Annotated in this window: 100 protein-coding genes and 2 pseudogenes (2 of these 102 only partly in view); 53 read left to right on the forward strand and 49 right to left on the reverse strand. The window is 71.4% G+C overall.

Annotated features, from left to right (window positions below):
* Window positions 1-678: the 3' portion of an enoyl-CoA hydratase/isomerase family protein gene (locus ACIA5C_RS03200; RefSeq protein WP_396050685.1), read on the forward strand. 90 nt of this gene lie to the left of the window's left edge; only the last 678 of its 768 coding nucleotides appear in the window; its start codon lies off the left edge, out of view; its stop codon occupies window positions 676-678.
* Window positions 679-681: 3 nt separating this feature from the next.
* Here ACIA5C_RS03200 and ACIA5C_RS03205 read toward each other — a convergent pair whose 3' ends face one another.
* Window positions 682-2,580: a hypothetical protein gene (locus ACIA5C_RS03205; RefSeq protein ID WP_396050688.1), complete on the reverse strand. Its 1,899-nt coding sequence runs from the start codon at window positions 2,578-2,580 to the stop codon at window positions 682-684.
* A gap of 99 nt (window positions 2,581-2,679) precedes the next feature.
* Here ACIA5C_RS03205 and ACIA5C_RS03210 point away from each other — a divergent pair, with 99 nt between their 5' ends.
* Together ACIA5C_RS03210 and ACIA5C_RS03215 are read left to right on the forward strand one after the other, a co-directional pair.
* Window positions 2,680-3,783 (forward strand): MFS transporter, encoded by a 1,104-nt coding sequence (locus ACIA5C_RS03210; protein WP_396050689.1) that lies wholly within the window; start codon window positions 2,680-2,682, stop codon window positions 3,781-3,783.
* 94 nt (window positions 3,784-3,877) lie between these two features.
* Window positions 3,878-6,457, forward strand: a complete 2,580-nt coding sequence (locus ACIA5C_RS03215) for an NEW3 domain-containing protein (RefSeq protein WP_396050691.1) — start codon at window positions 3,878-3,880, stop codon at window positions 6,455-6,457.
* Here ACIA5C_RS03215 and ACIA5C_RS03220 read toward each other — a convergent pair.
* From ACIA5C_RS03220 to ACIA5C_RS03240, 5 genes are all read right to left on the reverse strand, one after another.
* Window positions 6,411-7,142, reverse strand: a complete 732-nt coding sequence (locus ACIA5C_RS03220) for a copper homeostasis protein CutC (RefSeq protein WP_396050693.1) — start codon at window positions 7,140-7,142, stop codon at window positions 6,411-6,413. The two genes, ACIA5C_RS03215 and ACIA5C_RS03220, sit on opposite strands and share 47 nt — an antisense overlap.
* Window positions 7,139-9,103 carry a dipeptide ABC transporter ATP-binding protein gene (locus tag ACIA5C_RS03225; protein ID WP_396050694.1) on the reverse strand — a complete coding sequence of 655 codons (1,965 nt, stop codon included), beginning with the start codon at window positions 9,101-9,103 and terminating at the stop codon, window positions 7,139-7,141. The genes ACIA5C_RS03220 and ACIA5C_RS03225 overlap by 4 nt, the downstream gene beginning before the upstream one ends.
* Window positions 9,104-9,128: 25 nt before the next feature.
* Window positions 9,129-10,049: an ABC transporter permease gene (locus tag ACIA5C_RS03230; RefSeq protein WP_396050695.1), complete on the reverse strand. Its 921-nt coding sequence runs from the start codon at window positions 10,047-10,049 to the stop codon at window positions 9,129-9,131.
* Window positions 10,046-11,005, reverse strand: coding sequence for an ABC transporter permease (locus tag ACIA5C_RS03235; protein ID WP_396050696.1), 960 nt, complete (start codon window positions 11,003-11,005; stop codon window positions 10,046-10,048). Before ACIA5C_RS03235 ends, ACIA5C_RS03230 begins: the two co-directional genes overlap by 4 nt.
* A gap of 69 nt (window positions 11,006-11,074) precedes the next feature.
* Window positions 11,075-12,787, reverse strand: a complete 1,713-nt coding sequence (locus ACIA5C_RS03240; RefSeq protein WP_396052003.1) for a peptide ABC transporter substrate-binding protein — start codon at window positions 12,785-12,787, stop codon at window positions 11,075-11,077.
* 296 nt (window positions 12,788-13,083) lie between these two features.
* On the opposite strand from ACIA5C_RS03240, the gene ACIA5C_RS03245 reads away from it, so the two are divergent.
* The 3 genes from ACIA5C_RS03245 to ACIA5C_RS03255 are packed head-to-tail and all read left to right on the forward strand — an operon-like array spanning window position 13,084 to window position 16,610.
* Entirely contained in the window at window positions 13,084-14,238 is a 1,155-nt protein-coding gene (locus ACIA5C_RS03245) for an ROK family protein (RefSeq protein WP_396050698.1), read from the forward strand.
* A gap of 9 nt (window positions 14,239-14,247) precedes the next feature.
* Window positions 14,248-15,687 carry a M81 family metallopeptidase gene (locus ACIA5C_RS03250; protein WP_396052005.1) on the forward strand — a complete coding sequence of 480 codons (1,440 nt, stop codon included), beginning with the start codon at window positions 14,248-14,250 and terminating at the stop codon, window positions 15,685-15,687.
* A complete protein-coding gene (locus tag ACIA5C_RS03255; RefSeq protein WP_396050699.1) occupies window positions 15,684-16,610 on the forward strand; it encodes an ROK family protein in 927 nt (308 codons plus the stop codon). Before ACIA5C_RS03250 ends, ACIA5C_RS03255 begins: the two co-directional genes overlap by 4 nt.
* A gap of 13 nt (window positions 16,611-16,623) precedes the next feature.
* Here the strand turns inward: ACIA5C_RS03255 and ACIA5C_RS03260 are convergent, their stop codons facing one another.
* The 3 genes from ACIA5C_RS03260 to ACIA5C_RS03270 form a co-directional block, all read right to left on the reverse strand.
* Window positions 16,624-16,923, reverse strand: a complete 300-nt coding sequence (locus ACIA5C_RS03260; protein ID WP_396050701.1) for a hypothetical protein — start codon at window positions 16,921-16,923, stop codon at window positions 16,624-16,626.
* 73 nt (window positions 16,924-16,996) lie between these two features.
* Complete coding sequence (locus tag ACIA5C_RS03265) at window positions 16,997-18,625, reverse strand: phospholipase C (RefSeq protein ID WP_396050702.1); 1,629 nt, start codon at window positions 18,623-18,625, stop codon at window positions 16,997-16,999.
* Window positions 18,626-18,651: 26 nt separating this feature from the next.
* Complete coding sequence (locus ACIA5C_RS03270; RefSeq protein WP_396050704.1) at window positions 18,652-20,595, reverse strand: acyl-CoA dehydrogenase; 1,944 nt, start codon at window positions 20,593-20,595, stop codon at window positions 18,652-18,654.
* A gap of 295 nt (window positions 20,596-20,890) precedes the next feature.
* Between ACIA5C_RS03270 and ACIA5C_RS03275 the strand changes: the two genes are divergently transcribed.
* Window positions 20,891-22,360: a hypothetical protein gene (locus ACIA5C_RS03275; protein WP_396050705.1), complete on the forward strand. Its 1,470-nt coding sequence runs from the start codon at window positions 20,891-20,893 to the stop codon at window positions 22,358-22,360.
* A gap of 21 nt (window positions 22,361-22,381) precedes the next feature.
* Window positions 22,382-22,738, forward strand: a complete 357-nt coding sequence (locus ACIA5C_RS03280; RefSeq protein ID WP_396050706.1) for a PadR family transcriptional regulator — start codon at window positions 22,382-22,384, stop codon at window positions 22,736-22,738.
* Between the two features lie 9 nt (window positions 22,739-22,747).
* On the opposite strand, the gene ACIA5C_RS03285 is transcribed toward ACIA5C_RS03280, so the two are convergent.
* Window positions 22,748-23,167 carry an ester cyclase gene (locus ACIA5C_RS03285; protein WP_396050709.1) on the reverse strand — a complete coding sequence of 140 codons (420 nt, stop codon included), beginning with the start codon at window positions 23,165-23,167 and terminating at the stop codon, window positions 22,748-22,750.
* A gap of 107 nt (window positions 23,168-23,274) precedes the next feature.
* On the opposite strand from ACIA5C_RS03285, the gene ACIA5C_RS03290 reads away from it, so the two are divergent.
* A complete protein-coding gene (locus tag ACIA5C_RS03290) occupies window positions 23,275-23,841 on the forward strand; it encodes a TetR/AcrR family transcriptional regulator (protein WP_396050711.1) in 567 nt (188 codons plus the stop codon).
* On the opposite strand, the gene ACIA5C_RS03295 is transcribed toward ACIA5C_RS03290, so the two are convergent.
* Entirely contained in the window at window positions 23,838-25,601 is a 1,764-nt protein-coding gene (locus ACIA5C_RS03295) for a hypothetical protein (RefSeq protein WP_396050712.1), read from the reverse strand. The two genes, ACIA5C_RS03290 and ACIA5C_RS03295, sit on opposite strands and share 4 nt — an antisense overlap.
* 81 nt (window positions 25,602-25,682) lie before the next feature.
* Window positions 25,683-26,468 carry a class I SAM-dependent methyltransferase gene (locus ACIA5C_RS03300; protein ID WP_396050713.1) on the reverse strand — a complete coding sequence of 262 codons (786 nt, stop codon included), beginning with the start codon at window positions 26,466-26,468 and terminating at the stop codon, window positions 25,683-25,685.
* 48 nt (window positions 26,469-26,516) lie between these two features.
* Between ACIA5C_RS03300 and ACIA5C_RS03305 the strand changes: the two genes are divergently transcribed.
* Window positions 26,517-27,095, forward strand: coding sequence for a helix-turn-helix domain-containing protein (locus tag ACIA5C_RS03305; RefSeq protein ID WP_396050715.1), 579 nt, complete (start codon window positions 26,517-26,519; stop codon window positions 27,093-27,095).
* On the opposite strand, the gene ACIA5C_RS03310 is transcribed toward ACIA5C_RS03305, so the two are convergent.
* The gene (locus ACIA5C_RS03310; RefSeq protein WP_396050717.1) at window positions 27,092-27,796 is read right to left on the reverse strand and encodes a response regulator; all 705 of its coding nucleotides are present in this window, start codon (window positions 27,794-27,796) and stop codon (window positions 27,092-27,094) included. The genes ACIA5C_RS03305 and ACIA5C_RS03310 overlap by 4 nt on opposite strands.
* 109 nt (window positions 27,797-27,905) lie before the next feature.
* Between ACIA5C_RS03310 and ACIA5C_RS03315 the strand changes: the two genes are divergently transcribed.
* From ACIA5C_RS03315 to ACIA5C_RS03325, 3 genes are read left to right on the forward strand one after another with little or no spacing between them, the layout of a single operon-like run.
* Complete coding sequence (locus tag ACIA5C_RS03315) at window positions 27,906-28,430, forward strand: hypothetical protein (protein ID WP_396050720.1); 525 nt, start codon at window positions 27,906-27,908, stop codon at window positions 28,428-28,430.
* A gap of 12 nt (window positions 28,431-28,442) precedes the next feature.
* Window positions 28,443-29,594: a sensor histidine kinase gene (locus ACIA5C_RS03320; RefSeq protein ID WP_396050722.1), complete on the forward strand. Its 1,152-nt coding sequence runs from the start codon at window positions 28,443-28,445 to the stop codon at window positions 29,592-29,594.
* Complete coding sequence (locus tag ACIA5C_RS03325) at window positions 29,591-30,712, forward strand: sensor histidine kinase (RefSeq protein ID WP_396050725.1); 1,122 nt, start codon at window positions 29,591-29,593, stop codon at window positions 30,710-30,712. Before ACIA5C_RS03320 ends, ACIA5C_RS03325 begins: the two co-directional genes overlap by 4 nt.
* On the opposite strand, the gene ACIA5C_RS03330 is transcribed toward ACIA5C_RS03325, so the two are convergent.
* Window positions 30,680-35,938, reverse strand: a complete 5,259-nt coding sequence (locus tag ACIA5C_RS03330; protein WP_396050727.1) for a diguanylate cyclase — start codon at window positions 35,936-35,938, stop codon at window positions 30,680-30,682. The two genes, ACIA5C_RS03325 and ACIA5C_RS03330, sit on opposite strands and share 33 nt — an antisense overlap.
* Before the next feature lie 47 nt (window positions 35,939-35,985).
* Here ACIA5C_RS03330 and ACIA5C_RS03335 point away from each other — a divergent pair, with 47 nt between their 5' ends.
* Window positions 35,986-36,360: a hypothetical protein gene (locus ACIA5C_RS03335; protein ID WP_396050729.1), complete on the forward strand. Its 375-nt coding sequence runs from the start codon at window positions 35,986-35,988 to the stop codon at window positions 36,358-36,360.
* A 106-nt stretch (window positions 36,361-36,466) separates the two neighbouring features.
* A complete protein-coding gene (locus ACIA5C_RS03340; RefSeq protein WP_396050731.1) occupies window positions 36,467-38,647 on the forward strand; it encodes a penicillin-binding transpeptidase domain-containing protein in 2,181 nt (726 codons plus the stop codon).
* Here the strand turns inward: ACIA5C_RS03340 and ACIA5C_RS03345 are convergent.
* Window positions 38,631-39,566, reverse strand: coding sequence for a hypothetical protein (locus tag ACIA5C_RS03345; protein WP_396050733.1), 936 nt, complete (start codon window positions 39,564-39,566; stop codon window positions 38,631-38,633). The genes ACIA5C_RS03340 and ACIA5C_RS03345 overlap by 17 nt on opposite strands.
* Window positions 39,567-39,755: 189 nt before the next feature.
* Here ACIA5C_RS03345 and ACIA5C_RS03350 point away from each other — a divergent pair, with 189 nt between their 5' ends.
* A complete protein-coding gene (locus tag ACIA5C_RS03350) occupies window positions 39,756-41,240 on the forward strand; it encodes a diguanylate cyclase domain-containing protein (RefSeq protein ID WP_396050735.1) in 1,485 nt (494 codons plus the stop codon).
* Window positions 41,241-41,318: 78 nt separating this feature from the next.
* Window positions 41,319-41,789, forward strand: coding sequence for a DUF1707 domain-containing protein (locus tag ACIA5C_RS03355; protein WP_396050737.1), 471 nt, complete (start codon window positions 41,319-41,321; stop codon window positions 41,787-41,789).
* 399 nt (window positions 41,790-42,188) lie between these two features.
* On the opposite strand, the gene ACIA5C_RS03360 is transcribed toward ACIA5C_RS03355, so the two are convergent.
* Complete coding sequence (locus ACIA5C_RS03360; protein ID WP_396052007.1) at window positions 42,189-43,607, reverse strand: YbhN family protein; 1,419 nt, start codon at window positions 43,605-43,607, stop codon at window positions 42,189-42,191.
* 83 nt (window positions 43,608-43,690) lie between these two features.
* Window positions 43,691-44,896 (reverse strand): MFS transporter, encoded by a 1,206-nt coding sequence (locus ACIA5C_RS03365; protein ID WP_396050739.1) that lies wholly within the window; start codon window positions 44,894-44,896, stop codon window positions 43,691-43,693.
* Window positions 44,897-44,968: 72 nt separating this feature from the next.
* Here ACIA5C_RS03365 and ACIA5C_RS03370 point away from each other — a divergent pair, with 72 nt between their 5' ends.
* From ACIA5C_RS03370 to ACIA5C_RS03380, 3 genes are all read left to right on the forward strand, one after another.
* A complete protein-coding gene (locus ACIA5C_RS03370) occupies window positions 44,969-45,850 on the forward strand; it encodes a LysR family transcriptional regulator (RefSeq protein ID WP_396050742.1) in 882 nt (293 codons plus the stop codon).
* A gap of 10 nt (window positions 45,851-45,860) precedes the next feature.
* Window positions 45,861-47,387, forward strand: a complete 1,527-nt coding sequence (locus tag ACIA5C_RS03375; protein ID WP_396050743.1) for a phosphatidylserine/phosphatidylglycerophosphate/cardiolipin synthase family protein — start codon at window positions 45,861-45,863, stop codon at window positions 47,385-47,387.
* A gap of 87 nt (window positions 47,388-47,474) precedes the next feature.
* Window positions 47,475-48,302, forward strand: coding sequence for an alpha/beta fold hydrolase (locus tag ACIA5C_RS03380; protein ID WP_396050745.1), 828 nt, complete (start codon window positions 47,475-47,477; stop codon window positions 48,300-48,302).
* On the opposite strand, the gene ACIA5C_RS03385 is transcribed toward ACIA5C_RS03380, so the two are convergent.
* Window positions 48,277-49,218 (reverse strand): SDR family oxidoreductase, encoded by a 942-nt coding sequence (locus ACIA5C_RS03385; protein WP_396050746.1) that lies wholly within the window; start codon window positions 49,216-49,218, stop codon window positions 48,277-48,279. The two genes, ACIA5C_RS03380 and ACIA5C_RS03385, sit on opposite strands and share 26 nt — an antisense overlap.
* A 113-nt stretch (window positions 49,219-49,331) precedes the next feature.
* Here ACIA5C_RS03385 and ACIA5C_RS03390 point away from each other — a divergent pair, with 113 nt between their 5' ends.
* The 6 genes from ACIA5C_RS03390 (at window position 49,332) to ACIA5C_RS03415 (ending at window position 53,549) form a co-directional block, all read left to right on the forward strand.
* Window positions 49,332-50,180, forward strand: coding sequence for a helix-turn-helix transcriptional regulator (locus ACIA5C_RS03390; RefSeq protein ID WP_396050748.1), 849 nt, complete (start codon window positions 49,332-49,334; stop codon window positions 50,178-50,180).
* Window positions 50,181-50,265: 85 nt separating this feature from the next.
* Entirely contained in the window at window positions 50,266-50,745 is a 480-nt protein-coding gene (locus ACIA5C_RS03395) for a RidA family protein (protein ID WP_396050750.1), read from the forward strand.
* Window positions 50,746-50,748: 3 nt separating this feature from the next.
* A complete protein-coding gene (locus ACIA5C_RS03400; RefSeq protein ID WP_396050752.1) occupies window positions 50,749-51,159 on the forward strand; it encodes a hypothetical protein in 411 nt (136 codons plus the stop codon).
* Window positions 51,160-51,242: 83 nt separating this feature from the next.
* Complete coding sequence (locus tag ACIA5C_RS03405; protein ID WP_396050755.1) at window positions 51,243-51,704, forward strand: phage tail protein; 462 nt, start codon at window positions 51,243-51,245, stop codon at window positions 51,702-51,704.
* Window positions 51,705-51,756: 52 nt separating this feature from the next.
* Window positions 51,757-52,668, forward strand: a complete 912-nt coding sequence (locus ACIA5C_RS03410) for a YndJ family protein (protein WP_396050757.1) — start codon at window positions 51,757-51,759, stop codon at window positions 52,666-52,668.
* Entirely contained in the window at window positions 52,665-53,549 is an 885-nt protein-coding gene (locus tag ACIA5C_RS03415) for an aldo/keto reductase (protein WP_396050759.1), read from the forward strand. Before ACIA5C_RS03410 ends, ACIA5C_RS03415 begins: the two co-directional genes overlap by 4 nt.
* A 782-nt stretch (window positions 53,550-54,331) precedes the next feature.
* Here ACIA5C_RS03415 and ACIA5C_RS03420 read toward each other — a convergent pair.
* From ACIA5C_RS03420 to ACIA5C_RS03430, 3 genes are all read right to left on the reverse strand, one after another.
* Window positions 54,332-54,844: a SigE family RNA polymerase sigma factor gene (locus ACIA5C_RS03420; protein WP_396050761.1), complete on the reverse strand. Its 513-nt coding sequence runs from the start codon at window positions 54,842-54,844 to the stop codon at window positions 54,332-54,334.
* Window positions 54,841-55,584: a hypothetical protein gene (locus ACIA5C_RS03425; RefSeq protein ID WP_396050764.1), complete on the reverse strand. Its 744-nt coding sequence runs from the start codon at window positions 55,582-55,584 to the stop codon at window positions 54,841-54,843. The genes ACIA5C_RS03420 and ACIA5C_RS03425 overlap by 4 nt, the downstream gene beginning before the upstream one ends.
* Window positions 55,585-56,054: 470 nt before the next feature.
* Window positions 56,055-57,704, reverse strand: coding sequence for an AMP-binding protein (locus tag ACIA5C_RS03430; RefSeq protein WP_396050765.1), 1,650 nt, complete (start codon window positions 57,702-57,704; stop codon window positions 56,055-56,057).
* 256 nt (window positions 57,705-57,960) lie between these two features.
* Here ACIA5C_RS03430 and ACIA5C_RS03435 point away from each other — a divergent pair, with 256 nt between their 5' ends.
* From ACIA5C_RS03435 to ACIA5C_RS03460, 6 genes are all read left to right on the forward strand, one after another.
* Window positions 57,961-59,211 carry an Ig-like domain-containing protein gene (locus ACIA5C_RS03435; protein ID WP_396050767.1) on the forward strand — a complete coding sequence of 417 codons (1,251 nt, stop codon included), beginning with the start codon at window positions 57,961-57,963 and terminating at the stop codon, window positions 59,209-59,211.
* A gap of 50 nt (window positions 59,212-59,261) precedes the next feature.
* Window positions 59,262-61,448: a glycoside hydrolase family 3 N-terminal domain-containing protein gene (locus ACIA5C_RS03440; protein ID WP_396050769.1), complete on the forward strand. Its 2,187-nt coding sequence runs from the start codon at window positions 59,262-59,264 to the stop codon at window positions 61,446-61,448.
* Between the two features lie 19 nt (window positions 61,449-61,467).
* Window positions 61,468-61,773 (forward strand): PadR family transcriptional regulator, encoded by a 306-nt coding sequence (locus tag ACIA5C_RS03445; RefSeq protein ID WP_396050770.1) that lies wholly within the window; start codon window positions 61,468-61,470, stop codon window positions 61,771-61,773.
* Window positions 61,770-61,901, forward strand: a complete 132-nt coding sequence (locus ACIA5C_RS03450; RefSeq protein WP_396050772.1) for a hypothetical protein — start codon at window positions 61,770-61,772, stop codon at window positions 61,899-61,901. The genes ACIA5C_RS03445 and ACIA5C_RS03450 overlap by 4 nt, the downstream gene beginning before the upstream one ends.
* The gene (locus tag ACIA5C_RS03455) at window positions 61,898-62,371 is read left to right on the forward strand and encodes a hypothetical protein (protein ID WP_396050775.1); all 474 of its coding nucleotides are present in this window, start codon (window positions 61,898-61,900) and stop codon (window positions 62,369-62,371) included. The genes ACIA5C_RS03450 and ACIA5C_RS03455 overlap by 4 nt, the downstream gene beginning before the upstream one ends.
* Window positions 62,372-62,622: 251 nt before the next feature.
* Entirely contained in the window at window positions 62,623-62,847 is a 225-nt protein-coding gene (locus ACIA5C_RS03460) for a hypothetical protein (protein WP_396050778.1), read from the forward strand.
* A 108-nt stretch (window positions 62,848-62,955) separates the two neighbouring features.
* Here ACIA5C_RS03460 and ACIA5C_RS03465 read toward each other — a convergent pair.
* The 5 genes and pseudogenes from ACIA5C_RS03465 to ACIA5C_RS03485 form a co-directional block, all read right to left on the reverse strand.
* A pseudogene (locus ACIA5C_RS03465) lies at window positions 62,956-63,264 on the reverse strand (helix-turn-helix domain-containing protein); the annotation flags it as partial.
* A 102-nt stretch (window positions 63,265-63,366) separates the two neighbouring features.
* Complete coding sequence (locus tag ACIA5C_RS03470; protein WP_396050782.1) at window positions 63,367-63,687, reverse strand: nuclear transport factor 2 family protein; 321 nt, start codon at window positions 63,685-63,687, stop codon at window positions 63,367-63,369.
* A gap of 7 nt (window positions 63,688-63,694) precedes the next feature.
* On the reverse strand, window positions 63,695-64,663 hold the full coding sequence (locus ACIA5C_RS03475) for an alkaline phosphatase family protein (RefSeq protein WP_396050785.1): 969 nt from the start codon (window positions 64,661-64,663) through the stop codon (window positions 63,695-63,697).
* Between the two features lie 9 nt (window positions 64,664-64,672).
* Window positions 64,673-65,390: pseudogene (locus ACIA5C_RS03480) on the reverse strand (DedA family protein).
* 98 nt (window positions 65,391-65,488) lie between these two features.
* A complete protein-coding gene (locus tag ACIA5C_RS03485; protein WP_396050788.1) occupies window positions 65,489-66,868 on the reverse strand; it encodes a sensor histidine kinase in 1,380 nt (459 codons plus the stop codon).
* A gap of 82 nt (window positions 66,869-66,950) precedes the next feature.
* Here ACIA5C_RS03485 and ACIA5C_RS03490 point away from each other — a divergent pair, with 82 nt between their 5' ends.
* From ACIA5C_RS03490 to ACIA5C_RS03510, 5 genes are read left to right on the forward strand one after another with little or no spacing between them, the layout of a single operon-like run.
* Entirely contained in the window at window positions 66,951-67,634 is a 684-nt protein-coding gene (locus ACIA5C_RS03490) for a response regulator transcription factor (protein ID WP_396050790.1), read from the forward strand.
* A 45-nt stretch (window positions 67,635-67,679) separates the two neighbouring features.
* A complete protein-coding gene (locus ACIA5C_RS03495; RefSeq protein ID WP_396050791.1) occupies window positions 67,680-68,759 on the forward strand; it encodes a glycosyltransferase in 1,080 nt (359 codons plus the stop codon).
* A gap of 52 nt (window positions 68,760-68,811) precedes the next feature.
* The gene (locus tag ACIA5C_RS03500) at window positions 68,812-69,510 is read left to right on the forward strand and encodes a polysaccharide deacetylase family protein (protein WP_396050792.1); all 699 of its coding nucleotides are present in this window, start codon (window positions 68,812-68,814) and stop codon (window positions 69,508-69,510) included.
* A 42-nt stretch (window positions 69,511-69,552) separates the two neighbouring features.
* Window positions 69,553-70,122 carry a phosphatase PAP2 family protein gene (locus ACIA5C_RS03505; RefSeq protein WP_396050794.1) on the forward strand — a complete coding sequence of 190 codons (570 nt, stop codon included), beginning with the start codon at window positions 69,553-69,555 and terminating at the stop codon, window positions 70,120-70,122.
* Window positions 70,109-70,879 (forward strand): hypothetical protein, encoded by a 771-nt coding sequence (locus ACIA5C_RS03510; RefSeq protein WP_396050796.1) that lies wholly within the window; start codon window positions 70,109-70,111, stop codon window positions 70,877-70,879. Before ACIA5C_RS03505 ends, ACIA5C_RS03510 begins: the two co-directional genes overlap by 14 nt.
* On the opposite strand, the gene ACIA5C_RS03515 is transcribed toward ACIA5C_RS03510, so the two are convergent.
* Genes ACIA5C_RS03515 through ACIA5C_RS03530 form a run of 4 tightly spaced genes read right to left on the reverse strand, consistent with a single transcriptional unit; the run spans window position 70,848 to window position 75,001 of the window.
* Complete coding sequence (locus tag ACIA5C_RS03515) at window positions 70,848-73,061, reverse strand: FtsX-like permease family protein (protein WP_396050798.1); 2,214 nt, start codon at window positions 73,059-73,061, stop codon at window positions 70,848-70,850. The genes ACIA5C_RS03510 and ACIA5C_RS03515 overlap by 32 nt on opposite strands.
* A complete protein-coding gene (locus tag ACIA5C_RS03520; RefSeq protein ID WP_396050800.1) occupies window positions 73,058-73,738 on the reverse strand; it encodes an ABC transporter ATP-binding protein in 681 nt (226 codons plus the stop codon). Before ACIA5C_RS03520 ends, ACIA5C_RS03515 begins: the two co-directional genes overlap by 4 nt.
* A complete protein-coding gene (locus ACIA5C_RS03525; RefSeq protein ID WP_396050802.1) occupies window positions 73,735-74,259 on the reverse strand; it encodes a PadR family transcriptional regulator in 525 nt (174 codons plus the stop codon). The genes ACIA5C_RS03520 and ACIA5C_RS03525 overlap by 4 nt, the downstream gene beginning before the upstream one ends.
* A gap of 46 nt (window positions 74,260-74,305) precedes the next feature.
* Entirely contained in the window at window positions 74,306-75,001 is a 696-nt protein-coding gene (locus ACIA5C_RS03530; RefSeq protein WP_396050804.1) for a hypothetical protein, read from the reverse strand.
* A gap of 82 nt (window positions 75,002-75,083) precedes the next feature.
* Between ACIA5C_RS03530 and ACIA5C_RS03535 the strand changes: the two genes are divergently transcribed.
* From ACIA5C_RS03535 to ACIA5C_RS03545, 3 genes are read left to right on the forward strand one after another with little or no spacing between them, the layout of a single operon-like run.
* Window positions 75,084-75,611, forward strand: coding sequence for a helix-turn-helix transcriptional regulator (locus ACIA5C_RS03535; RefSeq protein WP_396050805.1), 528 nt, complete (start codon window positions 75,084-75,086; stop codon window positions 75,609-75,611).
* Window positions 75,608-76,279 (forward strand): ABC transporter ATP-binding protein, encoded by a 672-nt coding sequence (locus ACIA5C_RS03540; RefSeq protein WP_396050806.1) that lies wholly within the window; start codon window positions 75,608-75,610, stop codon window positions 76,277-76,279. Before ACIA5C_RS03535 ends, ACIA5C_RS03540 begins: the two co-directional genes overlap by 4 nt.
* A complete protein-coding gene (locus ACIA5C_RS03545) occupies window positions 76,279-78,480 on the forward strand; it encodes an FtsX-like permease family protein (RefSeq protein WP_396050808.1) in 2,202 nt (733 codons plus the stop codon). Before ACIA5C_RS03540 ends, ACIA5C_RS03545 begins: the two co-directional genes overlap by 1 nt.
* Here the strand turns inward: ACIA5C_RS03545 and ACIA5C_RS03550 are convergent, their stop codons facing one another.
* Window positions 78,481-79,203, reverse strand: coding sequence for a polysaccharide deacetylase family protein (locus ACIA5C_RS03550; RefSeq protein WP_396050810.1), 723 nt, complete (start codon window positions 79,201-79,203; stop codon window positions 78,481-78,483). It abuts the gene before it with no gap.
* A gap of 179 nt (window positions 79,204-79,382) precedes the next feature.
* On the opposite strand from ACIA5C_RS03550, the gene ACIA5C_RS03555 reads away from it, so the two are divergent.
* The 3 genes from ACIA5C_RS03555 (at window position 79,383) to ACIA5C_RS03565 (ending at window position 83,053) form a co-directional block, all read left to right on the forward strand.
* Window positions 79,383-79,580 (forward strand): hypothetical protein, encoded by a 198-nt coding sequence (locus ACIA5C_RS03555; RefSeq protein ID WP_396050812.1) that lies wholly within the window; start codon window positions 79,383-79,385, stop codon window positions 79,578-79,580.
* A gap of 133 nt (window positions 79,581-79,713) precedes the next feature.
* The gene (locus ACIA5C_RS03560) at window positions 79,714-80,139 is read left to right on the forward strand and encodes an ECF-type sigma factor (protein WP_396050813.1); all 426 of its coding nucleotides are present in this window, start codon (window positions 79,714-79,716) and stop codon (window positions 80,137-80,139) included.
* Window positions 80,132-83,053 (forward strand): protein kinase, encoded by a 2,922-nt coding sequence (locus tag ACIA5C_RS03565; protein ID WP_396050815.1) that lies wholly within the window; start codon window positions 80,132-80,134, stop codon window positions 83,051-83,053. The genes ACIA5C_RS03560 and ACIA5C_RS03565 overlap by 8 nt, the downstream gene beginning before the upstream one ends.
* Before the next feature lie 6 nt (window positions 83,054-83,059).
* Here the strand turns inward: ACIA5C_RS03565 and ACIA5C_RS03570 are convergent, their stop codons facing one another.
* Both ACIA5C_RS03570 and ACIA5C_RS03575 read right to left on the reverse strand, forming a co-directional pair.
* The gene (locus tag ACIA5C_RS03570) at window positions 83,060-83,968 is read right to left on the reverse strand and encodes a LysR substrate-binding domain-containing protein (protein ID WP_396050817.1); all 909 of its coding nucleotides are present in this window, start codon (window positions 83,966-83,968) and stop codon (window positions 83,060-83,062) included.
* The gene (locus ACIA5C_RS03575) at window positions 83,968-84,951 is read right to left on the reverse strand and encodes a YeiH family protein (protein ID WP_396050819.1); all 984 of its coding nucleotides are present in this window, start codon (window positions 84,949-84,951) and stop codon (window positions 83,968-83,970) included. The genes ACIA5C_RS03570 and ACIA5C_RS03575 overlap by 1 nt, the downstream gene beginning before the upstream one ends.
* A gap of 111 nt (window positions 84,952-85,062) precedes the next feature.
* Between ACIA5C_RS03575 and ACIA5C_RS03580 the strand changes: the two genes are divergently transcribed.
* The 3 genes from ACIA5C_RS03580 to ACIA5C_RS03590 all read left to right on the forward strand — a co-directional run bounded on the left by ACIA5C_RS03580 (window position 85,063) and on the right by ACIA5C_RS03590 (window position 90,044).
* Window positions 85,063-86,247, forward strand: a complete 1,185-nt coding sequence (locus ACIA5C_RS03580; protein WP_396050821.1) for an MFS transporter — start codon at window positions 85,063-85,065, stop codon at window positions 86,245-86,247.
* Window positions 86,248-86,350: 103 nt separating this feature from the next.
* Complete coding sequence (locus ACIA5C_RS03585; RefSeq protein WP_396050823.1) at window positions 86,351-88,297, forward strand: putative bifunctional diguanylate cyclase/phosphodiesterase; 1,947 nt, start codon at window positions 86,351-86,353, stop codon at window positions 88,295-88,297.
* A 457-nt stretch (window positions 88,298-88,754) separates the two neighbouring features.
* Entirely contained in the window at window positions 88,755-90,044 is a 1,290-nt protein-coding gene (locus ACIA5C_RS03590) for an alpha-hydroxy-acid oxidizing protein (RefSeq protein WP_396050824.1), read from the forward strand.
* Here ACIA5C_RS03590 and ACIA5C_RS03595 read toward each other — a convergent pair.
* Entirely contained in the window at window positions 90,024-91,073 is a 1,050-nt protein-coding gene (locus ACIA5C_RS03595) for a permease (protein WP_396050826.1), read from the reverse strand. The two genes, ACIA5C_RS03590 and ACIA5C_RS03595, sit on opposite strands and share 21 nt — an antisense overlap.
* Before the next feature lie 87 nt (window positions 91,074-91,160).
* Between ACIA5C_RS03595 and ACIA5C_RS03600 the strand changes: the two genes are divergently transcribed.
* Window positions 91,161-92,381: an MFS transporter gene (locus ACIA5C_RS03600; RefSeq protein ID WP_396050828.1), complete on the forward strand. Its 1,221-nt coding sequence runs from the start codon at window positions 91,161-91,163 to the stop codon at window positions 92,379-92,381.
* A 3-nt stretch (window positions 92,382-92,384) separates the two neighbouring features.
* Complete coding sequence (locus ACIA5C_RS03605) at window positions 92,385-93,641, forward strand: MFS transporter (protein ID WP_396050829.1); 1,257 nt, start codon at window positions 92,385-92,387, stop codon at window positions 93,639-93,641.
* On the opposite strand, the gene ACIA5C_RS03610 is transcribed toward ACIA5C_RS03605, so the two are convergent.
* From ACIA5C_RS03610 to ACIA5C_RS03650, 9 genes are all read right to left on the reverse strand, one after another.
* On the reverse strand, window positions 93,604-94,530 hold the full coding sequence (locus tag ACIA5C_RS03610) for a carbohydrate ABC transporter permease (protein ID WP_396050830.1): 927 nt from the start codon (window positions 94,528-94,530) through the stop codon (window positions 93,604-93,606). The two genes, ACIA5C_RS03605 and ACIA5C_RS03610, sit on opposite strands and share 38 nt — an antisense overlap.
* Window positions 94,530-95,447, reverse strand: coding sequence for a carbohydrate ABC transporter permease (locus tag ACIA5C_RS03615; RefSeq protein ID WP_396050832.1), 918 nt, complete (start codon window positions 95,445-95,447; stop codon window positions 94,530-94,532). The genes ACIA5C_RS03610 and ACIA5C_RS03615 overlap by 1 nt, the downstream gene beginning before the upstream one ends.
* Window position 95,448: 1 nt before the next feature.
* Window positions 95,449-96,828 (reverse strand): ABC transporter substrate-binding protein, encoded by a 1,380-nt coding sequence (locus ACIA5C_RS03620; protein ID WP_396050834.1) that lies wholly within the window; start codon window positions 96,826-96,828, stop codon window positions 95,449-95,451.
* Between the two features lie 83 nt (window positions 96,829-96,911).
* The gene (locus ACIA5C_RS03625) at window positions 96,912-97,235 is read right to left on the reverse strand and encodes an STAS domain-containing protein (protein WP_396050836.1); all 324 of its coding nucleotides are present in this window, start codon (window positions 97,233-97,235) and stop codon (window positions 96,912-96,914) included.
* Window positions 97,236-97,265: 30 nt separating this feature from the next.
* Window positions 97,266-99,044 (reverse strand): ABC transporter ATP-binding protein, encoded by a 1,779-nt coding sequence (locus tag ACIA5C_RS03630; RefSeq protein WP_396050838.1) that lies wholly within the window; start codon window positions 99,042-99,044, stop codon window positions 97,266-97,268.
* The gene (locus ACIA5C_RS03635; RefSeq protein WP_396050840.1) at window positions 99,041-100,843 is read right to left on the reverse strand and encodes an ABC transporter ATP-binding protein; all 1,803 of its coding nucleotides are present in this window, start codon (window positions 100,841-100,843) and stop codon (window positions 99,041-99,043) included. Before ACIA5C_RS03635 ends, ACIA5C_RS03630 begins: the two co-directional genes overlap by 4 nt.
* A gap of 49 nt (window positions 100,844-100,892) precedes the next feature.
* Window positions 100,893-101,087 (reverse strand): ferredoxin, encoded by a 195-nt coding sequence (locus ACIA5C_RS03640; protein WP_396050842.1) that lies wholly within the window; start codon window positions 101,085-101,087, stop codon window positions 100,893-100,895.
* A 10-nt stretch (window positions 101,088-101,097) separates the two neighbouring features.
* Complete coding sequence (locus tag ACIA5C_RS03645) at window positions 101,098-102,291, reverse strand: cytochrome P450 (RefSeq protein ID WP_396050844.1); 1,194 nt, start codon at window positions 102,289-102,291, stop codon at window positions 101,098-101,100.
* Window positions 102,227-103,582: an NAD(P)/FAD-dependent oxidoreductase gene (locus tag ACIA5C_RS03650; protein WP_396050846.1), complete on the reverse strand. Its 1,356-nt coding sequence runs from the start codon at window positions 103,580-103,582 to the stop codon at window positions 102,227-102,229. Before ACIA5C_RS03650 ends, ACIA5C_RS03645 begins: the two co-directional genes overlap by 65 nt.
* A 122-nt stretch (window positions 103,583-103,704) precedes the next feature.
* On the opposite strand from ACIA5C_RS03650, the gene ACIA5C_RS03655 reads away from it, so the two are divergent.
* The gene (locus tag ACIA5C_RS03655; protein WP_396050849.1) at window positions 103,705-104,346 is read left to right on the forward strand and encodes a TetR/AcrR family transcriptional regulator; all 642 of its coding nucleotides are present in this window, start codon (window positions 103,705-103,707) and stop codon (window positions 104,344-104,346) included.
* A 3-nt stretch (window positions 104,347-104,349) separates the two neighbouring features.
* On the opposite strand, the gene ACIA5C_RS03660 is transcribed toward ACIA5C_RS03655, so the two are convergent.
* Window positions 104,350-104,895, reverse strand: coding sequence for a YbhB/YbcL family Raf kinase inhibitor-like protein (locus tag ACIA5C_RS03660; protein WP_396050851.1), 546 nt, complete (start codon window positions 104,893-104,895; stop codon window positions 104,350-104,352).
* A 113-nt stretch (window positions 104,896-105,008) separates the two neighbouring features.
* Here ACIA5C_RS03660 and ACIA5C_RS03665 point away from each other — a divergent pair, with 113 nt between their 5' ends.
* A complete protein-coding gene (locus ACIA5C_RS03665; protein ID WP_396050854.1) occupies window positions 105,009-105,557 on the forward strand; it encodes a hypothetical protein in 549 nt (182 codons plus the stop codon).
* Here the strand turns inward: ACIA5C_RS03665 and ACIA5C_RS03670 are convergent, their stop codons facing one another.
* Both ACIA5C_RS03670 and ACIA5C_RS03675 read right to left on the reverse strand, forming a co-directional pair.
* Window positions 105,558-106,892, reverse strand: coding sequence for a PLP-dependent aminotransferase family protein (locus ACIA5C_RS03670; RefSeq protein ID WP_396050856.1), 1,335 nt, complete (start codon window positions 106,890-106,892; stop codon window positions 105,558-105,560). It abuts the gene before it with no gap.
* A 98-nt stretch (window positions 106,893-106,990) separates the two neighbouring features.
* The gene (locus ACIA5C_RS03675; protein WP_396050859.1) at window positions 106,991-108,406 is read right to left on the reverse strand and encodes a DHA2 family efflux MFS transporter permease subunit; all 1,416 of its coding nucleotides are present in this window, start codon (window positions 108,404-108,406) and stop codon (window positions 106,991-106,993) included.
* 91 nt (window positions 108,407-108,497) lie between these two features.
* On the opposite strand from ACIA5C_RS03675, the gene ACIA5C_RS03680 reads away from it, so the two are divergent.
* Window positions 108,498-109,115, forward strand: coding sequence for a TetR/AcrR family transcriptional regulator (locus tag ACIA5C_RS03680; protein ID WP_396050861.1), 618 nt, complete (start codon window positions 108,498-108,500; stop codon window positions 109,113-109,115).
* Here the strand turns inward: ACIA5C_RS03680 and ACIA5C_RS03685 are convergent.
* From ACIA5C_RS03685 to ACIA5C_RS03695, 3 genes are read right to left on the reverse strand one after another with little or no spacing between them, the layout of a single operon-like run.
* Window positions 109,105-109,935: a carbohydrate ABC transporter permease gene (locus ACIA5C_RS03685; protein WP_396050863.1), complete on the reverse strand. Its 831-nt coding sequence runs from the start codon at window positions 109,933-109,935 to the stop codon at window positions 109,105-109,107. The two genes, ACIA5C_RS03680 and ACIA5C_RS03685, sit on opposite strands and share 11 nt — an antisense overlap.
* Window positions 109,932-110,804 carry a carbohydrate ABC transporter permease gene (locus ACIA5C_RS03690; protein WP_396050865.1) on the reverse strand — a complete coding sequence of 291 codons (873 nt, stop codon included), beginning with the start codon at window positions 110,802-110,804 and terminating at the stop codon, window positions 109,932-109,934. The genes ACIA5C_RS03685 and ACIA5C_RS03690 overlap by 4 nt, the downstream gene beginning before the upstream one ends.
* Window positions 110,797-112,056, reverse strand: coding sequence for an extracellular solute-binding protein (locus ACIA5C_RS03695; protein ID WP_396050867.1), 1,260 nt, complete (start codon window positions 112,054-112,056; stop codon window positions 110,797-110,799). The genes ACIA5C_RS03690 and ACIA5C_RS03695 overlap by 8 nt, the downstream gene beginning before the upstream one ends.
* A gap of 92 nt (window positions 112,057-112,148) precedes the next feature.
* Here ACIA5C_RS03695 and ACIA5C_RS03700 point away from each other — a divergent pair, with 92 nt between their 5' ends.
* Together ACIA5C_RS03700 and ACIA5C_RS03705 are read left to right on the forward strand one after the other, a co-directional pair.
* On the forward strand, window positions 112,149-113,444 hold the full coding sequence (locus ACIA5C_RS03700; protein ID WP_396050869.1) for a winged helix-turn-helix domain-containing protein: 1,296 nt from the start codon (window positions 112,149-112,151) through the stop codon (window positions 113,442-113,444).
* 32 nt (window positions 113,445-113,476) lie between these two features.
* Window positions 113,477-113,711, forward strand: the 5' portion of a protein-coding gene (locus tag ACIA5C_RS03705) for a cupin domain-containing protein (protein WP_396050871.1). Its footprint extends 155 nt past the window's final position; the window shows 235 of its 390 coding nt (coding positions 1-235); it begins with the start codon at window positions 113,477-113,479; the stop codon falls past the right edge of the window.

Genomic DNA, 113,711 nt, shown 5'->3' on the forward strand with positions numbered 1-113,711 from the left:
CTGCGCCGCATCGTCGAGACCGCGTCGACGCTCGACGATGACCCGGCATGCCGGGTCATCGTCCTCGCTTCGGAGGGCAAGCATTTCTGCGCCGGCGCCGACCTGGGTCACGCCGATTTCGTACGCGATCGGGCCGCCGCGGCGCAGGCCCTCTATGCGTACGCGGGGAAGCTCTTCGACACCCGCACGCCGATCGTCGCCGCCGTACAGGGCAGCGCGGTGGGCGGCGGCCTGGGCCTGGCCTGCGCGGCCGATTTCCGGGTCGCCGAGGCGTCGACCCGCTTCGTCGCCAACTTCGCGCGGCTCGGGTTCCATCCGGGCTTCGGCCTCAGCGTCACCCTGCCCGCGCTGGTGGGCGGCCAGTTCGCGGCCGACATGCTGCTGACCGCACGACGGGTGGGCGGCGAGGAGGCCGTACGCGTGGGTCTGGCCGACCGGCTCGCCGATCCGGGCCGTCTCCGCGCGACCGCCCGCGACCTCGCCCTGCAGCTCGCCGCGTCGGCGCCGCTGGCCGTGCGTTCGATCCGCGCCACGCTGCGCGCCGGCCTGGCGGACCGGGTCCGCCAGGCCCTCGACCACGAACTGGCCGAGCAGCGCGTCCTCTGGGCGACCGCCGACAGCGCCGAGGGCATCGAGGCCACCCGTCAGCGCCGTGCGCCGGTCTTCCGCGGGGAGTAGGGGTCAGGGCCGGACGAGGGTGATCCGGGTGTCCCAGTTGGCCAGTGCGGTCCGCGTTCCTCCGCACGAGCCGAACGGGTCGGCCTCATATTGCGCGAGCGTGCAGGTCTGCCCGATGTACTCGCTCGCGATCCAGATGTTGCGGCCGTCCACGGCGGCCGCGCCGTAGTCGCCCCACCGCGAGCGGGTCGAGTCGGCGAGACCCTTGTAGCCGGTGAAGCCGTCCTCCGGCCCGAGCCCGGCCTTGGCCAGATAGATGGCGCCGGCGCCGGCCCGTCCGTCGAAGGTGGAGTACGCCGCCGACGGGTAGAAGCCGTTTCCGGTCAACGTGAACGCCATGACGCCGCGGCCGTCCGCGTTGACGCCGATGGCCGGGTAGGTCAGGTTGTTGCCGGCCAGCCCGAGCTGTCCCTGGCCGGCCAGGGACGCGCGGACCGAGGACCGCTGCGACTGCGGCCGCACGATGTACCAGCCGATGCCGGCCTGGCTGTGCCCGCCGACCGTGACGGCGGTGTCGAGCGCGCCGTAGAGGCGGCCGCCGGTGTAGGTGACCTGCTGCATGCGTGTGTCGTTGCTGTCGAGCGTCGACTCGGTCTCCGGCTTGTCCGGGTCGGGACCGCCCAGGATCACGGTGGCGCACGGGTCGTCGTTGAGGCATTGGCCGAGCGGGAACGGTCCGGCCTTCTGGTTGGCCTCCGGCGGCAGCGAGTATCTCCGGACGCCGACCCGGGTGTCGTGCAGCCGGACGGCCGGACGTGCCGAGTCGAGCGACCCGGTGTTGGTCAGGCTCCAGGTGACGATGCTGTCCGACACGTAGTCGTTGGTGCCGGTCGCCTCCTCGGCCGCGTTCGACGACAGGAAGTACGCCGTGCCGTGCTGGGCGGTGTCGTAGTCGGAGGTGCTCGGCGACTGGGCCGGCCACAGCGTGAAGCCGTTGCGCCCGGCGTCGGCCGCGGTCGTGTCGATCTGGGTGACCAGCACGTCCGCATCGCCGCGGGCCAGGGCACGCTTGGAGAACGCGTACACCTGGGCGCTGTTGAACTCCGGGCCGAAGAACGAGTATTCGTTGGTCGTCAGATAGAAGCCCTCGGAGTCGACGCCGATGTGCGGGTAGTCCCCGATGCAGGGGCAGTTCGGGTGGACCGGCGTGCCGTTGGTGCCGTCGTCGGTCACGTCCATCCGATAGATGTTCCAGATCTTGGTCGGGTCGGTGGCGACCGCGATGTCGAGGTGGTTCTGCCCGGTCAGGTCGCCGTCCGGGGTGGCTTCCAGGGTCAGCACGACCAGGAAGAAGCGATGCGTGGTGGGGTCGAAGAGGCAGCTCGGGTCGGTGAGCTCGGGACCGAAGACGCCGGTGCTGCGGTTGACGCTGGGCGGGTAGCCGTACAGCGTGTTGAGGTCGATGACGCCGGTCTGTCCCGTACCGTCGGCGTTGAAGACGCGGAAGGCGTCGTTGACCGCCTCCACGACGTGGCCGTTGCCCACGCACAGCCCCTGATCGGGCGGTTCGAGGCTGAACTGGTTGCCATTGTTGGCGGTTCGCTGATCGAGGTGATTGATGCCGTCGAAGCTGGTCAGTACGTGTGGCCCCGGTCGGACCACGGTCCCCGCGCCGGAGCTCTTCGGAAGGCGGGACGGCCGGGCCAGCGTACGGTCGGAGCCGTGCGAACCCGGCGACGCCGCACCGAAGCCCTCGTCCGGGCCGGCCGTGCGCGGAATCTCGGTCGAAAGCGGTCCGAGCCGGCCGGATCCGGTCGGCGTCTGGCGATAGGCCCCGGTACCGGCCTTCTGGATGTGCCGGATCACCGGCCCGGGGGCCGGAGCCGCCTGCGCGCCGGCCGGAACCCCGACCAGCGCCGCTACCGTGGCGAGCGCCGCCCCCGCTGCTGATCGTCGATACATGCGCGTCCCCTCAACAGGCACATTTGCCTATACCGATGTGACGCCGCCAGTCTGCTCCGACAACTTGTAGATCAGATCGTCCGATTGGGGGAACGGCCGGTGTCCCGGTGGCCGCTGTACGCAGCCGGTTTCACGACGGCGTTCGGCGCGCACGCCGTCGCGGCCAACCTGGGCGGCGCGACTTCGCTGCTGGTGCTCGGCGGGCTGCTCGCGCTGTACGACGGCGCGGAAGTGCTTCTCAAGCCGGTCTTCGGCAGCCTCGCCGACCGGGTCGGCGCCCGGCCGGTGCTGCTCGGCGGCTTGATCGGGTTCGCCGCCGCGTCCGCGGTCTTCGTCGTCGCCGACCGCCCCGGGTGGCTGTGGGCGGCCCGGCTCGGGCAGGGCGCGGCCGCCTCGGCGTTCTCGCCGGCCGCGTCGGCGCTGGTCGCCCGGCTCAGCCCGGCCGGCAAGCACGGGCGCGCGTTCGGCTCGTACGGGTTCTACAAGTCGATCGGGTACACCCTCGGGCCGCTGCTCGGCGGGCTGTCCATCTGGGCCGGCGGCCTGCGGCTGCTGTTCCTGGTGCTCGCCCTGCTCGGGCTCGCCGTCGCCGGCTGGGCGGCGCTCGCCGTTCCGGTGACGGCGCCGCTCCCCCGGCGGCGGCAGACCGTTCTCGACCTGGCCCGTCGGCTGGCTGATCCGGTCTTTCTCCGCCCGACCGCCGCGCTGGCCGCGGCCACGGCCGCGCTGTCGGTCGGGGTCGGCTTCCTGCCGGTGTCCGGGCGGGCGGCCGGGCTGAGCCCGATCGCGACCGGAGCGGCGGTGTCGGTGCTGGCCGCCTGCGCCGCGGTCGTGCAGCCGTGGGCCGGCCGGGCCCGGGACGCCGGACGTTTCACCAGCCTGACCGCCGGTCTGGCGGTCACCGCGGCCGGGCTGGGTGCGGCGACCCTGCCCGGGCTCTACGGCGTACTGCTGGGAGCCGCCGTCATCGGCGCCGGAACCGGTCTGATCACGCCGCTGGGGTTCGCCGCCCTGGCGGCGGCGACGCCGGCCGAACGGCTCGGCCAGACGATGGGTGCGGCCGAACTCGGCCGGGAGTTGGGCGACGCGGGCGGCCCGCTGCTGGTCGCGTCCGTCGCGTCCGGCGTCGGACTCGGATGGGGATTCGGCGTGCTCGCGGTCGCCGTCCTGGCACTCGCGTTTTTGGTCAATCCGGCGTCTTGAAGGTTTCCTATTCGGACGTCTATGTTGCAAGGAGTTGCACAGCCGAACACATTCCAACAGCGGGGGCGTGCGGATGAGCAGGTTGACGGCCGTCATGACCGCGGCACTCCTGGCCGTGCCGATCCACGTGGCGCCGCCGCCCGTCGGGCAGAAGCCCGTCCTCGGGTGGAGCAGCTGGAGCTTCGTGCGGCGCAACCCGACCGCGGCCGTCATCGAGGCGCAGGCCGACGCCATGAAGAAGAGCGGGCTCGGCAAGGCCGGCTTCAAATACGTCAATGTGGACGACTTCTGGTACCCGTGCCCGGGCGGCCAGGGCCCGGCCGTCGACCAGTACGGCCGGTGGGCGGTCGACACGGCCCGATTCCCCGACGGGATCAAGGCCGTGGCCGACCACGTGCACCATGACGGGTTCAAGTTCGGCATCTACGTGACCCCGGGCATCTCCAAGCAGGCGGTCGCCCAGAACTCCGCGATCGAGGGCACCCGCTATCACGCGGCCGACATCGCCACGACCGACGGGCGCGCCAACTACAACTGCGGCGGCATGGTCGGCATCGACTACGGCAAGCCGGGCGCGCAGGAGTTCATCGACTCATGGGCGGCCCAGTTCGCCGGCTGGGGCGTCGACTACCTCAAGATCGACGGCGTCGGATCATCCGACATCCCGGACGTCAAGGCGTGGTCGGACGCGCTGCACGACACCGGGCGGCCGATCCACCTCGAACTGTCCAACAGCCTCGACATCGCCGACGCGGCCACCTGGAAGCAGTACTCCAACGGCTGGCGCACCGGCGGCGACATCGAGTGCTACTGCGGTCCCGACGGGGCCAGCTTCCCCTTGACGAGCTGGGGCAGCATCAGCTCACGCTTCGACCAGGTCGCGGCGTGGCAGCCGTACGGCGGTCCGGGCGGCTACAACGACTACGACTCCCTCGAGGTCGGCAACGGCACCGGCGACGGGCTCACCTACGACGAGCGCAAGACCCAGATGAGCCTGTGGTCGCTGGCCGCCTCGCCGCTCATCCTCGGCACCGACCTCACCCACCTCGACCCGGCCGATCTGGCGCTGCTGAAGAACCACGACGTGCTCGCCGTCGACCAGGACGGCATCGACGCGGGCCGGGTCGCCAACTCCGGCAACCGGCAGGTCTTCACCAAGACCGAGAAGAACGGCGACGTGATCGTCGGCCTCTTCAACACCGGCGGCAGCACCGCGGTCGTCTCCACCGCCATGCCGGCCAAGGCGCACTATCTGCTCGACGAGCTGTGGACCCACAAGCGGACCTCGTCGGGCGGCGTGGTCTCGGCGTCCGTACCGGCGCACGGGGTCGCGCTCTATCGGGTGCGCCGCGGAGGTGACGCGCCACCCAGCACGACGGTCGCGGTGGACGGGCTGAGCTCGGTGACGGCCGGAAAGCCCGCCACCGCAACGGTTTCCTTCACCAACAACGGCTTCGACCCGGTGCAGGCCGCTCGGCTGTCGCTGACCGTGCCGAAGGGGTGGAAGGCTTCGCCGGCCACCGCGTTCGCCGGCGTGGCGCCCGGGCAGACGGTCGCCGCCCGCTTCTCGGTCACCGCCCCGGCCCCCTCGACCGTGCTGCCCACCGATGTGGTGACCGCGAACGCGGCCTACCGCTGGCATTTTGTGGTGCCGCAGACCGTCACCGCCGACACGGATGTAGTCACCGGCACGGCGATCGACCCGCCGTACCGGAGTTTCTCGTCGGCTTCCGACGCACCGGCGGTCTACGGGCAGAAGGACGACCAGATCGGGGTTTCCGGCGGCGGCGCCGACCTGTGGACCGACAACGACGACTACACCACGGTCTATCAGCCCGGCGTGGTCGGTTCGACGGCCACCGTGCAGACCGTCGTGGAGTCCCGTACGGGCCTCACGGGCTACGGCAAGGCCGGCATCCTGGTGCGCAACGACATGACGGCCTCGGGCACCGGCCCCGAAGGCGTCATCCTGTTCGCCTCCCCGGGCGGCGGCGTCCAGCTGGAGTGGGACAACAACGCCGGCACCCACATCAACGCGGTCACACCACCGAACGGGGCCATCGCGGACCGGACGCCGGTGCGGCTCAAACTCGTCCGCGACGGCTCGTTCTACACCGGCTACTACTCGACCGACGGCACCACGTGGAGCCTGGTCGGCCAGGCCGACGTGCCGGGCCAGGCCGGCACGCAGGACGCCGGCGTCTTCATCACGTCTCACACGGCGGGGACGCCAGCCCAGGCGGTCTTCTCCGGTTTCACCGTCGGCCGCGAGGGCGGCAGGCTCCTGCCGTACGAGGCGGAAGCACCCGCCAACCAGCTGACCGGAGGCGCGTCGATCGCCTCCTGCGGCAACTGCTCGGGCGGCGCCAAGGTCGGCTTCGTCGGTCCCGGCGCCACCCTGACCTTCACCGGCGTGACCGCCCCGTCGGCCGGCACCTACCCGGTCGTCGTCGCCTACCTCGACGGCTCCGACGCGGGACGGCAGGCCACGATCGCGGTGAACGGCGGCACACCCCAAGCTGTCCACTTCGCACCGACCGGCGACTTCAACACTGTCGGCACGACGACCGTCCCGCTGGCCCTGCAGGCCGGCTCCAACACGATCGAGTTCGCCAACCCGACCGACTTCACGCCGGACTTCGACCGCATTCTGGTCCCGGGGACACCCGGCTGACGGCGGCCAGCACCCGGCGCACCTCGGCCGGATCGGTGGCTTCGCGGCCCTGCAGTTCGATCGGCGCCCGCAGGTGGATCTCGGTCGCGTGGGTGGCGGCCAGGATCTCGGCGACGTTGTGGGAGCGGATGCCGCCGGCCGCGATGATGCGCAGGCGGCCGGCGGCCCGCTCCCCCAGGGCCGCTATCCGCGCTGCCCCCTTGCGCGCGGAGGCGGCCCCGCCCGATGTCAGCACGGCACCCGCGCCGAGTTCGATGACGTGGTCCAGGGCGGTCAGCTGGTCGGGAACCTCGTCGAACGCCTTGTGCACGGTCACCGGCAACGGTCCCGCCGCATCGACGACCTTCCGCAGTAACGCCCGGTCGAGGTCGCCGTCGGCGGTCAGGGCACCGGCCACGATCCCGAGGGCCAGGCCGTGCGGGTTGGGCAGGGCCCGGATCGCCGCGATGTCGGCCAGCATGACCTGCTGCTCGGTCTCGCTGACCACGAAGTCGCCGCCGCGCGGGCGGACCATGACCTTCAGAGCCGCGCGGCGAAGCGTCCGCAGGGCGACCGCGACCATACCGATGCTCGGCGTCGTGCCGCCCTGGCCGAGGTCGGCGCAGAGCTCCAGCCGGTCGGCCCCGGCCGCCTCGGCCGCCAGCGCCGACGGAACGTCGCCGACGCAGATCTCCACGACCGTCACTGATCGGACCGCAACGGGAAGTGGCAGGCCACCTTGTGCGCGGAGCCGGCCAGCGGCGGCTCGGTCCGGCAGATCTCGGCGGCCAGCGGGCACCGGGTGCGGAACCGGCAGCCGGTCGGCGGGTTCATCGCGCTCGGCAACTCGCCCTTGATGTCGACGCGCTCGCGGGTCGTCTCCTTGACCGACGGGACCGCGTCGATCAGCGCCTGCGTGTACGGGTGACGTGCCGCCCGCACGACGTCGCGGGCCGGGCCGACCTCGACGAGCTTGCCGAGGTACATGACGCCGATCCGGTCGGCCATGTAGTCGACCACCGACAGGTCGTGGCTGATGAAGACGTACGCCAGCCCGAGTTCCTTCTGCAGGTCCCGCATCAGGTTGAGTACCTGGGCCTGGATCGACACGTCGAGCGCGCTCACCGGCTCGTCACCGACGATCAGGCGTGGCTGCAGGGCCAGCGACCGGGCCAGGCCGATGCGCTGCAACTGCCCGCCGGAGAACTCGTGCGGGTACCGTTCGAGCACCCGTCGCGACAGCCCGACCTGGTCGAGCAGCGTGTTGATGCGGGCCCGCCGGGCCGGGCCGTCGCCGACGTGCTGGATCTCCAGCGGCTCGGCGAGGATCGAGTCGACGCGCATGCGCGGGTTCATGGCGGCGTAGCTGTCCTGGAACATCAGCTGTACCTGGCGGTGCATGCCGCGGCGCTCACGCCCCTTGAGACCGGCGATGTCGGTGCCGTCGAGCACGATCTGGCCCGAAGTCGGGCGCTCCAGGCCGACTGCGAGGCGGCCCAGGGTGGACTTGCCGCAGCCCGACTCACCGACCAGGCCGAACGTCTCGCCCGCGGCCACGTCGAAGGAGACGTCGGCGACCGCACTGACCTGGCCGCCGTGCGTGGGGTAGTTCTTGACCAGATTGCGGATCGAGAGGACCGGGGCCGCCTCCGCGACGATCGCCGACCGGTCGATGACCTGCCGCTCGGCGGGCGCGGCGGCCGTTTCGGCGGTCACCGGGTGGATGCAGGCGAACTCGTGGCCCTCGCCGAACAGTGGGATGTCGGCGGCCCGGCACTCGTCGGTGACGAAGCGGCAGCGGGGCGCGAACCGGCAGCCGGTCATCGGGCGGGACAGGTCCGGCGGCAGGCCCGGGATGCTGTACAGCCGTTCCCCTTCGGCGGCCTCCGGGAGGGCCTCCAACAGGGCCTCGGTGTAGCGGTGGCGCGGTGCCCGGAACAATTCGCGGGTCGTCGCGGTCTCGACCACGCGACCGGCGTACATGACGGCGACCCGGTCGGCGCGGCCCGCGATGACTCCGAGGTCGTGGGTGACCAGGACGACCGCCATCCCGAACTCTTCGCGCAGGTCATCGATGAGCTCGAGGATCTGCTTCTGGGTCGTCACGTCCAGCGCGGTGGTCGGCTCGTCGGCGATGAGCAGCTTCGGCTGGCAGATCAGGGCCATCGCGATCGCGACGCGCTGCCGCATGCCGCCGGAGAGCTCGTGCGGATAGTTGTCGACGATCTTGTCGGGCCGGGGCATGCCGACCCGGCGCAGGATCTCGATCGCGCGCTCGCGCGCCTCGGACCGGCCGGCCTTCTGGTGGATCCGCAGCGGCTCGGCAACCTGGGTGCCGATGCGCATGGTCGGGTTGAGTGAGGTCAGTGGGTCCTGGAAGACCATGCCCATGCGTACGCCACGGATCCGGCGTACCTCATCGGCCGGAAGGGATCGCAGATCCCGTCCCTCGAAATCGATCCGGCCGCCGGAGATCTGCCCTCCGGAGGGCAGCAGGCCCATGATGGACAGTGCGGTCATCGTCTTGCCGCTGCCCGATTCCCCGACCACACCGAGGGTCTCGCCCGGCATCACCCGCAGGCTGACACCGTCGAGGGCATGCACCGTGCCGTTGCGCACCGCGATGTCGGTGTCGAGATCGCGCAGCTCAAGCAGAGGTTCGGTCATCATTTTCTCCCGGAACGACGAGGGCTCAGCGCCGTCGGAGGCGGACCTCGAAGGCGTCCCGCAACCCGTCGCCGATGAAGTTGAAGGCGAGCACGATGAGGATGATGGCAATGCCGGGCGGGTAGAGCAGCCACCAGTGGCCGCTGTAGGTGTTCTCGAGCCCGTCCGAGAGCATGCCGCCCCAGTTCGTCGCCGGCGGCGGCACGCCGAGGCCGAGGAACGACAGGTAGGCGACGTAGAGGATCGCATCGGCGACCTGGAAGGTGGCGTTGACGATCACCGTGCCGATCGCGTTGGGCACGATGTGCTTGCGCACGGCCCGGCCGCCGGTGCCGCCCATCGCCCGCATCGCCTGGACGTATTCGCGGGAGCGCAGGGACAGCGCCTCGCCCCGCACCAGACGGGCCGGCCCCAGCCAGGCGAACGCGCCGATGATGATGATCAGCATCGAGATGCTCGGCGTGACGATGGCGGCCAGCAGCATGAACAGGAACAGCGACGGGATCGACATCATCGCGTCGACCACGCGCATCATCGCCGAGTCGATCCAGCCGCCGACGAAACCCGCGACTGCGCCCCAGATCGTGCCCAGGATGGTGGCGAGGATGCCGGCCAGGAGCCCGACGATGATCGAGGTCTGGCCGCCGAGCATGAGGCGGCCCAGCTGGTCGTAGCCGACGCCGTCGGTGCCCAGCGGGTGGCCCTTGCCCGGAGCCAGATGCACCTGCGTGAGATCGGTGTGCACCTGATCGGTGTGGTAGAGGAGCGGGCCGAGGAAGCAGAGGCCGGCCAGCAGCACGAAGAGGCCGACGCCGACCAGGGCCAGCCGGTTCTCGGCGAAGACACCGAGGCCTTGCCGCCAGAGCGAGCGGACCGGTTCCTCGTCCGGCGCCGCCCGTGCAGGCTCGGCCGCGGAAGGGACGATCGCCTCGGGATTGATGGTCATGAGGAGCTCCCGCGGAGACGGACCCGGGGGTCGGCGGCGGCGTAGAGCAGGTCGGCGATGAGCGAGCCGACGACCGTCGCGATCGAGATGATGAGCGTTACGCCGAGCAGGATCGGGTAGTCGCGTTTCAGCGCCGCCTGCCAGAACAGCTGTCCCATGCCGGGAAAGTTGAACAGCGACTCGACGACCAGGGCGCCGCTGAAGAGCGCGGGCAGGTACATGCCGAGCAGGCCGATGATCGGGAACAGGCCGTTGCGCAGGGTGTGCACCAGCACGACCCGCCACTCCGGCAGCCCCTTGCTGCGGGCGGTGCGGACGTAGTTCTCGTTGAGGTTGTCGACCATCGACGAGCGTACGTACCGCGAGTAGGTGGCGACCGTGACGATGGCCAGCGTGACCACCGGCAGCACCAGGCCGGCCGGGGCGGCGAGCACATCGGAGACCGTGAAGCCCTGCGGCGCCTCGGGCGGCAGGATCGGCCACTTCTGCGAGAACAGGATGATCATCATGAGACCCATGAAGAAGATCGGCGTCGCGTAGGCCAGCAGCGACAGCGAGGTGATCGTGTAGTCGGCGATCCGGTTGCGGCGTACGGCTTGGATCACGCCGAGCGGAATCGCGACGACGATCGCCAGCACGGTCGAGAACAGCGACAGCACCATCGTCTTGGGCAGGCGCTGGGTGATCGCCTCGAGCACGGACTGGTTGAGCTGGTAGGAGTAGCCGAAGTTCCCGTGCAGCAGGCGGCCCAGGTAAAGGACGTACTGCTGGAACCACGGCTTGTCATAGCCGTTGGCGTGGTTGAAGGCCGCGAGCTGGTCGAGCGTCGCGTCCTTGCCGAGGGTCGCCCGCGCGACGCCACCGGGAAGCAGATGCAGGATGAGGAAGGCGATCACCGTCACGAGTACGACGACGATGAGGGCCTGGCCCAAGCGTGTGATGAGGTACCTGACCACCGGGGCCGTTCCTCCTCCGGGTCTCGGCGGCCCGGCGTCGAGACGCCGGACCGCTTCTAAAAGAAGGTCCTACTTCCAGGACCAGTCCTGGAAGTACATGTAGTTCATCGGATCCTGCGGCTCGACGCCCTGCAATCCAGTGCGGTACGCCGAGTTCTGGTAGACCGGGTTCGGCATCCACAGCACCGGCAGGTCTTTGGCCAGGAAGTCGTTGTACGCCGTGAGCGCGCTCTGGTCGCCCGAGAACTGGGTCGCGTCGATCAGCTGGTCGGCCTGCGGGTTGCTGTAGCTGCCCAGGTTGACCGGGGCGCCGGTGGCGAACAGCCGCTCACCGCTGGCGAACGCCGGGTAGTACCAGCTGCCCTGCGAGCCGAAGAACGACATGTCCCAGGTGCACGTGGCCTCGCTCGGCTTGCAGGCCGGCGTGACGGCAACCGAGTCCGGCACCTCCTTGATGTTCAGCGTGATGCCCAGCTTCGACATCTGCGACTTGATCTCGGCGAACATCTTGGTGGTGGCGGAGAAGCCGGTCTGGCTGGTCACCGTGAAGGTCAGGGCCTGGCCGGCCGTGATGCCGGGGCCGCAGAGAGCCGGGTTCTGGCAGGTGGTCTGCCCGTCCGGGGTGACCTTCCAGCCGTGGCTGGTCAGCGCGGCCTGCGCGGCGGCCGGGTCGAACTTGTAGGCGCAGCCGCCCGCGTCGGTGGTGCCGGGCTTGGCCGGTACCGGGCCGCAGGTCGGCGCGGCCGTGTCCGACCAGATCGCTTTGCTGATGGTCGGCTGGTCGATCAGCTGCTGCAGCGCCTGCCGCAGGTAGAGCTGCTTGAACAGCGAGCCGGTCTTCGGGTTGTTGAAGTTCAGCTGGAGATAGGTGATCGACCAGCCGTACCACGGGGAGACCTGGTAGCCCTTGGACTGAAGGTAGCTCTTCTGGTCGGTGTCGGCGGCCGGGATGTAGCCGTAGTCGATCTGGCCGGCCCGCAGCACGTTGAACTCGGCGTCGTCACCGGTGAACGGCCGAAGCACGATCTTGGCCAGTTTCGGTTTGTCGGTGCCGGAATAGGTGGACTGCGCGGCCAGGGTCACCTCGCCGTTCGGCACGTACTTCTCGATCTTGAACGGGCCGCTGTTGACCTGCCAGAGCGGGTTCGAGTCGTACGTCTTGGGGTCTTTGGACGCGGCCATCAGAAAGTCGAAGACTTTTTTCGCTCCGGCCGGCGTGCTCGCCTCGTCGCCGACCGTCCCGGACGCGGAGTCCTTGTCCCAGACGTGCTGCGGCAGTGGCGTGATGCGGTTGAGCTGGTTGTCGACGAACCAGGCCGTGTTGTAGACCTTCGTGGTCGTCACGGAGAACGTCTTGTCGTCCTTGATCGTCCACTTGGCGATGTTGTCCGGGAAGCCGCCGGCCCGGTACGACGCCCACTTGTCCTTGTTGGCGCTGACCAGGTCGTACCAGAACTGGATGTCCTTCGTCGTGACCGGCTGGCCGTCCGACCACTTGTTGTCCTTCAGCGTGACGGTCAGCGTCTTGCCGCCGTCGCTGACCACCGGCGCCTGGGCCATCGACCGGGTGTCGTCGATGTTGTACTGCGCGGCACCGTCCAGCTTGTACGAGTAGAGCGAGCGGTACAGCTCTTCCCCGAAGATCGCGTTCTCGCCCTGGGTGAAGCCGGGCGCCGAGATCGGCAGGATCCAGTTCGGGGTGCGGAGCGCGACGGTCGCGGTGTCCTTCTTCGCGCTCGTGCCGCTGCTCGACGAGCCACTGTCGCCGCTGCACGCGGCCATGCTCGAGCCGAGGATGAATACGCCGCCGATCGCCAGCAGGCGCCGGGAAAGTCTGATTCTCATATTCGCTGCTCCTTGACGTCCGACGCGGTGAACTTAACCTTGCAAAAGTTTCCAGTCAACGAAACTTAGGGTCTTATTTTCGTTACTTCGGCTGTGTTACGTTCGAAGTCCGCGAAGCTCCGGACCAAAGTCGAATCAGAGCAACTTTTGATCAGGGCTCCCGGAGCGCACCCTCCCCGTGGCGCTGCGACAGACTCAGCGGCGCCGAAGGACCGCCCGACCGAGGAGAGGCCGTGCACCAACCGAACTCCGCCACCCTGCGCGAGCAGACGCTCGACCTGCTCAACAGCGGCGCGGCGACCTCCCGCAGCGACCTGGTCGAAGCACTCCGCGTCTCGCCCTCCACCGTCACCGCGGTCGTTCGCCGGCTGATCGAGGAAGGCGTCCTCCTGGAGGAGGGCGTCGGGCAGTCGACCGGCGGGCGCCGGCCACGCATCCTGCGGCTGCGCGAGATCGACGGCGTCCTCGCGGTCGCCGAGCTCGGCGGCAAGCACGCCCGGGTCGGGCTGTGCACGCCAGGCGGCGCCCTGCGAAGCACCGAGGAGGTGCCGATCGACATCGCGGCCGGCCCCTCGGTCGTCTTCAAAACCGTCGGCGAGACCTTCGCCCGGCTCCAGGCCGCGGCCGCGCCCGGCCAGCCGATCCTCGGCGTCGGCGTGGCGCTGCCCGGCCCGGTCGAGTTCCCGACCGGGCGGGTCGTCGGCCCGGCCCGCATGCCCGGCTGGAGCGGCGTCGACCCCGACGACTACCTGCGCCGCAGCTTCGGCGACGTGCAAGGACCGGTCATCGTCGACAATGACGCCAAGGCGGCCGCGATCGGCGAATACGCGACACGCGAGCTCGAACCCCGCGAGCTGAGCGGCGACATGATCTACGTGAAGGCCGGCACGGGCATCGGTGCCTGCCTGGTCAGCGACGGCCAGATCTTCCGCGGCGGCCGCGGCCTGAGTGGCGACGTGACCCACGTGCGGGTCGCCGACAGCGGCGAACTGCAGTGCTCGTGCGGCAGCCGGGGCTGCCTCGAGACCGTCGCCAGCGGCGCCGCCGTCTCGCGCCAACTGGCCGAGCAGGGCAAGCCCGGCATGAGCCTGCGCGACATCATCGTCGCGGTCGGCGACGGCGACCCAGCCGCGGTCACGCTGGTGCGCCAGGCCGGCCGCCTGCTCGGGGTGGCCCTCAGCGGCCTCGTCAACTTTCTCAACCCGAACGCCGTCGTGGTCGGCGGCGCACTGTCCAGCTTGGACGCCTACGTCGCGGCGACCCGGGGCATGCTCTACGAGCGCTGCCTGCCGTCCATCACGCAGTCCCTGACCATCGAGGCCAGCGTCGCCGGCCCGGACGCGGCCCTGACCGGTCTCGGGCACCTGCTGCGTTCCACCGTGTCCTAGGAGCAACTCATCGTGCGCATCGCCATCGGTGGCATTCACATCGAGTCCAGCACCTTCTCACCTCATCTCAGCTCCGCTGACGACTTCGAGGTCACCCGAGGCGACCGGCTGCTCTCCCGGTACGACTGGCTGACCGCGCCGTGGGCGGCGGATGTCGAGTGGGTGCCGCTGGTGCACGCGCGGGCGCTTCCCGGTGGCGCGGTCGTGCCTTCGGCTTACGAGGCGTGGGAGGCCGAGATCGCCGAGAAGCTCGCCGCGGCCGGACCGCTGGACGGCATGCTGCTCGACTTCCACGGCGCGATGAGCGTCGTCGGGCGCGACGACGCCGAGGGCGACCTGGTGACGGCCATCCGCTCGGTCCTGACCGGGACGCCGCTCATCTCGGCCGCGATGGACCTGCACGGCAACGTCTCCCGGGTGCTGTTCGACGCCTGCGACCTGATGACCTGCTACCGCACCGCGCCGCACGTCGACGTGTGGGAGACGCGCGAGCGGGCGGCTCGCAACCTGGTCGACGCCCTGCGCAGCGGGGAAAGGCCGCACAAGGCGCTCGTGCACGTGCCGATCCTGCTGCCCGGCGAGCAGACGAGCACCCGGGACGAGCCGGCGCGCGGCCTCTATGCCCGCATCCCGTCGATCGAGAGCCGGGAGGGCATCATCGACGCGGCGATCTGGATCGGCTTCGCGTGGGCCGACCAGCCGCGCTGCCAAGGGGCCGTCGTGGTCACCGGCACGTCGAAGGACGAGGTCGCCGCCGCCGCGAGCGAGCTCGGCGGTCATTTCTGGGCCGCCCGCGACGAGTTCACCTTCGTCGCGCCGACCGGGACGATGGACGAGTGCCTCGCGGCGGCGCTTTCCGAGACCGCGAAGCGCCCGTTCTTCATCAGCGACTCGGGCGACAACCCGGGCGCCGGGGGCGCCGACGACACGACGTACGCGTTGTGGCGCATGCTCGCGCACCCGGGCGTCCTGCAACGCCGTGCCGTCTTCGCCTCACTGGTCGACCCGGCCGCCGTGGCCGAGATCGCCGGCCTCCCGATCGGCTCCCCGGTCTCGGTCGCCGCCGGCGGGCGCATCGACGGTCGCGATCCCGGGCCGGTCCGTCTGGACGGCATTCTGGAAGCGGTGGCGGACGATCCCGACGGCGGCCGGTGCGTTTCCGTACGTGTCGGCGGTCTGAGCGTCTTCCTCACGTCCCGCCGCATGCAGTACCGGCTGCTGTCGTCATACCGAAATCTCGGCGTCGACGTCTCCGAAGCCGACATCGTCACCGTGAAGATCGGCTACCTCGAACCGGAGTTGTTCGAGGCGGCCGGCGACTGGCAGATGGCACTCACCCCGGGCGGCGTCGACCAGCACCTGGCCCGCCTGCCCTACGAGCACGTCGTCCGCCCGGTCTTCCCGCTCGACCGCGACTTCACCGCCGACCTCACCGTGGTGATCGCGTGACCGTCCTCGCGGTCGATGTCGGCGGCACCACCATCAAGGGCGCCGTGGTCGGGCCGGACGGCCGGATCGGGCACTCGCTCTCCGCGCCGTCGCGGGCCGACGAGGACCCGGTCAAGGCGGTCCGCACGCTCTGCGTGCAACTGAAGGACGACGCCGTACGCCTCGGGGCCGCTCCCGCCGCCATCGGCGTCGTCACGCCGGGCCTGGTAGACGAGGACGCGGGCGTGGTCCGCTATGCGGCCAACCTCAACTTCCGGGACGTGCCGTTGCGCGTCCTGATCGGCGACGACCTCGGCCTGCCGGTGGCGGTGGGCCATGACGCCCGGGCGGCGGGAATCGCCGAGGCCGTGGCCCAGGGGCTCGACGATTTCCTGCTGCTGCCGCTGGGCACCGGCATCGCCGCCGCGATCGTGGTGCGCGGCGCCCCGCTGGCCGGCTCGACCCGGGCGGCCGGCGAGGTCGGCCACATCCCGGTCTACCCGGGCGGCGAGCCGTGCAGTTGCGGGCAGCGGGGCTGCCTCGAGGTGTACGCCTCGGCCGGCGGCCTGGCCCGGCGCTACGCCCGCCTGAGCGGCCGGTCCGGCGCCGACAGCCGCGAGATCGCGGACGCGGTCGGCACCGATCCGGTCGCCCGCCAGGTTTGGGACGACGCGACTCTGGCCCTGGGGACGGCTCTGGCCACCCTGACCCTCACTCTCGACCCGGCCCGCATCGTCCTCGGCGGTGGCCTGGCCGACGCGGGCGACCTGTTCTTCGAGCCGGTCCGCGCGGCGCTCGGCAGCGCGCTCGCCTGGCGTCCCGCCCCGCCGGTCGTGCCGTCGGTCTTCGGTGCGCGAGCGGCCCTGGTCGGCGCGGCCGTGATGGCCCGTCGCGAGGCCGCCCTCGCGGTCCCCGCAGGCTGGGGCGCCCCCACCGACCGGTGAGGACGCCCGCAAATCAGTACAGGTGCGCGAGCGCCTGCTTCAGCAGCGGCCCGCGCTGGGCCGCCGGCAGCGACTTCAGCCCGAAGCCGAGCGTCACGCCGCGGGCGGTGGCCGGCGCCGCATAGGTGTGCAGGACGGTGCCCGACCGGGCCCAGCCGCCGTCCCCGGCGAAGGCACCCAGGCCGGACTCGAAGTCGGGGGTATCGGCGACGGCGCCACCGATCTGCAGCTGAGCGTCGTCGACGAACGCGCCCTTGCCGCCGGTCGAGCTGTCACTGAAGTAGTCGTTGTCGGCGTGCCGGACCGCGGCCATGCCGGTGCCGGCGAACGGCTCGTACGGACCCGCCAGACCGGTGTACGTGCCCGCCGGCCCGCGATCGGCGGGCTCACCCGTGGACCACGGCTCCGGATCTGCCGTCGAGCAGCACCGGCCGCAGATTCGGACGGGCCCGGAGGTCGAGCATCCCGCCGAGCGAGCCCGCCCGGGCGTCGTACGAGTGGTCGCCGATCCGCCCGAGCGACCAGTTGTCCTCGATGAACCGCAGCACCGAGGTCTGGTCGAGCAGCGTGTGGTCGACGTGGTTGACCCGGCTGTACGGGCTGACCACCAGCATCGGCAGGCGGGGGCCGTAGCCGCACCGGTCGTCGTATCCACCGGCGGCCGGCCGCGACCGGCACCAGGGCTGGTCGGTCGCCGGGTCGTGCGACCCGTTGACCAGCGGCGGCGCCACGTGGTCGTACCAGCCGTCGGAGTCGTCGTAGGCGATCACGACCGCGGTCGAGGCCCACTGCGGCGAGCGCTGGATCTGGTTGATCTCGCGTACCAGGAAGGCCTGCTCGTCGAGCGGATCCGAGTAGCCGGCGTGCCCGTCCTGGTATTGCGCCGCCTTGAGGTAGCTGACGGCCGGCAGGTTGCCCGCGGCCAGCGCGGCGTCGAAGTCGGTCAGGTCGTAGTTGTGGTTGGCCCGGTCGGTGTGCCCGATCGCGGCCACCGAGGTGGGCGCCAGGTGCTTCGGGTTGCTGGTCGACTTGTAGTAGGAGAACGGGTTGTGGTGCGGGCTGTAGTCGATGACCGCGTTGCCGCCGATGTTGGTGTGGGTCGCGCCGCACACCGAGTAACCGTTGGCCGTGCCGGTCGGCCGGAAGCCACCCTGGAACCAGCCCCACGTCACATGCCGGGCGTTCAGCAGGTCGCCGACGTTACGGCCGGCCAACGCCCCGAGCGCCGAGGCGGCCGTGTGGTTGCTGTCGGAGCAGTCGTCGTACGCCGGATCGGGGTCGTTGATCATCGTGCCGACGCCGTGGGCGTCGGGCGCGGCCACGGTGTAGCTGTCGGTCACCGGCTGGCCGGTCTTCGAGTCGACCGCGTGGATGCCGTGGGTGTTGCCGGAGATCAGGTTGACCGCGCCGGGCGAGGACGGCCCGTAGTTGGAGCCGAAGGAGTTGTCGCTGAGCGCGAAGTGCTGCGCGTAGTTCCACATCGCGGTGACCGTGTTGCCGTCGAAGTAGTCCATGACCAGACCGGGGCGGCCGTAGAGGATCGGCTGGCCGGTGCAGGTGCTGTGGTCGGTGAACTCGACGAACTTGTCGGCCCGGCGGCCGTCGTACGCCTTCTGCTCGTTGGTGTACGAGTGGTCCTGGTCGCAGGTGAGCGCCTGCTCGTGGGTGAGCCGCCCCGGGTTGTACGCGTTGGGGTTGTGCTTGAGGAGCTTCGGCGTCAGCCCGTTGACCGCCGGCGTGCGGGGCGCGGCCACGAACCTGGTGCCGTCGGTGTTGGCGGCCTTCGGATAGGTGCCGAAGTAGTGGTCGAACGAGATGTTCTCGTCGAAGATGACCACCACGTGCTGGATCGGCGAGCGTGCGGCGGCCACCGCGGCCGGCGCCTTCGGAGGCGCCGCAGGGTGGGGCGTGTTCCCGCCCCAGGCCGGCGTCGTCGCGGTGATTCCCAGCGCGAGCGCGGCCGCCCCGCCGGTCAGGATGCGGCGGCGACGGGTCGCAAACGGATTGATCCCCATGTATCGCACCCTAGATGAACGGCCGGTTAATGAGGCAAGACTAAGTCGTCGTGTGCCGCCATCGCGTCCTGACGCGCCGGTTCCTCGCGCAGCGCCGCGCAGGCCAGCCACTCGTCCGGGACAGCGAACGCGCCGACCAGTTCGCTCATGCGCGGGCGCAACTGCCGGAGCAGGTCGTTCACCATCGCGGTCATGCCCTTCGAGCGGGACGGCGTCAGCCGCTGGTGCTCGAGGAACCAGCCCTTGTGCGCCTCGATCGTGCTCAGTGCATAGAGGTCGCACACCTTGGACAGCAGCGGGTCGCCGGACGTCTCCACGCCCGCCACGAACGCCTCGAGCACGACCCGGTCGATGTGGGCCTGCGCGACCGCCAGCACGTGGTCCTGCACCTCGTTGAAGATGTCGAACGGCCGGTCCTTCTTCTGCGCCGCGCCCTTGCGCAGACGCCGGATCACGCCGTCCAGCAGGTGTTTCTCGCGGTCCTCGAACAGCCGCAGGTGCCAGCCGCGGTCGGTGAGCGCGACCTCCTCGTCCCGGCCGGGCACCGCGTCGACCAGGCGCTGGACGAGACCGCGGGCGGCGGTGCGCTCGAAGAACATGTCACGCACCTGCTCGGCCACGAACGTCGCCCGCCCCCAGCCGTCGAGCGAGCCGAACGCGTCCCGGTAGCCGGTGAGCAGGCCCTTGGCGACCAGTTGGAGCAGGACGGTGTTGTCGCCCTCGAAGGTGGTGAACACGTCGGTGTCGGCCTTCAGGCCGGGCAGGCGGTTCTCGGCCAGATAGCCGGCGCCGCCGAGAGCCTCGCGGCACATCTGGATCGTGCGGGTGGCGTGCCAGGTCTGTGCCGCCTTGAGGCCGGCCGCCCGCGACTCGAGCTCCCGCTGCCGGTGCTCGTCGCTCTCCGGGTCTCGCTGGACCTCATCGAGCACGGCGACCAGCTCGTTCTGGGCGAAGGTGAGCGCGTACGTGGTGGCGAGCGGGATCAGCAGTTTCCGCTGGTGGGCCAGGTAGTCGTTGAGAACGACCTCGCGATCCGCGCCCGGCACCGAGAACTGGCGGCGGACCTCGCCGTACCGCACCGCGATGGTCAGCGCGCTCTTGGTCGCCGCCGACGACGCACCGCCGACCACGACCCGCCCGCGCACCAGCGTGCCGAGCATCGTGAAGAACCGGCGCGTGTCGTTCTCGATCGAGCTGGTGTAGGTGCCGTCCGACGCCACCTGGCCATATCGGTCGAGGAGCATCTCCCGTGGCACCGTCACGTGGTCGAAACAGAGGCGCCCGTTGTCGACGCCGAGCAGCCCCGCCTTGTGCCCGTCGTCGCCGATCGTCACGCCCGGCATCGGGTCGCCGTTCTCGTCGCGGATCGGCACCAGCCACGCGTGCACGCCGTACCGCCGGCCGCCGGTGACGAGCTGGGCGAAGACGACAGCCATCCGCCCGTCGCGGGCCGCGTTGCCGATGTAGTCCTTGCGCGCCGCCTCGTGCGGCGTGTGCAGGTCGAACGTCCCCGACCCGGGATCGTAGGTGCAGGTCGTCCGCAGCTGCTGGACGTCCGAGCCGTGGCCGGTCTCGGTCATCGCGAAGCAGCCCATGAGATCGGCCGAAATGATGTCGCGCAGGTAGGCCTCGTGGTGCCGCTCGGTGCCCAGCGCCACCACGGCGCCGCCGAACAGGCCCCACTGCACGCCGGCCTTGACCATCAGAGACAGGTCGATCTGGGCGAGCATCTCGGCCGCGACTACCGATCCTCCCGGATCGGCACCACCCCCGTACGCGACGGGGAAGCCGGCCGCCACACCGGGCTCGACCGGCAGCTCGCGGATCAGCTTGGCGACCCGGTCGCGGGCCTGGTCGATGGTCTCTCCTGGCACGGCGACGAAGTGCGGCCCGGCCAGCTGCTCGCGCGCGGCTTCGCGTACGTGCGCCCACCGCCCGTCGAGGGCCTCCCGCAGACCTTTGTTACTCATGAGTAGCAACTCTACCCCCGGCAGGCCCGGACTCCCCGCTGCGCGAGGCCATCGGCGCCGACCTGAAGGGCAAGACCTCGGCAACGATCAACCTGGTCGGCGTCCTGTGCGCCCTCCTGATCAGCCACCTCGGCACCGTCATCGCGATGATCTGCTACGCCGCCGTGGCGATCGTCTGGGTCGTTCCGGACCGCCGCATCCAGCGGGTCATCATGCGGGCCGGTTCGCCGCCCGAGGCGTAGGCGATGACACCGCGCCTTGACGCCATGTAAAGATCATCTCTATATTTGCCGTCATGTCCGCTGACCTCGGTCGTGCCTATCGGCGGCTCCTTCATGCCTATCCGCGTGGTCCGCGGCGCGAGGAGTTGCTCGACACCCTGCTCGAGGCGGCTCCGGCCGACCGTCGCCGGCCCACCGTAAGAGAGAGCGTCAACCTCGTCCGGCACGGCCTGCGGGCTCGCCTGGGTTATCCGCGCAGCAAGGCGGTCGTCGTCCTGGTGTTCCTGATCGGGCTCCTCGGCGCCTACTTCGGCGGCGCCGGCGGCAGCCGGCTGGGCTGGTCGTTCGCGACCCCGGTGCCGAGCGCCGCCGCGGCCGCCGAGATCACCGGCACGGTCTTTCCCGGCCTGAAGGTGTGGGGCGGCGGCGATCCGGACGTGATCGTCCCGCAGAGCGACGGCGAGGGCGTCGAGTACGGCTACGCGACCTACTGGCTGCGGCACAACGCCGACACCCGCGACCTGAGGGGCTACGCCGCCGGCGTCCAGGATCGGCTCACCGCGGCCGGCTGGCAGATCCACGACTATGCCTATCAGCCCCCGGAAGACATGGTCGACGGCGGCCAGGACAGCAGCGTCAGTTTCTGGGCCGACCGCCCGGGCGTGATCCTCGGCTACCAGGGCAACCTGTGGACGGGCATGCCCGACTACGACAGCGACGGCGGCGTCACCGTGACCCTGCGGCGCTCGGAGCCGGCGTGGGTCAGCTTCTTCACCTGGTCGGCCGCCGCCCTCGGTTTCGCCCTGGCGTGGCTGCCGGCCGCATGGACGAGCCGCCGGTTCAGCTCCTTCGGGCTGCCGGGGCCGCTGCCGGGGATCGTCACCGGATTCATGATCTTCCTGTTCCTGCCGACGATGCTCCTCATCCCGGTTCCCGACTCCCCCGGCCGGGCGCCGTGGTGGGCCGGGCTCGAGAGCGGGTACGGCTGGCTCCCGCTCCCTCTCGTCCTGGGAGCGCTGATGGTGGTCGGCGCGGCCGGGCCGGACCTGGCCCGCGGGGTCCGGTTCGTCGGCCGCCACCCTCGGGTCGCGACCGCCGGCGGCGCCCTGATCGTGCTCGGCGTGGTGGCCGCGGCGACGCTACCAAGGGCGTTCGACAGGCCTCCGGTGTTCTCGGCTCCGCCGCCGTGCCATCCGCCGGCCGGGCCGCCGCCCGCGCCGTCCGACAGCGTGGTGGGCGACAGCCGAACGGTGCACATCTATGTCGATCCCGCCACCACCGCGCACCAGCGGGCCCTGGTCACGGCGGCGATGCGGCGGAGCTGGGCCGGTTACGACGGCGACCTCGTCTGGGACCCGGGCTCGGCCGCCTTCCGGGCCGAATACTGCCGGGGCGCGACCGTCCCGGCGGCCTCGGTCGCGAGCCTGCCCTACTTCTTCACGTTCGAACTCGATGTGCCGGCCGACTATCCCGCGCTGCTGCAGGAGGTCCAAGGCATGCCCGGCGTCGTGGCCGTCCACCGGGTGCCCGAACAGGCCGGCTGAGTTCATCTCTACCTTTGAGGAATGGCCGCTCCGATGCGCGAACCCACCTTCTGGATCCTGACCGCTCTCACCGCCGCACCGCTGCACGGCTACGGCATCATCCAGCAGGCCGGCCAGCTGTCCGACGGCCGCGTCCGACTGCAGGCCGGCACCCTCTACGCGGCCCTCGACCGCCTGGTCGCCGAGGGCCTGGTCGAGCCCGACCGCGAGGAGATCGTCGACGGACGCAACCGGCGCTACTACCGGCTCACCGAGGACGGCGCGGGCGCCCTCGACGCCGAGGCCGCCCGCCTGCGGGCCAGCGCCGACGCGGCCACCGCGCAGCTCCGCGCCCGGCGCCCGTTCGGTCTCGGCACCGCCCAGCTCCTACCGGGCTGACCGGGCCGGTCAGCCGGCGCCGCCGAGCGGCGGCAGGGCGCCGACCTGCTGGAACACCTGCATCAGGTTCAGCTCGTCCCAGTGCTCGACGAACATGCCGTTGCCGACGCGCCAGATGTCGATGCTGCGCATCTCGACGGGCCGGCCGCTGGCCGGGATGCCCAGCAGGTCGCCGGTGTGGGTGCCGCGGTAGATGAAGCGACCCACCACGCGGTCACCGGAGACGATCAGGTCTTCCATCGTCACGGTCACGTCGGGCAGGCCGGTGAAGAACGCGGCCCAGAACTGCCGGTTGGCCTCGCGTCCGTCGGCGACGAAGTCGTTGTGGTTGACGTAGTCCTCGGCGACGAACCGGTCGACCAGGTCCGGGTCATGAGTGTTGCTCATCTCGACGAACAGGCCGGCGAGCTGGTGTGCGGACGTGGTCATGTCGATACCCTCCTGCGGGTTAGCGCTGCTAACGCTAGCAACGCTAACGGCCGTCGGCGCTCGCGTCAATAGCATTGCTAGAGCATCTAGCGGTGCTATAGTCGGGCATGGCTATCGAAGACCGCCGGCAGCGCGAGCGCCTGGCCCGTCGCCGGCTCATCACGGCAACCGCGCGCACCCTGGCCGAAAGCGAAGGATGGGAGGCGGTCACCACGCGCCGGTTGTCCACCGAGATCGAATACAGCCAGCCGGTGCTCTACAAGCATTTCGGGTCGATGGAGGAAATCGTCGAAGCGGTTGCGCTGGAAGGCTTCGGCGAGCTCGCCGAGGCGCTGCGCACGGCCCGTCGCGACAGCACCGCGCCCGGCGACGAGGTCGGCCGGGCCGCCGCCGCCTACACCGGCTTCGCCGCGCGCAACCCGGCGCTCTACGACGCCATGTTCACCCGGTCGACGCGCCTGCACTTCGGCACGGACGCCGTGACGCCGCTGGTCGAAGCCTTCGGTGAGCTGCGCGAGGCAGTCGCCGGGATGGCCGGTGCGCGCGACGTCGACACTCTCACCGAGGTCGTCTGGGCAGCGCTGCACGGGCTGGTCATGCTCGGCCGCAGCGATCGGCTACGCCCCGGGCAGGACGCCGACCGCCTCGAAGTACTGGTCGCCCAGTTCCGTTAGCCGAGGGTGAAGAGCACGTCCGGGCCGATGTCCTGCCGGGTGACTCCGGGGACGTCCAGAACGTCCAGGGCGCTCTCGTACGGCGTGCCGGACACCCGGTCGCGCACCACCACGACGCTGCGTATTCCCCACTGCCGCAACAGGTTCAGGCTCTCCGGGCTGGGGAACGTCTGCATCGCGTCGCGGATCGCCTGATGGTTGGGGGTGGTATAGCTCGCGACCCCGTTGACCATCTCGGGGAAGCCGTCGGTCGACCACAGCATGATGTTGCTGTCGGCGCCGTCGTCCGAGGGCAGCACGATCATCGGCGCCGGGGCGGCTCTCATCGCGGCCGGCTCGGCCGGGAGGGCCACGTGGGCCATGTCGGGCATGCCCTCGAGCAGGACCAGGATCAGCAGCGGGACGGTCACCACCTGGGCGGCGGCGAACGACCACTGCGGCAGCGTGGCCACCCGAGCCGTCCGCGCCAGTTCGGTGACGAACCCGGCCGCCAGGACCGCGAGCAGGATCGTCGGCCACAGGATGAGCCGGCCGGGGGTGCGGCTGCCGTCGAACCCGGGGACGTAGAGGTAGAGCAGGCGGTAGGCCGGGCCGTTGGTGCCGAGCGCGAACAGCACGCCGAGGACCGTCCCGGCGAGCATCAGCAGCCGCTGCCGCAGCGTCCACGCCGAGATGAACATGCCCGCGAAGGCCAGGAAATAGAGCACGAACCCGCAGAGCAGGGCCTTCTCGTTGGCCGCGTTGCCGAGCGCGGTCCGGGCGTCCTGGTGCCGGTCGCCCCAGAGCAGCGAGAAGGCCGGCGAGACCAGCAGGCCGCGGGGCGTCGGCGAGAACGCCGCGATGTAGTCCCACGAGCGGGTCACGTTCGGGTAGAGGGTGCGGATCTGCTGGTAGGCGTACGCGAAGTAGAGGGTGACCACCGTGAAGACGACGCCGCCGACGAGGTCTCCGACGATCAGTCGGCGGCCGAGCGACGGGCGGCCGCGGACCAGCCAGCCGACCAGCCCGCAGAGGAACGCGACGGCGAGCAGATAGACGAAGCCGAGCTCGACCGCGAACCCGAGGCTCACCTGCCAGGCCGCGACCAGCCAGCCGGCCACCGCCCAGCCGGGCCGCACCCGGTCGCGCCGGAACCCGTGGGTCAGCGACCATCCGTGGCCGCGGGCGAGCATCGCGAACGCCAACGTGATGCCGCCCGTGGACAGGATGTTGAGGTGACCGACGTGGCCGTAGCGCCAGGGTGCGAAGGCGAGGGCGGCGCCGGCCAGCGCACTCGCGACCGGGTTGGCCCCGAGCTGGCGCAGCAGCGCGTAGCCGCCGAAGATGACCAGGGCGAAGGCCAGCACGAAGACGATGTTGTAGCGCAGGATCGCGGCCGTCACCCCGTTGCCGATCAGCCCGGCCGGCACATAGCCGAAGAGGCTGTCGTTGAGTGCCAGGGCGTAGCGGTCGGGGTAGAAGGCGTTGGTTGCCCACAGGCCTTGCAGGCCGTGCAGCAGCGAGTGGCCGTCCCAGGCCATCAGCCAGGCCTGGGCGGTCGAGTCGCCGCCGTCGCCGATGATCGTGTGGACCGGGTTGGCGATGGTGGCCGGCTTGGTGCCGCCGCTGAAGAGGTCACGCGCGTAGGGCGGGATCAGCCACACCATCACGATGGCCCCGACCACCGAGCCGACAGTCGCGACCAGCCCCTCGGGTGGTCGTCTCCGGCGGGCCGGCGTCGCGACGGAGGGAGGCGCCTTCTCGGCGACGACATCGGACAACGCGTACCCCCGCGCAGAGACCCGGTGAACGCGAGTGACGCTAACATGACGCCGAGTCAGTTCATAGATCGAAATCTATGCTCAGCGCTTCCGTCCGACCCAGCCCGTTCGATGGGCCCGAACGATAGCCGCCGTGGCGGAGCCGAGCGCAGCCAGGTCCTCGGCCGACAGCCGCTCGGCCAGCATGTGGCGGGAGCGATCGAACGTGATCCGGGCATAGCGCAGCGCATCGGGCGACAGCGGCCCGGGCACCTCGATGTCGAAGCGGCGTTCCCCCTCGACCTCGAAGCCGGCCTCCTTCAGCCGGGCGCCCCAGTCCACGGCCATGTGCAGCCCGGCCTCGTCCCGCATCTGCGCCTGTGCGGCGTGGAGGCGGTCCTCCAGGGCGATGCCCGCCGGGTCGCTGAGGAACCGCGGGAACGAGTCGATCTCGGTGATCAGGAAGTGGCCGCCGGGCCGCAGGACGTCACGCACCTGGGCGAGCGCGCGGGCCGGGTCGGCCAGGTGGTGCATCGCCTTTGCCGCCCACACCAGGTCGGCCGGCCCGAGGTCGGGCCAGGCGCCGTCGAGGTCGGCCCGGACCGTACGCACGCGGTCGCCGACACCGGCATCGGCGGCGCGGCGGCGCAGGTGGGCGAGCATGTCCTCGTCCATGTCGACCGCCGTCACCTCGGCGCCCGGCAGGTGCCGGGCCAGGGCCAGCGTGCCGGTGCCGGTGCCCGCGCCGAGGTCGACGACGCGCGACCGCTCCGGCAGGAGCGAGCCCGCCCAGGCGATGACCTCCCGGTGGTAGTCGCTGAGGACGTCGGCGTCGAGGTCCAGCATCTCGGCCATGTGGTGGTCAGATTCGGAGTGTTGATGTGCCATGACGACGACGCTAGCGCCATCTTGCGTCAGAGGCATAGCATCTTGCGTATGACGCAAGACGGAGATCTCGACGCGCTGGTCCGGCAGCGCATCCGCGGCCTGCGGGTGGCCCGCGGCTGGTCGCTCGACGAGCTCGCCGGCCGCAGCTACCTGACGCCGTCGACCCTCAGCCGCATCGAGACCGGCCACCGGCGGATCGCCCTCGACCAGCTCGCGCCGATCGCCCGGGCGCTCGGCATCACGCTCGACCAGCTGGTCGAGCCGGGCGGCGACGAGGACGTGGTGATCCGGCCGCACCGCCACGAGGCCCGCGGTTACACCACCTGGATGCTGTCCCGGGAGGACGGCCCGGCCGGCCTGACCGTGGCCAAGATGCGGATCACCCGCCGGGTCCCGTCCGACCTGCGGGTGCACCCCGGTCGCGACTGGTTCATCGTGCTCTCCGGCACGGTCGAGCTGCGCCTGGCCGAGCGCACCATCCTGGTCCACGCCGGCGAGGCCGCCGAATTTTCCACGATGGTGCCGCACGCGTTCGGCGCGGCGGACGAACCGGCCGAGGTTCTCTGCATCCTCGACCACGACGGCGAGCGCTCCCACCTGGGCCCGGCCCGCAAGGACGACGCCTAGCCAGGTCGTGCGGTGACGAAGCCGGTCCGATAGGCGAGCACCACGGCCTGCACCCGGTCACGGACACCGAGCTTGGTGAGAATGCGCGCCACATGGGTCTTCACCGTGGTTTCGGCCACCACCAGCTCGGCGGCGATCTCGGCGTTGGAGAGCCCGCGCGCGATCAGCCGGAGCACGTCCCGCTCGCGGTCGGTCAGCGCGGCCAGTTCCGGCGGAGGGCCGGCCGCGGGCGCGGCCACCGCGAACCGCTCGACCATCCGCCGGGTGATGGACGGCTCGATCAGCGAGTCGCCGGTCGCCGCTGCGCGGACGGCCGCGATCAGGCGGCTGGACGGCGCGTCCTTGAGAAGGAAACCGGCGGCGCCGGCCCGCAGTGCGCGGTACACGTATTCGTTCTGGTCGAAGGTCGTCAACACGACGATCGTCGGCGGATCGGGCTGCCGCAGGATCTCCTCGGTCGCCGCCAGACCGTCCATCTCGGGCATCCGGATATCCATCAGGACCACGTCCGGCACGGTCAGCGCCGCCTGACGGACCGCCTCGGTGCCGGTGTCGGCCTCCGCGACCACCTCGATGTCGCCCTCGGCCTCGAGGATCACCCGGAATCCGGTGCGCACGAGCGTCTGGTCGTCGGCGACGAGGACCCTGATCTTCTCCGGCACGCCCCGATTCTCCCGTCCGCCGGGCCACGGCCGGGTCATCCTTGAGGAGGATGGCGGGCGCCGAACATCGTCCGGGAGGAAGACGACGGCTACCACGACGGGTCCCTAGCGTCGTAGGCATCGACCTACTTTCGTCTGGGGAGCGACAATGCGAACGATCCGGCCACTCGACTACCTCCTCGCCGCCGTCCTGACCGCCGCCGGTGTCCTCCTGATGTGGGAGAACATCTCGGCCGGCGACGACGAGTCACTGATCCACCCGCCGTCCACCACCTCATGGCTGATCGTGCCGGTGTTCCTGCTGGTCACGCTGCCGATCCTCGGCCGGCGCAGCAACATCGCCGCGGTTTCCGTCGCCACCACCGTGGCGGCCGCCGTTCACGTGCTGGCGTTCGGCTGGCTCACCCGCTGCGGCGTGGTGCTGCCGCTGGCCTTCGCTCTGGCGTACGCGACCGCGCGGTTCAGCCGCGGCTGGAACACCGTCATCAGTCTGGCCGCCATCGTGGCCCTCCCGGTCGTGATCCTGCTGCGCGACAGCTCGACCGACCTCGCCGGCGCCCTGCCGATCGCTCTCGGAGGTGCCGCCCTCTTCTACGGAGCCGGGTTGCTGGTCCAGAATCGGGTCAGCAGGCAGCGTCAGGAGCGGGAACCGGCCGTCAAGATCGCGGCCTAGGGGAGCGCGATCATGGGTGAGGTCTTCAACGGGATCAGGGGCCGCGACTGGCTGCTCGCGGGAGTCCTCACCGCGCTCGGCGCCGCGCTGGCTCTGCTCGACGTCACCGCGTCCGACGCCGGGACCGCGCGCGACGTGGCGACCGGCGCCATGGCTCACACGAACGACTCGCACTCGCCGTGGCTGTTCCTCTTCGTCGCGGCCTTCGTCCCGCTCCTGTGGTGGCGGCGCGGCGTTCTGGTCGCCATCGCGTTCTCCCTCGGCGTGATGGTGGCGCACGACCTTCTGTTCGGCTGGCAGACCCGGTGCGGCGCCGCGCTGCCCCTGGCCTTCGTGTACGCGTTCCTCGGCGCGCTGTCCTACGAGCGTACGAGAGCATGGGTGGCCTGCGTGCTCAGCGCGCTCCTGACCGGGGCCGTGCTGGTGGTCGACGCCTCCGCCGGACCGAGTGCGCTGACTCTGGCCCTGCCCGTCGTGCTGATCGTCTTCGGCATCGGGCGGGCGGCGCGGCATCGGGCGGAGCTCAACCGCCGGCTCGCCGAGCGCGACGAGGAACTGCGGCAACTGCGCGACGAAAGTGCGGCGCTGCTGGTGGCCGACGATCGGGCGCTGCTGTCCCGGCAGCTCGACGGCCTGCTGCAGGAGCGGCTGGACGAACTGATCCGGGCGGCCGAATCGGCCGACGCCCTGGAGCCCGCCCAGGCGCGGACGCTGCTGGAGTCGATCGAATCGGACAGCCGCCGGACCATGGACGACATGCGCGACATCGTCGGCTTGCTGCGCGGCGGCAGCGGCGAGGTCACCCTGGCCCCGATCCCGGCGGTCGCGCACCTCGACGCGTTGCTGGCCCGGCACGGATCGCCGCTCTCCCGGCTGAGCGTCAGCGGCGATCCGCGGTCGCTGCCGGCCACGGTCGAGCTCTCCGCCTACCGGATCGTCGAATACCTGGTGTGCGCGCTCGACGGGCACCCGGTGCGGGTCGCGGTCCGGTTCGCCGACGAGGCCCTGGAAATCGTGGTCGAGGGCTCGGTGGCCCGCGGGCCGCAGGTGCGCGCGGCGGTCGCCCGGGTGCGGGAACGGGCCAAGCTGCACGCGGGCTCGGTCGACGTGAAGGTGACTCGAAGTTCCACCCGGGTGCGGGCCCAGCTTCCCGTGCTGGGGTGAGTCCGGTGCGGTGGTGGGCGATTCCGCTGGTTCTGCTCGTCGTCGTGCTGCCGGCCGCCCGGCACGGATCGCCGGTCAACGCCGTGACCGCCTGCCTGGCCGGAAGCGGGCTGAGCCTGTTCTGGTGGCGTACCCGTCCCCGGCCGGTCGTCCTGGCCGGCGGCGCGCTCTGGCTGGCGGCGGCCGCACTGGCCGAGCACGGCTACTTCCCCGACCTCGCCTTCGTGCTCCTCCCCCTGCTGTCCACTGTGGCCGCTCTCGCCTTTCCGGTCGGGGCCGCCGGCGCCGGGCTGGCCTGCTACCTCGTCGTCCTCTTCGCGCTGCTCCACTTCACATCGGGCGAGACCAACCCGGTTCCGCTGCTCATCTTCGGGGTGCCCGGATTCCTCGCCGCCGCCGTCCTGCGGCTGCGCCGGGAGACCGCCGAACAGCTCACCCAGCGCACCCGCGAGCTCGAGGAGGAGCGCGAGCTCTTCGCCGACCTCGCGATCCGGCACGAACGGGCCCGGATCGCGGCCGAACTGCACGACATCATCGGCCACGCCATCAGCGTGATGATCATCCAGGCGGCCGCCGGCCAGCGGCTGGCCGACCACGATCCGGCCCGGACCCGGCAGGCGTTCGAGGCGATCGCCGAGTCGGCCCGGCAGGGTCGTCACGACCTTCAGCGGCTGGTCGACCTGCTGGGCAGCACCGAGCAGAACGGCCCCGACCTCTCGTTGATCGACGAGGTCGTCACGCGCGCGGCGCGGACCGGACTCGACGTCTCCTGTCAGTTCGAGGGCGCACGGGAGGACGTGGCCGCACCGGTCGCCCATCTCGCCTTCCGCGTGGTGCAGGAGGGACTGACCAACGCGCTGCGTTACGCCCCCGGCTCCGCGGTGCGGGTCACCCTGAGCGGTTCGGCTTCCGGCTTTACCGTACGCGTGGAGAACAGCCCCGCCGGAACCGTGCCCGTTCCGGGCTTCGCCGGCACCGGGCACGGCCTGACCGGTCTGCGGGAGCGAATCCAGCGGGCGGGCGGCCGGTTGACGGCCGGCCCGACCGCGTCCGGCGGATGGCTGGTGCGGGCGAGCCTGCCCCGGTCAGGGCGCGACGCAGACCCGGTCGCGCCCTGACTGCTTGGCCTGGTAGAGCGCCGCATCGGCGCGCGCCATCAGCTGCCGCAGGTCACGGTCGCCGTCGCCGGGACCGGCCACGCCGACGCTGATCGTGACCGGCAGCAGGCCGGCGTCGGTCGCGATCGGGTTGCCGGAGACCACGCGGTGCAGCCGCCCGGCCAGTTCGGCCGCGGGCAACGCGGTCTGCGCCGTGACGACCGCGAACTCTTCGCCGCCGTACCGGCCCACGACGTCACCCTCGCCGACGGTTTCCCGAAGGCGCCGGGCCACCGTACGGATCACCTCGTCACCCACCGGGTGACCGTAGGTGTCGTTGATCCGCTTGAAGTGGTCGATGTCGACCATGATCGCCGCGACCTGGCGCCGCGCGGCGTTGAGCCGGCGCTCGGCCTCGCCGAAGAAGTGGTTACGGTTGTACAGGCCGGTGAGCCCGTCGAGCGTGGCCATCCGGCGCACCTGGCTGAACAGGCGGGCGTTCTCGTACGCCGTCATGCCCTGCCCGGCGATGGCCGCCGCGATCTGGATCTGCGCCTCGGTCATGACGCCCTCACCGGTCGCGCCGACCGCCAGGTAGCCGTACGGCTCGCCACCCTGCGCGACCTGGATCGCCCACCAGCACCGCAGCGGGCCGAGCACCCCGCCGAGCGGCGCGCGGTCGCCCGGGAACACCGTGCGGGCCCGCGGACCGGTCACGTCGAGCAGATCGGGCGGCACCGACGCGAGCGGCGTACCCACCGGCGCCGAAGGCCCGTGCGATGCGGCGATCACCAGCCCGCTGTGGCCGACCCGGGTCAGCAGCACCGCCGTGTCGCCGCCGAGGGTGCGGGTGAGGCTGGCCAGCAGCCGCCGCATCACCTCGTCCGGGTCGAGCGACGAACTCTGGTCGGCCATGGCCGCGCGCAGAGTCTCGGCCACGTCGCGCTGGCGGCGCGCGGTCTGCATCGCGACCTCCATCTGGGCGGCCCGCGCGGTCTCGAGCGACACCGCGATGTGGTTGGTGATCGCCTTGAGGATGTCGACGTCGTCGTGGGTGAACACACCCTTGGCGATGCGGCTGTCGAGGTAGACCACGCCGCGCAGCTGGCCGTTGAACCGCAGCGGGGCGATCAGGACGCTGCGCAGCCCATGCACCTGCACGCTGTGCGAGCCGAGCGCCACGCCCTCGTCGCTGCCGGTCATCACCACCGGCTCGCCGGAGTGCCGCGCCCGGTCGACGAGCGTGGTGCTGTAGCCGGTCAGCTCGTGGATGTCGTTGCCCTGGGCGTCGCGCCCGGCGTACGGGGCCAGTTCCTGCCGGTCGCGGTCGATCAGGAAAAGGTATGCCCGCTCGGCACCGAGGATGCGCAGGGTCTCGTCGAGCGCGGTCCGGACCAGCGCGTTCGGGTCGAGCACGGTCGCCGACGCCAGGCTGACCTGTTGCAGCGCCTCGAGCCGCCGCTGGTATCGCCCGGGATCGCTGTCCGGCCTCTCGGGCGCCGGGGAGACGCTGCTCAGGGCGATCACCTCGGGCTGGGTCGAGGCGTGCCCACTGACCCGGAACTCGTCGGAGACCCAGCGGGCCCGCTGCGGCCACTGCTGCTCGATCGCGATCATCTGCGCGAGTTTCGCCTGCTGGGCCGCGGGGGCCGGCTGGCCGAGGGCGGCGAGGGCGCGGGCGCGCACGCGGGCCGCCTCGTACGCGATGAGGGGCGCGTCGAGCGGCACGAGTTCGGCCTCGACCCCGGCCAGGGTACGCATCGCCTCGGCCGCGCGGCCGTCGAGCACCTCGAGGTCGGCCCGCACGACGAGGTGGAAGGCCCGCAGCGGCTTGGTGTCGGCCATCTTCCCGAGGTTCTCGACGGCGGCCTCGGCCAGCGCGCGGTCGCCCTGAGCGGAGCGGCACCGGGCCAGCCGGGCCTGAGCTTCGTAGACGTAGTAGATCCGCTGCTCGGGGACCATCGCCTTCGGCCTCAGCCCGAGCTCGGCGAACTCGGCCGCCAGCTGCTCGAACGGTTCACCGAGCTCGCCCCGCTCGATCAGGGCGACCATCCGCGCGCCGTAGAGGTTGATCAGCTGCATCGGGTTGTCCGGGTTGGCCCGCAGGAACCGCCGCAGCGTCTCGATGCGCGCCTCGGCCTCGGCGGTGCGGCCCCGCCGGGCGGCCATGACAGCCGCCACCGCGCCGATCGCGGCGCCCTCGGCCTGGGCATCCGGGCCCAGCCGGGCCCGGCCGCGGCGGTACCAGGACTCGGCCTCGGCGGTGCAGCCCCGCTTGAAGAACTGCATGCACACCGTGGAGACGCCGGTCAGGTAGTCGCCCAGCTCCATCCAGCGCTCGTGCTCGATCAGCGCCCGGCTCCAGACCTGCACCTCGTCGTCGTGGCCGCTCAGGTGGCTGCCCGCGCCGCGCTTCCACTCCACGTAGGCCACCAGTTCGGGGTCGCCTATGTCGGCGGCGACGCCGGCCGCCCGGTCGTAGAGCCGGGTCGCCATCTTGCGGCGGCCGGCCACGTCGGCGATCACCCCGAGGCCGGCCATGTGCTGGGCGTACTCCCGGCCCGGCCCGAGACGGTTGATCGGGAACAGGGCGCGCAGGCTCATGACCGCCCGCATGCCCCGCCGCATGCGCATCGACAGCGCGAACGTGGCGATGTCACAGAGGACCGCCTCGAGCCGGTAGCGCTCGCGAACCCGCCCGTGCGCGTTGCCGAAACCGAGCTTGGTGCGGCCGATGACGAGACCGAGCAGCACCGACCCGATGGTGGTCAGCGCCAGCAGGAACGACCCCTGCGGTATCGGCGCGCCCAGCTCGGCGAGCCCGGTGCAGACCGCGTCGAACGCCTGGTCGGGGTTCCACGCGCTGTTGTGCACCATCGCCGACTGGGCGAGGATCTCGGCCCGGCGCAACGGATCCTGCTCGCCCCGCAGGGCCCGCCGCAGGTGCTGCTGCGCCTCGGCGAACCGGCCCGAGCGGGCACAGCTGGTGCCCAGCGCGAGGAAGAACTCCGGCGGCGGGGTGACACCGGCGGTCTCCGCCGCCCGGGCCGCGACCTCGAGGAACCCGTACGCCTCGGTCGGGGCGTGCTCGGCCAGGGCAAGCTTGCCGGCGCCGAACCCACTGGCGTAGACGCGGTCGGGCCGGCGGCCGGTCTCGCCCAGGGCGTAGTGCCGGGCGATCGCGTAGACGAAGCGGGAGTCCCGGGGTGCGGCCGCGTCGAGCGTCTCGGCGATGCGCTGGTGCAGGCCCCGCAGGGCGTCCTCGTCGAGGCCGACGAGCAGCGCCTCCCGGATGCGGTCGTGCAGGAACCGGTAGCCGTCGGTGCCCACCGCGGTCACCAACCGGCGCGACTCGGCCTCGGCGAGCAGCGCGCGGGCCCACCGCGGGTCGATGTCGCAGACCGCCGCGGTCAGCTCGGTCGGGAACCATCGCCCGCCCGCGGCCCCGGCGGCCAGCAGGCGCCGGCTCTGCTCGCCGAGGCCGTCGATGCGCTGCAGCACCAGGTCGACCGCGTCGCCGGACAGCTCGAGCCGGTCGAGGCCGGCCATGTCGAGCTGCCAGCCCGCCCAGGACGGGGTGACGAGGCCGGCGTCGAGGACCGCGCGGACGTATTCGCCGATCGTGAACGGGTTGCCGCCCGCCCGCGTGGCCAGCTCACGGATGTCCTCCCCGGGCAGCCGGACGGCACCCAGATGCTCGGTGACCAGCAGCTCCATCGCGTCCTGGTGGAGCGGCCCGAGCGGCACCCGGGTGTCGAGCGTGGCGTCCATGTCGACGCCGAACCGGTCGAGCGCGGCCACGTTGCCGGCGTCGTCCCGGCAGGTCGCGATCACCAGCAGCGGGGTGACCGGCAGCCGGCTGGTGATCCGCTGGAGCACCCGCCGGGTCGGCTCGTCGAGCCACTGCACGTCGTCGATGTGCAGGACGGCGCCCTGGAACTCGTCGGCCAGGCCGACCAGGAACGCCGCGACCGCGTTGACGAACTGCTCGTGGCGGTTGAGCTCGCCGATCTCCGGCGCCTGCACCAGGTCGGCGAGCAGCGGCGACAGGGTCCGCAGCAGCGGACCGCCGCGCCCGGCAGCGCGGCGCAACTGCTCGACGGCTCTCTCGCGGTCGGCGGCGGGCAGTCTTTCGACCGTACGCAGGTAGCGCTCCACCGCCCCACGGAGAGGCGCGAGGGGAACCGGGTCGTCGGGCACGCACTTGCCGTACAGGGTGAGGTCGCCGTCCGAGGCAACCGCATTCGTCAGTTCCCGCACCAGCCGGGTCTTGCCGGCACCGCCCGGCCCCTCGACGATGACCGCTCCCCCGCCACCGTCCCGGGCCCGCAGCCAGCGGTTCGCCAGGGCGACCACCTCCTGGTCGCGGCCGACCAGCCGCGGCGAGCCGATCGGTGGCCCCTCGCGCCGGCCCGACTCGACCGGAAAGCTGGCATCGGGCTGGGCGGCCAGCCGGCGCAGGTCGGCGAGCAGGGCCTCCCCGCTCTGGTAGCGGTCGTCCGGGTCCTTGGCCAGCAGGGTCGAGATGATCGCGGCCATCGTGGCCGACAGCTCGGGGGCGAGCGCCCGCGGGTCGGGCACCGGCGCGGTGGCGTGCAGACGGATCAGCTCGCCGGCTTCCTTCGAGAAGTACGGAAGTCGCCCGGTCGCGCATTCGTAGAGCAGCACGCCCAGCGCGTACAGGTCGGAGCGGCCGTCGATCGGCCGCTTGAGCATGCCGGTCTGCTCGGGGGCGCAGTAGAGAAGCGTGCCGGCGACCCGGTCCTCGTGGGCGCCGCCGCGGGCCGCGAGTCCGAAGTCGATCAGCCGGCCGACGCCCTCCGGCTCCACGATCACGTTGTCCGGCTTCACGTCGCGGTGCACCAGGCCGGCCCGGTGCGCGGCGGCCAGCGGCTCGACCAGGTCGATGGCGAGCCGCACCAGCGTCGGCTCGTCGAGCGGCCCCTGGCGCAGGATCTGCGACAGCGGGAAGCCGTCGATGTATTCCAGGATCAGGTAGGGCCCGGTGTTGGTGCGTCCGACCTCGAAGATCCGCGGGAGCAGCGGGTGGCCGACCGAACCGAGCAGCGCGGCCTCCCGGCGTACCGAGATCAGGGCCTGCGGGTTGGCCGAGGCCAGCACCTTCAGCGTGTATTCCGCGCCGCGACGGCGCACCCGGTAGACGACCGTGTCGGCCCCGCGCCCGAGCTCCGAGATCACCTCCAGCTCGGCCAGTGACCCCGGTGTCGTCCCGAAGATCGCGGTCAACGTGTCCTTCCATTCACACGGGCTAATCGGAAGCTACCCGCGATCCCGTGCGATGCCAACGGCCGGGCGGTCGGGCCGAGTTACCGGATGGGAGCGGCCGGGCCGTCTGCGGGCCCGTCCCCGCCATCGTCGCACTGGTCCTGACCTGGGGCCGCGACCTGCCGCCACCGCCCCTGATCGTGCTGGTCGCCCTGTTCCTCACCGGGGCCGTCCCGGCCGCAGTGCACCACGCCGAGGTGGTCGCGCACAAGGCCGGCCCCGGGCCGCTGCTGCTGGGCCTGGGCGGCACCCACATGGTCCTGCCGGCGCTCACGCTGGTGGTCGGCACACCCACCGTCGTGCCCGGGCGAGCCGACGTCCTCCAGGGCGGGGTACATCTCGGCCTGCTGGGTGCATTTCTCTTTCTCGCAGTGAGTCCATAGGTTTCTCGCCGCGCGTCCACCGCAGCGACCTATCGATCATGTTCTAGCGTTCAATGTCGCAACAGCCGACCAACCGGGCCGACCGAACGAGAACGGACGGGCGAACATGACGCCGCGCGCTGACGAGCCGCCGCGCCGGGGGCGGGACCCCCGGCGTGGCGCGCCTCGCGTTCCCCGAGTCCCGGAGGACCGCGACGAGGACCGGCAACGGCGGGGCGGCATCGGTGCGGCCCGGGCTTACACGCCGCGCGGGCGTACGGTCGCCGAGCGACTCGCCGAAGGCGGGGAACGCAGCCGGACCACCGCCGACCGGCCCGACCGGCCCGACCGGGCCGCCGAGGGAGACCGACGCAGCCGTGCCGCCGAGGGTGACCGGCGTGGGCGGGCCGAGGGAGACCGGCGCGGCCGGGCCGCGGAAAGTGACCGGCGTGGGCGGGCCTCGGAGCGGCCTCGCATTCCGAAGCCTCGCCTGCCTGAGCCGCGGATCTTGCGGCGGCCGCCGCCCCGGAAGCGGAACACGCCGCCGCCTCCGCTGGCCAACGGTGTCCGCCGCCTCCGGCTGTCCACATTGGCCGCTTTAGTAGCTTTTGTGGCGATTGGCATCCGGCTCGTCGTGCTGCAGGCGGGCGAATCGAAGCAGGAAGAGAAGGAACTGCTGCATCAACGGAACAACCGGCTCACCACGGTCGTGCTCCCGGCCGCGCGCGGAAGCATCGTCGACCGCACCGGCGCGGCCCTGGCCCAATCGGTCGAGGCCCGGTACATCTACGCCGACCCGACGCAGATCAAGGACGCGCCGGCGGTCGCCGCCCGGCTGTCGCCGCTGCTCGGCGTCCCGCTCTCGAAGCTGACGCCGCTCATCGCCCGGCACAAGCACTCGAACGGTGAGTGGTCGCAGTTCGAGTACCTCGCCCGCGACGTCGACCTGCCGACCGCCGCCAAGATCGCCGCGATGAAGATCACCGGGATCGGGCAGGGCCGCGACGAGAAGCGCGACGAACCCGGCGCCGACCTGGCCGCCAACCTCATCGGCTTCACCGGCTACGACCACAAGGGCCTCGAGGGCATCGAGGCCCGCTTCGACAGTGTGCTGCGCGGAACCGACGGCTCGAACGTCTACGAGACCGGCAACCCGGACACCTCGGGCGGCAAACTCGACAAGCCGATCCCGGGCGGCTACCACCGCGAGACGCCGGCCCGGCCGGGCACCACGGTGCAGCTGACCATCGACCGCGACCTGCAGTACGAGGTCCAGCAGTCCCTGAAGAACCACCTGGAAAAGGTGCATGCGGTCAAGGGCGCCGCGGTCGTGCTCGACACCCGGACCGGCGAGGTGCTGGCCCAGGCGAGCTTCCCGGGCTACAACGCGGCCGAGCCGGAGGGCTCCACGGAGGCCGACCGGTCCGACGTGGCCAGCAACCAGCCGTACGACCCGGGCTCGATCCACAAGGCGATCACGATCGGGGCCGCGCTGCAGGAGGGCGTGATCACGCCGCAGTCCAGCATCACGGTCGGCCCGGCGCTGCGCGTCGGCGGCGTCCTCTTCCCCGACGACCACCCGCAGAAGAGCGGGACCAAGCTGACCATCCCCGGGGTGATGGCGCTGTCGTCCGACGTCGGGACGATCCGGATCGCCGACCAGCTGGGCAAGAACAAGCTGTACGAATACCAGCAGAAGTTCGGGCTCGGGAAGGCCACCGGCGAGGGCATGCCGGCCGAGGCGTCCGGGGCGCTGCTCCCGCCGGACGAGTGGAGCGGCTCGGCGTACGGCTCGGTGCCGATCGGCTACAGCGTCGACGCCACGCTGATCCAGATGGCCGCGGCGTACAACGCGATCGCCAACAACGGCACCTACGTTCAGCCGCATCTGATCAAGGACACGATCGGCCCGGACGGCAAGGTCACCCCCGGTCCGGCGGCGCAGACCCACCCGGTGCTGACGCCCGAGGTCGCGGCCGAGATGCGGACGATCCTGCAGGCCCCGGTCGACGTCGAGGGCGCCACCGGCACCCGGGCCAAGGTGCCCAACTATCTGGTCGCGGGCAAGACCGGTACGGCGAGCAAGCTGGTCGACGGGCAGTACACCAGTTACAACTCGGGGTCGTTCATCGGCATGGCCCCGGCCGACCACCCGAGGTTCGTCATCGGCGTCTACGCCGACGTGCCCAGCGGCAGCGGCGGCCAGGTGGCGGCACCGGCGTTCAGCGACATGATGTCGACGACGCTCTGGCACTACCAGGTGCCGCCGAGCACCACCCCGCCTCCCACCTTCAAGATCCACCCATGAGGTAGGGACGGAGGAGATCGGCCAGCTCCGGACGGCCGATCTCCACGAGAGCGGACGGCAACTCGGCGAGCCGGCCCCGCGCCTCCAGCCACTCCCACACCCCTCGGGGCTCGTCGCCGGGACCGAACCGGGCCCGCTGATAGGGCGGCACGCCAACCAGGTCGGCCAGGTCCGGCCAGTCGACGTTGAGCCGGACGATGACGTCGAATTTGACCGCTCCGGGAACCTTTCCGGCGGCCGCCTCCGGGCCCGGCACGGCGTCCCGGCCGCCGGACTGCCCCGGAAGAAGGAGGCCGAGCAGCGCGAACAGGACCTCGGCCGAGGCGCGCGCGGCGAACTCCTTGAACGGACCGGCCATGACCGCGAACGGCAGCCGGTCCGGCCCGTCCACGTCGTCGGCCAGGATCCGGGTGATCTTCGCGGTGCCGGCGTCGGTCAAGGCCCAGGCCTCGTCGTCGGTCGCTTCGCCGTGGCTCGGCAGGCCGGCGGGATCGAAGTCCTGGGCCGCCCGCAGCCAGCGGTCGTTCAACGGATATTGCTGGTGAGCGCCCTGGAACGTGTCGCCGGACTGCTTTCCCTCGTCGTACTCGTACGCCGGGGCCGCGACGATGACGTCGCCGGGCGCCGTGTCGTCGGGGTTGCCGGCGCAGACGCCGCTCATCGCCAGGCAGGCCGGTCGGAGGTGATTGGCCAGCGTCGTGACGAACGTGCCGGTCCGGCGGCCGCCCATCTCGGTCGGCCGCGCCAGCGCCACCGTGACCTGCTTGCCGTCCGCCGTCTTGTATTCGCCGCTCAGGTAGGGGGTCCGGTCGTCGGCGTTCTCGGGGCGCCACTCGACCCCGGCGGCTTTTCCGACGTCTCGGGCCGCGTCGAACTCCAGCGGTAGTGCGGCGATGACGAGCGCGTCGACGGAGCCCACCCGCGCCATGCTAGCCGGACGCCCGGCCGCCTCGACGGCCACGACGACTCGCGTCGGCTCCCGGCCGGCCGCCGTCCGGATCCCGTAGGCACCGGTAGCGGCTGCCTAGAATGGTCTGACCGATTGCGGAGAACTCGCGGGCCCTACAAGATCCCTCACGCCGGGCGGCCGGGGGCCGATAGGGGGCGCATGAGACGTGTCCCGGCAGCTGCCGTGCCCGTGTTCGCCGCGGTCGCGGGGTCGGTGTCCGTGTTCGCTCCGGGCACATCGAAGGCCCACATCGCGTACCTGATCGGCTTCGCGGCCGTCGTGGCCGCCGCCTGGCTGGGTCTGCGGAACATATCCGGACCCAGCCTGGGCGCCTACCGGCTGGTGTGCGCCGCCCTCAGCGTCTGGCTGACCGGCGACATCCTCTACGACATCCTCGACCGGATCGCCGGGCCGCTGGGCGACGTGACGCCCTCCGACATTCTGTGGCTGTCAGGATATCCGCTGCTCGTGACCGGCCTGGTGAAGCTGGTGCGGCTGCGGGCGCCCGGCCGGCAGCGCGACGGCATGCTCGACGCGGCGGCCCTGACGACCGTCGTGGCCTGGCTGTTCTGGCAGTTCCTGATCCTGCCCGCGGCCGAGAGCCAGCGTCTGTCGCTGGGCATGTTCGTCGGCGCGGGGTACACGTTCGGCGACGTGATGCTGTTCGCGGCCACGGCCATCCTGGTCTTCGCGCCCGGATCGACCCGCGGTCCGGCCCGCTACCTCGTCGCGGCGCTGACGCTGACCCTGATCGGCGACATCAGCATCTCGCTGCTGCCGACGCTCTTCCCCGAACTGTCCCGTTCCGGGCAGGCCGACCGGTTCGACGGTCTGCTGCTGCTCGCGAACAGCTTCCTCGCCGGAGCCGTGGTGCATCGCAACGCGGCCAAGGTGGCCGAACCGGAGGACACGCAGGCGCAGCAGCGGCTGCACCCGGTGCGGGTGGTGTTCCTGGGAATCGCGCTGGTAGTGCTGCCAACGGTGACCGGGCTGCACTCGTTCGGCACGTTCGTCAGCCGGGCCTCGCTGCTGATCTCGATCGCCATGCTGACATCGTTCGTCCTGGTCCGCTTCGTCTTCGTGGTCCGCGAGCAGGAACGCATCAAGGCCGCGCTGGCCCACCAGGCCGAGCACGACCAGCTCACCGGGCTGGCCAACCGCGCCGCCCTGCGCGCCGAACTGGAACTCGAGCTGTTCCGCGCGTCCGGTTTCGGCCCGGTCGTCTACTACATGGACCTCAACGGCTTCAAACAGATCAACGACCGGTACGGCCACGCCGCCGGCGACCTCATCCTGGTCGAGTTCGCCCGCCGCCTGACCTCCACCATCCGCCCGGCCGACACCGCGGCCCGGCTCGGCGGCGACGAGTTCGTCGTGCTGGCGACCGGCGTCGACGACGAGCCGGGCGCCCGGATGCTCGCCCAGCGGCTGCGCGACCTGGCCGAGGAGCCGATCCAGTGGAACGGCGAGACGCTGCACTTCGGGGTCAGCGTCGGCCTGGCAGCGTGGGGCCCGCTCGACCGCCCGAGCGCCGACAACCTGGTCGCGGTCGCCGACGCGGCGATGTACGCCGAGAAGGTCGCCCGCAAGCAGGCCCTGGCCGCGCTGGTCGAGGCGCCCCAGACCAGCGTCGGCTCCAGCTGACGATCTCCAGCCGGGCCCGGCTGGAGATCAGCCGAACGGACGAGGACGGGTCGGCCGGAAACCGGTAGCATCCGGCGGATGACCGACCTCAGCCGGATACGCATCTCGGACGCCGACCGGAGCGAAGTCATCGACATCCTGCAGCGGGCGACGGTCGAGGGGCGCCTCGACCTCGACGAACTGGAGGACCGGGTGTCGAGCGCCCTGGCCGCCCGCACCTGGTCCGACGTCGACCCCCTCATCGAGGACCTGCCGATCGTCACCGAGGAGCCGGCGGAAGAGCCCGACGACGAGCCGGCCGAGCCGTCGGCGGCGATGCACGCCTGGTCGCTGGCCACGCTGGCCGGCGGCGCGGTGGCGGTCGCCGGCAGCTTCGTGACACCGTGGGGCGCGTTGCTCGGCATCTTCTCGACGGTCGCCGGAGCGAGCCTGCTGCTGGGCATCAGGGAACTGACCCGCGGCGACCGGGCCGCGGTCCTGACCGGCATGATCCTGGGCTTGCTGCCGTCCGTCTTCTTCCTGATGCTGCTGCTGATGCTCGGCATCTGACGGCCCACGAAATGCCGCCGCCGATCCCCGGCACCTGACGGCCCGCGAACTGCCGTCGCCCATCCCCGGCACCCGACGGCCCACGAAATGCCGCCGCCCATCCCCAGCACCTGGCGGACCACGAGAAGCCCCGCCGGCCGGCCCCCTCAACCAACAGCCAGCGGCACCGGCCCGCACCCACCTGCCAGGGCCCGCCATCGCATGCCCGCCGAGGTGGCGCCGGTCAAACGCCGACCCGCGAACCCCCGGTCGCCGACGTGGCACCAGTCAAACCGGGCGCCGCAAACGCCCCGGCCACTGACGCAGGCCCGGTCAGACGCCAGCCGCGAACACCCGGCCACTGACGCAGACGCGGTCAAACGCCAGCCCGCGAACACCCGGCCACTGACGCAGACGCGGTCAGACGCCGGCGCGGGAGTTCCCGGTCGCTGACGGACCGTCCCCGGCCGGCGACGCGCCGTCGTCGCTCGCTGAGTCGGCCGGATCCCGGGCCGTTGAGAAGGCGCCCAAACCGTCGGCAGCCGAGACGGCGCCCAGGTCCGCGAGGGATGACGGGACGACCAGGTCGCCGGCCGACGAGGCGGCGACGAGGTCTGCCACTGAGGCGGGTGCGCCGGGACTTCCGGCCGATACCGGTACGACGAGGCCGACCGGTGACACCGGGACGACGAGTTCGCCGGCTGAGGATGCCGCGGCCAGGTCGGCGACCGAGGCGGCCATCATCGCGGTGGCGACGACGTCGCCGGCCGGGGAGGCGCCGACGACCGCCAGGTGCTTCGGGCAGGCGGCCAGGCGCCGCACGCTGGTGCGCGGGCCGGCCGTCGCCTCGCGGCGTACGGGGGCGGCCGGGCCGGCCGCCCGCAGGCGGATCTGCAGCCAGAAGATCCAGCCCAGGCTCATGATGAAGCCGAAACTGATCACCCGGTAGAGCACGACCGTCGCCACCGCCGCCGGGGCGGCCACGCCGCCGGCGATCAGCCCGAAGATCAGCGCGCTGTCGACGATGCCGAGGCCGCCCGGGACGATCGTCAGCGATCCGGCCGCCATCGCGGCGCAGAAGGCCAGGACGGTGGTGGCTGACGGGGCCGGGCTCTCGCCGACCGCCTGGAAGCACAGCCAGAGGCAGGCCGCGTCGAGCAGCCAGTTGAGCAGGGCCAGCGCCGCCGCGGCCACCCCGTGTGCGGGGCGCAGGCGTGCGGCCCGCAGCTGATCGAGGAACCCGGCGATGCGTTCGAGGCCGTCGGCGGCGGGCCGCCGCCGCAGGCGGTTGAGCGCCGCGAGCGGCGCCTGGACCGCCGCCGGGTGCCGGGTCACATGGCGTACGCCGATGACGAGCAGCACAGCCGCACCGGCCAGCACCAGGAAGTGGCTCCAGTGGGTCGTTCCGCCGGCCCAGAGCGCCCCGCCGACCGTGATCGCGGCGAGCGCGGCCGACGACAGGATGCCGCTGAGGGCGATGGCCCACGAGGCGATCGCCGGGCTTGCCCCGAAGCGCCGCATCTGCTGGTAGTTGAGCCGGGTCGAGAATGCCGGGCCGCCGGGCAGTGTCTCGTTGAGCGAGTGCGCCGCGTAGGCCAGCCGGACGTGGTCGAGGCTGGACGCGCGTACGCCGGCCGAGCGCAACAGGCGGCGCTGCATGTGGGCGTACGCGCTCATCGCGGTCAGTTCGGCGGCGACCGCGAGGGCCAGCCAGCCGATGTGCGGCGCGCGCAGCTGGCGCAGAGCGCCGGACAGCGACGACCAGCCGAGCACCAATTCAGTCGTGAGCAGGGCCAATACGGCGGCTATGCCCGCATAGCGGACCCACTTGTTTTTCATCACCGCCGGCTCCTGACCACGAGACTCGTCTGAAATCGATCAAGACGCGGGGGCCTCCGAGTATTTCTGACGTGATCGGAGTCTCAGGCCGGGCGGTGCCGGAGGGTGTGGTTGGCGGCGAGGAGTACGGCGGCGACGGCCGGCACCGCACCGCACACCGACATCCCCAGGCGCGCCCCGAAGTGGCTGGTCAGCGCGCCGATGATGGGTGCGCCGATCGGGGTGCCGCCGGTGAAGACCAGCATGTAGAGGCCCATGATCCGGCCACGCAGCCGCGGGTCGGACCAGAGCTGCACCGAGGAGTTGGCCATCGCCTGGAATGCCAGGTTGGTCAGGCCCATCGCGACGAGCAGCACCAGGAACAGGCCGAGCCCGGGCGCGACGGCCGCCGCGAACTGGCTGACTCCGAACGCGGCGCCGGCCAGCACGATCAGCCGCAGCCGGGTGTGGCTCCAGGTGGCGGCCAGCAGGGCACCGGTGACCGAGCCGATCGCGAGCATGACGTTGAAGACGGCGTAGATGCCGGCGCCGCCGCCGAAGGTGTCGGTGGCCATCGCGGTGAGCACGATCGGGAAGTTCAGCCCGAACGTGCCGACGATGCCGACCAGCAGGATCGTGCGGGCGACGTGCGGGCGGTCGGCGACGTAGCGGGCGGTGGACCGCAGGGCGCCCGGGGTGTGCGTGGTGGGCCGGGCCGGGGAGACCGAGGGGAGCCGCAGCAGCCCGATGGTCGGGCCGGCGTAGCAGAGGGCGTTCAGCGCGAACACCCAGCCTGTCCCGACCGTACCCATGAGCAGGCCGGCAATCGCCGGGCCGACCAACCGCGTGGTCTGAAAGACCGCGGCGTTGAGCGAGACCGCGCCGCGCAGCAGGCCGGGTGGCACGACGTCGTTGACGAAGGCCTGCCGGGCCGGCGCGTCGACGGCCAGGACCAGACCGCTGAGCAGCGCGAACAGGTAGAGATGGGCGACCCGGACGGCGCCGGCGGCGGTCAGCAGGGCGAGCAGCCCGGTCAGGACGGCGTTGATGCTCTGGGTCGTGAGCAGGATGCGCCGGCGTGGGTAGCGGTCGGCCAGCTGGCCGCCGTGGACGCCGAGCAGCATGGTCGGCAGGAACTGCAGGGTCATCACCAGGCCGACCGCGAACGCGCTGTGCGTGAGGCGGAGAACCAGCCAGTCCTGGGCGATGCTCTGCATCCAGGTGCCGGTGTTGGCGAGGCTCTGGCCGATGAGATAGGTGCGGTAGCCGGGGTTTGAAAGGGCGGCGAATTTTTCCACGGCCGCGGTCATGCACCCGAGTCTTCTCGACCACGCTCCTATACTGAACGCCGATCATCCGACGCACTGTTATTCGGTTTCGTTATGACGACTTATGATCCGGTCCTGCTGCAGACCCTGCTCACCGTCGCGCAGACCGGCAGCTTCACCCAGGCGGCGATCCGGCTCGGTGTGCGGCAACCGACGGTCAGCCAGCACATCAGCCGCCTCGAGAAGCAGACCGGCCGCACGCTGATCCTGCGCGACACCCACTCGGTGTCGCTCACCCCGGACGGCGAGGCGATGATCGGGTTCGCCCGCAGCATCCTGGCCGCGCACGAACAGGCCACGGCGTACTTCAGCGGCAGCCGGCCCCGCGGCCGGCTGCGCATCGGCATGTCCGACGACCTGGCCCTGACCCGGTTGCCGCAGATCCTGCGCGACTTCCGGGCGGACTATCCGCTGGTCGACTTCGATCTCACGGTCGATCAGAGCGGCACGCTCAACCAGCGGCTGGAAGAGAACAAGCTGGACGTCTTCATCGGCAAGCGCGCGCGCGGCGAGGAGCGCGGCCGGCTGGTGAAACGGGAACGCCTGGTCTGGGTCGGCACCCCGGCGACGAAGCTCGACCTGACCAAGCCGCTGCCCCTGGTCGTCTACCCGGCGCCGAGCATCTCCCGCACCGAGATGCACCGCGCCCTCAACCGGGCCGGCATGCCCTATCGCAGCGCCTGCGTCTGCCGGGGCGTCAACGGCCTGATCGCCGCCGTCGCCGCCGGGGTGGGAGTGTCGGCGCTCGCCACCAGCCTGGTGCCGGAGCAGCTCACGCCGCTCGGCCCGTCCCACAAGCTGCCCGATTTGGGAAGCATCGACCTGGTTGTGCTCACCAGCCCGCGGGCCGAACGCCGCCCGGCCGTCCAAGCCCTCATCGCGACCATGCTGTCCAGCGGCTCCCAGTCGTTCCGCGCACCGCGGGAGTCCCGTTAGGGTCTTGCCCATGGAGGCGCTCGACGATCTTGTGTCCCGCTATCTCTCCCCCGCCGTGATGCCGCACTGCGAGAACTCGTCGGTCGAGTTCGTCGTCGACGGCCGGGTGTGGATGCGGCGGATGCACGAGCTGCTGACGTCGCTCGGGCCGGGCGACGCGGCGTACATCTGTGGCCTGCAGATGGACCCGGAGATGGACCTGACCGGCCGCCGGGCCGGCGAGCCCGGCCACGAGCCGCTCGGCGACCTGCTGGCCCGCCTGGCGGCCGACGGGGTCGACGTGCGGATCATCCTGGCCGGGGCGGTGGTGAGCAGCAGCATCGCGCGGCCCACGATCGGGCCGTTCCACCAGAACGTCAGCTCGGCCCATCGGCTGCGCCGCTGGCGCCGCGACGGCGAGAAGCCGCCGCTCGCCGACCGGGTGCTGCTCGACTGGTCCGGTTCCGGCGTCGGTTCCAACCATCAGAAGGCGACCATCGTCCGCCGCGGCGACGAACTGACCGCCGGGGTCGGCGGCATCGACTACGTGGCCAGCCGCATCGACGAGGCCCCGCACCACCGGCTCGAGGTGCAGGGTGCCCGGTGGGGCTGGCATGACGCCGGCTCGATCATCCAGGGCCCGGCGGCCGAGGACGTGTGGCGGGTGCTGCGCATGCGCTGGCTCGGCGCGAGCAATCTGCCCCGCCGTCGCTACCTCTGGCCGGCGGTCAAGGGCCTGCCCATCCTCAACCCGCCGACCGTGGCCCCCGAGATCGAACCGGCACCGGCCCAGAAGGTCCACCAGGCACCGGGCGAGGCCTGCCAGATCCTGCGCTCGGTCGGCCCGTGGTACATCGACTCGCTGCTGCCTTGGGAGCGCCGGCACTACGGCGGCATCTCCCGCGACGGCGTACGCGAGATCTACCACACCCTGGTGCAGGCGATCGGTGCCGCGCAGCGCTACATCTACCTCGAAGACCAATACTTCCATGAATACCCGGGCGGCGATCACCGGTTCGAGCTCTACCCGCATCTGAGCGCGGCGGCCGCCCGCGGCGTAAAGGTGATCATGGTCGGCTCGGGCACCCGCGACCCGGCCGAGTCCGGTCCGCTGATCAACGGCACGATCAACCACGACCTGCAGCGGAAGGTCATCGATCCGCTGCCCCCGCAGCAGCGCCGCAACGTCGGTCTCTGGCGGATCGAGCACCTGACGGTGCACGCCAAGGTGGTCGTCGTCGACGACCGGTTCGCCGCGGTCGGCTCGGCCAACCTGTTCAGCCGTTCGATGGTCGGCGTCGACACGGAACTGACCACCGCAGTGGTCACCGCTGGCGATTCGGTGCGGGACCTTCGGGTACGCCTGTGGGCCGAGCACCTTCGCACACCGGTCGCCGACGACCTGCGGCCACACCTGGAAGACCTCGACCTGGCCCTCGGCATGTTCCGTCCGGAGTGGCTGCCCCCGCAGGCCCCGGCCGGCTCGTGGCGCACACCCGGCCTGCCTTCGGGCTTCGCGCCGATCGAGTCGGTGCTGACGTTCGTCGGCCCGGCCTGACCACACAGTGATCGGCCGGGCAGCGCCGAGCAGTCACCGGGATGGATTCCGGGCTGCCTGTTCACCAACGTCTGGTAAACAACCCCCATGACGTTTGCCTGGTCGACGGTCGGCACCGTCCACGTCAACGGCGTCCGGCTGGGCTTCCGGGAGAGCGGTGACCCGGCCGGTGCGCCGGTCGTGCTGCTGCACGGCAGCGGCAGCAACGCGAGCACCTGGGACCGGTTCGCCGCCCGGCTGGCCGGTGCCGGACGCCGCGCGATCGCCGTCGACCTGCGTGGACACGGCAGCAGCGCCCGGACCGGGGGCTATGCGCTGGACGCCCTGCGCGACGACGTGCTCGCCCTGATCGAGAAACTCTCGCTGCGCGGCGCCGTCCTGGTCGGCCACTCGGTCGGCGGTTACGCGGCGCTGGCCGCGGCCCAGCAATCCCCGGACGGCGTCGGCAGCCTGGTGCTCGAAGACCTGGCGGCACCGCCGCGGGTTCGCAGCCCGATGAACGGCTTCAACCCCCTGCAGGCGCTCGGCGCGGCGGCCGGCATCTTCACCGCCCGGCGCGACTACCAGCTGCGTGCGGTCGCCTCGATCCTGCGCCAGCTGACCCGCCCGGACGCCGGATGGTGGGCGCGGCTCGGCGAGGTGCGGCAGCCGACGCTGATCCTCTCCGGAGGACCGGCCAGCTGCATCCCGCCGGCCCGCCTGGCCGACGTGACCGGCGAGATCCCGGGCGCCCGGCTCACCACCATCCCGGTCGGGCACCGCGTGCACAGCCTCGCGCCGGATCAGTTCGCGGCCGAGGTTCTCCGGTTCCTGAACCCGACCGGCCGTCCGGCGCGCCCGCACCTCGCCGGCTTCCGGCACGCCGAGGACCGCGCCCGCGTGTCGCGGCTCACTGCGCAAATCGCATCAGAGTGAGGTCCTCCGAGACCTGCCAGATGCGCCGGGCGTCGTCCTCGCTGCGCAGCGGCGGATAGACCGGCTGCTCGGCGGGCGCCCCGGAGAGGTGCTGGAAGCCGCCGGGACCGTAGAGACGGCCGCCCTGAGCGTCGGCGGACGTCGCGGCGTACAGAGCGGGCAGCAACGCGGTCTCGGCCGTGCCGAAGAGGATGCCGCGGGGGCCGAGGGTCCGGATGATGCGTCCGCCCAAGGTGGGCTTGTCCCGGCCGACCTCGGGCCGCGCCTGCAGCAGGCTGGTCGCGGCGACACCCGGGTGGGCGAGGTTGCTGGTGATGCCCCAGCCCCCGGCACGGCTGCGGCGGTCCAGCTCGAGCCCGAACAGGCCCATCGCGATCTTCGACTGGCGGTACGCCCGCATCCCGTCGTAGGACCGCTCCCACGCCAGGTCGTCCCAGTTGATGGTGCCCCGGTCGGCGGCGACGCTGATCTGCGAGACCACCCGGGCCCGGCCCGCACGCAGCAGCGGCAGCAGGAGGTTGACCAGAGCGAAGTGGCCCAGGTGGTTGGTGCCGAACTGCAGCTCGAAGCCGTCCGCGGTGGTCTGCCGGGCCGGCGGGGTCATCACGCCGGCGTTGTTGACCAGGAGGTGGATCGGACGGTCGTCGGCCAGCAGACCGGCCGCCAGCGCGGTGACGGAACCCAGCGACGAGAGGTCGAGCTCCCGCAACGACACCGCCGCCCGGCCATGCTGTTGCCGGATCGCCGCGATCGCGGCCTCGCCCTTGGCGGGATTGCGAACCGGCAGGACGACCTCGGCTCCGGCGGCGGCCAGCCGCGCCGCCAGCCCCCGACCGACGCCGTCGCTGGCGCCCGTGACGACGGCGAGCTTTCCGGACAGGTCGGGAACGGCGATGTCGGACCGTGTGCGTGCCATGGGTGGCTCCTCATTTCTCTCCGATGCACTCTCAGGCTGCAGGGCTTCCGCGGAGACATCCACGGCCTGACAATCCCAGGCTGCGGCCCGGCACCGGTGGTAGAACAATTGGCATGATCGATCGCGTCGGGCTGGCCGAGTTCCTGCGCCGCCGCCGCGGGTCGCTCCAGCCGGAGGACGTCGGCCTTCCGCGCGGCGAGCGCCGCCGCACCAGCGGCCTGCGCCGCGAAGAGGTCGCCACCCTCTGCCACATCTCGGCCGACTACTACAGCCGGCTGGAACGCGAGCGCGGACCTCATCCGTCCGAGCAGATGATCGCCTCGATCGCCCAGGGGCTGCATCTGTCACTCGACGAGCGCGACCACCTGTTCCGGCTGGCCGGTCACCGCGCCCCGGCCCGCGGATCGACCAGCGAACACGTCAGCCCCGGCATGCTGCGCATCTTCGACCGCCTCACCGACACCCCGGCCGAGATCGTCACCGAACTCGGCCAGACCCTGCGGCAGAACCGGCTCGCCGTTGCGCTCACCGGAGACCTCACCCGATACAAAGGGCCGGCCCGCAGCATCGGCTACCGGTGGTTCACCGACCCGTCGTGGCGTGCGCTCTACCATCCCGACGACCACGAACTGCACTCCCGGGTCTTCGCCTCCGGCCTTCGCGACCGGGTCACGCTGCGCGGGCCCCGTTCGGAAGCCGCCCGCCTCCAGCGTCTGCTGCTCGAGGTGAGCGACGAGTTCCGGACTCTCTGGAACGAGCACGAGATCGGCGTCGGCTATGAGGACGTCAAACGGTACGTACACCCCGAGGTCGGTCTCCTCGAACTCACCTGCCAGGTGCTCCTCGACCCCGTGCAGTCGCACTCCCTGCTGGTCTACACGGCGGTTCCGGGCAGCGAAAGCCACGAGAAACTCCAGCTGCTTTCGGTCATCGGTGACAGTCGAATCAGGACGGTTGAGTAGGCGTACGCAGGATCGGGACGGCCCGATCCGGCAGAGGCCATCCACAGCCGGCCGGGCCGGGCCGGGCCGGGGGGATAGTGGCGGGGTGGAGATCGAGAAGAGAATCACCGAGCTCGGGCTGACGCTGCCGGCCCCGATGAAGACGCCGCCCGGCGTGACCCTGTCGTTTCCGTGGGTGCGGGTGCACGGCAGCCGGGCCTTCGTTTCCGGGCACGGGCCGCTGCTGGCCGACGGGTCGCTGGCCGGTCCGTTCGGCAAGGTCGGTGCCGAGGTCACCGAGGAGCAGGCGTACGAGAGTGCCCGCCTCACCGCGCTGGCGATGCTGAGCAGCCTGCGGGACGCCCTGGGCGACCTCGACCGGGTCGACGCGTGGCTGCGGGTCTTCGGCATGATCAACACAGCGCCCGGCTTCGTTCGCACGCCGGCCGTCATCAACGGGTTCTCCGACCTGATCGTGCAGCTCTGGGGTCCGTCGCGGGGCAGCCACGCGCGCTCGGCGGTGGGCCAGGCCGCGCTGCCGTTCGACATCCCGGTCGAGATCGAGGCCGAGGTCGCTATCGTCTGACCGATGCAGCTGACCAAGCAGTTCACCGAGGCGCAGTACGCGAAGGCCCTCGACTCCTGGGACTGGCTCGACGGCCTCGACCACCTGACGCCAGGATTCGCGTCGCTCTTCGGTGACCTGTTCATGGTGGCCGAGGACGGCTCGTGGTGGTTCCTCGACACGCTCGAGGGCACGCTCACTCGGCAGTGGAACGACGGCGACGAGCTGGTCGCCGCCCTCGACACCGAGAAGGGCCAGGACCGCTATCTCATGGGCGCCCTGGCGCTCGGCGCGGGCCGGCCACTCGCCGACGACGAGGTGTACGGCTGGGCCCCGCCCCCGATGATCACCGGACGGTTCGACGTCGACGGCATCAAGGCGTTCCCGTTCATCGTGGTCGTCAACGTGGCCGGCCAGATCCACGGCCGGCGCTGACCGGGCACCGGAACCCGCCCACCTCCGCGCCCGGTTTTTCGTAGGCTGGCGGCCGGGGATGCGAACACGCGGAGGAGATCGTCGTGCCGTACGCCGTGGATTTTGAGACCGTGTCGACCGTCGGGCTGGAGTCGTCGCCCGTCGCGGCGGCGCTGGCCGGTCTGCGGGCGAACGAGGCGCGGTATTTCAAGAACAAGTACGACCACGTGTTCACGACCTCGCCGGCCGACGAGGCTCAGCCGGTGATCGACTGGGTGAGCGGCATCCTCGAGGAGGAGCGCGGCATCGTCATCGCCTCTCCCCCGCTCGAGGCGACCGGGTTCCAGGTCGAGAACATCCGGATGGCGTACGTGTTCTACCGGAGCGGGCTGTCGGTCAACGTGATGTACACGATCGAGGACGGCGGTAAGCGGGCGGTCGGGTTCAAGCTCTCGGACGGGATGGAGGTTCCGGCCGAGCTCGGGTCGTTCAAGTTCGCCCGGCAGAGGTCGAAGCTGGCCGGGACGATCCGCGGCTCCTACTTCGTCATCAAGAAGGAGCATTGATCCCCGACATACTAGTTGAACGTGTTCAAGTTCGAGGCGTACCGTCGAGGGCATGGTTGAGGCCTCGCACGGGCTGACCCCGTGGGCCCACGTGATCGTGGTGCTGCTCGCGGGGGCCGGCATGCTGGTGATCGTTCCGCTCGGGCTGTCGCTGATGGCGGCGCCCGGCCTCGGAGTGGCGACGGCGCGTCGCTGGTGGGTGGTGGTCGCGCTGCCCGCGGCGGTGAGTCTGTGGCTGCCGCGGGGGCTCGTCACGGCCACCCTCGCCCTGCCCTATCTGACCGCCGCCTCGGTTCTTCTGACCGGCTCGTTGATCGAAACCGGGTCGCGCGGCCACGATCGGCGGGGACGGCGTGCCGGCGTACAAAAATGGGGTTTCGACCTTGCTCTTCTGACCGCTCTGGCCGGGCCGGTGATCGGCGGTTGCGCCCTCGTGGCCGAGCGGGCCGGATATCGGCTGTTCGGGTTCGGGCTCGACACCCTGGCCCTGACGGTGGCGCATTTTCACTACGCCGGGTTCGCGGCCGCGCTGGTGGCGGCGCTGCTGCTGGATCGACAGCCCGGGCCGGCGACGACGGTGGCGGCGTGGTGTGTACCCGGTGGGACGCTGATCGTCCTGATCGGTTACTTCGCGGGCGACGCGGTGCAACTCGCGGGCGCGGCCGTACTCACCCTCGGCATGTGGCTGACCGGGTGGGTGACGTGGCGGACGAGACGGCCGTTCGATCGGGTGACCCGCGCACTGCTCGGGGTGGGCGCGGCGGTGCCGATCGCGACCATGCTGCTGGCGCTGGACTGGGCGGCCGGGCTGCCGCACCTCTCGGTGAGCTGGATGGTCGCCACCCACGGCGTCGCCAACGCGCTCGGTTTCGCCCTGTGCTCACTGCTGGCGTGGCGGAGAGTCTGGGGAGTAGTGCTGGTACCTCTCACCCCGCGGAAAGCGCCACTAGCGTCGGGGACATGACCCAGGAACTCACGCTCAACAACGGTGTACGGATGCCGGCGCTCGGCTTCGGCGTCTTCCAGAGCTCGCCCGAGGAGACGGCCGCGGCGGTCTCCTCGGCGCTTGGCGTCGGCTACCGGCACGTCGACACGGCGGCCGCGTATTTCAACGAGCGGCAGGTCGGTGAGGGGCTGCGGCGCTCCGGCGTCGACCGGGACGCCGTGTTCATCGAGACCAAGGTGTGGGTCAGCGACTACGGCTTCGACGAGACCCGGCACGCCTTCGACAAGGCGACCCGCAAACTCGGAGTCGACCGCATCGACCTGCTCATCCTGCACCAGCCGGCGAGCGACCGGTTCGACCGGACGATCGCCGCCTACCAGGCGCTGGAAAAATTGCTGGCCGACGGGCAGGTCCGTGCGATCGGCGTCAGCAACTTCATGCGCCACCACCTCGACGAGTTGCTGGCGCGCACCTCGGTGGTGCCGGCGGTCAACCAGATCGAGCTGCACCCCTACTTCAGCCAGCCGGACGTGCAGAAGGCCGACGCCGAGCACGGCATCCTGACCCAGGCGTGGTCCCCGATCGGCGGCATCACGTTCTATCCGGGCTGGGGCGACGACCGGCGCAACGTCCTCGAGGACCCGACGATCGCGGCCATCGCGGCGGCGCACGGCCGGACGGCGGCCCAGGTGATGCTGCGCTGGCACCTGCAGGAGGGCCGGTCGGCGATCCCGAAGTCGACCAACCCGGGCCGCATCGCGGAAAACTTCGACGTGTTCGACTTCGAACTCACAGCCGCCGAGATGGCGTCGATCGACGCCCTCGACACCGGACGGCGCAACGGCCCCGACCCGGACGCCACGCGCGACATCTTCGACCGGGTCATTCCGGAGGAGTGAGCGCCTCCGTCACCGTGACGGCGGACGGCGGCTGCGCCCGGGTAGCAGTCAACGCGCGAAAAAAGGCTAAGAAATCGAGAAGAGCCGCGTGGACGCGTTGAGCAGGCCGATGGTGGGTGCGACCGTCGACGGCCTGACTGTCGTCCTCAACGCGATTTCGTACACCCATACGGCTCGGCTCGCCCACCTGCACGGCGGGCCGAGCCCAGAATTGCGCGTCCCTCTAGGCGATGGTCGATTCCACGAATGTAACCTGATCAAGGCAGTCGTTAGATCCGAGGCCGCTCAGGCGGGCGCCAACCGACGTGCAGGAACCACTCGACGCAGTCCCGACTGCGAAAGTGCGGGGTCTGGCCACCGTCGCGTCTATACAGGGTCTCCTGGCGAGGCTCTGGTTGGGCTTGTTCGGCGGGCGCGACCGAGTGGACCATGCCACCCGCAATCGAGCCCTTACGCCAGTTTGACCAAGCGTGAGTGTGCACCCGGCGATCCAGGTCTGCGCTTGCGACGTGTAACTGGCCTCAACGGTCCGACGCGCACGATCGGCGGCATGAGCGGATACGGCATCGCCTCGACCGTCATAAGCGATCGCGGACGAGCTGGAGCGATCAGGAGGCGTCGTGACCCAGGCGCTGCTCTCGACCGTGGCTTGCGGAACGGCGCCGCCACGCCGCGCCCGCGCCGCTGTGGCGTGGGCGCGGCCGAGACCGACACGGGACCACGCACCTGCCCGGCTCGTCCGCTGGCCGCGACGGTCTGTGTCGGATTCGCCTCGAGGTGGTTCAGGCGAACAACGAGTTCCCGGGTGTGGGTCCGGCCGGTTGGCCGAGCAGTTGGCGCAGTCGAGCCAGTGAGCGGGCGCTCTGGGACGTCACTGTGCCGGTCGGCAGGCCGAGGATCTCGGCGACCGTCTCGACGCTGAGGTCTTCCCAGTAGCGCAGCACCACGATGGCGCGGTCCCGCGGCGGTAGCCGGCTGAGGGCGTCGATGAGTGTCAGACGCAAATCGGAGTCCTCACTCGTTCCCGGCACATCGCTGAACTCGGCGGTCACCACCTCGTGCGAACGCTTGGTCCGGTGGTGGTCCAGGAAGGCGCGGGAGAGCACCTGCCGGGCATAGGCGTGGGGGTTGTCGCGCCGGATGATCCGCTGCCACTTCGCGAACATCCGGGCAAGTGTCGTCTGGGTCAGATCGGCGGCCAGGTCCCAGTCGCGGCACAGCAGATAAGCGGTACGCCGCAACTGGCCCGCGGAGGCCCGGGCGTACTCCACGAAGTCGTCGTCGGCGCCGCTCACTTGGGGAACTTCGTCGACAGGTGCGGGAAGGCGGCGGCGCCCTTGTTGTTCAGCTCCGGGTCGATCTTCAGACCCCACCGGGGGTCCGCGCCCACTTCGGCGGCCTCGCGGGCGGTCAGGGGCTGCTTGATCCTCGTGCCGTCCACGATCGGGCAGTTGGCCAGGTCGAACTGCAGAAGGGTGTTGTCGGGGTGATGAACCCACACGATGGTGTGTTGGTAGCAGTTGCCGGGAACCAACTTGGTCATGTATTTCGTCCCGTTGCCGAGCGAGGTCCAGGTGCCGAGACTGGTGAAGTCGGACTCCTTGCGCGTCATCACGTGCAACCGGATCATGCCGGGCCCGTTACCGCGGTCGAGGAAGGTCTGCACCGACACATCGCCGTCCTCCGTGATGCCGGCGTTGTGGCTGGTCTTGCCCTTCGGCAGGTTCTGCAGCAGCAGTTCGAGCATGCCGGCTGGTGTGGCCTTGACCCGCTCGCCGCTGGCCGCGGCGGTCGGCTTGGAACTGCTCGCCGCCGCGGACGCGGCCGCCGCGACGACGGCCGCGGGCGCCGGTGCTTCGGTGCTGCGAACGATGGGGATCGCGGCCAGGCCACCCACAACGAGCACCGCCAAGCCGGCGCCGCCGACCCGGAGTCGCTTTGCCGTCCGCATCCGGCGGCCCTTGGCCACCGCCTGCCCTACGAGATCGCCGATCGGCGGCTCGGCCCACTCGATCGTCTGAAATTCCTCGCGCATGGGGTCATCCTCCAGGTCGCCAGCGGTTTCAGTGTCTCCACGGGCTGACTCGACCACCCTGTTTCATATGTGACGCAAGCCACATCGGTGATACGGCGGTGCCCGCTCGAGCACGACTCGAGGCGAGCGCCGAAACAGCCACCGATCGGGGAGCACACACCTCGGTCGATCGTCACTCCGCCACCGGCCGAGGGAGTGACCGCTGACGAGGCATCGCATGATCACCTGCCCGCTCATCGGCAGATCCGCGCACCGGCATCTGAGTCGCTTCATGATCGCTTGCGCGGAGAGCGAGCAGCTCTGGGACTACTGTCAGCAGGAATGCGAGATCAAGATCCACGAGTCGTGCCGGTTCTCGCGACCATCCCGGCCTGCAGAGCCGGCAATGCGGCGCCGAGACTCGCGACGCGATTCTGGACGGCAGGGTGCGGCCGTTCCCGGTCGAGGTCTCGACGAGCGGTCGGCTCGGTCTATGAGGCGGCTTCGGAGCTTTGACGTAGGCGCTCCCGCAAGAGGTCCTTGCGGACCTTGCCGGCCGAGTTGCGGGGGAGCCGGTCGATCACCTCAAGGCGGGACGGCTGGTACCACTCGGTCATGCCGGCCTCGGTCAGATAGTCACGCAGGGTGGAAAGGGTCGGCGGGGTGCCGTTCGGGACGATGACCGCGGCCGCCCGCTCGAACCCGGACTCGTCGAGGTAGCCGACCAGCGCTACGTCCTCGATCGCCGGGTGGCCGAGCAGGGCGTCCTCCACGTCGCCGACCGGGATGAGCAGTGCGCCGCCGATCCGGTCGGCCACCCGGCCGAGGATGCGGATGCCGCCCCGGCCGTCCGGGATCGCCAGGTCGCCGGTGTCGTACCAGCCGTCGTCGTGGTCGGCGAGCACGTTCAGTGCGCCGCTGTCGCGACCGAGCGTTGCCAGTGTGACTCCGGCGCCGCGTACGAAAAGCCGGGCCGGCCGTTCCGGGCCGATCGTCCCCTCGGTTTCCGGCCGGAGGTCGATCTCGAGGCCGGATCCGGGCGAGCCGTCGCTCTGCGTGCCCCAGTCGACCGGATCGCCGGCCCGCGTCCAGGTCTGGGCGGCGACCTCGGTCATCCCCCACAGCGCGCGCAGCGGCACACCGAGCGTCGCCGGCACCTCCCGCACGATCTGCTGCGGCACCGTCGTGGCCCCGGTGACAGCCAGTCGCAACGCTTCCGGCTTCTTTCCGGTACGGCGTACCTCGTCCACAAGAGCACGGAAGAACGTCGGCGCCGCGAACATGATCGTCGTGCCGGTCTCCCGCAGCAGGCGCAGCCCGCCCGGACCGTCCCACGTGTCCAGCAGCACCGAGGCGGCGCCGGTGAGCAGCGGCATCGTGATGCCGTAGAGGGTGCCACCGATGAAGGTCAGCGCGTGCGGAATGAACATGGTGTCGCCCGGCCCGATCCTCTCGGCCTCGGCGATCGGGGAGTTTCCGGCATAAATGGTGTTGAAGCTGTGCAGTACGCCCTTCGGTTCGCCCGAGGTGCCGGAGGTGAACAGCACCAGAGCCAGCCGGTCGGGGTCGCTGCCGGCATCGGCGAGGTCCATCCGATGTGTCGCTTCCCAGGGCGTACGTTCGAAATAGTGGTGGAAGTCGATTTGCGCGCCCTGCGCACGGCCGATGACGACCCGGTGCTCGACCGCAAGCCCGTCCAGCGCCTCGGCGTGACCGAAACCGGCCCACTCGTCGACCGTCACGCAGACCTTCGGGGCCAGCCGGGCGAACATCCGCTCCAGTTCGCGGGTGCGGATCGTCGGCAGGATCGGCGCGGTCACCGCCCCGATCCGCGCGCAGGCCAGCATCAGGGCGTTCACCTGCCAGAAGTTCGGCAGCCACACGGCGACCACGTCACCCGCCCGGACGCCGAGCGAGTGCAGGGCGGCCGCGAACCGCTCGACCCGGCCGGCGTACTGACCGTAGGTGAGCCGTTCCGCCTCGGCGCCGTCCCGGTACTGGATGATCGCGGTCGCGTCGGGCTGCTCGGTGGCCCAGCGGCGAAGGTCGCCGACCGGGCCGTGATCGCGCCAGAGGCCGGCGGAGTGATAGCGGCGGATCAGATCTGCGGGGGCGCGGAAATCGCCCAGAACATCGGTCACGTCCGAAACGACGCATCAACCGCCAGTTGTCTCACCGGCAGTCTGGTATCTCACAGACGACAGGCAACGGATCCGGGTCCGCAGACGTCTTCAGTGGCGTGACCTTGCGGCACCAGAACCGTCCGTGACGGCGTCGTGACGGTCCATCGACCGGGGTGAGGGAGTTATCGACCTGAGCGCGAATGATCCCTAGAATGCCGCCAGTCGTAGTCCTCTCCGGCCGCACCACCCCTCACCTCTTCGTCGAGAGAGAGTCATGGTTCATCGACGCAAAGTCATCGCCACCGCCGTCGGCGTCGTCGGCGCGGCAGCCGGTCTCACGATCGCCGGCTGCTCCTCGCCGGGCAAGGCGAAGAGCGGCGGCGGCAGCGCCGGGTCCACCCCGGCGGCCGGCTCCTGGCAGACGCCCGACACGGTGCCGGTCAGCTTCACCGTGAGCCCGAAGACCGGCGCCACCAAGGTCTCCCCGACCGAGTCGGTCACGATCGCGGTCGAGGGCGGCAAGCTGCAGTCGTGCAGCGTCGTCGCCGGCGGCAAGAAGGTCGCCGGCCAGGTCGACAGCGACTCCGGCACCTGGAAGTCGACCGACGACCTCGACTACGGCAAGAAGTACACCGTGACCGCGTCGATCCAGGACAGCACCGGCGCCGTGGTGAAGAAGACGTCGACCTTCACCACGCTCAAGCCGTCCCACACCGCCGGCATCACGTTCCAGGCGAACGGGATGGGCGTCCTCAAGACCGGCGGCACGTACGGCATGGGCCAGCCGGTGATCGTGGCGTTCGGCCACTCGATCACCGACAAGGACGCCGCCGAGAAGGCGATCACCGTCGACACGTCCCCGTCGGTCGAGGGCAAGTTCCACTGGGTGAGCAACTCGATCGTGCACTGGCGCCCCGCGAAATACTGGGCCAAGGGCACGACGGTCAAGGTCAGCGTCAAGGCGTTCGGGGTCAACCTCGGCAACAACGTCTACGGCGCGGCCAACCGGTCGACCCACTTCACGATCGGGCGCCAGCTGCTGGCGATCTCCGACAACAGCACGCACCACACCAAGGTCTACATCGACGGCAAGCTGGTGCGGGACATGAAGTGCAGCAACGGCCGCGGCGGCTACACCAAGGGCGCCAACGGCCAGTCGATCCACTTCTGGACGCAGGAGGGCCCGCACGTGGTGCTCTCCAAAGAGGCGACGCACACGATGAGCTCGGCCAGCTACGGCCTGACCGATCCGAAGAACCCCAACTACTACGCGCCCGAGGTGGTCAAGCTTTGCACCCGCATCTCCTACTCGGGTGAGTTCCTGCACGCCGCGCCGTGGAACCACGTGCTGGGCTCGGCCAACATCTCGCACGGCTGCATCAACCTGAGCGAGACCGACGCGAAGTGGGTCTACGACAACTTCCTGATCGGCGACGTCGTCGACGTCCGGCACACCCCGAAGCCGCTGCCCCTCACCGACGGCCTCGGTGACTGGACGGTCAGCTTCGAGAAATACGGTAAGTAGTCGCTCTTTGAGCAGCTCGTCATCCCGCGGTCTCTGATCTGATGAAAGTCATGACGACTTTCCCACCCGAGCGGATCGACGAGCTACTGGCGAGCATGTCGGCCGAGGAGAAGGCGGGCCAGCTCACCCAGTACTTCTACTTCAAGCTGCCGGCCGGGGCCCAGCCCGACCCCGCACTGGGTCTCGACACCGAGAGCCAGCCCCGCGCGGTCGAGGAGGCGCTGAGCCGCGGGGCGGCCGGGGCCCTGCTGTTCGTCACCGACCCGGCGGAGATCAACCGGCTTCAGCGGCTGGCGGTCGAGGGCAACCGGCACGGCATCCCGGTGCTGTTCGGCTTCGACGTCATCCACGGGCTGCGCACGATCTTCCCGGTGCCGATCGCGATGGCCGCCTCCTGGGACCCGGAGATCATCGAGCTCGGGCAGCGGGTCGCGGGCCGGGAAGCCCGGGCGGTCGGTATTCACTGGGCGTTCGCGCCGATGGTCGACATCGCGCGCGACCCGCGGTGGGGCCGCATCGTCGAGGGCGCCGGTGAGGACCCGGTGCTCGGCGCGGCGGTGGCGGCGGCGCAGGTCCGCGGATTCCAGAGCCCGGACGGCATCATCGCCGGGCCCAAGCACTTCGGGGGGTACGGCGCGGCGCTCGGCGGACGCGACTACGACGAGGTCAACCTCTCCGAGTACGAGCTGTGGAACGTCTACTTCCCGCCGTTCCAGGCCGCGATCGAGGCCGGGGCGGGCAACGTGATGACGGCGTACATGCCGCTCAACGGGGTGCCCGCGACCGGCAACCGGTGGCTGTTCACCGAGGTGCTGCGGGAGACGTGGGGCTTCGACGGGTTCGTCGTCAGCGACGCCAATGCGGTCCGCAACCTGGTGACCCACGGCTTCGCGCGCGACCTCGCCGAGGCCGGGGCGCGGGCGGTGAACGCCGGCGTCGACATGGAGATGGCGATCGCGGATCCCGCCTATGCCCATCTGCCGGGAACGATTGACGAGTTGACCCTGAACGCGCGGGTCCGAAAAGTCCTCGAGGCGAAATTGCGGTTGGGTCTGTTCGACGACCCGTACGTCAATGAGGAGACGGCCCGTCAGGTGCTCGCCGACCCGGACCACCGCCGGGTTGCCCGGGAGGCCGCGCAGCGGTCGGCGGTGTTGCTGCGCAACGAGGGCGACCTGCTCCCCCTCGACGCCGGCACGCTGGGCTCGATCGCCGTGCTGGGACCGCTGGCCGACTCGAAGCGCGACACGCTCGGGCCGTGGGTGTTCGATTTCGATCTCGACGAGACGGTGACCGTGCTCGACGGGATCCGCGCGGTGGCCGGGGATCGCGTCACCTATGCGCCGGGCATTCCGGTCGCGCAGCGGACCTTCCCGTCCATGTTCGACATGTTCGGGGGCAACGCGCCGAGCGACCCGCCCGGATTCGATGCCGAAGCCGAACTCGCGCGGGCGGTCTCGCACGCGGCCGCCGCCGAGGTCGCGGTCGTCGTGGTCGGCGAATGGCAGAACATGATCGGGGAGGCGGCTTCGCGGTCGTCGCTCGATCTGCCGGGAGCGCAGTTGGAGCTGATCCAGGCCGTGGTGGCGACCGGGACGCCGACCGTGCTGCTGGTCATGAACGGGCGGCCGCTCGACCTGCGGTGGCCGGCCGAGAACGTGCCCGCGATTCTCGACATCTGGTACCCGGGCAGTCAGGGCGGCGCGGCGGTGGCCGATCTGCTGTTCGGCACGGTCTCACCGGGTGGGAAGCTGCCCTTCACGTGGCCACGGACGGTCGGGCAGATCCCGATGATCTATTCGCACACCCGGTCGCACGAGCCGGACAACCAGAAACGGCGGTACTGGGACGATGCGTCGACGCCGTTGTTCCCGTTCGGACACGGGTTGAGTTATGGCCGGTCCGAGTTCTCCGACCTCGCGATCGGGCCGGTCGTCGACGGCGTGGTCGAGGTTTCCGTCACGGTCGGCAATTCGGGTGCTGTTCCCGCCGACGAGGTGGTCCAGCTCTATCTCCACCAGCGGCACGGCTCGGCGGCCCGGCCGGTGCGGGAACTCAAGGGCTTCCGGCGGGTGACGGTGCCGGTCGGCGGCTCCCAACGCGTCTCGTTCTCGGTCGGGCCCGAGCAGCGGCAATATTGGCTGAACGGCTGGCTGAACGAGTCGTCCACCTTCGACGTCTGGGTCGGCGGCAGCTCGGCCGCGTCGCTGGGCGGCAGCTTCGACGTCGTCGTGTAGCGGCTGGCGTTATATCGCCTTGCGCTGGGCCGAGCCGAGCCTGCTGGTGCTGGCCAGCCTGGCCGACGGGGCGAAGCACGGCTACGCGATCACCATCGACGTCGCCGAGCAGGTCGGCGTCACGCTCGGGCCAGGCACGCTCTATGCGGCCCTGACCCGCCTCGAGGACCGCGGTCTCATCGAGGCGCTGCCGCCCGAGGGGCGACGCCGGCCCTACCGCCTGACCGCGGCCGGTGCGGCCGAACTGTCCGCCCAGGCCACTCGGATGCAGCGGCTGGCCACGTTGAGCCTGGGCCGCCTCCGGCCCGGTCCGGCGCCGACATGACCCCGCTCGTCCGGGTGCTGGTCGCCTGCTATCCGGCCGCCGGGCTGTTCACCGTGGCCGGCCTCGAATTCGCCAAGCTGGCCGAGGCTTCGGCGGCCGGGCCCGCGGCCCGTACGTGTTGCTCGTGACCGCCGCCGCGGTGGCTCTGCTCGCGCTGCTGGTCGCCGCGGCGCCGGCGGCGACCGACCGGCACGCTTGGAAGTACGCCGTGGTGCCGGTGGTCGGCGCCGCCCTCTGGTTCGGTGTCGTCCGGGTCGCCGTGGCAACCGCCGGCGGCGAGGCCGGAAACGCCGCCGGGTTCGCTGTGATCGCCGGGACCGGCATCGTGGTGGTGGCGGCGACGGCATGGGCTGCCGCCACGGCCCTGCGGCGGGTGCCGACCGGCGGCCCGGGCGTGGTCGCCCGGCCGATGGTGGCCGCGGGCATGGCGGTCGCCACGGTCGCGGCCCTGGTCTGGGGTCTTCAGATCCGCTCGCAGCACCCGTCCGCTCAAGGCTTCCTGGGCGGCCCGTTCATGCCCAGCTGGATCGCCGTGGTCGCCGCCCTCGCCGCCGCGACCGCCCTGGCGGGATCCGCCGCCCGGCGGCGGCCGGTCTGAGCCTCTCCCCTACCCACCTTCCGGCACCTCCGCCGGGAAAGGGCGATGCCCCATGCCCACCATCCAGGCCGAGGCGCTCTGCAAGCGCTATCGCCGCCACCAGGCCGTCGACGACCTCACCTGAAACTGCTCTGGTCGGCCGCCCGCCGCACCTGGCCGCCGCCCGGCCTGACCGACGCCCTCGACCTCGCCGGTCTCGGCCCGGCGATCGACCGCCGGGTCAAGCGCTACTCGATGGGCATGCCCTCGCCGTGGCGATCGGCTTCGTCGTGCTGGCCAGCGTGGTGAACGGACAGGGGGCCCTGCACGCGGTCGCGGTCGCCTTGCCCGTGCACTACTGGCAGAACTGGACCGGGTTGTTCGACCCGGCCGGCGCGAGCGGGATGGGCCTCGGCGCGGTCGTCCAGGTGGCCACCGTCGGGGTGTGCACGCTCGCCTGCTGGGTGATCCTGCACCGCCGCGACCCGGCCGCCTGAGCGAGGTGTGATGTCCAGCGAGGTTGTTCAGTGGGGTGATCGGTAGCAGCTTGCCGATAGGCGACGCGGGAGTGGTCGTCGACGACGGTGGTGGTAGTGGTGGTGGTGGTGGAAGAGGCGGTTCGCTCGCTGCCGGACCAGGACGGCCAGGCCGAGTTGGTCGGCGATCGGACCGGCGCCCAGCGCCGCATACGCCGCATACGCCGCAGGTGCGGGATTTTGCCTCTCATCGCCGCCGGGGTCCGGCCCGGTCGCGACGAGCGGTCGTGCATGCTGAGTTCGCCTGCGGTGCGGTAGCGGTCGGCCCATCGCGGCGGTACGCCAGGACACGCCGAAGCGTTCGGCTGCTCGTGCGGGTGACCAACCGCCTTCGACGATCAGACGCGCCAGCCGCAATCGCGCTCGGAGGGCCTCCAACGTGGTGTGTGGCGTCTTAGCAACTCCGCTGCACCGTTGGAGGCCTTCGTCCGTTCACTCGAGTGGTCGCACCTCCTCGACCGACGTGCCCGGACATCACACCTAGGGAGTGATCAGCATGCGGGCGATGCGATCGCCGGCGAGGTGGAAGCGGATGTCGCTGGTGCCGTTGAAGCCGCCGCCGGTGACGTGGAGGGTGACGATCCAGTCGTCGCCGTCGGGGCGGGCGCCGCCCGGCTCGAAGTGTGCCCGTTTGCCGATGTTGTCGGTGGAGTCCCACGAGCGTATGCCCTCATGGCCGTGGAACTTGCGTCCCCAGTCCTCGAGGTAGGCGTCGTCGGTGAAGGCGGACACGAACGCGTCGGAATCGCCGGCGTTCGTGGCGTCGACCATGCGCTGGACGGGTGCCGGGATGTCGGTCATCCACCGATCATGCCGTACCCAGCCCGAACGAGGGGCCCAGCGACCGGGCGACCGCGGCGCATCGCAGCAGCGGCAGGTGCAGCTGTTCCTCGGTGAACCGGAGCAGGGAACAGTGGTTGAGCGGGCGGTTGACGGCGATGTGCCGCAGCTTGGACGACATCACCAGGGTCGGGATGTGGTTGCTGGTCGAGGTTCCCTCGTCCCACGTGACGACGATGGTGAGGCGGCCCGACCGGTAGTCCGGCCCGGCCATGATCTGCGGGAGCCAGGTCTGCAGCCAGCGGTCACCCGCGCCGACCAGATCGGGACTGCACCCGGCGGCGCCGTGCATGTCGTGGCAGGCGTCGGGGCTGACGAACGAGAACGCGGGCAGCGAATCGTGCAGGGCCGCGATCGGCACGGTCCAGTGTCGGCAGGCAGCGCGGACGTCGAGATAGTAGGCCGCCGGGACGTGCCGCACCAGGTAGCGGCCGTGACCGGTCAGCGCGCACGGGCCGGGCTCGGCCTCGGCGTAGTCCCGCCACTCCCGCCCGGACGCGCTCACCTGGTGGAAGATGTTGTCGCCGGTCAGCGGGTGCACCTTGGGGTCTTTGTCGTCGCAGATCCCGGCGGTGGTGCCGCTGGTCATCAGGATGTAGGCGGCCAGCGAGGGGCAGTGCGCCGGATAGCCGGCGTCGTAGTCGACGGCCGTGCCGTAGTCGGCGGCGAGCCGGTTGAGGTAGGGCGCGTGCGGGTTGCCGATGATCTGGTCGTAGCCGTGGTTCTCCTCGGCGATGATCATCACTTTGCGGCCGGCGTCGGGTGCGGGCGTTTCCGACGGGGAGGCATGAACGGGCGGGGAGGCATGAACGGGCGGGGAGGCATGAACGGGCGGGGAGGCGTGAACGGGCGGGGCCGAGCCGGAACCGCAGGCCGCGACCAGGGCCATCCCGGCCAGCAGGCCGGCAAGCGCACTCTTGCACAGGCGTGAACTCACGGACCGACGCTAACCTCGCGATCCTGAAGAACCGCTAAACCGGGCACCCGTGTCGGCCGACGTTCCGAATCGGGCCGACGCGACAGCCACCGGCTCAGCCCCGGTCGGCGGGCGCCGGAGTGCGCCGCCGGCTGCGGAGGAACTCGATGACGACCGGGATCACCGAGACGGCGACGATGCCGATCAGGATCAGCTCGATGTTCGACTTCACGAACGCGACCTGGCCCAGGAAGTATCCGAGGATCGTGACCCCGCAGCCCCAGGCCACCCCGCCGGCCACGTTGTAGCCCACGAACCGCCGGTAGTGCATGCCGCTCGCACCGGCGACGATCGGTGTGAAGGTCCGCACGATCGGCACGAAACGGGCGAGCAGGATCGACCGCGCACCGTACCGGTCGAAGAAACCCGCCGCCCGCTGCAGGTTTTCCTGTTTGAACAGGCGCGAGTCGGGCCGCCGGAACAGCGCCGGCCCGAACCGCCGCCCGAACCAGTAGCCGAACTGGTCTCCGAGCGCGGCCGCGACCGAGACCAGCGCACACATGAGCCAGAGCGGCTGGTGCAGGAACCGCCCGTCGGCGATCAGCAGCCCGGTGGTGAACAGCAGCGAGTCGCCGGGCAGGAAGAACCCGATCAGCAGGCCCGACTCGGCGAAGACGAGCACCAGGATCCCGATCAGGCCGAACGTGGAGATCAGCCACTGCGGATCGAGGAACGTCGGCATCGGCATCCTTCAGCTCGGGGCGGGTCCACGCAGAGAATGACCGTTGGGCAGACCGCTAAACCTACGAAATGTAGGCCCACAGGATCGGGCCGGAGTCCTGAAAATCAGCTGAGCGGCAGCCGGATCCGCATGGCTGCGCCCTCGGCCAGGTCATCGACGGTCAGCGTGCCGCCGTGGGCGGTCACGATGTCGCGCGCGATGGCCAGCCCGAGCCCGCTGCCACCGTCGGTCCGCGAGCGGCTGTCGTCGAGCCGCACGAAGCGGCCGAAGATGCGGTCCCGGTCGGCCGACCGGATCGGCGGCCCGTCGTTGGCGATGACGATCTCGGCAGTCTCGCCGACCGCGGCGACGGCCACGGTCACGGACGAAGACGCGTGCCGGGCCGCGTTGTCGAGCAGGTTGCGGACCGCCCGCAGCAGCGCGTCGGCGTCGCCGGTGACGCGGACCGGGTCGAGGGTCACGGTCAGCGAGAGCCCCGGACGCTCCAACCGCAGCCGCTCCCGCTCGGTGTAGACGATGTCGTCCAGGTCGACGTCCTGCACGCGGCGGCGCAGCGAACCCCCGTCGTCGAACCGGGCCAGCAGCAGCAGGTCTTCGACCAGCCGGGCCATCCGGGCGCTCTCGGTGCGGATCCGGCCGACCGACCGGGCGGCCGTCGACGGCAGGTCGGCCCGATCGAGCAGGTCGGCGTTGGCCTGCACGGTCGCCAGCGGGCTCCGCAACTCGTGGCTGGCGTCCCCCACGAACCGCTTCTGAGCGGCCGAGGCCGCCTCGATCCGGTCGAGCATCGTGTTCATCGTCTCGGCCAGCGCCGCGATCTCGTCGCCGGCCGCCGGGACGGGCAACCGCTCGTGCAGGTTGCTGGACGTGATCAGGGCGGCCTGCCGGCGCATCGCCTCGACCGGCCGGAGCGTGCGCCCCACGAACAGGAACGTCGCCGCGCCGACCACGGCCGCCAGCAGGGGCAGCCCGAGCGCCAGCACCGCCGCGATCGCGCCCATGTCGTCGTCGACCGAGTCGAGCGACTCCCCGGCCAGCACGGTCCGCACGCCGACCGGCGTCTGCACGGTCAGCACCACGATGCGGAACGGGTCGTCGTGGTCGCCCGGCAGCCAGTGCTCGTCGGTCCGCCGCGCGCCCACGCCCGGGCGCAGCGGCGAGATCGGGCCCTGGCCGGCCAGCGCGTCCGACGCCGCGACGACCGTGCCCGACCCGTCGAGCACCTGCACCACCGTGTGGTCGCGCGCCGACGGCCGGAGCAGCGAGGACAGGTCGGCACCGCCACCGGCCAGCGCGGCCGCGAGACGCGAGGCCCGGTCGTCGACCGCGGTGTTCACATTGTTGACGAGGATGCCCCGCGCGATGATGAGCAGCACCGCGCCGGCGATCAGCGAGGCCACCGCCACGACCACGGCGGCGGCCAGCGCCGAGCGCAGCCGGACGCCCAGTCGGGCGGCCAGTCGGCGGCGCAGCGAGACCAGCATGGCCGCCACGGTATCGGGCCGCCGGGACAATGGACGGCCGTATTCAGCACATCTTCAGCTACCCCCGGGGCACCCTGGAACCATGCGCGCTCTGGTGGTCGAGGACGAGGTCGCTCTGGCCGAGACGATCCGCGACGGTCTCGCGGAGGCCGGTTTCGCGGTCGATCTGGTCCACGACGGCATCGACGGTCTGTGGCAGGCCACCGAGACCCCCTACGGCGCCTACGACGTGCTGATCCTCGACATCATGCTGCCCGGGCTGAACGGCTACGAGGTCTGCCGCACGCTGCGCACTCGCGAGGTCTGGACGCCGATCCTGATGCTGACGGCCAAGGACGGGGAGTACGACCAGGCCGACGCCCTCGACCTCGGCGCCGACGACTACCTCACCAAGCCGTTCTCGTTCGTGGTGCTCATCGCCCACCTGCGCGCGCTGATCCGCCGCGGCGCGCCGGAACGGCCGGCCGTGCTCAGCGCCGGCGACCTCACCCTCGACCCCGCCGAGCGGCGCGTCGCCCGGGCCGGGACCCCGATCGCCGTGACGCCGCGCGAGTTCGCGATGCTCGAATTCCTGATGCGCCACCGCGGCCAGGCGATGACGAAGACCGCGATCCTCGAGAACGTCTGGGACGCCCACTTCACCGGCGACCCCAACATCGTCGAGGTCTACATCGGCTACCTCCGCAAGAAGATCGACCACCCCTTCGACCGGCAGACGATCGAGACGGTCCGCGGCGCCGGTTACCGCATCGCCGACGGCGGCTGATCCGTTCAGGGTTTCCTCAGCCGGTCGCGCCCACCCTCCTCGACCATGCAGAACCCGATCGTCGTCGTCTCGGCGAGCATCGGGGCCGGCCACGACGGCGCGGCCTCCGAGATCACCCGCCGGCTGCGCACGTCCGGCTTCGCCGTCCGGCGCGCCGACTTCCTCGAGTTGCTTCCGGCTGGGTGGGGGCGTGCGCTGAGGCAGATGTACGCCCGGCAGGTCACCTGCTTCCCGAGGAGTTGGTCCTGGCTGCTTGGGGCGGCCGGTCAGCCCCGGGCGGCCCGGTCGGCATCCTGGCTGTCCGCCGAGGCGACGCGGAGCCGCCTGCTGGCCGTCACCGGCGTGAACCCGGCCGCGGTGGTCTCCACGTACCCGTTGGCCAGCCAGGCAATCGGCCGGCTGCGCCTCGCCGGGCGTCTGAACGCACCGACCTTCGCGGTTCTGACCGATCCGTGGGTGCATCCGCTCTGTGTGGCCCCCGGCATCGACCTGCACCTGGCGCCGAACGACGAGGCGGCCGCGGTGGTCCGCGAGGTGCACGGCCGGCCGGTGACGACGGTCGCCCCGGTCGTGAGCCCGGTGTTCCGGCCGGCCGGCGACGCCGCAGCGGCCCGCCGCCGCCACGGCCTGCCCCCGGACGCCCGCCTGGCCGTGGTCGTGGCCGGCTCCTGGGGGGTCGGCGACGTCGAGGCGACCGTCCGCGACCTGCTCGCCGGCACCGACACCGTCCCGGTGGTGCTCTGCGGCCGAAACGCCGCCCTGCGTTCCCGTTTGGCCGCCACCGGTCGGGTAATCGCCCTGGGATGGGTCGACGACATGCCTTCCATGCTCCGGGCCGCCGACGTGGTGGTGCAGAACGCGGGCGGCCTGACCACGCTGGAGGCCCTGGCCAGCGGTGTTCCGGTCATCAGCTACCGCTGCCTGCCCGGCCACGGCGTGGCCAACGCCGCCGCCCTCGAACGCCTCGGCCTGGTCCCGTGGCCGCGCTCGCGGGACGCGCTCGCCGCCGCGTTGGAGGCGCAGCGGCCGGCGGCCGCCCTGGCCCGCATGGCCGCGGCCCCCGAACCCGCGGCCCTGATCCGCTCACAACTCTTCCCCCAGGCCCCGGAGGCGGTTCCGGCATGAGACCGGCCCACGGCACCCTCGCCCGCATCAGCGCCGCCCCGGCGGCAACGGCGTGAGCCTCGCCCGCACCACCATCGAGTCCCTTGTCCAGCCGGTGCCGGCCGCGGCGGCGATCGGGCCGTTGCGCCGGCGGTTCCTGCCCCGGCTGTCCGGTCTCGGCCGGCCCGGGCATGTGGCGCTGACCTTCGACGACGGCCCGCACCCCGACGCCACCCCGGCGCTGCTCGACCTGCTCGACCGGGCCGGCGTCCGGGCGACGTTCTTCCTGCTCGGCCACGCGGTCGACGCCGAGCCCGCGATCGCCCGCGACATCGCCGACGCCGGCCACGAGATCGGCGTCCACGGCTACCATCACCGGTTGCTGACCGGGCGCGGCCCGACCGCCACCCGGGAGGACCTCGACCGTGGCACCGCGACCATCACCGCCGTCACGGGCGTGCACCCCCGCTGGTGGCGGCCGCCCTACGGGGTGGCCAACACCGCCGCCCTCCTCGAGGCCCGCCGCCTCGGGCTGCAGCCCGTCCTCTGGAGCACCTGGGGCCGGGACTGGACCGCCGGCTGCACGCCCGACTCGGTCTATCGCAGCGTGCTGCGCAAGCTCGACCGCGGCGGCACGATCCTGCTGCACGACAGCGACTCCCACGCCGCCCCGAAATGCTGGCTGGCCATGCTCGGCGCGCTGCCCGCGATCCTGACGACCTGCCGCGCCCGCGGCCTCGAGGTCGGGCCGCTGGCCGATCACGGCCTCTGACCGTTCAGCGTTTTCTTACCGCCCGGCCATCAGCCTGTCAGCGTGAATTACCAGATCTTCGAGCTGCTCAACTCCCAGGCCGGGCGCTGGCCGCTGATCGACCACCTCATGCGGTGGTCGGCGCTCTACCTGGTCTTCCTGGTGTTCTCGATCGGCGGCGCGGTCGTGGTGCACGCGCTGACCCGGCATCGGATCCGCCCGGTGGTCAGCCTCGCCTCGACGCTGGCGCTGGCCTTCGGGCTCTCGGTGATCCTCGGCCACGCCAGCCACGAGCAGCGACCGTTCCAGGATCACCCGGTGCGCCGGCTGATCGAGCACTCGCCGGGCGTCTCGATGCCGAGCGACCACGCGACCGCCGCGTTCGCGATCGCCTTCGGCGTTCTGGTCTTCCTGAGCCGCCGGGCCGGCCTCGCCCTGACCGTGCTCGCGCTGCTGATCGGCGTGGCCCGCGTGTGGTGCGGCGTCCACTATCCGGGCGACATCCTGGCCGGGGCCGTCATCGCTGCTCTGGCGACGCTCACCGCGTACGTCGTGGGAAGCGGCCCGAAGGCCGCCGATTCAGCGTCTCTTCAGGATCCGCCCTTCACCCTGGCCCGCCGTGACCCTCGCTGACCGCGTCCAGCCCGCCCGTCCCGCCCACCTGATCGCCAAGGTCCCGCCGGTGACCGTCCTGTTCTGGATCATCAAGGTGCTGACCACCGGGATGGGCGAGACCGCGTCCGACTTCCTCGCCCGCACGATCGACCCGCCGATCGCGGTGGCCGCGGCCGCCGCCGTCCTGGCCGTGGCGCTGACCGTCCAGCTGCGTGCCCGCCACTACCGCGCGAACGTCTACTGGTTCGCCGTCGTGATGGTCAGCGTGTTCGGCACCATGGCCGCCGACGTGCTGCACGTCGGCCTCGGCATCCCCTACACGATCTCGACCACCGGCTTCGCGATCGCGCTGGCGGTGGTTCTGGCCGCCTGGTACCTCAGCGAGCGCACCCTGTCGATCCACACCGTCACCCGCGGCCGCCCCGAACTGTTCTACTGGGCGACCGTGCTGGCCACCTTCGCCCTGGGCACCGCCGCCGGCGACCTCACCGCCACCACCTTCGGCTGGGGCTACCTGCTCTCCGGCCTGGTCTTCGCCGCCGCCATCGGCGTGCCCGCCCTGGCCTTCCGGGCCCGCCGCCTCAACGCGATCGCCGCCTTCTGGACCGCCTACGTCATCACCCGCCCGCTCGGCGCCTCCTTCGCCGACTGGATGGGCGTGCCGGTCGCGCGCGGCGGCCTGGGCTGGGGCACCGGCCCGGTCACCGCCCTGTGGGCCGCCGCGATCGTCGCCCTGGTCGCCGTCAATCGTTCCGGGCGACCTCCGGTCCGGTGATCCGGCGGAGCAGCGGCAGCGTCGAGCCGATGATGGCCAGCGACGCCGCCAGCCCGATCACCACGATGGCGTAGTAGGACAGCCCGGGCGGTCGGAGCGTGTAGTCCATCTGGGCCTTGAGGAACAGTTGGGCGGCGACCAGCCCGAGCCCGATCGCCACCACGGCGACCAGCACGAGCGGCACGGCACTCTCGAAGGCGACGACCGTACGCAGCATCCGCAGCGGCACCCCGGTCAGCCGCAGCAGGCTGAACGGCCGCTTCCGCTCGGACAGGCCGCCGATCACGCTGACCGCGAGGCTGCAGCCGGCGATCGGCAGGCTGGCCAGGCTCACCACGTACGCCAGGCGGCGGAACTCGACCGACGTCTTGGTCGAGTCGGTGGCCCAGTCGTCGCGGGTGCCCGGCGAGAACGCGACGGTGGGGAACGCCGTGTCGAGGATCGTCCGGACCGTTTCGAGCGTCGCCCTCGAACCGTCGGTGTCGGCAGCAACCGCGGCGATCGGCAGCGTCGCGAGCTTCTCCCCCGCGACCCCCGTGGTGGGCCACACCGGGGCGGAGACCTTCGCGGCGCTGCCGAAGCGTGGATCGAAGAACACGTCGACGTTGGCGGTCGTGGCGCCCGGCGTGCACGAACCGAGCTGCGGGTCCTTGGCCAGCTCGGCGCAGGTCGTCAGGCCGTCGTAGTCGCCGGACAGGAACCGTCCGGTCGGGTCCTCCGGGTTCTTCCGGAGCACGAGGACGCCCCGCACGCCGGCGGTCGAGGACAGGTCGTCGACGACCGAGGCGGGCAGCGACGTCATCGGCGCGCGGTCGAGGCGTTCCACCATCACGGTGCGCGCGGCGCCCGGCAGGTCACTGCCGCGCTCCGCGTTCAGCGTGGTGAGGATGCCGACCGACACCGTCGTGACGAACAACCCGACGACCAGGCCGCTGATCGCCCGGAACGCCGCGCCCGGGTTGTCGGCCAGCCGGCGCGCCGCGATCAGCGTGGCCGGGCGCCGGGACCGCCGGGCCAGCGTGCGGGCGGCCACCATCGTCACCCACGGACCGGCCAGGACGAGGCCGGCCATCACGGTCAGGATGCTGGGGAGGAACACCTCGACCTGATGAATGCTGCCGTCCGGCACCCCGTGCAGCATGAAGAAGGTGAGGACGGCCAGGCCGATCGGTGCGACCGCGAGCCGCCAGGCCCCCGGCGGCCGTGGCGTGGTGCGGCGGGTGACGCCGAGGGGCGAGATCTTCACCCGGCGCAGGGCCAGCCGGGCGGCGACCGCGGCCGCGACCGGGATGCCGAGGGCGACCGCGACGATCGCGATCGGCCCCAGGTAGACGTCGGAGACGAAGAACGACTGGCCGGTGAACGGGATCCCGGCGAACTGCGCGCGCAGAGCGTAGAAGATCGGGAAGCCCACCGCCGTACCGATGAGAGCCGCCACGGCCGTCTCGGCCGAGGCGATCGTGGAGACCTGTCGCGGGGTGGCGCCGACGAGCCGCATCGCGGCGAACCGCTCCTCCCGGCGCGCCGCGGTCAGCCGGGTCGCCGCGCCGATGAAGATGAGCACCGGGAACAGCAGCGCCGCGATGACGACTCCGAGCACGAGCTGGAATCCGGACGCCCGCATGCCCACGGCGCAGCCCTGGCAGTCGCGCGGCAGGGTGGTCGCGATCCGGGTGACCCTGGTGACGTGCGGATCCGCGGCCATCTCGGCCTCCGAGTGCCCGACCACGACGATCAGCGAATCGGGTGACTGCAGGGCCGCTTTCCCGATGACGCCGGCCAGCCGGGCCGGATAGCGGTCGGCCAGCTGAGCCGCTGGATGCTCGGCGATGAGGCGGGCCATCTTCGGCGAGGCGAAGTATTCGCCCGGCCCGGGCAGCGCCGGGATGCCCGGCGGCACCGGCGAACCGAGGCCGGTCGCGGCGACGTCGACCTGGGCGATCGGCGCGCCGGCGAAGTAGTCCTCGCGCAGGTCCCACAGCGTCGGCGCGACACCGTTCGAAGCCGTGGAATCGGTGTTGAGCCAGGCGTACCGGTCGCTCTGGGCGGTCACCGCGTGCAGACCGCCGACCGTGGCCAGCAGCAGGGCGACGCCGAGCGCGACGGCCGCGGCGATCGTCAGCAGCCGGACCAGTGCCTCGCGGCCGCCGGCCACGGCCAGCCGCAGCCCGAAGCGGATCATTTCCGCTCTCCCACGGCGACGGCGACCCGGCCGTCGCGGACGATGACCTCGCGGTCGGCGTACGCGGCGACGCGCGGCTCATGCGTGACCAGCACGACGGTCGTGCCCTGTTCCCGGGCGACGCCGACCATCAGGTTCATCACCTGCTCGCCGGTGAGCGAGTCGAGCGAGCCGGTCGGCTCGTCGGCGAACAGCACCCGCGGCCCGGCGACCAGCCCGCGGGCGAGGGCGATCCGCTGCGCCTGGCCGCCGGAGAGCTCGCCCGACCGCCGCCCGCCCAGGCCGTCGAGGTCGAGACGTCCGAGCCACTCCCGGGCCGTCCGCAGCGCGGCACTTCTCCGCTCCCCGCCCAGCAGCAGCGGCAACGCGACGTTCTCCTCGACGGTCAGCTCGGGCACCAACTGCCCGAACTGGAAGACGAACCCGAACCGGTCGCGCCGCAGCGCGCTGCGCGGGGTCTCGGGCAGCAGATCGATGCGGTGCCCGTCGAACCACACCTCGCCCGAGCCCGGCACGAGAATGCCGGCCAGGCAGTGCAGCAGCGTCGACTTGCCGGACCCGCTCGGCCCCATGACGGCGACGATCTCGCCGGCGGCCGCCTCGAAGTCGGCGCCCCGCAGCGCCTGCGTCTCGCCGAACGCCATCGTGATGTCGCGGGCCTCGATCAGGGCGGTCACCTGCGCACCTCCTTGGCCAGCGCGTCGAGCCGCGCGACGGTCATGTCGATCCAGCGCAGATCGGCCTCGAGGTGGAACAGGCCGTGGTCGGCCAGCATGCCGTCGACCAGCCCGCCGGCGCGCTTGAGCGCGGTGAGCTCCCGCATGCGCTGCAGGTGGGCCCGGCGCTGGGTGTCGAGGTAGGACTCGGCCGGCCGGCCCAGCATCAGCGAGAGCACGACCTTCGCGAACAGCACCGTCTGCAGGTGTGGCTCGGGCGGCACGGGCTCGGCCAGCCAGGCGTCGACCTCGGTGGCGCCGACCTCGGTGATGACGTAGCGCTTGCGGTCGGGGCCGTCGCCGGGCGCGACCTCGTCCATCACCACCTTGCCGTCGCGGGTCAGGCGGGCAAGCGTCGAGTAGACCTGCCCGAACGGCAGCGTCTTGCCGCGGCCGAAGTAGGTGTCGTAGTCACGTTTCAGGTCGTAACCGTGGCTCGGCTCGCGTTCGAGCAGGCCCAGCAGGGTCAGCGGAACACTCATGCCGAGACCATACACCGGGGGTATACACCGCGTACATAGTGTCGAGTCAGTAGCCCGTGACGGTAGGCGTCCAGCGGCCGACCGAGGTCTGGCCGTACGCATCGGTGATGCGGTAGCGGATCGCCGGCACCGCACCGCTGAAGCCGCGCCGGGGCGTGAAGATCAGGAATCCCTCGGCGTCGATCAGAGTGGGGTCCATCGGCCGCCCCGGCACGACGGCGACGCCCGAGATCGCGGCGACGGAGAACTCACCCTGCGGCGGTTTCAGGTTCTGCCCGTCGACGTAGCCGTGGCTGCCGTCGACCGGAAGCGGGAAGCCGACCTGCTGCGGCGCCCGAGCCGATCCGGACGACTTGAGGTCCGGGGTCCGCGGCGGCGGGGGCAGCGTGACGGTCGCGGCGTACGTGCCGGTGCGGCTCCGCCCGCCCGGCCCGCTGAGGCGGAGCGTCACCGGCGTGGCCGTACCGAGGTAGCCGGCGTTCGGCGTGAACGTGACTCCCGTCGGCGAGTCCTGACTGTAGAAGCCCTCCGGCACCAGCACCGTGTCGACGTACTCCGGCGCCCGCCCGTCGAGCGAGAGCCGCCACCCGGCCGGCACCGCCACGGCGACGGTCTGTTTCCGCAGCCCCGCCCCGGTGGACGTCAACGGCGGCAGGGGGGAAAAGGCGGCCCCCGCCGGGGCAGGCCCGACGACCGCCCCGGCCAGCAACGCCGTGACGACGAACTGCTTCAAAACGCTCATATAGGGATGATATGCACCGCGGACACTGAACTATTACCTCAGGGTATTCTCTCAGGTAATAGTTGAGCGTAGGGTTCGCCTGGTGAACGTTCCCTCGACGATCCTGGCGCTGCTCGAACCCGAGCCCAGCCACGGCTACGAGCTCAAACGCGAATACGACCACTACTTCGCGGTCAGCGGGCGCCCGCTCTCGATCGGCCACCTCTACGGCACACTGTCCCGCCTCGAACGGGACGGGCAGATCGAGGTGCTCGGCGCCGAACCGGGCGAAGGTCCCGACCGCAAGCGGTTCGTCATCACGCCCGCCGGTGTCACCCAGGTCGAGCAGTGGCTGGGCGAACCCGAGCGGCCGGAGCCGATGCTCCAGGCCACCCTGTACGTCAAGGTCGTGCTGGCGCTGCTCTCCGGCCGCGCGGCCGGAGAGCAGCTCGAGGCCCAGCGCCAGGCCCACCTCGACCGGATGCAGGAGCTGACCGCCATGCGCAAGGCGGGTCCGCTCGACCGCACGATGCTCGCCGACTACGGGCTCTTTCACCTCGAGGCCGACCTGCGGTGGATCGACCTCACCGTCGCGCGCCTGGAACAGCTGGGAAAGGAGCTGTCCCGATGATCGTTCTGAAGGCTGCGGATCTGACCAAGTCGTACGGTTCGACCCCGGCGCTGCAGGGCGCGAGCCTCGAGGTCGAACGCGGCGAGATCCTGGCGTTGATGGGACCGAGCGGCTCCGGCAAGTCGACGATGCTGCACTGCCTGGCCGGCATCTTCAAGCCGGACAGCGGCGAGGTGTGGTTCGAGGGCCGGCGGGTCGACACGATGGGCGACCGGGAGCGGACGGCGTTACGACGTACGGCGTTCGGCTTCGTCTTCCAGTTCGGGCAGCTGGTGCCCGAGCTCACCGCGGCCGACAACATCGCGTTGCCGCTGCTGCTGGACGGCGTCCGGCGCCGCACGGCGTACGCGAAAGCGGGCGACTGGTTCGCCCGCCTGGGCCTGGAGGGACTCGAAGGCCGGCGCATGGGTGAGCTCTCGGGCGGCCAGGCCCAGCGGGTCGCGGTGGGCCGCGCGCTGGTGACCGGGCCGGCGGTACTCTTCGCCGACGAGCCGACCGGCGCCCTCGACTCGCTGACCAGCGAGAACGTGATGGACCTGCTCGTCGACACGGTGCGCGCCGAGGGTTCCACGGTGGTGCTGGTCACCCATGACGCCCGCGTCGCCGCCCACGCCGACCGGCGGGTCACGGTCCGCGACGGCAAGGTCGTGTCGGGGGTGCGGGTCTGATGTTCCGCCTCGGCTTCCACCTGACCCTGCGCAGCGGCCGCGAAGGCCTGGTACGCCTCCTGATCACCACGGTCGCCGTCGGCATCGGCGTCGGGCTGCTGCTGTCGGTGCTCGCGATGTTCCACGCCTACCGCACGACCATCGACCGGCCCTGCTGGGAGTGCACCGACAAGGCGTCGGCGTCCGGCTCCCTGCTCTGGAACTACAGCCAGGACTACTACGGCGGGGCCACGATCGAGCGGCTCGACGTCGCCACCCTGGCACCGGGTGCGCCGACGATGCCCGGTCTCGCGCACATGCCGCCGGCCGGCCAGTTCTTCGCCTCCCCGGCCCTCGCCAAGCTCCTCGCCGAGGCACCGGGAGACCGGCTCGGCGCCCGGTTTCCGGGCACGCTTTCCGGTACGGTCGGGGCCGCCGCCCTGGACAGCCCCGACGAACTGGTCATCGTCGTCGGGCGCCCGGCGGCCGACCTGCAGGCACTCCCGCAGACGATCCGGGTCGCGTCGGTCGACGCCGACCCGCGCGGTCTCGGAACCTCGCCGTTCTACCAGTTCGGGTTCGCGCTCGGCACGGTCGCCCTGCTGGTGCCGATGATGGTGCTGATCGGCAACGCCACCCGCATCGCGGCCGCCCGGCGCGAGGAGCGGTACGCCGCGATGCGCCTGGTCGGGGCCACCCGCCGGCAGATCGGCCTGTTCGCGTCGATGGAGTCCATCGTCGGTGCCGTCGCGGGGGCGGTGCTCGGCATCGGGTTCTATGCCGTACTCCAACCGGGCCTGGCCCGGATCCCGTTGCTGGGCTTCCGGTTCTTCCCGCCGAGCATCACCCCCACCGGCTGGGGGATCGCCGCCGCGCTGGTGGTCGTGCCGGTCGCCGCCGCGGCCGCCGGGCTGGTCGCGCTGCGGCGGGTCGGCATCTCGCCGCTCGGCGTCTCCCGCCGGGTCACCCCGCCCGCGCCCCGCGCCTGGCGGATCGCCCCGCTGATCGCCGCCCTCGGCGTGTTCGCCGTCCCGCTGACCGCCGACCCGGAGAAGCAGCGGAACTCGCCCGGCCTGGCCGTCGGCAGCCTGATCCTGGTGATGCTCGGGCTGCTGATCGCCGGACCGTGGCTGGCCATGATGTCGGCCCGCCTGCTCGCCCGCTGGTCGGGCAGCGGCTCCGGCCTGCTCGCGGCCCGCCGGCTGGCCGACAACCCGCGGGCCGCGTTCCGGGCGGTCAGTGGCCTCGTCCTGGCCGTCATGGTCGGCACCGCGCTGGCCGCGATCGTGCCCGCCGCCGTCGCCTCGGAGAAGGCCGGCGGCAGCGGCTCGCTTTCCGGCGTGCTCCGCGTCGGCTTCGTCAACGGCGACCGTCATACGAAAGGGCCCGTCCTCGGGCTGGCCCCGGCCGACGCCGAGCCGCTGCTCGCCGCGGTCGCCGCCGTCCCCGGAGCGGACCCGATCCCGCTCTATCACCCCGCGGGCGCCGGCGACGGACCGGCCACGGTCGTCCGCTGTGCCGATCTGGCGCGGCTGCCCGCCCTCGGCACCTGCCCGGCCGGCGCGGCCACCGTGCTGCTCGACACCGGGGCCATCTACACCGACAACATCTCCGCGCTCGACCGCCTGCTGCCGCTGCCGACCAGCCCCGCCCGCGTCGACGACCCGTCCCGCCTGCTCCTGTCCGACCTGCTGGTGCGCACCGACGGGCCGGGCACCCTGGAACGGGTCCGGACGGCGCTGAGCCGCTACTCCGGGGTCATCGACCCGTTCGAGTCGCCGATGACGTTCGGCGAGGTCGGCCACGTCCGGGCCGAGCTGTACGACGACATTCAGCGCGTGGTGATCCTCCTGGCCGCCCTCACCATGCTGATCGCGGGCAGCAGCCTCGCCGTCGCGGTCGCCGGCGGCCTGGTCGAGCGCAAGCGGCCGTTCACGCTGCTTCGCGTCAGCGGAACGGCCACCGGCGTGCTCTATCGGGCCGTGGTGCTGGAAACGGTTCTGCCCCTGCTCGCGGCCACGATGGTCGCCGTCGGGGCGGGGCTGCTCCTCGCGTACCCCATAGCGCGCGCCCTGGCGCCCAGCCGGCACACCGCCGTCCTTCCGGACACCGGTTTCTATCTCATCCTCAGCGCGAGCCTCGCCGCGGCGCTGACGTTGATCGCCGCCTGCCTGCCGATCCTCGGCCGGCTGACGGCGACCCGCAACGTGCGCTTCGAATAGCTACGGGCGTACGGCCTGGGCGTGGAAGAACTGCGTCCCGTACGGAATGTTCCTGGGCGTGTAGGCGATGCGCCCCGCGCAGAGCCCCCGCGCGGCGAGGTCGCTCGCGATCATCGGCACGGCGTCGATGGTCGCGGGCGGCCAGTCGTGCATGAGGATGATGCCGCCCGGCTGCAGGGTGTGCGCGGCCGCCGCGATCTGCTCGGCGGTGGCGCCGTTCCAGTCCTGCGAGTCGACCGTCCACAACACCTCCAGCACCCCGATGCGGCTCTCGTCGGCCCGCACCTGGTCGTCGGTCTCCCCGAACGGGGGCCGGAACAGCGTCGGTTCCCGCCCGGTGACGTCACGCAGCACCCACTGGGTGCTGGCGATCTCCTGGAAGGCGGCCGGCTCACCGATCTGCGTCAGGTGCGGGTGGGTGAACGTGTGGTTGCCGACCCACATGCCGGCCCGCAGCTCCTCGCGCACCAGCTGCGGCCGGTCGAGCGAGTTGTTGCCCTGGTCGAAGAAGGTGGCACGCAGGTGGTTGGCGCGCAACGCGGCGAGCAGCTGATCGGTGGTCGCGCTCGGCCCGTCGTCGTAGGTGAGGCCGACATAGCCGTTGCGGCAGGGCTTGGCCTCGGCGGCGGTCTGGGCCCGCGACCCGGTGGTGAATCCGAAGACGGCGAGCGTGGACGCGGCAAGCAGAGCGGTGATTCGGAAGCGTAGACGGTGGACGGTCATAGCTCCTCCTCCGTGGACGAATGTTTCGGAACTATCGAGGGAGCGATCCCCTAGCAGGCTAGGGATCTCAGCGAAAGCCGTCAATGTGGCATCCGAAACTACCGGCATCCGGCTCGTAACTTACGAAACTATTCGGCGGAATGCGGGTAGAGCCGGGCTCAGCTGGGCATTCTTCTCGGATGATCCCGAACCTGATCCGACGCTTCGTCATCGCCGCCGTCGCCGTGCCGCTGGCCGCGGCGGGCGCCCGCAAGCTCAGCCAGACCCTCGAGAAGAAGCACGGACCCACCCGCACCACCCGCGGACTCCGCCAGGGCGCCGACTTCCTGCAGGGCCTCCGCCGCCCCAAGAAGCGCCGCTTCTCCTTCAGCCGCTGACCCACGGCGTCCGCCTTCGACGTCCGGCCGGACGGTTCAGCTGTCGCGGCGTTGCCGGGACAAGGGTGCACCGCTCGCCACACGGCCGCGCGACTTCACCCGGGACGACCGGGCGACCCTGGCCAGCGACACATTGCTGCGGGCGCTCCCCGACTTCCGTGCCAAGGCACTGGTCGGCGGCGGCTGGCGGCCGGAGTTGCGTGCTTCCCTGATCACCTACTTCGTCAACAGCCTTCCGTTGCACTTCGCCAATCCGTACCGGGCCTGGTGCCGTAAGGCCCGCGAGGAGCAGCAGCTCGACCAGGTCGTGCACGACGATCATCTGACTCCGCACGTCTTCGGCGTCGAGGACTCGGAGGAGCTGTACGTCACCCGCGACAGCGCCGTACGGAGCCTCCGGGGCCTGGACCGCAGGACCGCGGAAGTGGTGGCGTTGTCGGCCGATGGATACACCCAGGCGGAGGTCGGACTCTTCCTGGGGATCAGCCGGAAGGCGGTCGAGAGGATCATCGGTCGGCATCACCAGCGGCTCTCCGAGGGGGAGGAACCAGGTGAGTGACTCGCCGTCAAGCCTTGACTCCCAGGACTTCGAGCGGCTGCTGCGTCGCTCGTCGCTCGGCTCCTCGGACCCCGGACCGTCCGCCGACGAGGCACCCGGAGAGCCTGCGGGCGAACTGCCCGCCGATCTGGCGCGGCGTTTCGCGGTGGTCGCCCGGCTGGGCGGGGGCGGCGAGGCGGAGACCCTGCTCGTCCGGCAACCGAACGGCCGGGAGGCAGTCCTCAAGGTTTATCACGACGTCGTCCCGGACGCCGAAACCCGGCGGGCACTCGGCCGTTTGCGATCGCCCCACCTGGTCCAGCTCTATGCCGCGGACGAGGCCGACGGATACGGTTACGAGCTGCTGGAATATGTGCCCGGGCCGACCCTGGCCGACCTGGCGCGGGAGCCGATGCCGACCGCGATGATCGTCGAGCTGGTGCGGCAGCTCTCCGAAGGGCTGCACGCTCTGCACGAGGTGAACATCATTCACCGCGACCTCAAGCCGGCCAACATCCTGGTGCGGTCGCGGGAGCCGTTACAGGTGGCCATCGCCGACTACGGGCTGAGCCATCGGATCGCCACCGACGCCGCGTTCTCGAACTCGGGGGTCACGCTGCCGTACACGGCGCCGGAGTCGCTCGTGGGGCACGTCTCGGCCAGCCGCGACTGGTGGTCGCTCGGCATGATCGTGGTCGAGCTCGCGACGGGCCGGCGGCCGTTCGAGGGGCTGCCGCCCGACTTCGTGGCGTTCCAGCTGGCCTCGCGGGCCGTTGACATCTCCGCGATCACGGACGACCGTCTGCGCGTGCTGTGCGCGGGCCTGCTGACCCGCGACCCGGAGTATCGCTGGGGGTTGGAGCAGGTCCGGCACTGGCTGGCGGGATATCGACCCGAGGTCCTCCGGGAAACCGGCCGGAGCGAACACTCAGGCACCCCGACGTGGACGCAGTGCCGCGCCGCCGCGGCGTCGATCTATCAGGCCGAGTACGGGAGCGAGGCGGTGGCCACCGTACGGCCTCGCAGCGTGCTCGGGATCGTCCGCGGCCGGGGACCGCTGAGCCTGCTGCTCTACGTCGCGGCCGTCGACGGCCTTCTCGTGTGGCGGGGACCGGATTCGCTGGCGCTGCTCCAGCCGCCGGGTGACCGGCCCCGCAAGCCGTCGGTGAGCGGCGTCCGGATGACCGTGCTGCGGCGCCTGGTGCGCAGCTGGGACACCATGATTTTCGGCGTCCCGCCGGCCGTGCTGCTCGCGCTGGCCGGCGTGGCCGCGGCGCTGGTCGCCGCCGGGTCGACGGCGTTTGCCTGGCCCGGCCTGGTGCTGGCGCTGGCCGCGCTGATCTACGTGACCGTGTTCCTGCTCTGCGGAGTCATCAACGGCCTGTCCTGGTTCTACCGCGAGTTCGGTCGCGCCAACCGGGCGCGTGACGAGATCGCCGCAGAACTGCTGCCCGGGGCGCACTGGACCATGACCCTCTGCCACCACGTCGACGGCACCCCAGCTCAACACCTGCTGCGGCGCGTGCAGCACACCCTGGAACGAATTCTCACCGCGGACCTCCGCCAGGCGGCGGTCGACCTGGGCGTCCAGGTGACCGACTCCGCCGTCACCGAGCAGCTGGTGTGCCTGCGCCGCGGGGCGACCACCGAGGCGACCCGCGATTCGGTCGGCGCCTGGTCGGACCGGTCCCGGATGTCGGGTCCCGGGCGGGCCTTCACCGTGCGGGCCTCCGACTATCGCGCCGACCGCGCGCCGTTCCGCGTCTTCGACCGCGGCGGGTTCCTGTTCTGGTACCTGGCTGGGGAGGCCGCGGTCATCGCCGTGCTGGCACAGATGGTGCCGCAGTGGGAGCGGGCGGCATGCGCGACCTCCTGCGCCGGTCACCCGGTGACCTATGGGCAGGCGTGGCGGTGGCTGGCGCAGCGGCTGTTCCTCACCGACCCGTACGGCCTGGCCCCGGTCAGCCGCTCCGCCTGGGCGATCGGCTGGCTGGTCAGCGTGATGTCGCTGATGGGCGTGTTCGTCGCGGTCGCGGCCGTGCGCCAGTACTCCCGGGTCCGGCGGGCCGAGATTGCGGCCGCGGCGTTGAAGACCCGGATGGTGAACGAGCAGACCCGCACGCTGATCATGGTGGCCACCGCGGAAGAGCGCCGGGCCGTGCTGGCCGCCACCGCGGCGGTCACCGGTCGGCAGCCGGAGTCGGCGACGCTCGGCAACCAGGTCGTCTGGCAGCTCGGCACGATCAGCGGCACCAGGCTGATGCTCGTGCAGGTGGAACCCGGCGCGGTCGGCCCCGGCTCGGCGGCGATCTCGGCCGCGGCGCTGGTCAGCAAGCTCGACCTGGACTTCTTCATCGTGGCGGGCATCGGCTACGGGCTGCGGCCGGCGGGCCAGGAGTTCGGCGACCTCCTGGTCTGCACCCAGCTGCGCGCCATCGACCACCGCAAGGTGGCCGAGCCGCCCGACGCTCCGCCCGCCCCGGCACCCAGGAGCGGCGGGGAGGCGGCCGCGTTGCTGCGGGATTCGCCGCCGTCGAGCGGTGACCCGTCGGAGCAGGTGCGCGGCGACTCGGTGACGCCCTCGGTGGCACTGCTCAGCCGGTTCCGGGCTGTCTCGCAGAGCTGGACCGCGCCGCCGGCCGTGCATTTCGGACCGATGGTCTCGGCGAGCATGCTGTTGAGTTCCCGGTCCGAGCGGGACCGGCTGGCCGCGCAGCATCCTGATGCGATCGGCGGCGAGATGGAGGGGGCCGGGGTGTACGCGGCGGCGGCCCACGCCAAGGTCGACTGGATCGTCGTGAAGGCGATCAGCGACTTCGGCTTCGGCAAGACCGACGCGTTCCATGAGCGGGCGGCCCGCAACGCGGCGTCGTTCGTCATCCGCGCCGCCGAGTTGGGCTTCCTCGACGAGGCGCCCGGGCGCGGCACGGTGTAGATCGCCTTATGCGGCGGCGATCGAAAGCAACTCGGCGGCCAGCGCCGTCGGGGTGCGGCCCAGCCACAGGGCGTGCAGGGGGCGTGTCAACGACAAGCCCTCGACCTGCAGCTCGACCAACTCCCCCGCCGCGACCGCCGACGCCGCGGCGCGGGCGCTGATCACGCCCACGCCGCCACCGGCGCGGACCGTCGAAAGGATCGTCGTCGTCGAGCCCAGGCTGATGGCGTGCGGCAGCGACGGCGCGAAACCCAGCGACGCGGCCAACGCCTTCAGGAACGTGTCCCGGGTGCCCGACCCGGGTTCCCGCAGCAGCAACGGCTGGTCGGCCAGGTCGGTCGCCCGCAGCGGGCGCCAGGCGTGCGCCGCCAACGGGTAGGAAGCGGCCACGACCAGGGCCAGCCGGTCGTTCCCGACCACCCGGGAGCTCAGATCGGGTGGGAGGTCCGGCGACTCCACGAAGCCGAGGTCCGCCGTTCCGGCCCGGACCGCGGAAACCACGCCGTTGCTGTTGGCCACCGCCGCCGCTATGTCCAGGTCCGGGTGGGGCCGGCGCAGGGCCAGCAGCCAGGCCGGCAGCAGGTATTCGGCTACCGTGAGGCTCGCCGCGATGCGTAGCCGGGCCTGGCGGTCGGCTCGCAGGGTCAGAACGCCGTCGGCCAGGGTCTGTGCGGCGTCCAGGACGCCGTGGGACCACGCCACCACGGCCTCGCCGGCCGGGGTGAGGAGGCTTCCGCGCCGGGAGCGCACCAGCAGGGGTACGCCCAGGCGCCGCTCGAGTTTGGCCAGCCGGGCGCTGGCGCTCGGCTGGGTGATGCCGTGCACCTGGGCGGCGCGGCCGACGCTGCCCGTCTCGGCGACCGAGACCAGCAGGTCGAGCGCCGGCAGGTCGCTTATCCAGGGCGGCAGTGGCATCACGCGAAGTGTGTCACGGTCTGCAGGCCGAGGCTGGTGGCACTCACCGCCACCCACAGGATCAGACCCAGCAGCAGCGGCCGGGCGCCGGCCCGCCGCAGCGCCGCGACGTCCGTCGACAGGCCGACCGCGGCCAGCGCGACCGCGATGAGCAGCAACGCCACCTGGTGGAGGAAGCCCTGTGCGGCGACCGGGATCAGCCCCGCGGTGTGCAGCCCGGCCACCGCCACGAAGGCGACCAGGAACCAGGGCACCAGCGAGATCACCGAGCGCCGGCGGGCGGACGAGAGGACCAGGACGATCGGAATGATCATCAACGTCCGGACGAGCTTGACCACCACGGCGTACCGGACCGCGGCGGGACCGTAGGCACCCGCCGCGGCCACCACCGAGCTGGTGTCGTTGACCGCCGTGCCCGCGAACAGGCCGAACGCGTGCTGGCTGAGCCCGAACAGGTGCCCCAGCGGCGGAAAGACGAGCACTGCGGCGACGTTGAAGAGGAAGATCGTGGAGATCGCGTAGGCCACGTCGTTGCTCTTCGCCCTGATCGCGGGTGTGGTGGCCGCGATGGCCGAGGCGCCGCAGATGCCGGTGCCGACCCCGATCAGGGTGCGCAGGTCGCGGGGCACGCCGAGTTTGCGCCCGACCAGCCACGCGAGCAGCAGGCACACGCCGAGCGTGCCCAGCATGACCGGCAGCGATCCGGCCCCGACCGACACGACCTCGCCGAGCGACAGCTGGACGCCCAGCAGCACCACTGACAGCTGCAGCACCGGGCCTTTGGCCACGTCCACGTTCCAGGAGAAGCGCCGGGCCGCCGGGCTCATCAGTACCCCGGCGACGACCGCGAGGACGGGTGCGCCGACCACCGGCACCAGCATACCGGCGAGAGTGGCGGCCGCCCCGACGGTCACCGCCGCGGCGAGGCCGGCGGCTTGCGGGGGTACGCGGTGACGGGCGGCAGTGCCGGCAGCAATGATCACGTTTCCAGGCTTCGCCGGAAGCGCCGCACCCGGTAGCGGTCATTACCGGACCACTGTCATAGACAACGCCTATGACCGCAGTCGCGGCCGGCCTTATGTACGCTCGTACACATGACCGCCACCATCGCCGCCCGGCCGGACGTGCGGGCCGCCTCCACGGCCACCTACGCCGCCTTCATCGGCTCGGGTTTCGCGTTCGCCAGCTGGGCGTCCCGCATCCCCCAGGTCCGTGACAGCCTCGACCTCGACCCGGGCAAGCTCGGCCTGGTGCTGCTGGCGATCGCCGCCGGTTCGCTGCTGGCGCTCCCGCTCTCCGGGCCGGTGGTCAGCCGGATCGGCTCGTCGCGCACCGTGCTGTCGATGGCCGTGCTGCTCGGCGTCGGCCTGACCGTCGCCGCGCTGGGCGCCACGACGAGCGTCGTGCCGGTGGTGATCGGCCTGTTCCTGCTCGGCTTCGCCAACGGCGCCTGGGACGTCGCGATGAACGTGCAGGGCACCGTCGTCGAGCGCCACCTCGGCCGGTCGATCATGTCTCGCTTCCACGCCGGCTTCAGCCTCGGCACGGTGGCCGGCGCGCTGCTCGGCGCGGCCATGGTCGCCTGGCACGTGCCGGTCGCACCCCATCTGACCGCCGTCGCCGTGCTGGTCGTGCTCGGCGTGACCTGGCAGGCCCGGCGGTTCATCCCCGACGAATCCCCGGGCGAGGACCGGGCCACGGGCAGCGCGCTGACCGCGTGGAAGGAGCCTCGCACCCTGCTCATCGGTGTGTTCGTGCTGGCGTTCGCGTTCGCCGAGGGCGTCGGCAACGACTGGACCAGCGTGGCCGCCATCGACGGTCACCACGTCTCCCCCGCGCTCGGCACGCTGGCGTTCGCCGCCTTCCTGACCGCGATGACGGTCGGCCGCTGGTTCGGGCCGGGGCTGCTCGACCGCTTCGGCCGTACCCCGGTCGTCCGCGTCCTCGCCCTGATCGGCGTCGTCGGCCTGGCGCTGTTCGTCTTCGGCCCGTCGCCGGTGTACGCGTACGCGGGCACCCTGCTCTGGGGCCTCGGCGCCTCGCTCGGCTTCCCGGTCGGCATGAGCGCGGGCGGCGACGACCCGCGCCGGGCGGCCGGGCGGGTCAGCGTGATCGCCTCGATCGGCTACTGCGCGTTCCTCGGCGGGCCGCCCACCATCGGCTTCCTCGGCGACCATTTCACCGTGCTGCGCGCCCTGCTGACCGTCGCCGTGCTGCTCGGCGTCGCCGCGCTGGTGTCGTCGAGCGTGCGGCCTCTCGAACCAGGCCAAGTGGAGTGAGCGCCGGGGGCGCCGGCCCGCTCACCGTCCTCGACGGACGGTTGGCGACCCCCGGAGCGCATGTGTCACCCCGGAACCTGCCGGAACGGCGTAACGTGCCCCCGTGCCTTCGTCGTGGAGGTTGTTTCTGACCTACGCCGGGGCGAGTCTGGTCCCGGTGGCGCTGCTCGGGCTCATGTTGTCGGTCGCGCTGGGCGGCGAGGCCCGCAGCCGGGGCCTCGGTGAGGGCCGCGACCAGGCCACGCTGATCGCCCGCACCACCATCGAGCCCCAGCTCGACGGCCGCCCCCTCACCCGGGCGATGCCCGGAGCCGAACTGCAGGCGCTGCACCGCCTCACCGACCGGGCGGTCAGCGCCGGGTCGATCGTCCGCATGCGCCTGCGCGACACCAACGGGCGCGTCGTCTTCTCCGACGACGGCTCCGGCTTCAACGACGGCTCCCGCTTCAACGACGAGGACGAGGCGCTCGACGCGGCCCACGGCAAGGTCGTCGCCCACCTGACGCACCTCAACGCCGACCGCAACGACACCGGCCCGGCCGGTCAGCGGGTCGTCGAGGTCTATGTGCCGCTCAGCACGGACGGCCCGGTGCTCGGCGTACTCGAGATCTACCTGCCGTACGCGCCGATCGCCGCCGAGATCAGCGCCGGCCTGCGTACGCTTTACCTGGTCCTCGGCATCGGCCTGGCCGCACTATGGGCCATCCTCGCCCTCATCTCGGCCTCGACGATGCGCCGGATGGTCCACCTCGCCCAGCACGACGCGCTGACCGGCCTGCCCAACCGCACGCTCTTCCAGCGCCGGGCGGCCGCCGCGATCGAGGCGGCCGAGCGCGACGGCGGCACCGCGGCCGTGGTGCTGGCCGACGTCGACCGGTTCAAGGAGGTCAACGACACGCTGGGCCACCACAACGGCGACGCCCTGCTGGGCGAGCTCGCGTCCCGCCTGGCCACCGCGGTCCGGCCGGGCGACACCGTGGCCCGGCTCGGCGGCGACGAGTTCGGCCTGGTGCTGCCGGGCATCGGCAGCGACGAGATCCGCACCCTCCTCGACCGCCTCCGGGCGGTCCTCGAGGCGGAGGCCACGGTAGGCACGCTTCCCCTTTCGCCGGAGGCGAGCTTCGGGTACGCGCTGGCACCGGCCGACGGCACCGACGTCGACACCCTGCTGCGCCGGGCCGACATGGCGATGTACCTGGCGAAGGGCACACGGACCGGCACCGCCCGCTACGACCGGACGCGCGACCACTACGACGCCGCGCAGCTCGCCCTGGTCGCCGAACTGCGCCGGGCGATCGAAACCGGCGAGCTGGTGCTCTTCTACCAGCCGAAGGCCGAGCTGCGCACCGGCCGGGTCTGCGCGGTCGAGGCCCTGCTCCGCTGGCAGCACCCGGTGCGGGGCACGGTGCCACCGGACGCGTTCCTGCCGGTGGCCGAGAAGACCGGGCTGATCGACGCGCTCACCCGCTGGGTGCTGGCGACCGCGCTGGCCCAGGTCGTCGCGTGGGGCCCGGCCTTCGAGGGACTGTCGATGTCGGTGAACGTGTCCGCCCGCAACCTGGCCCGCCCCGACTTCGCCGACACCGTGCTGGCCGCGCTGTCCGCCGCGGGCGTGCCGGCGTCCCGCCTGGTCGTCGAGATCACCGAAACCGCGCTGATGACCGACCCCGAGGTGGCGGCCGACGTACTGGCCCGCCTGTCGACGGCCGGCGTGCGAATCAGCGTCGACGACTTCGGCCAGGGCCAGACGTCCCTCGGCTACCTGTCGACCCTGCCGCTGCACGAACTGAAGATCGACAAAAGCTTCGTCGGCGACCTGCCCGACAACCTGGGCCACGCGGCGATCGTCCGGTCGGTCGTCGACCTGGGCCACAACCTGGGCCTGCAGGTGGTGGCCGAGGGCGTCGAAACCCACCAGACGGTAGCCTTGCTGACCGCAACCGGCTGCGACGTCGCCCAGGGCTACCTGCTGGCCCGCCCCATGCCCGCCGACGACCTGGTCCCCTGGCTGGCCGACCATCGCGCGGGCGCCCTGACCGTCGAGCACTAGCCAAGCCCGCGGGCCGGAGCCGACCTGAAGCAGGCGCGACCCGAAGCAGACACGGCCCGAAACCGGCGCAGGCCGAAACCGGCGCGGGCCGGCGCGGGCGGGCGCGGACGGGCGCGGGCCGGCGCGGGCGCAGGCCGGCGCGGGGTTGGAGCGGGCGCAGGCCGGCGCGGGGTTGGAGCGGGCGCAGGCCGGCGCGGGGTTGGAGCGGGCGCAGGCCGACGCGGGGTTGGAGCGGGCGCAGGCCGACGCGGGCGGCGGCGGGCGCAGGTTGGAGCGGGCGCAGGCCGGAGCGGGCTGGAGCGACGCGGTCCGAAACGAGCGCAGGCCGAAACCGGAGCGAGTCGGCACGGGCCGAAGCGGGCGCGGGCCGAAACGAGCGGGCCGAAGCGGGCGTAGGCCAGGGCCGGGAACGTTGGCGCCTTGACGGGGTGGGTGGTGGGCGGAGAGGCTGGGCGCCGTGTCAGCATCGGAGGTCGGGCCCGGGCGGCTGCGGCAAGCGGCGATCTATCGGGCCGGGGTCCTCGGGCGGCGGCCCGCGGTGCCGACCGACTTCGGCTCCCTCGAGACGGCGGCGCGGCGCGCCTCCAGCGCCCGCGCCTGGGCGTACGTGGCGGGCGGCGCCGGGGAGGGCCGCACCATGCGCAACAACCGCCGGGCCTTCGACCGCTGGGTGAGCGTTCCGCGGATGGCCCACGGCATCGGTTCGCGGGAGCTGTCCACGACCGTACTGGGAACTGAGCTGAAGTCGCCGCTGCTGCTGGCGCCCATCGGCGCCGGCGCTCTCATGCGCCGCGACAGTGACCTGGCGATCGCCCGCGCCGCCGCCGCTACCGGCGTGCCCTATGTCTTCTCCAACCAGGGCTGCAACCCGATGGAGGACTGCGCGGCCGCGATGGGCGATGCCCCGCGGTGGGTGCAGCTCTACTGGAGCACCGATGAGCAACTGGTCGACAGCTTCATCCAGCGGGCGGAGAAGGCCGGTGCGGGCGCGCTGGTCGTCACGCTGGACACCACGATCCTCGGCTGGCGACCGCACGACCTCAACCTCGGTTCGCTGCCCTTCGCGCGGGCCGAGGGCATCGCACAGTACACATCGGACCCCCGGTTCCTCGAGATCGCGGCCCGGCGCCCACCGGCGGCCGCCCGGACGACGGTCACGCTCGGCGGGCTGCGGACGCTGGCCGCCATGGCCCGCAACTATCCCGGCGGCTTCTGGTCCAACCTGACCTCCAAGGCACCGCGGGCCGCGGTCGAGACGTTCCTCGATGTCTATTCGAACCCGGGGCTGAGCTGGGATCACCTGGCGACGCTGCGCGACCGCACCCGGCTGCCGATCGTCCTCAAGGGAATCCTGCATCCGGACGACGCGCGGCGGGCCTTCGACGACCTCGGCGTCGACGCGATCGTCGTCTCCAACCACGGTGGCCGCCAGGTGGACGGGTCGATCGCTGCCCTCGACGCCTTGGTCGAGGTGCGGGAGGCGGTCGGCCCGTCGAGGACGGTGCTGTTCGACAGCGGCGTCCGCACCGGCGCCGACGTTTTCACCGCGCTGGCCCTGGGTGCGGACGCGGTGCTGCTCGGCCGCCCGTACATGTATGGACTGGCGCTCGCCGGCGAGCGCGGCGTCACCGAGGTCATCCGGAACGTCGTCGCCGAACTCGACCTGACGATGGCCCTGACCGGCACCCGCAGCATTGCCGACATCGACCGGACGGTCGTCCGGCGCTCAGACGCCCAGCACTGGTAGGAGAGCCGCCCCGGCCAGCCCACCGGCGACGACGACCGCGGCCGTCGCGGCGGTCACGCGCCAGCCGAAGGTGCGGCCGACCATCGCGACGCCGGGGAGGCTGACCGCCGGCAGCGTGATGAGCAGGGCGCCGGCCGCTCCGAGCGACAGCCCGGCCAGCACCAGGCCCTGCACGATCGGGATCTCGCCCCCGGTCGGGATGACCATGAGCGTCCCCACGATCGCGGCCACCACGACCACGAGCAGGCCGGACCGGAGGCCGCCGCCGAGCGGGAACAGCCAGCCCCGGAACGCGCCGATCAGCATGACGACGACCAGGTATTCGGGCACCAGGGTCACGGTCAGCCGCAGCAGCGCGCCCAGGTAGCGCCTCACCGACGGCGCCTCGTCGGCCGCCGGTTGCGGCTCGGCCACCTCTTCCGGGACCCGGCGGTCGGTCAGCCGGGCCACCAGAACGGACCCGCCGACCACGACCGCGGCCCCGATCACCAGGCGCGTCAGCGTCCACTGCCAGGGCGCCACGAAGGCCAGGAAGACCAGCACGGCCGGGTTGAGCAGCGGGTTGCCCAGCCAGTACGCGACGACCGCGGCGGTCGGAACCCCACTGCGCCGCAGCGTCACCGCGACCGGCGCCGAGCAGCACGCGCACATCATCGAGGGGGTCGCGGCCAGGCCGCCGGCGACCGCGGCCGACACCGGACGCCGCCGGTTGAGGACCCGGAGCAGCCAGGTTCGGGGTACGAGCGTCTGCAGCGCGGCGCTGATGAGCAGCGCGGCCACCAGCGCCTTCCAGATGGCCTGCAGATAGGCCGAGGTGAACGAGGTCGCGGCCGACCAGGAGGGCGCATCACCCGGGTGCACCCCGCCAGCGCCGAAGATGCCCGAGCCGGCCCACGTGTGCGTGGTCGCCAGGCCGCGGGCCTTGGCCTGGTAGGGCCACCATTTCGCCCACAGCAGTCCGGCGACCGCGACAGCGACCGCGATCAGCACACCGCTCGTCGCCACGGTGCGGGAGGCCCGCTGCTCCATGAAACCTCCACTGTCGACGAGGGGCGAGCGTATCCCCTCCGGGTGGCGAATAGGTGACACCCGCAGCCGACGGGGTAGACAGCGGCCGTGGATCGTCGGCGCACGGGTCCGGCCGGCTTGCTCTCCGCGATCGCGGTTTCCCAGATCGGGAACGTGGTCGCGGTGGTCGCCCTGCCGTGGTTCGTGCTCCAGACGACCGGAAGCGCGGCCCGCACGGGAATCGTCGCCTTCGCCACCACGGTCCCGCTGGCGGTCGGTGCCGTCGCGGCCGGACCGCTCCTCGACCGCCTCGGCGTACGACCGGCATCCGTACTGGCCGACCTGGGCGCCGCCGCATCGATCGCGACCATTCCCGTGCTGCACATCTGGGGTCACCTGAGCTTCGGTGCGCTGCTCGCCTTCGCCTTCCTGGCCGGCACTTTCGAGGCACCGGGGCGCACCGCCCGCCGGGCCATGCTGCCCGGGCTCGCCGCCGGCGCCGGGTTTTCGCTGGAGCGGGTCAACTCGGTGTCCACCACGACCGAGCACCTCGGCTATGTGCTCGGGGCGCCGCTGGCCGGCGGGCTCATCGCCGGCCTGGGCGCGCCCGGGGCGTTGTGGCTGGACGCTGCGTCGTTCGTGGGATCGGCCGTGATCGTCGCGTCCACCGTTCCCGCTCTGCGTAGCAGCGCCGAGCGGCCGCCGTTGCTGGCCGGCCTTCGCTTCATCCGGAACAGCCCGATCATCCGGACGTTTCTCATCATCTGGACCGCGGGAGCCTTCCTCGTCACTCCGCTGGCCGGGGTGATGCTGCCGGTCTACACGAACCAACGTTTCGGCACCGCCGGCGCGCTGGCCGCCGCTGTCACCGCGCTCGGCGCCGGTGGGATCCTCGGCACCCTGACCTTCGCGACGGTCGGCCGTTCCTGGCCTCGCCGGCGCGCGTTCGTGGTGATGTGGGTGACCTATCCGCTGCTCTCCTGCGTGCTGATGCTGCTGCCGGGACTCGTACCGCTGCTTGCGCTACTCGCCGCGATCGGCCTGGTCACCGGTGCCTACGATCCGCTGGAAGTCACCATCTACCAGGAGAATATTCCGCCGCCGCTTCGGTCCCAGGTTTTCGCCGCGCTGCTCGCCGCCGAGATGACCGCGGTACCGCTGGCGATGCTGACCTATGGCTTTTTGATCACCTCGGCCGGGCTCCGGGCCGGAACGGTGCTGTTCGGAGCCGGGAACCTGGCGCTCGGCGCCTACGCCCTCCGCGCACCGGCCACCCGCCGCCTCGGAACGCCGTCGCGGTTACTCCCGCCGGACCGGGGTACGGCGTGAGCAATGAGGACGCTGTGGCGGTCGCGGGATTTCCGGCTCGTCACGATCGGGCAGAGCGTCACCCAGCTGGGCACCGAGGTCACCTCGATCGCGTTTCCGCTGGCCGCGATCGGGCTGCTGCACGCCACCGCGTTTCAGCTCGGTGTGCTGGTCGCGGTGCAGAACGGGGCTTTCCTGCTGATCGCGCTGCCGGCCGGGGTGTGGCTGGACCGCCGCCGGCGGCGGCCGGTGCTGATCGCCACCGACGTCGTGCGGGCGGCCGCCCTGGCCGCGGTCACCGTCAGCGCGGCGGCCGGCCGGCTCAGTTTCGGGTTGCTGCTGGTGGTGACCGCGGTGATGAGCCTGATGCGGGTCGTGTTCGAGGTCGGCTACCAGACCTATCTGCCGTCGATCGTCGACCGCCGTGACCTGGTGCAGGGCAACGCGACGGTGGAGACCATCCGGGCGTCCGGGCAGATCGCCGGACCGGGTCTGGGCGGCTGGCTGGTGCAGCTGGCCGGTGCGGCGAACGCGCTGCTCGCCGACGCGGTCAGCTTCCTGGTGAGCGCGTTCTGCCTGGCCCGGGTGCGGACCGCCGAGACGGCGCCGGCGAGCATCGACCAGCGCGGCCTGCTGCACCAGGCTCGCGAGGGTATCCGGTTTGTGTGGGCGGATCCGGTGCTGCGGGGCATCGCGGCGACCAGCGCCCTGTCCAACCTGCTGTTCGTCGCCGCGAACGCGCTCAACATTCTCTTCCTGGTCGAGGTCGTGGGGGTGAGCGCGGGGACCGCGGGCATGATCTTCTCGATCGGCTCGGCCGCGGCGGTGCTCGCCGCGGCCGTCACCACCCGGCTCGCCCGATGGCTCGGCTCGGCCCGGGTGATCTGGCTGTCGGCGGCCGTGACCAGCCCGTTCAGCGTGCTCGTGCTGTTCACCTACGACGATTGGCGGCTCGTCTTCTTCGTGCTCGGCATCGTGGTGAGCGGGGGCGGTCAGCTGGTCTACGCGATCACCCAGCTCAGCTATCGCCAGGCGGTGGTGCCGCCGGAGATCCTGGGCCGGGTGAACGCGACCGTCCGCTTCCTGGTGATGGGGCTGCTGCCGGTCGGCGGGTTGCTCGGCGGCGGCCTCGGCACGCTCCTGGGCGTACGGGAAACCCTGCTGATCGTTGCGATCGGCCTGACCCTGGCTCCGGGTTTCCTGGTTTTCTCGCCGCTCCGGCGGGTGCGCGAGGTGACCGAGCTCAGCCCTTCCGTCCCTGCGTCGCCACTCCCTCGATGAAGTAGCGCTGGCCGAAGCTGAAGAGGATAAGCATGGGCAGCGTGACCACCAGGGACGCGACCATGACGTACTGGTAGTCGGCGTGGCCGCCGTTGGTCGGGCTGTACTTGGTCATCGCGTAGGCGACGCCGAGCGGCGCGGTGAAGCCGTTGACCGAGCCGCTGTTGAGGTAGATCAGCGCGCCCTGGAAGTTGTTCCAGGCGGCCTGGAACTCGAAGAGGAACACGATGACGAACGACGGTATCGACAGCGGCATGGCGATCCGCCAGAACATCTGCCAATAGCTGGATCCGTCGATCCGGGCCGCCTCGAACAGCTCCCGCGGCAGGCCGAGGAAGAACTGCCGTTGCAGGAAGATATAGAACGCCGACCCGAACAGGTTGGCCCCGAACAGCGGCACCCAGGTGCCGAGGAGCCCGGATTCCTTCCAGATCAGGTACGTCGGGATCATCGTCACCGAGCCGGGCAGCATCATCGTGGCCAGCACGAGGCCGAACAGGAAGCCGCGGGCCGGGAAGCGGAAGTAGGCGAACCCGAACGCGACCACCGAGCTGGAGATCGACACCAGGGCGGCCGCGAGGAACGAGATCGCCACGCTGGTGAAGATCCAGTGCAGGAGCGGCAGTTCCTTCCAGACCTCGACGTAGTTGGAGAACTGCCAGACGTGCGGGATCAGCGAGTTGTCGAAGACCTGACCGGCCGGTTTGAGGCTGGCCGCGACCAGCCACACCAGCGGGTAGAGGAACAGCGCGGCGAAGCCGATGAGCAGCAGGAACAGCACGATCTGGCCGACCGACCAGCGGGCCTTCCGGGCCGGCGGAGGGGCCGGGTCGGTCAGGGCCAGCGGCAGCGCGGTGGGCGATGTGGTCTCCGGGCCGATGGTCGCCATCACCGCTCCGCTTCGTAGTAGACGTACCGGTTGCCGATCTTGACCTGAATCCAGGTCAGGACCAGCAGGATCACGAACAGCAGCCACGCCATGGCGGCCGCGAACCCGAAGTTGAACTGCCGGAACGCCTGCTGGAACAGGTAGACGGCGTAGAACAGCGAGGCCTCCGGGGCGGCGTTGCTCTGGTCCCGCCAGAACAGCAGGTACGCCTGGTCGAAGACCTGAAAGGCGTTGATCGTGAGGATGACGACGTTGAAGAACACCGCGCCCGAGATCATCGGCAGGGTGATCGAGAAGAACTGGCGGAGCGGGCTCGCGCCGTCGAGGGACGCCACCTCGTAGAGGTCCCGGGGCACGTTCTTGAGCGCGGCCAGGAAGATGACCATCGTGCCGCTGACGCCCCAGAGCGCCATCAGCACGATCGACGGCCGCACCCACGCCGGGTCGACCAGCCACTGCGGGCCCGGGACGCCCAGCAGGTGCAGCCCCCGGTTGATCGCCCCGGTGTTGCCGTTGAGCAGCAGGAAGAAAACCGCGGCGGTGGCCACCGCCGGAGTCATCTTGGGCAGGTAGTAGACCGTACGGAAGAAGCCCGCGCCGCGCCGCGCCCGGCTGAGCAGCAGCGCCAGCAGCAGCGCGAAGCAGATCTCCAGCGGGACGGCGAGAACCGCGAAGAACAGGGTGTTCTTCAGGGATGCCGCCACCCGCGGGTCGTCCAGCAGCGCCCGGTAGTTGCTCAGCCCGCCCGGCCGCATCTTGTTGGTCGCCAGGTTGAAGTGGCTGAACGAGATGGCCAGGCTGTAGATCATCGTGCCCAGGGTGAAGATCAGGAATCCGATGATCCAGGGCGCGATGAACAGGTAGCCGGCTATGGCCTCCCGCCGGTTGTACTTCCTGGCCTTGAGTTGCGCCGGCATCTCAGCTGCCGGTGACCGACTTGTAGGCCGCCATCGTCGCCGCCTGGGCGTCGGCGAGCGCCTTCGGCGCGGTCTTCTGGCCGGTCAGGGTGGCGGTGATCGCGTTGGTCAACTCCTGTTTGAGCTGCTGACCGGCCGGCGACGAGCCGACGCTCCTGCCGGCGCTGACGACGTCGTAGTAGGTGCTGATCACCTGGTCGAAGCCGGCGTTGCCAGTCGGCTTCACGTACTTGTCGCGCAGCGTCTTGTCCGCCTCCGGCTGGCCGGTGAACAGGCCGGTGTAGATCGACTTGTCCTTCGCGATGGTCGCGGCCCGGGCGGCTCCCGCCGCGTCCCACGACGCGTCCTCGGTGAGGGTCAGAGCCCACTTGCAGGCGGCACTCGGGTTCTTCGCCTTGGCCGGGATGGTGAACGAGGTGCCGGTGGCGACGCTGACCGGCCGGCCGTCCCGGCCGCGGAACGGCACCGCGGCCAGCTTCATCTTGCCGGCGTACGGCGCCAGCACGTTGGGATAGAACTGAAAGTTGACCTCCGCACCGACCTGGTTCCGGACGTACTGGTTCTGGTCGCCGAAGAAGTCGAACGAGTCGGTGAAGCTCTTGAACTTGGCGTACCCGCCCTGCGCGTCGGTCAGCTTCTTCAGCATCTCCAACGGGTAGACGTTCGACGGGTCGTCGAGGGTCGGCTGACCGTTGCCGCCGATCAGCTTGCCGCCGAGACCGATGAACCACAGGTACTGCTGCCCGGTGGGTTGCGGGTCGAAGCCGGCCACCGTGGGCACACCGCCGCTCGCCTTGTACATCTTCGCGACCGCGGCCAGCAGCGCGTCGGGCTTGGAGGTGTCGATGTCCGCCGGCTTCACACCGGCCGCGTCCATGACCGTGGTGTTCAGGATGATCGCCGGTGGCTGGTAGAACTGCGGCACCGCCCAGATCTGGTTCTTGTAGGTCACGTCGCTGACCACGGCCGGGTACCACCGCTGCCGGGGGTCGACCTGATTGGCCGAGAAGCACTTGTCCAGCGGCATCAGCAGGCCCTGAGCGGCATAGGTGGCGACGTACTCGCGGTCCATCTGGACCACGTCGGGCACGTTGCCGCCGGCCAACCGGGCGGTGAACTTCTGCGCGTCGAACGGCGTCTGGTCCATCTTGACGGTGACACCGTTGAGCTTGGCCGCCGCGTACTGGATGCGAGCCTTGCCGACGTCGTCGGCGTTGTCGAAGGCCCAGGCGCTGACCGCGCCGGAGACGTTGGAGCTGAACGTCGCCGCGTCGCCGCCGCTGCTGTCGTCGCTCCCGGACTCGCAACCCGCGGTCACCGAGGCGATGCCGAACGCAATGGCAACACCGGCGGCTAACGCGGCCGCTCGCTTACTTCCCATGTCGGGCCCCTTCGGTCGGGAATCGATCCCACCTGCGCAAGCAGTGGTCGGCTTCTACCCGAAGTGGCTCTCATGTATGCCGGTCAGTCGACGGCGGGGTCGCGCACCAGAATGCCGTCGAGGTGGGCGATCTCCAGCACCATGCGGACCGTCGGGGTCGGCTGGGTGAGGAACAGCGTCTTGTCGCGGGCGGCGGCGGCCCGCTGGGCGGCGACCAGGACACCGATGCCGCTCGAGTCGAGGAAGCCGACCGAGCGCATGTCGACCTCGATGTGCGGCGCGGTCTGACTGTCCACTATGCCGCGGAGCACCTCCCGGAGCACGTCGACGGTCTCCAGGCTGATGTCGCCCTCGGGGACCACCGTGATGCTGTCGCCGTGCCGTTCGATCCGGTACTCCAAAGACATGCGGAGCGCGGTACCCCTATCGGGTCCGGATCAAACCCGGTAGGCCTTCGCCTGGAGGGCGAAGAGTTGGGCGTACGTTCCGCCGGCCGCGAGCAGGTCCTCGTGGGGGCCGGTCTCGGTGACGCGGCCGTCCTCGACAACGACGATGATGTCGGCTATCCGGACCGTCGAGAAGCGGTGCGACACCAGCACGGTGACCGCTCCGGCGGCCGCCGAGCGTTCGGCCGCGCCGGCGAAGCGTTCGAAGACGGCGGCCTCGGTCGGCGCGTCCAGGGCCGCGGTCGGCTCGTCGAGGACGGTCAGCAGGGGTGCCGGGCGCATCAGGCCGCGGGCCAGGCCGACCCGCTGCCACTGGCCGCCGGAGAGCTCGCGGCCGCCGGGGAAGAAGCGGCCGAGCAACGTCGAAGGTTCGATCGCCAAGGCGTCGGCACCGGACCGGGACAGCGCCGCCGCCAGCGCGCGGTCGTCCGAGCGCCGCGGCAGGTCGCCCATGCCGACCGCGTCGCGCAGGATCATCTGGGGGCGCATGAAGTCCTGGAAGATGGCCGTGAGGTGCCGCCGCCACTCGGCCGGCTCGACCGCGGCCAGGTCGACACCGTCGACCGTGATGCGGCCGGCGGTCGGCGCGTACATGCCGGTGAGCAGCTTGACCAGGGTGGTCTTGCCGGCGCCGTTCTCGCCGACCACGGCCACCGTGGCACCGGCCGGTAGCAGCAGGTCGACGCCGTGCAGCACCGGCTCCGCGCCGCCGGGGTAGGTGAACGACACGTTCTCGAAGCGGATGCCCTCGCCGAGGGTTTCCGGGACGCTTTCGCCACCCGGAAGCGGAGGGGCGAGGTAGCGCTCGGCCCACACCAGGCGCCGGGCCGACCGCATCGCCGAGGCGAGGCTGTCGGCCGTGCCGGTCGAGCGCGAGACCTGGGTCTGCGCCCGCCGGATCAGGCTGGCCGCCATCACGACCTGCCCGGGGCTGACGTTCCCGTGAGCGGCTTGGAGGACCAGGACGACGATCGCCGCGACGAAGCCACCCGCGTACGCCAGCCAGCCGGCGGCCTCCCAGAGGCCGCCGCGGATCGCCGCCCGCACCGATCCGGCCCGCACCTCCTCGCTGAGCGCCGCGTGCCGCTCGGTGAGCGCGCCGGTCATGCCGTAGGTGCGCAGTTCCATCGCCGACGCCGCGGTGGTGGCGATGCCGAACAGGTCGCCGGTGAGGCGTTTCTTCTCGGCCAGGTCGTCGTCGGCGCGCTGCTGGAGCTTGGACGCCCGGCGCCCGGCCAGCCAGGGCAGCACGGCGAGCACCGGCACGGCCAGCACGGGCGGATAGATCCAGGCCAGCAGCGCGACCGTGCCGATCGCCTGGACCGCGATCTGCAGGCCGGCGAGCACCTGGGACGGTGACGAGGCGAGCGCCCGGCGGTTGTCGCGCAGCTGGTCGATCTCGCGCAGGTCGTCCGGGTTCTCGAAGTGGTCGAGCCGGGGCGCGTGGGCGACGGTGCGGCCGATGCGCGCGCCGAGTTCGAGGTTGATGCGGTCGGTGAGCACCTGGTTCTGCTGGGCGCCGACGACCGCGAGCACCCAGCTCGTGCAGGCCAGCACCGAGGCGACGAGCACGCCGAGGAGGACGCCGCGGCCGTCGTGCTCGAGCCCGGCGTCGACGATCAACCGGAAGCCGATCGAGTAGGAGATACCCGCTACCCCCACGATCAGGCCGCGGATCAGCGCCCAGGTGATCTGCCGGGGCGCGACCCGCCAGCCGAGGGTCAGGAAGAACCAGATCGCGGTGCGGCGCGGAATGTCGTCCGGTCTCATCGGAACCTCGCCGCCTGCTGGTTGAACATGCGGGCGTAGGTGCCGCCGGTCGCCAGCAGCTCGTCGTGCCGGCCCAGTTCGGTGATGCGGCCGCCGTCGAGGACGGCGATCCGGTCGGCGCGGCGGACGGTCGAGAAGCGGTGCGAGATGACGATGCTGGTCACCCCGGCGGTGATCTTCAAGAACCGGTCGTAGAACGCGGCCTCGGCGCGGACGTCCAGCTGGGCGGTGGGTTCGTCAAGGACGAGTACGGTGGCGCCCTGCGCTACCGCATAGAGCGCGCGGGCGAGGGCCAGGCGTTGCCACTGGCCGCCGGAGAGGTCCTGGCCGCCCGTGTATTGCGGGGACAGCACGGTGCCGAGACCTCCGGGCAGGCCGTCGATCACCTCGGCGGAGCCGGAACGGCGTACGGCCTCCTCGATCGCCGCCGGGTCGTCCGGCACGCCGTCGAGGTTCATGGTGATGTTTTCCCGGGCGGTCAGCGGCAGGCGCGTGAAGTCCTGATAGACCACGGCCACCCGGCGCTGCCAGACGTCGGCCGGCAACTCGGTCAGCGGGACGCCGCCGACCGTGATCCGGCCGCCGGTCGGGTCCCGCATGCGGGCCAGCAACGAGACCAGTGTGGTCTTGCCGGCCCCGTTGACTCCGACCAGCGCCAGCGACCGCCCCTCGGCCAGTTCCAGGTCGAGGTCGTCGAGCACGTCGTGGTCGCCCTCGGGGTAGCGGAAGCTCACCCGCTCGAACCGGATCGCGCCGGCCGGCGGCTCACCCGTCGTTCCGGTGAGTGCCGTCTGTTCCCGCAGCTCGGAGGTGAGCGAGTCGAGGTCGGGCAACGCGGTCAGCATCGCCTCGATCTTGTAGTCGTTGATCGAGATGCTGCCGACGTTCATCGTGGCCGGGAGCATCGGGAGCATGACCGCGAGCGTGCGCAGGTCGATCGTGTGGTGGTACGCCGACCAGCCCAGCGAGCCGGCGACCAGCACGTACGCCCCGAGCACGGGCAGGCAGAGCAGCAGCACCCGGCGGGTCAGCGCGCGTTGCTGGTCCCACGACTCGGCCATCGCCTCGACATAGGAACCTCGGTAGCCCTCGATCAGCCAGTCGGCGAGCCCGAACGTACGTACCTCCTTGGCGTGCGGCGCCTTGCCGGCCAGCGCGAAGAGGTACCAGCTGCGGCGCATCGTCGAGGTGGCCCGGCGGAACATGTGCACGCGGGACAGCACCAGCCGGCGCAACGGCTGCCGGACGCCGAGCCAGACCGCGATCAGCACGACCGCGAGCCACCAGTGGTAGGTGCCGATGACCAGGCAGGCGAGCAGCCCGGAGAGCCGGTCGCCGACCATCGACAGCGTGGTCATCGGCGCGTCGGCGGGCTGGTCCGAGGAAAGCCCGCCCCCGGCCCGGGCGAGCCGGTCGAGCACCTCGGGGTCTTCCAGGTGGCCGATGCCGGCCGGCGCGTTGACCGCGCGCACCAGGCGGCGCTGCATGAGCGCGGTCAGCCGGGCCCGCGACGTCGCGGCCAGCATGTCCTCGGCCGGGCCGCGCATCATATAGAGCGCGTACGCCACCCCGGCCACCACGAGAGCAGCGTCGAGCCGGTGGCCGTCGGGCGAGCCGAGCCCGTGCGCCACCGCACCCGGGATGTCACCGGTGACGTGCCCGATGACGATCAGCGTGAACGGTGGCAGCACCGACTCGGCGATCACGAAGATCACTGCCAGCACGAGCAGCACCGGCGAGGCCTCGGCCAGCAGGCGCAACGCGCGCACCCGCCGGGACCGCCGAAAAATATCCCGCACGGCGCCCAACATAGGCGCGCCGGGACGCCGGCAGCATCTAGATAACCGTCTACTCCTCGACCGTGATCGCCAGCGCGGGACAGACCGCGGCGGCCTGGCGCACGTCGCCGTCCTGCTCAGCCGGCGGGGCCGGGTCGAGCAGCACCACCACGCCGTCCTCGTCGCGCTGATCGAAGACGTCCGGCGCGGCGACCACGCACTGGCCGGAGGCCACGCACTTCTCCTGATCCACCAGAACCTTCATCGTTCGCTCCTCACCAGGTCACGGGCAGTTCGTAGACGCCGTAGACGGCGCCGTCGTGCTTGAACGGGATCTCCTCGACCGTGGTCGCCAGCCGCAGGCCGGGGATGCGCCGGTAGAGCGTGCCGTAGACGACCTGCAGCTCCATCCGTGCCAGCGGCTGACCCAGGCACTGGTGCACGCCGAAGCCGAACGCCACGTGCCGGCGGGCGTCGCGGCCCAAATCGAGCCGGTCCGGGTCGTCGAAGACGTCCGGGTCACGGTTGCCGATGTCGTTGGGCAAGATGATGCCGTCGCCCGCCTTGATCGTCCGGCCGCCGATCTCGATGTCCTCGAGCGCGACCCGCCGTCGCCCGTTGTGGGTGATGTTGAGGTAGCGCAGCAGTTCCTCGACCGCGAGGGCGATCTGCTTCGGGTCGTCGGTGGCCCGCATCCGATCGAGCTGGTCCGGGTGTTCGAGCAGGGCCAGCGTGCCCAGCGCGATCATGTTGGCGGTCGTCTCATGACCGGCGATCAGCAGCAGCACGCCGATCCCGGCCGCGTCGCGGCGGGTCAGCTCACCGCTCGCGATCCGCTCGATCAGCGTGGAGAGCAGATCGTCGCCCGGTTTCTCGATCTTGGAGCCGATCAGCTCGTCGAGGTAGTCGTAGAGCCGCTTGAACGAGGCGCTGCGCTCCTCGACCGGGATCGACGTGCGGATCAGGTTGCGGCTGTTCTCCTGGAAGAAGTCGTGGTCGGCGTAGGGCACGCCGAGCAGCGTGCAGATGACCAGCGACGGCACCGGCAGCGCGAACGCCTCGACCAGGTCGACCGGCTTCGGCCCGTCCAGGAGGGAATCGATCAGGTCGTCGACGATCTTCTGGACGGCGGGCCGCATCGCCTCCACCCGCTTGATCATGAAGGGCGCGGTCACCATCCGGCGGAGCCGGGCGTGCTCCGGGTCGTCCATCAGGATGAAGCCGATCGACGTGTCGTCGCCGCGCGGCCGGGCCGGGCCCGACATCGGATAGCCGGTGCGGTCCGGGTCGGCGCTGACCCGCTGGTCGGCGAGCAGCGCACGCTGGTCGGCGTAGCGGGTGACCAGCCAGGGGCGGCTGCCGTCCCAGATCTCCACCCGGGTGAGCGGCTCGGACTGCCGCAGCTCACCCAGCTCGGGCGGCGGATCGAACGGGCAGCCCTTCGCCCTGGTCATCGGGTAGGTCGTCACGGTTTTTCCCTTCCTCGAAGGACAGAACCGACTTGTGGAGGCGGGCCTGCTTGGGCATGTTCCAGCCGAGCACCCCGACCGGGCGCCCGGCCCGGTGATAGGCGGCGACGAAACGGCCGGCGGCCGGATCGCCCTCGATCACCTCGAGGTCGCCGCCGGGGAAGCCGTAAAGGTGGATGCGGACGCCGAACTGCTCGGTCCAGAAATAGGGGATCGGGGCGTAGGGCCGGGCGGCCCCGAGAATGTTGGCGGCGACGGCGTCGGCCTGCTCGACGGCGTTGGTGCGGTTCTCGAGCCGGATCGACGCGCCGAGGCCGGGGTGGTGCCAGCGGGCGACGTCACCGACCGCCCAGACGCCGTCGGCGGCCCGGCACTGCTCGTCGCAGACGACGCCGTCGTCGAGCGTGAGCCCGCTGCCCTGCAGCCACTCGGTCGCCGGGGCGGCCCCGAACGCCACCACGACAACGTCGGCCGGAAGCGTCTCCCCGCTGGCAAGCGTGACCCCGACGGCCGCCGGCGGCGAGCCCGCGACACCGGCACCGGGCGCCACGGCGGCAGGCGGCCGAGCCACGAGACCGACACCGGGCGCCACGGCGGCAGGCGGCCGAGCCACGAGACCGACACCGGGCGCCACGGCGGCGGGCGGCCGCCCGGCGACACCAGCATCGGGCGCGATATCGGCGGGGACCAGGCCGGTGACTCCGGAGCCGAGGCGCAGCCGCACGCCACCACGGGTATGCAGGTCGGCCAGCAGTCCGGCGACGACCGGGCCGAGTTGCAGGTGCATCGGGGCGGGCTGCGGGCCGGCCAGCGTCACGTCGACGCCGAGCTTGGTCGCGGTCGCGGCGATCTCGGTGCCGAGTACCCCGTCACCGACCACGACCAGCCGGCGCCCCGGTAGGAGAGCAGCCCGCAACGACAGGGCTTCGTCGAGACTTCTCAGCGCGTACGCCTCGGGCGTCCCCGGCAATCGCCGGGGGCGGGCCCCGGTGGCCAGCACCACCGATTCGGCTTCGAAAATGCGGCCCGCCGCCGTGGTGACCCGGCGCGCGGCCGCGTCGAAGGCGACCGCCGGGTCGCCCAGGTGGAGGGTCGCGTCGACCGGGCGCAGCCGGGCCCGCTCGGGTGCCCACTCGCCGGCCAGCACCTGCTTGGAGAGCGGCGGCCGATCGTAGGGAAGGTGCGGCTCGGCCCCCAGCACCGTGATCGGCCCGGTGAATCCGCGGCGTCGTAACGCCTCGGCGGTCGCGAGGCCGCCCGCGGCAGCCCCGACCACCAGCACGTCGGTCATGGCCGGGCTCCCTTCGAAACGAAGGCGTACGTCCATGTTTCCGCCGCTTTGTCAGCGACCGCCTCAGACTAAGTCAGCTGACTGACTTAGACAAGCGTGCCCTGACCAGCAAGAATGTCCGCGTGGCGGCGATTAACCTGCGCACTTCGCGGGCCGAGACCACCCGGGAAAGAATCCTGACGGTGGCCGAACGGCTGTTCGCCGAGCGAGGGGTGTTCGCGGTCTCCAACCGCCAGATCGGCGAGGCCGCCGGGCAGGGCAACAACACTGCCGTCGGCTACCACTTCGGCACGAAGACCGACCTGATCCGGGCGATCACGGCGGGCCACACCCGGCACATCGACCAGATCCGGGACCGGCTGCTGGCCGAGCACGAGGGCAGCACCGCACTGCGCGACTGGGTGGTCGTGACGGTCCGGCCGCTCACCGATCATCTGGCCGCGCTCGGCACCCCGAGCTGGTACGCGAGGTTCGCGGCCCAGCTGATGACCGACCCGGCGCTGCGCGACATCATGACCGCCGAGGCGCTCCACTCCCCGGCCATCCAGGCGGCCGCGGCCGGCATCAGCGCCGGCCTGCCGGAGATGCCGGACGACATCCGCGCCGAGCGCCACGACATGGTCCGCGCGCTGATCGTGCACACCTGCGCCGAGCGCGAGCGCACACTGACCAGCGGGGACGAGTGGCGGTCGGTCGAAGCCCACCTGGTCGACGCGATCGTGGGCCTGCTGAGCGCCCCGGTCTCGGACCGGGGCGCTCCCTGAACGTCAGGCCGCTGGAATCTCGGCGGTGGCCACCAGGGTCGCCCGGCCCAGGATGTGCGAGGCGATGTTGAAGTTGAAGAACGCGGGCGACGCGTCGGCCGGCACCCCGAGGTCGGCCACGTCGAGCGCGTGCACGGTGACGAAGTAGCGGTGCGGGCCGTGACCGGCCGGCGGAGCGGCACCGATGAAGCGCGCGCCCCCACCGTCGTTGCGCAGCTGATAGGCCCCCTTGGGCAGGCCGGCGCCGTCGTCGTCGCCCGCACCCTCGGGCAGCGAGGTGACGTCGGCCGGGATGTTCGCGACCGACCAGTGCCAGAACCCGGACTGGGTCGGCGCGTCCGGGTCGTAGATGGTGACGGCGTAGCTCTGCGTGCCCTCGGGCGCGCCCGACCAGCTCAGCTGGGGCGAGCGGTCCTCGCCGCCGGGCACCCCGAAGGCACCCGACATCTGCGCGGGCGAGAACGCGTCCCCATGGTTGACCGACGTGCTGGTCACGGTGAAGCTCGCCGCCGGCGGCAGGCCGGCGAACGGATCGTTGCCGTAGCTCATTAACTCAGTCCTCTCCGAAGCTCTCGCAACCGATCATTACACCGCGGGGCGGCGACCGGTTCACCGCGCCGCTAAGCTCCCGGACCGTGACGGGAACGGATCGAAGCCGGGATATGCGTGGCTGGCTGGTGACGCCGCTGGTGACGCTCGTGGTCGCGCCGGCCCTCGCGATCAGCATGAGCATCCTGGTCGCCGCGTCCTCCACCTCGACGACGGCCGAGCAGACGGCCGACTCGACCCTGGTGCTGCACGCACGGCTCTTCGTCGGCGGCTGGCTGCTGCTGTGGGCGGTGCCGTGGTGGCGCGGTCTGCGGGATCTGCGGACCGGCGCGGCCGCCGCGATCGGGGCGGTGCTGGTCGTCGGGCCGTTGCGGCTGATCGACCCGAGCGTCGTGCTCGAGGACGGTCATGTCAGGGCCAACGCGTACCTCCTGGTCGTCGCCGTGCTCATCGGCGTGCCGATCGTCGGCTTCGTCAGCTCGGCGGTCCGGCGTCGGTTCGTGCAGGCCGGCGTGTTCGTGATCATTGCGCTCATCATGGGCCTGCCGATCTACGCGCTGGCCCGGCGTCACGCGGGCGGTGAGCACGCGACCCCTCCGGGATCGGCGGGACCGGCCTGCGTCATGCACAGCGGCAGCAAGGATGTCTGCCCCGGCGGTTGATCAGAGCAGGGCGCGCAAGGCGCGCAGGGCTCCCGCGTACGCGTGGTCCGGCGGCCGTGCGTAGCCGACGACCAGTCCGCCCGGGGTGCCGAAGGTCCCCAGCCCGTGCAGGGCCAGCCCGGCCCGCGCCCCTCGCTCGATGACCGCGTCCTCGTCGTCGACCGGCACCAGCGCGTGCAACCCGGCCGAGATGCCGGTGACCGAGGCGCGGCCGTCGAGGGCGGCCACCAGCGCGTCCCGCCGCCGCCGATAACGCAGACGGGACCGGCGGATGTGCCGGTCGTACCCGCCGCCACGCATGAACGCGGCCAGCGTGAGCTGGTCGAGCACGCCCGCGCCGCCGCCGCTGAGCGCCTTGGCCCGCACCACCCCGCGCAGCAGGCCGGGTGGCGCGGCGATCCAGCCGAGACGGAGCCCCGGCGCGAGGGTCTTGCTGACCGTCCCGACGTAGGCGACCCGCTCCGGGTCGAGCCCCTGCAGGGCACCGACCGGCCGCCGGTCGTACCGGAACTCGCCGTCGTAGTCGTCCTCGATCACCACGCCGCCGGTGCGCCGGGCCCAGGCGAGCGCCTCGGCGCGCCGGGCCGGGGACAACGCACCACCGAGCGGGAACTGGTGGGCGGCGGTCAGCACGACGCCCTTCTGGAGGCCGAGCGCCGACACGTCCGCGCCGTCCTCGTCGACCGCCAGCGGCACGAGCTTGCCCCCGCCTTCCTCCAGCACCCGCCGCTGATAGCGCAGGCCGTGCGACTCGACCGCCATCTCGCCTCCGCCGAGCGCCTTGGCGAGCAGAAAGAACGCCTGGGTGGTGCCGGTGCAGACCACGATGTGGCCGGGCGCGGCGCGCACGCCGCGCACGCGTCCGAGGTACGCCGAGAGCTCCGTCCGCAGAGCCGGCGAGCCGAGCGGGTCCGGGTAGTCGAGGGTGTCGTTCGGCGCGGTGGCCAGCGCCTGCCGGGCGGCCCGCAGCCAGGCCGTGCGCGGGAAGGCGCTCACGTCGGGGACGCCCGAGGTGAGGTCGTACGCGGGCTTGGCCGGCACCGACCCGGCCGACGACACCGAAGGCGCGCGTCCGTGCGCGGCGACCCGCGTGGCCGATCCGTGCCGGGCCACCAGCCACCCCTCGGCGACCAACTGCGCGTAGGCGTCGGCGACCGTGTTGCGCGACAACCCGAGCTGGGCCGCCAGCGACCGCGACGACGGCAGCCGGCTCCCCTCGGCCAGCCGCCCGCCGCTGACCGCGGCCCGTAACGCGTCTTCCAGGCCGGCCCGCCGGGGACCGCGGGCGGGCAGGTCGAGGAGCAGGTCGAGCGAAGTGGCCCCGGATTCCCGCATCGAAGTGGATCCTAACGCCGGTACGCCTGAGCCGTACCGTCGAAACATGAGGCGGGACGGGGGATCCGGACGGCGGGCCTGCCGTCCGGATACCCGCCTCACGCGGCGGCGTCGGTCATCGAAGGTTCGTCGGCGGCAGGCGCCGCGGCATTGCGGCGGGGCAGGAAGGCCACCGCGGCCAGCGCCGGGAGGGTGAGGGCGAGCGCCCACCAGAAGGCGTGGTCGAAGGCGGTCGCCGGGTCGGCCGGGTGGGTGGACAGGCCCCGCTGCAGGGCCACCGCGAGCAGGGCCGTGCCGAACGAGCCGCCCAGTTGCTGCAGGATCCGGGTCGCGGTGCTGGCGTGCGGGATCAACTCCCGGGGCAGCCCGTCGTACGCCCCGAACAGCACCGCCATCAGGATCGCCCCGAGGCCGGCCCCGCGCAGGACCAGCGCCAGCGCGAGCATCCACTGGCTGGTGTGCAGCCCGGCGAACGCGAACGGCAGCGTGCCCACGATCAGCAGCAGCGTCGAGACCAGCACGACCACGCGGATGCCCCAGCGGTCGAGCAGGCCGCCGGCCAGCCGCGACAGCCCGATGCCGATGCCCTGCGGCGCCATCAGCAGACCGGCGGTCAGCACGCTCTCGCCCCGCAGCTGCTGGTAGTAGAGCGGCAGCAGGAGCAGCGCGCCGAACGAGGCGAGCCCGGACAGGAACATCAGGCTGCCGACGGCCGAGAACGAGCCGATCCGGAACAGGCGCAGGTCGACCAGCGGGTTCGCCGCCCGCAGCGCGTACGCCACGAACGCCACCACCAGCAGCGCCCCGCCGGCCAGCGGCACCAGCACGATCGGGTGGCCGAAGCCGCCGCGGTCGCCGAGTTCGCTCAGTCCGTAGATCAGGGCGGCCAGACCGGGCGAGAGCAGCAGCAGGCCGGTGATGTCGAGCCGGGCGCCGGGGCGGCCGGTGTCGCGGGGCAGGTAACGGATGGCCAGCACGATGGCGAGCAGGCAGATCGGCGGGTTCACGTAGAAGATCCAGCGCCAGTCGAGGTGGTTGACGATCAGGCCGCCGATCACCGGGCCGAGCACCGGCCCGAGCAGCGCGGGCAGGCTGACCAGCGCCATCGTGTTGCCGGTGGGCCGGCCGGAGGCCGTGCCGAACAGCAGCGTCTGCATGATCGGGATGAGCAGCCCGGCGCCGGCGCCCTGCAGCGCCCGGAACGCGATCAGCGACTCGATGTTCCAGGCGAGGCCGGACAGGACCGAGCCGGCCAGGAAGAGGGCGAGAGCGATCAGCCAGATGCGGCGGGGCCCGTAGCGCTGGGAGGCCCACCCGGTTACCGGAATGGCCAGCGCCACCGCGAGCAGGTAGGCCGTGCTGACCCACTGGATGGTGGCGACCGAGGCGCCGAGGTCGTGCCGCAGCGTGGGGATGGCGACGTTGACGATCGTGCTGTCGAGTAGTGGCGCCACCAGCCCGAGCACCAGGACGAGGGCGAGTACCAGCAGGCTTGGTTCGCGGCGTTCGGTCATGACTCTTCCCTTCGTAAGAGACGATCCGTCTCTAAGTCCGAATGCTAGGCTCGGACGTTAAGAGACGCAACGTCTCCTGGAAGGTTGTGACGTGGCAGGCACCCGACGCCGGGGCGAGGAGCTGGAGGCGACGATCCTCGATGCCGCCTGGGCCGAGATCATGGAGAACGGCTACCCCCGGCTGACCATGGAGGGCGTCGCCGCGCGCGCCCGGACCGGCAAGCAGGTCATCTATCGCCGCTGGCCGGACCGGGCGCACCTGGCGATCGCGGCGATCCGGCACACCCTCGGCCCACTGGTCTCCGAGGTGCCGCAGACCGGCTCGCTGCGCGGGGACCTGCTGAGCGTGCTGCGCCGGATGGCCGACCGAGGCCGGCAATACCGCCCCGACCTGTTCTACGGCCTGCTCGCCGAGGCGCCCGACTCCGACACCGGCTTCGGCACCGTGCTGCCCGGAGTGATCCGCGCGATCCTGCAGAACGCGGTCGCGCGCGGCGAACTGGCCCACGCCGACCTTCCGCCGCGCGTCGTCAGCCTGCCGGCCGACCTGCTGCGCTACGAGGGACTGCGCAACGCCCATCGCTGGGGACAGGACGCCGCCGAGGCCGAGATCGAGCAGCTTCTGGCCGACATCCTGGACGACGTCTTCCTGCCCCTGGTGCTCGCCCTGGCCGGCCCGCCGGATGCTCCGATGGATGTCAGTCCTTGACCGCTCCGCCCAGTCCGGCCACCAGGCGTCGGCGGACCAGCAGGAAGAAGATCAGCACGGGGATCGTCATCAGCGTCGAGGCGGCCATGATGCCGCCCCAGTCGTTCTCGTCCGGCTTGAAGAAGACCAGCAGGGCCATGGGCAGGGTCTGATTGCCGGTCGCGCTGATGATGAACGTACGGGCGAACAGGAAGTCGTTCCAGGCCGCGATGAAGCTGAACACGCTGGTCGCCGCCAGGCCCGGAGCGACCAGCGGGAACAGGATGCGCCAGAGGACGGTGAAGCGGCTCGCCCCGTCCAGCTGGGCCGCCTCGTCCAGTTCCTCGGGCACCGCCGCGACGAAGCCGCGCAGCATCCAGATCGCGAACGGCAGCGTGAAGCCGGTGTGTACGACCATGAGCGAGCCGAGCGTGTTGAGCCCCAGCCCCGGCACCGCCCCGCCGAGATCACGCACCAGGAAGAAGAGCGGGATCGTCAGCGCCTCGACCGGCATCATCTGGGCGACCAGGAACAGGATCAGCATCGTGGTGCGGAAGCGGAACCGGAAGCGGGTCACCGCGACCGCGGCCAGGAAGGCGAGCAGCCCCGAGAGCACGACGACGACCAGGGCGACCAGAACACTGTTGAGGAAGTACCGGCCGAAGTCGTCGACCGTCAGCACTCGCCGGAACGCGGCCAGGGACGGGCGTACGGTCCAGGGGCGCTGGTGAAGCGACTGGATCTCGCCCGCGGGTTTGACCGCGACCAGTACCATCCAGAAGATCGGGAAGATCACCACGAGGGCGATCAGAACCGCGACGGCGTTCCTGGCCACCTTCACAGCGGCTCCCCCGATCTACGCAGAGCGCGCAGGTAGAACAGCGTGACCACGAGCAGGATCACGGTCATGACGACGCCGATCGCGGCACCGAGACCGTACTCGCTGCTGGCGAAGGCCTGCTGATAGGCCCAGACGTTGAGGGTGAGGTTCTGCCCGGCCAGGCCACCGCCGCGGGTCATCACGTAGACCTGGGTGAAGACCTTGAAGTCCCAGATGATCGACTGGATGACCACGATCATCAGGACCGGGCGCAACGCCGGCACCATGATCCGCCAGAACGCGCGCCAGGTGCCGGCGCCGTCGATCGAGGCGGCCTCGAGAATCGACTTCGGGATGGCCTCGATGCCCGCGTAGAGCGTGACCATGACGAACGGGAACGAGTGCCAGACCACGACCGCCCCGACCAGCGCGAAGGCCGGCCAGCGGTGGTAGAACCAGTTGTGGCCGTCGAGGCCGAGGATCTGGTTGACCAGGCCGAGATCGGTGTCGAACAGGAACGCCCACACGGTCGAGCCGGAGATTGCGGGCACCGCCCAGGCGGCCATGGCGGCCAGCGAGAGCAGCAGCCGCGGCAGCCGGCTCACCCGGGTGAGCAGTACCGCGAGGCCGGCCCCGACGGCCATCGTGGCCACCACGCAGGCGGCGGCGAAGAGCACGGTGGCCAGCAGCACCGACCAGAACTGGCTGTCCCCGAGCAGCGCCGAGTAGTTGGCGAAGCCGACGAAGTGGGTGGGCTGCCCGCCGCTGACCTGGGCCTGCCGGAAGTCCAGTACGGACAGCAGTCCCAGCTGGTACATCGGATAAGCGAACAGCGCTCCCAGCACGACCAGTGCCGGGAGCAACAGCCAGAAGGGCGTCCGTCTAGCCAAGATCTGCCTTGATCTGCTTCGCGGCCTCGGAGGTCGCCTGATCGACCGTCGCCCGGCCGGTCGCCACCTTCTCGATCATGTCGGGCAGCACGGCACCCGCGTCCACCTTGCCCCACCCCGGGTTGAGCGGCACGAACCGGGTGCCCGCGGCGATGGTGTCGAGGAACGGCTTGAGGAACGGGTCCCTGGCCGCGACCGCGTCCCCGGCGGTCTTCAGCGTCGGCAGGTTGCCCATCGCGTCGTACATCGCGGCCTGATATTTCCGACCGGCCAGCAGGGTCAGGAAGTCGGCGGCCAGGGCCGGGCGCTGACTGTTCTTCATGATGCCGAGGTTGTTGCCACCGGCGAAGGCGGGCGCGATCGAGCCCGGCTTGCGGCCCGGGAGCGGCACGACGGCGTACCTGCCCCTGGCCGCGCCGGCGTCGACCGCGGCCCGGTTGAAGTTGCCGAGGATGCCCATCGCCGCCTTGCCACTGGCGAACAGGTCGACGGTCTTGCCGCCGGTCAGGTCGGCGCAGTTCTGCGGCGGGCAGTTGTCCGGCGCGATCAGGTCGGTGTACGCCTTCAGACCGGCCCGCGACTGCGCCGAGTCGATCGACGTGATGTCGCCGCCGGCGTCCCAGACGAACGGCATCGCTGCGTATGTGTACTGCCCGCCGACCGCGATGCCGAAGAGATCCGGCTTCCGGCTGTGGATCGTGCGCGCGTCGCTGGTCAGCTCGGCGATGCTGGTCGGCGGCTTCAAGTTCAAGGAGCCGAAGACGTCGGTGCGGTAGTAGAGCGCCCGCACGCCGAGGTACCACGGGACGCCGAGCAGCGTGCCCTGATAGGTCACGGTCGCCTTGGCGTCGGCGGTCAGGCCCGCGCCCTCGGACCACGTCGAGACCACCGGGCCGACGTCGGCCAGGCCGCCCGCGGCGGCGTACTCGGGCAGGTCGGTGTTGCCGTACTCGACGACGTCGGGGGCGCTGGCCGGGTCGTTGAAGGCGCCCTTGAACCGTTCGGCCCGGGTCTCCACCGCGAGGTACTGCAGGTCGACCTTGGCGCCGGGGTGTGCGGCGGTGAACTCGGCGATCGCCTCTTTGACGACCTTCTCCTTGGGGGCCCGGTTGGGCTCGTCGAACAGCCAGACCTTGAGGGTGCCGGTCTTCGCGCCGCCGCCGGACGGCGCCGACTGCGGGGACGAGGTGGACGGAGCGCAGGCGGCCATGGTCAGGGCCAGGCCGGCGGCGGCCGCGAGACAAAGCTTCATAAGCGCACCTGGTTCGTAAGTAGTTCGCTGAAGTGGGGTTCGTCCAGAGTGGGCACTGCATTGATCCGCGTCAAGCCCCTAGGCTCCGGAGAATGCACATCGGTCTCGTTCTGCACGCCGACCACCGGGAACGCTTCGCCGAGGCGGCGCGCACGCTCACCGGCGTCGATTTCACTTGGGCGATTTACGAACACGAGGACGAGATCAGCTCCCGGGTCGCCGGGCTGCTCGACGACCGACTCGACGGGCTGCTGCTCGGGCTCGTGCCGTACGCCCGCTCCCGCGACCTGATCCCGGCCGACCTGCCGGTCGCGGTCACCCGGTCGGCCGCTCTGGACCTGGCCCTGGCCTGGGCGAAGGCGCTCCGCAACGGCTGGCCGGCGACGCCGGTCAGCATCGACACCTTCGACCAGGCGACCGTGGACGAGGTCGCCCGGGCGCTCGGCCTCGACCCCACCGGGATCGCCACCCTGCCGTTCGACCCGGACCAGACGGTCGACGACGTGGTGGCATTCCACCGGCAGCACAGCGGCTCGCCGTACGTCATCAGCGTGCGAACCTCGGTCGCCGCCGCCCTCTCCGGGCAGACCGCCGTGCTGCACGCCCTGGCCACCCCCGGCACGATCCGCGCCGACCTGCACGAACTTGCCCTGCGAGCCCAGCACCGGCGGGCCAACGCCCAGCGCTTCGCGGCCGGCATCTTCGCGCTCGACGGCACCGACGTCGACCGCGCGCTGGTCGGCCTGCAGCACCTGCTGGTCAACACGCCCGAGTTCGCGGACGCCTGGATCGACCCCCGCGGTCGTCAGGAACTGCTGGTCTTCGCCCCGGCGGCCCTCTTCGAGGCCGCCACCCACCAGTGGGTCACCCTGCCGGTGCTCGCCGAGGCCCGCACCGGCCTGGGCGTACGCGTCGTGGCCGGCTTCGGCATCGGGGGCACCGCCCGGCAGAGCGTCACCCTGGCCGAACGCGCCGCGACCCGCGCCGGGCAGGACGCGCAGCCGGGCGCCTACCTGTTCACCGACAGCGGCATGACCATCGGGCCGATGGGCGCCTCCGGGACACCGCTGACCTACACCTATCGCGAGCACGGCGGCCTGGAGGCGCTGGCCGGCCGGGTCGGCCTGAGCCCGGCCACCCTGTCCCGCCTCGCCGCGGTCGAGCGCACCCTGGCCGGCAAGCCCCTCTCCCCCAGCGACCTGGCCCGCACGCTCGGCATCACCGACCCGAGCGGCCGCCGGCTGATCCGCAAACTCGACGAGGCCCGGCTGATCGTCCGCGAAGGCAGCACCCAGGTGAGCCGCAAAGGCCGTCCCACCCGCCTCTACCGCCTCGCCATCACCCCGGCCCTGGAATCCGTCACATCCGACCCGCCTGCCCGGTCTTAGCTGACGAACCCATCGATCAGGGAGGTCAGCTCATGTCGTGGCAAACGGCGGTCACCGTGGTTCAGGAGGCCGAGCCTCCGTTCATTCCGGCCGGGGCGCACGCGATGACGATCGTCGTGGAGTTCCCGCCCGGCGACCCGGGCAGCCCGCCGCACCGGCACCCCGGGCCCGCCTTCGGCTACGTGCTGGAGGGCGAGATGCTCTTCGAACTCGAACTCGAGGGCGAGGCGCCGCGCGTGGTCAAGGCCGGCGAGGCGTTCTGGGAAC

This window comes from Actinoplanes sp. NPDC051343 (assembly GCF_044455125.1).
Taxonomy (GTDB): domain Bacteria; phylum Actinomycetota; class Actinomycetes; order Mycobacteriales; family Micromonosporaceae; genus Actinoplanes.

Bases quoted from the DNA above. Each gene is read 5' to 3' on its own strand.
- ACIA5C_RS03470 (WP_396050782.1), bottom strand. From the start codon at position 63,687: ATGACCGACATCCCGGCACCCGTCCAGCGCATGGTCGACGCCACGAAC.
- ACIA5C_RS03440 (WP_396050769.1), top strand. From the start codon at position 59,262: ATGACGACTTTCCCACCCGAGCGGATCGACGAGCTACTGGCGAGCATG.
- ACIA5C_RS03270 (WP_396050704.1), bottom strand. From the start codon at position 20,595: ATGAGTAACAAAGGTCTGCGGGAGGCCCTCGACGGGCGGTGGGCGCAC.
- ACIA5C_RS03315 (WP_396050720.1), top strand. From the start codon at position 27,906: ATGCGAACGATCCGGCCACTCGACTACCTCCTCGCCGCCGTCCTGACC.
- ACIA5C_RS03670 (WP_396050856.1), bottom strand. From the start codon at position 106,892: ATGCGGGAATCCGGGGCCACTTCGCTCGACCTGCTCCTCGACCTGCCC.
- ACIA5C_RS03360 (WP_396052007.1), bottom strand. From the start codon at position 43,607: ATGAAAAACAAGTGGGTCCGCTATGCGGGCATAGCCGCCGTATTGGCC.
- ACIA5C_RS03415 (WP_396050759.1), top strand. From the start codon at position 52,665: ATGACCCAGGAACTCACGCTCAACAACGGTGTACGGATGCCGGCGCTC.
- ACIA5C_RS03385 (WP_396050746.1), bottom strand. From the start codon at position 49,218: ATGGCACGCACACGGTCCGACATCGCCGTTCCCGACCTGTCCGGAAAG.
- ACIA5C_RS03515 (WP_396050798.1), bottom strand. From the start codon at position 73,061: ATGATCCGCTTCGGGCTGCGGCTGGCCGTGGCCGGCGGCCGCGAGGCA.
- ACIA5C_RS03290 (WP_396050711.1), top strand. From the start codon at position 23,275: ATGGCTATCGAAGACCGCCGGCAGCGCGAGCGCCTGGCCCGTCGCCGG.
- ACIA5C_RS03300 (WP_396050713.1), bottom strand. From the start codon at position 26,468: ATGGCACATCAACACTCCGAATCTGACCACCACATGGCCGAGATGCTG.
- ACIA5C_RS03700 (WP_396050869.1), top strand. From the start codon at position 112,149: ATGCACATCGGTCTCGTTCTGCACGCCGACCACCGGGAACGCTTCGCC.
- ACIA5C_RS03305 (WP_396050715.1), top strand. From the start codon at position 26,517: ATGACGCAAGACGGAGATCTCGACGCGCTGGTCCGGCAGCGCATCCGC.
- ACIA5C_RS03400 (WP_396050752.1), top strand. From the start codon at position 50,749: ATGCAGCTGACCAAGCAGTTCACCGAGGCGCAGTACGCGAAGGCCCTC.
- ACIA5C_RS03525 (WP_396050802.1), bottom strand. From the start codon at position 74,259: ATGAGTGTTCCGCTGACCCTGCTGGGCCTGCTCGAACGCGAGCCGAGC.
- ACIA5C_RS03225 (WP_396050694.1), bottom strand. From the start codon at position 9,103: ATGACCGAACCTCTGCTTGAGCTGCGCGATCTCGACACCGACATCGCG.
- ACIA5C_RS03555 (WP_396050812.1), top strand. From the start codon at position 79,383: ATGATCCCGAACCTGATCCGACGCTTCGTCATCGCCGCCGTCGCCGTG.
- ACIA5C_RS03260 (WP_396050701.1), bottom strand. From the start codon at position 16,923: ATGGCCGCGGTCCGGCACGCCGACAACGACTACTTCAGTGACAGCTCG.
- ACIA5C_RS03355 (WP_396050737.1), top strand. From the start codon at position 41,319: ATGACCGACCTCAGCCGGATACGCATCTCGGACGCCGACCGGAGCGAA.
- ACIA5C_RS03340 (WP_396050731.1), top strand. From the start codon at position 36,467: ATGACGCCGCGCGCTGACGAGCCGCCGCGCCGGGGGCGGGACCCCCGG.
- ACIA5C_RS03265 (WP_396050702.1), bottom strand. From the start codon at position 18,625: ATGGGGATCAATCCGTTTGCGACCCGTCGCCGCCGCATCCTGACCGGC.
- ACIA5C_RS03615 (WP_396050832.1), bottom strand. From the start codon at position 95,447: ATGCCGGCGCAACTCAAGGCCAGGAAGTACAACCGGCGGGAGGCCATA.
- ACIA5C_RS03320 (WP_396050722.1), top strand. From the start codon at position 28,443: ATGGGTGAGGTCTTCAACGGGATCAGGGGCCGCGACTGGCTGCTCGCG.
- ACIA5C_RS03490 (WP_396050790.1), top strand. From the start codon at position 66,951: ATGCGCGCTCTGGTGGTCGAGGACGAGGTCGCTCTGGCCGAGACGATC.
- ACIA5C_RS03230 (WP_396050695.1), bottom strand. From the start codon at position 10,049: ATGACCATCAATCCCGAGGCGATCGTCCCTTCCGCGGCCGAGCCTGCA.
- ACIA5C_RS03625 (WP_396050836.1), bottom strand. From the start codon at position 97,235: ATGTCTTTGGAGTACCGGATCGAACGGCACGGCGACAGCATCACGGTG.
- ACIA5C_RS03660 (WP_396050851.1), bottom strand. From the start codon at position 104,895: ATGAGCTACGGCAACGATCCGTTCGCCGGCCTGCCGCCGGCGGCGAGC.
- ACIA5C_RS03665 (WP_396050854.1), top strand. From the start codon at position 105,009: ATGCGTGGCTGGCTGGTGACGCCGCTGGTGACGCTCGTGGTCGCGCCG.
- ACIA5C_RS03280 (WP_396050706.1), top strand. From the start codon at position 22,382: ATGGCCGCTCCGATGCGCGAACCCACCTTCTGGATCCTGACCGCTCTC.
- ACIA5C_RS03275 (WP_396050705.1), top strand. From the start codon at position 20,891: ATGTCCGCTGACCTCGGTCGTGCCTATCGGCGGCTCCTTCATGCCTAT.
- ACIA5C_RS03695 (WP_396050867.1), bottom strand. From the start codon at position 112,056: ATGAAGCTTTGTCTCGCGGCCGCCGCCGGCCTGGCCCTGACCATGGCC.
- ACIA5C_RS03450 (WP_396050772.1), top strand. From the start codon at position 61,770: ATGACCCCGCTCGTCCGGGTGCTGGTCGCCTGCTATCCGGCCGCCGGG.
- ACIA5C_RS03205 (WP_396050688.1), bottom strand. From the start codon at position 2,580: ATGTATCGACGATCAGCAGCGGGGGCGGCGCTCGCCACGGTAGCGGCG.
- ACIA5C_RS03435 (WP_396050767.1), top strand. From the start codon at position 57,961: ATGGTTCATCGACGCAAAGTCATCGCCACCGCCGTCGGCGTCGTCGGC.
- ACIA5C_RS03350 (WP_396050735.1), top strand. From the start codon at position 39,756: ATGAGACGTGTCCCGGCAGCTGCCGTGCCCGTGTTCGCCGCGGTCGCG.
- ACIA5C_RS03580 (WP_396050821.1), top strand. From the start codon at position 85,063: ATGACCGCCACCATCGCCGCCCGGCCGGACGTGCGGGCCGCCTCCACG.
- ACIA5C_RS03570 (WP_396050817.1), bottom strand. From the start codon at position 83,968: ATGCCACTGCCGCCCTGGATAAGCGACCTGCCGGCGCTCGACCTGCTG.
- ACIA5C_RS03215 (WP_396050691.1), top strand. From the start codon at position 3,878: ATGACCGCGGCACTCCTGGCCGTGCCGATCCACGTGGCGCCGCCGCCC.
- ACIA5C_RS03485 (WP_396050788.1), bottom strand. From the start codon at position 66,868: ATGCTGGTCTCGCTGCGCCGCCGACTGGCCGCCCGACTGGGCGTCCGG.
- ACIA5C_RS03640 (WP_396050842.1), bottom strand. From the start codon at position 101,087: ATGAAGGTTCTGGTGGATCAGGAGAAGTGCGTGGCCTCCGGCCAGTGC.
- ACIA5C_RS03495 (WP_396050791.1), top strand. From the start codon at position 67,680: ATGCAGAACCCGATCGTCGTCGTCTCGGCGAGCATCGGGGCCGGCCAC.
- ACIA5C_RS03545 (WP_396050808.1), top strand. From the start codon at position 76,279: ATGTTCCGCCTCGGCTTCCACCTGACCCTGCGCAGCGGCCGCGAAGGC.
- ACIA5C_RS03630 (WP_396050838.1), bottom strand. From the start codon at position 99,044: ATGAGACCGGACGACATTCCGCGCCGCACCGCGATCTGGTTCTTCCTG.
- ACIA5C_RS03310 (WP_396050717.1), bottom strand. From the start codon at position 27,796: ATGACCCGGCCGTGGCCCGGCGGACGGGAGAATCGGGGCGTGCCGGAG.
- ACIA5C_RS03410 (WP_396050757.1), top strand. From the start codon at position 51,757: ATGGTTGAGGCCTCGCACGGGCTGACCCCGTGGGCCCACGTGATCGTG.
- ACIA5C_RS03540 (WP_396050806.1), top strand. From the start codon at position 75,608: ATGATCGTTCTGAAGGCTGCGGATCTGACCAAGTCGTACGGTTCGACC.
- ACIA5C_RS03675 (WP_396050859.1), bottom strand. From the start codon at position 108,406: ATGACCGAACGCCGCGAACCAAGCCTGCTGGTACTCGCCCTCGTCCTG.
- ACIA5C_RS03375 (WP_396050743.1), top strand. From the start codon at position 45,861: ATGGAGGCGCTCGACGATCTTGTGTCCCGCTATCTCTCCCCCGCCGTG.
- ACIA5C_RS03365 (WP_396050739.1), bottom strand. From the start codon at position 44,896: ATGACCGCGGCCGTGGAAAAATTCGCCGCCCTTTCAAACCCCGGCTAC.
- ACIA5C_RS03605 (WP_396050829.1), top strand. From the start codon at position 92,385: ATGAGGACGCTGTGGCGGTCGCGGGATTTCCGGCTCGTCACGATCGGG.
- ACIA5C_RS03390 (WP_396050748.1), top strand. From the start codon at position 49,332: ATGATCGATCGCGTCGGGCTGGCCGAGTTCCTGCGCCGCCGCCGCGGG.
- ACIA5C_RS03370 (WP_396050742.1), top strand. From the start codon at position 44,969: ATGACGACTTATGATCCGGTCCTGCTGCAGACCCTGCTCACCGTCGCG.
- ACIA5C_RS03595 (WP_396050826.1), bottom strand. From the start codon at position 91,073: ATGGAGCAGCGGGCCTCCCGCACCGTGGCGACGAGCGGTGTGCTGATC.
- ACIA5C_RS03285 (WP_396050709.1), bottom strand. From the start codon at position 23,167: ATGACCACGTCCGCACACCAGCTCGCCGGCCTGTTCGTCGAGATGAGC.
- ACIA5C_RS03380 (WP_396050745.1), top strand. From the start codon at position 47,475: ATGACGTTTGCCTGGTCGACGGTCGGCACCGTCCACGTCAACGGCGTC.
- ACIA5C_RS03620 (WP_396050834.1), bottom strand. From the start codon at position 96,828: ATGGGAAGTAAGCGAGCGGCCGCGTTAGCCGCCGGTGTTGCCATTGCG.
- ACIA5C_RS03550 (WP_396050810.1), bottom strand. From the start codon at position 79,203: ATGACCGTCCACCGTCTACGCTTCCGAATCACCGCTCTGCTTGCCGCG.
- ACIA5C_RS03425 (WP_396050764.1), bottom strand. From the start codon at position 55,584: ATGCGCGAGGAATTTCAGACGATCGAGTGGGCCGAGCCGCCGATCGGC.
- ACIA5C_RS03530 (WP_396050804.1), bottom strand. From the start codon at position 75,001: ATGAGCGTTTTGAAGCAGTTCGTCGTCACGGCGTTGCTGGCCGGGGCG.
- ACIA5C_RS03650 (WP_396050846.1), bottom strand. From the start codon at position 103,582: ATGACCGACGTGCTGGTGGTCGGGGCTGCCGCGGGCGGCCTCGCGACC.
- ACIA5C_RS03610 (WP_396050830.1), bottom strand. From the start codon at position 94,530: ATGGCGACCATCGGCCCGGAGACCACATCGCCCACCGCGCTGCCGCTG.
- ACIA5C_RS03240 (WP_396052003.1), bottom strand. From the start codon at position 12,787: ATGGCCGCGTGCAGCGGCGACAGTGGCTCGTCGAGCAGCGGCACGAGC.